Source organism: Mycobacterium sp. AZCC_0083 (assembly GCF_014202335.1).
In the GTDB taxonomy this organism is placed as follows: domain Bacteria; phylum Actinomycetota; class Actinomycetes; order Mycobacteriales; family Mycobacteriaceae; genus Mycobacterium.
Genome location: NZ_JACHGP010000007.1, coordinates 170846 through 283832, shown reverse-complemented (window position 1 = coordinate 283832; position 112987 = coordinate 170846). Strand labels below are relative to the sequence as shown.

The 112987-nt window shown below is 66.7% G+C and carries 112 protein-coding genes, 1 tRNA gene and 2 pseudogenes (2 of these 115 cut by a window edge); 57 read left to right on the top strand and 58 right to left on the bottom strand.

Annotation, left to right across the window (positions count from 1 at the left end; all coding sequences use genetic code 11):
- On the bottom strand, positions 1–575 hold the 5' portion of the coding sequence (locus tag HNP02_RS19165) for a type II toxin-antitoxin system PemK/MazF family toxin (RefSeq protein ID WP_255506673.1). It extends 28 nt beyond the left edge of the window; the window shows 575 of its 603 coding nt (coding positions 1–575); its start codon is at positions 573–575; its stop codon lies beyond the left edge, outside the window.
- A gap of 99 nt (positions 576–674) precedes the next feature.
- On the opposite strand from HNP02_RS19165, the gene lepA reads away from it, so the two are divergent.
- Together lepA and HNP02_RS19155 are read left to right on the top strand one after the other, a co-directional pair.
- The gene (lepA, locus tag HNP02_RS19160; protein WP_184441718.1) at positions 675–2522 is read left to right on the top strand and encodes a translation elongation factor 4; all 1848 of its coding nucleotides are present in this window, start codon (positions 675–677) and stop codon (positions 2520–2522) included.
- 69 nt (positions 2523–2591) lie between these two features.
- The gene (locus tag HNP02_RS19155) at positions 2592–3311 is read left to right on the top strand and encodes a sensor domain-containing protein (RefSeq protein WP_184441362.1); all 720 of its coding nucleotides are present in this window, start codon (positions 2592–2594) and stop codon (positions 3309–3311) included.
- Positions 3312–3318: 7 nt separating this feature from the next.
- On the opposite strand, the gene HNP02_RS19150 is transcribed toward HNP02_RS19155, so the two are convergent.
- Positions 3319–3792, bottom strand: coding sequence for a helix-turn-helix domain-containing protein (locus tag HNP02_RS19150; RefSeq protein WP_184441360.1), 474 nt, complete (start codon positions 3790–3792; stop codon positions 3319–3321).
- 89 nt (positions 3793–3881) lie between these two features.
- Here HNP02_RS19150 and HNP02_RS19145 point away from each other — a divergent pair, with 89 nt between their 5' ends.
- Both HNP02_RS19145 and HNP02_RS19140 read left to right on the top strand, forming a co-directional pair.
- Entirely contained in the window at positions 3882–4373 is a 492-nt protein-coding gene (locus HNP02_RS19145; RefSeq protein WP_184441358.1) for a tautomerase family protein, read from the top strand.
- A 415-nt stretch (positions 4374–4788) separates the two neighbouring features.
- Positions 4789–6219, top strand: a complete 1431-nt coding sequence (locus tag HNP02_RS19140) for an LLM class flavin-dependent oxidoreductase (protein ID WP_184441356.1) — start codon at positions 4789–4791, stop codon at positions 6217–6219.
- A 1-nt stretch (position 6220) separates the two neighbouring features.
- On the opposite strand, the gene HNP02_RS19135 is transcribed toward HNP02_RS19140, so the two are convergent.
- The 14 genes from HNP02_RS19135 to HNP02_RS19070 form a co-directional block, all read right to left on the bottom strand.
- Complete coding sequence (locus HNP02_RS19135; RefSeq protein WP_184441354.1) at positions 6221–6718, bottom strand: GAF domain-containing protein; 498 nt, start codon at positions 6716–6718, stop codon at positions 6221–6223.
- Between the two features lie 3 nt (positions 6719–6721).
- A complete protein-coding gene (locus HNP02_RS19130) occupies positions 6722–7942 on the bottom strand; it encodes an acyl-CoA dehydrogenase family protein (RefSeq protein WP_221317743.1) in 1221 nt (406 codons plus the stop codon).
- Entirely contained in the window at positions 7939–9309 is a 1371-nt protein-coding gene (locus tag HNP02_RS19125) for an LLM class flavin-dependent oxidoreductase (RefSeq protein WP_184441352.1), read from the bottom strand. The genes HNP02_RS19130 and HNP02_RS19125 overlap by 4 nt, the downstream gene beginning before the upstream one ends.
- A complete protein-coding gene (locus HNP02_RS19120; protein ID WP_184441350.1) occupies positions 9306–10952 on the bottom strand; it encodes an ABC transporter ATP-binding protein in 1647 nt (548 codons plus the stop codon). The genes HNP02_RS19125 and HNP02_RS19120 overlap by 4 nt, the downstream gene beginning before the upstream one ends.
- Entirely contained in the window at positions 10949–11824 is an 876-nt protein-coding gene (locus tag HNP02_RS19115; protein WP_255506672.1) for an ABC transporter permease, read from the bottom strand. The genes HNP02_RS19120 and HNP02_RS19115 overlap by 4 nt, the downstream gene beginning before the upstream one ends.
- Entirely contained in the window at positions 11821–12756 is a 936-nt protein-coding gene (locus tag HNP02_RS43760; RefSeq protein ID WP_309241623.1) for an ABC transporter permease, read from the bottom strand. Before HNP02_RS43760 ends, HNP02_RS19115 begins: the two co-directional genes overlap by 4 nt.
- The gene (locus HNP02_RS19105) at positions 12753–14468 is read right to left on the bottom strand and encodes an ABC transporter substrate-binding protein (protein WP_184441348.1); all 1716 of its coding nucleotides are present in this window, start codon (positions 14466–14468) and stop codon (positions 12753–12755) included. Before HNP02_RS19105 ends, HNP02_RS43760 begins: the two co-directional genes overlap by 4 nt.
- Positions 14469–14726: 258 nt before the next feature.
- Positions 14727–15494 (bottom strand): DUF1684 domain-containing protein, encoded by a 768-nt coding sequence (locus HNP02_RS19100; RefSeq protein WP_184441346.1) that lies wholly within the window; start codon positions 15492–15494, stop codon positions 14727–14729.
- A 16-nt stretch (positions 15495–15510) separates the two neighbouring features.
- A complete protein-coding gene (locus tag HNP02_RS19095; protein WP_184441343.1) occupies positions 15511–16854 on the bottom strand; it encodes an NtaA/DmoA family FMN-dependent monooxygenase in 1344 nt (447 codons plus the stop codon).
- The gene (locus tag HNP02_RS19090; protein WP_184441335.1) at positions 16854–17909 is read right to left on the bottom strand and encodes an LLM class flavin-dependent oxidoreductase; all 1056 of its coding nucleotides are present in this window, start codon (positions 17907–17909) and stop codon (positions 16854–16856) included. The genes HNP02_RS19095 and HNP02_RS19090 overlap by 1 nt, the downstream gene beginning before the upstream one ends.
- The gene (locus HNP02_RS19085) at positions 17906–18976 is read right to left on the bottom strand and encodes an LLM class flavin-dependent oxidoreductase (RefSeq protein ID WP_184441333.1); all 1071 of its coding nucleotides are present in this window, start codon (positions 18974–18976) and stop codon (positions 17906–17908) included. Before HNP02_RS19085 ends, HNP02_RS19090 begins: the two co-directional genes overlap by 4 nt.
- A complete protein-coding gene (locus HNP02_RS19080) occupies positions 18976–19515 on the bottom strand; it encodes a GNAT family N-acetyltransferase (RefSeq protein WP_221317786.1) in 540 nt (179 codons plus the stop codon). Before HNP02_RS19080 ends, HNP02_RS19085 begins: the two co-directional genes overlap by 1 nt.
- 136 nt (positions 19516–19651) lie before the next feature.
- The gene (locus HNP02_RS19075) at positions 19652–21457 is read right to left on the bottom strand and encodes a SulP family inorganic anion transporter (RefSeq protein WP_184441331.1); all 1806 of its coding nucleotides are present in this window, start codon (positions 21455–21457) and stop codon (positions 19652–19654) included.
- Between the two features lie 2 nt (positions 21458–21459).
- A complete protein-coding gene (locus tag HNP02_RS19070; protein WP_184441330.1) occupies positions 21460–22566 on the bottom strand; it encodes a sulfate ABC transporter substrate-binding protein in 1107 nt (368 codons plus the stop codon).
- Between the two features lie 182 nt (positions 22567–22748).
- Here HNP02_RS19070 and HNP02_RS19065 point away from each other — a divergent pair, with 182 nt between their 5' ends.
- The 3 genes from HNP02_RS19065 (at position 22749) to HNP02_RS19055 (ending at position 25212) form a co-directional block, all read left to right on the top strand.
- The gene (locus HNP02_RS19065; protein ID WP_184441328.1) at positions 22749–23984 is read left to right on the top strand and encodes an acyl-CoA dehydrogenase family protein; all 1236 of its coding nucleotides are present in this window, start codon (positions 22749–22751) and stop codon (positions 23982–23984) included.
- 18 nt (positions 23985–24002) lie between these two features.
- Complete coding sequence (locus HNP02_RS19060; protein WP_309241622.1) at positions 24003–24269, top strand: WhiB family transcriptional regulator; 267 nt, start codon at positions 24003–24005, stop codon at positions 24267–24269.
- Between the two features lie 154 nt (positions 24270–24423).
- Positions 24424–25212, top strand: coding sequence for a TauD/TfdA family dioxygenase (locus tag HNP02_RS19055; RefSeq protein WP_184441324.1), 789 nt, complete (start codon positions 24424–24426; stop codon positions 25210–25212).
- Positions 25213–25230: 18 nt separating this feature from the next.
- On the opposite strand, the gene HNP02_RS19050 is transcribed toward HNP02_RS19055, so the two are convergent.
- The 9 genes from HNP02_RS19050 to HNP02_RS19010 all read right to left on the bottom strand — a co-directional run bounded on the left by HNP02_RS19050 (position 25231) and on the right by HNP02_RS19010 (position 33432).
- Positions 25231–25710, bottom strand: coding sequence for an NADPH-dependent FMN reductase (locus HNP02_RS19050; protein ID WP_184441322.1), 480 nt, complete (start codon positions 25708–25710; stop codon positions 25231–25233).
- 62 nt (positions 25711–25772) lie between these two features.
- A complete protein-coding gene (locus HNP02_RS43755) occupies positions 25773–26966 on the bottom strand; it encodes an acyl-CoA dehydrogenase family protein (protein WP_184441320.1) in 1194 nt (397 codons plus the stop codon).
- A gap of 68 nt (positions 26967–27034) precedes the next feature.
- Positions 27035–28096, bottom strand: coding sequence for an LLM class flavin-dependent oxidoreductase (locus HNP02_RS19040; protein ID WP_184441318.1), 1062 nt, complete (start codon positions 28094–28096; stop codon positions 27035–27037).
- Between the two features lie 86 nt (positions 28097–28182).
- The gene (locus tag HNP02_RS19035) at positions 28183–29043 is read right to left on the bottom strand and encodes a sulfurtransferase (RefSeq protein WP_184441316.1); all 861 of its coding nucleotides are present in this window, start codon (positions 29041–29043) and stop codon (positions 28183–28185) included.
- On the bottom strand, positions 29040–29966 hold the full coding sequence (locus HNP02_RS19030; protein WP_184441313.1) for an ABC transporter substrate-binding protein: 927 nt from the start codon (positions 29964–29966) through the stop codon (positions 29040–29042). The genes HNP02_RS19035 and HNP02_RS19030 overlap by 4 nt, the downstream gene beginning before the upstream one ends.
- A complete protein-coding gene (locus tag HNP02_RS19025; protein WP_184441312.1) occupies positions 29963–30526 on the bottom strand; it encodes a hypothetical protein in 564 nt (187 codons plus the stop codon). The genes HNP02_RS19030 and HNP02_RS19025 overlap by 4 nt, the downstream gene beginning before the upstream one ends.
- A complete protein-coding gene (locus HNP02_RS19020; RefSeq protein WP_184441310.1) occupies positions 30513–31292 on the bottom strand; it encodes an energy-coupling factor transporter transmembrane protein EcfT in 780 nt (259 codons plus the stop codon). Before HNP02_RS19020 ends, HNP02_RS19025 begins: the two co-directional genes overlap by 14 nt.
- Positions 31289–32785: an ABC transporter ATP-binding protein gene (locus HNP02_RS19015; protein WP_184441308.1), complete on the bottom strand. Its 1497-nt coding sequence runs from the start codon at positions 32783–32785 to the stop codon at positions 31289–31291. Before HNP02_RS19015 ends, HNP02_RS19020 begins: the two co-directional genes overlap by 4 nt.
- Complete coding sequence (locus tag HNP02_RS19010; RefSeq protein ID WP_184441300.1) at positions 32782–33432, bottom strand: ECF transporter S component; 651 nt, start codon at positions 33430–33432, stop codon at positions 32782–32784. The genes HNP02_RS19015 and HNP02_RS19010 overlap by 4 nt, the downstream gene beginning before the upstream one ends.
- Positions 33433–33578: 146 nt before the next feature.
- Here HNP02_RS19010 and HNP02_RS19005 point away from each other — a divergent pair, with 146 nt between their 5' ends.
- Entirely contained in the window at positions 33579–34229 is a 651-nt protein-coding gene (locus HNP02_RS19005; RefSeq protein WP_184441298.1) for a GntR family transcriptional regulator, read from the top strand.
- A 25-nt stretch (positions 34230–34254) separates the two neighbouring features.
- Here HNP02_RS19005 and HNP02_RS19000 read toward each other — a convergent pair whose 3' ends face one another.
- The gene (locus HNP02_RS19000; protein ID WP_184441296.1) at positions 34255–35184 is read right to left on the bottom strand and encodes an LLM class flavin-dependent oxidoreductase; all 930 of its coding nucleotides are present in this window, start codon (positions 35182–35184) and stop codon (positions 34255–34257) included.
- Between the two features lie 238 nt (positions 35185–35422).
- A complete protein-coding gene (locus HNP02_RS18995; RefSeq protein WP_221317741.1) occupies positions 35423–35905 on the bottom strand; it encodes a MarR family transcriptional regulator in 483 nt (160 codons plus the stop codon).
- 345 nt (positions 35906–36250) lie between these two features.
- Between HNP02_RS18995 and HNP02_RS18990 the strand changes: the two genes are divergently transcribed.
- A complete protein-coding gene (locus tag HNP02_RS18990) occupies positions 36251–37381 on the top strand; it encodes an LLM class flavin-dependent oxidoreductase (RefSeq protein WP_184441292.1) in 1131 nt (376 codons plus the stop codon).
- A 4-nt stretch (positions 37382–37385) separates the two neighbouring features.
- Here the strand turns inward: HNP02_RS18990 and HNP02_RS18985 are convergent, their stop codons facing one another.
- On the bottom strand, positions 37386–37961 hold the full coding sequence (locus HNP02_RS18985; RefSeq protein ID WP_184441290.1) for a TetR/AcrR family transcriptional regulator: 576 nt from the start codon (positions 37959–37961) through the stop codon (positions 37386–37388).
- Positions 37962–37991: 30 nt separating this feature from the next.
- Here HNP02_RS18985 and HNP02_RS18980 point away from each other — a divergent pair, with 30 nt between their 5' ends.
- From HNP02_RS18980 to HNP02_RS18945, 8 genes are all read left to right on the top strand, one after another.
- Entirely contained in the window at positions 37992–39098 is a 1107-nt protein-coding gene (locus HNP02_RS18980) for a saccharopine dehydrogenase NADP-binding domain-containing protein (protein ID WP_184441288.1), read from the top strand.
- Entirely contained in the window at positions 39095–40012 is a 918-nt protein-coding gene (locus HNP02_RS18975; RefSeq protein ID WP_309241621.1) for an alpha/beta fold hydrolase, read from the top strand. The genes HNP02_RS18980 and HNP02_RS18975 overlap by 4 nt, the downstream gene beginning before the upstream one ends.
- 88 nt (positions 40013–40100) lie before the next feature.
- Entirely contained in the window at positions 40101–41381 is a 1281-nt protein-coding gene (locus HNP02_RS18970) for an aryl-sulfate sulfotransferase (RefSeq protein WP_184441287.1), read from the top strand.
- 81 nt (positions 41382–41462) lie between these two features.
- Entirely contained in the window at positions 41463–42776 is a 1314-nt protein-coding gene (locus tag HNP02_RS18965; RefSeq protein WP_184441285.1) for an NtaA/DmoA family FMN-dependent monooxygenase, read from the top strand.
- Positions 42773–44146, top strand: coding sequence for an LLM class flavin-dependent oxidoreductase (locus tag HNP02_RS18960; RefSeq protein WP_184441276.1), 1374 nt, complete (start codon positions 42773–42775; stop codon positions 44144–44146). The genes HNP02_RS18965 and HNP02_RS18960 overlap by 4 nt, the downstream gene beginning before the upstream one ends.
- Positions 44147–44340: 194 nt before the next feature.
- Positions 44341–45894 carry an APC family permease gene (locus tag HNP02_RS18955; RefSeq protein WP_184441274.1) on the top strand — a complete coding sequence of 518 codons (1554 nt, stop codon included), beginning with the start codon at positions 44341–44343 and terminating at the stop codon, positions 45892–45894.
- Positions 45891–46874: a GNAT family N-acetyltransferase gene (locus tag HNP02_RS43750; RefSeq protein ID WP_184441272.1), complete on the top strand. Its 984-nt coding sequence runs from the start codon at positions 45891–45893 to the stop codon at positions 46872–46874. The genes HNP02_RS18955 and HNP02_RS43750 overlap by 4 nt, the downstream gene beginning before the upstream one ends.
- The gene (locus HNP02_RS18945) at positions 46871–48106 is read left to right on the top strand and encodes an acyl-CoA dehydrogenase family protein (protein ID WP_184441271.1); all 1236 of its coding nucleotides are present in this window, start codon (positions 46871–46873) and stop codon (positions 48104–48106) included. Before HNP02_RS43750 ends, HNP02_RS18945 begins: the two co-directional genes overlap by 4 nt.
- A gap of 7 nt (positions 48107–48113) precedes the next feature.
- Here HNP02_RS18945 and HNP02_RS42820 read toward each other — a convergent pair whose 3' ends face one another.
- From HNP02_RS42820 to HNP02_RS18935, 3 genes are all read right to left on the bottom strand, one after another.
- The gene (locus HNP02_RS42820) at positions 48114–48236 is read right to left on the bottom strand and encodes a hypothetical protein (protein ID WP_255506670.1); all 123 of its coding nucleotides are present in this window, start codon (positions 48234–48236) and stop codon (positions 48114–48116) included.
- Between the two features lie 83 nt (positions 48237–48319).
- The gene (locus HNP02_RS18940; protein WP_184441269.1) at positions 48320–50206 is read right to left on the bottom strand and encodes a family 2A encapsulin nanocompartment cargo protein cysteine desulfurase; all 1887 of its coding nucleotides are present in this window, start codon (positions 50204–50206) and stop codon (positions 48320–48322) included.
- Positions 50193–51119, bottom strand: a complete 927-nt coding sequence (locus HNP02_RS18935) for a family 2A encapsulin nanocompartment shell protein (RefSeq protein WP_184441267.1) — start codon at positions 51117–51119, stop codon at positions 50193–50195. Before HNP02_RS18935 ends, HNP02_RS18940 begins: the two co-directional genes overlap by 14 nt.
- A gap of 594 nt (positions 51120–51713) precedes the next feature.
- Here HNP02_RS18935 and HNP02_RS18930 point away from each other — a divergent pair.
- A complete protein-coding gene (locus HNP02_RS18930; RefSeq protein WP_184441265.1) occupies positions 51714–53012 on the top strand; it encodes a thioester domain-containing protein in 1299 nt (432 codons plus the stop codon).
- A 3-nt stretch (positions 53013–53015) separates the two neighbouring features.
- Here the strand turns inward: HNP02_RS18930 and HNP02_RS18925 are convergent, their stop codons facing one another.
- The 4 genes from HNP02_RS18925 to HNP02_RS18915 all read right to left on the bottom strand — a co-directional run bounded on the left by HNP02_RS18925 (position 53016) and on the right by HNP02_RS18915 (position 56762).
- Positions 53016–55028, bottom strand: coding sequence for a glycoside hydrolase family 15 protein (locus HNP02_RS18925; RefSeq protein ID WP_184441263.1), 2013 nt, complete (start codon positions 55026–55028; stop codon positions 53016–53018).
- Between the two features lie 48 nt (positions 55029–55076).
- On the bottom strand, positions 55077–55205 hold the full coding sequence (locus tag HNP02_RS42815; RefSeq protein WP_255506669.1) for a hypothetical protein: 129 nt from the start codon (positions 55203–55205) through the stop codon (positions 55077–55079).
- Between the two features lie 111 nt (positions 55206–55316).
- On the bottom strand, positions 55317–55454 hold the full coding sequence (locus tag HNP02_RS18920; protein WP_184441261.1) for a hypothetical protein: 138 nt from the start codon (positions 55452–55454) through the stop codon (positions 55317–55319).
- A gap of 69 nt (positions 55455–55523) precedes the next feature.
- The gene (locus tag HNP02_RS18915; protein ID WP_309241620.1) at positions 55524–56762 is read right to left on the bottom strand and encodes an FAD-dependent oxidoreductase; all 1239 of its coding nucleotides are present in this window, start codon (positions 56760–56762) and stop codon (positions 55524–55526) included.
- Between the two features lie 24 nt (positions 56763–56786).
- On the opposite strand from HNP02_RS18915, the gene HNP02_RS18910 reads away from it, so the two are divergent.
- From HNP02_RS18910 to HNP02_RS18890, 6 genes are all read left to right on the top strand, one after another.
- A complete protein-coding gene (locus tag HNP02_RS18910) occupies positions 56787–56981 on the top strand; it encodes a hypothetical protein (protein WP_184441258.1) in 195 nt (64 codons plus the stop codon).
- Between the two features lie 173 nt (positions 56982–57154).
- Complete coding sequence (locus HNP02_RS44065) at positions 57155–57247, top strand: Ms4533A family Cys-rich leader peptide (RefSeq protein ID WP_375373691.1); 93 nt, start codon at positions 57155–57157, stop codon at positions 57245–57247.
- 113 nt (positions 57248–57360) lie between these two features.
- Positions 57361–58413 carry a sulfate ABC transporter substrate-binding protein gene (locus HNP02_RS18905; protein ID WP_184441257.1) on the top strand — a complete coding sequence of 351 codons (1053 nt, stop codon included), beginning with the start codon at positions 57361–57363 and terminating at the stop codon, positions 58411–58413.
- Positions 58410–59258: a sulfate ABC transporter permease subunit CysT gene (cysT, locus tag HNP02_RS18900; protein ID WP_184441255.1), complete on the top strand. Its 849-nt coding sequence runs from the start codon at positions 58410–58412 to the stop codon at positions 59256–59258. The genes HNP02_RS18905 and cysT overlap by 4 nt, the downstream gene beginning before the upstream one ends.
- Entirely contained in the window at positions 59255–60067 is an 813-nt protein-coding gene (cysW, locus tag HNP02_RS18895) for a sulfate ABC transporter permease subunit CysW (protein ID WP_184441254.1), read from the top strand. Before cysT ends, cysW begins: the two co-directional genes overlap by 4 nt.
- Positions 60068–60088: 21 nt before the next feature.
- Positions 60089–61180 carry a sulfate/molybdate ABC transporter ATP-binding protein gene (locus HNP02_RS18890; protein WP_184441253.1) on the top strand — a complete coding sequence of 364 codons (1092 nt, stop codon included), beginning with the start codon at positions 60089–60091 and terminating at the stop codon, positions 61178–61180.
- 3 nt (positions 61181–61183) lie between these two features.
- On the opposite strand, the gene HNP02_RS18885 is transcribed toward HNP02_RS18890, so the two are convergent.
- The 4 genes from HNP02_RS18885 to HNP02_RS44060 all read right to left on the bottom strand — a co-directional run bounded on the left by HNP02_RS18885 (position 61184) and on the right by HNP02_RS44060 (position 64535).
- Positions 61184–61903, bottom strand: coding sequence for a sirohydrochlorin chelatase (locus HNP02_RS18885; RefSeq protein ID WP_309241619.1), 720 nt, complete (start codon positions 61901–61903; stop codon positions 61184–61186).
- Entirely contained in the window at positions 61900–62604 is a 705-nt protein-coding gene (locus tag HNP02_RS18880) for a phosphoadenylyl-sulfate reductase (protein ID WP_184441249.1), read from the bottom strand. The genes HNP02_RS18885 and HNP02_RS18880 overlap by 4 nt, the downstream gene beginning before the upstream one ends.
- 28 nt (positions 62605–62632) lie before the next feature.
- Positions 62633–64306: a nitrite/sulfite reductase gene (locus HNP02_RS18875; RefSeq protein ID WP_184441247.1), complete on the bottom strand. Its 1674-nt coding sequence runs from the start codon at positions 64304–64306 to the stop codon at positions 62633–62635.
- Positions 64307–64430: 124 nt separating this feature from the next.
- Positions 64431–64535 (bottom strand): Ms4527A family Cys-rich leader peptide, encoded by a 105-nt coding sequence (locus HNP02_RS44060; RefSeq protein WP_375373690.1) that lies wholly within the window; start codon positions 64533–64535, stop codon positions 64431–64433.
- A gap of 255 nt (positions 64536–64790) precedes the next feature.
- On the opposite strand from HNP02_RS44060, the gene hemW reads away from it, so the two are divergent.
- Positions 64791–65972, top strand: a complete 1182-nt coding sequence (hemW, locus tag HNP02_RS18870; RefSeq protein ID WP_184441245.1) for a radical SAM family heme chaperone HemW — start codon at positions 64791–64793, stop codon at positions 65970–65972.
- Positions 65973–65976: 4 nt separating this feature from the next.
- On the opposite strand, the pseudogene HNP02_RS18865 reads toward hemW, so the two are convergent.
- Positions 65977–67383: pseudogene (locus HNP02_RS18865) on the bottom strand (HNH endonuclease signature motif containing protein).
- Between the two features lie 198 nt (positions 67384–67581).
- Entirely contained in the window at positions 67582–68580 is a 999-nt protein-coding gene (locus HNP02_RS18860; RefSeq protein ID WP_184441243.1) for a hypothetical protein, read from the bottom strand.
- Positions 68581–68769: 189 nt separating this feature from the next.
- Here HNP02_RS18860 and HNP02_RS18855 point away from each other — a divergent pair, with 189 nt between their 5' ends.
- Both HNP02_RS18855 and HNP02_RS18850 read left to right on the top strand, forming a co-directional pair.
- Positions 68770–69351 carry a TetR/AcrR family transcriptional regulator gene (locus HNP02_RS18855; RefSeq protein WP_255506668.1) on the top strand — a complete coding sequence of 194 codons (582 nt, stop codon included), beginning with the start codon at positions 68770–68772 and terminating at the stop codon, positions 69349–69351.
- A 2-nt stretch (positions 69352–69353) separates the two neighbouring features.
- Positions 69354–69773, top strand: coding sequence for a hypothetical protein (locus HNP02_RS18850; protein WP_184441240.1), 420 nt, complete (start codon positions 69354–69356; stop codon positions 69771–69773).
- A 13-nt stretch (positions 69774–69786) separates the two neighbouring features.
- Here HNP02_RS18850 and HNP02_RS18845 read toward each other — a convergent pair whose 3' ends face one another.
- Complete coding sequence (locus HNP02_RS18845; RefSeq protein ID WP_184441238.1) at positions 69787–70425, bottom strand: DUF305 domain-containing protein; 639 nt, start codon at positions 70423–70425, stop codon at positions 69787–69789.
- Positions 70426–70563: 138 nt separating this feature from the next.
- Here HNP02_RS18845 and HNP02_RS18840 point away from each other — a divergent pair, with 138 nt between their 5' ends.
- Entirely contained in the window at positions 70564–72009 is a 1446-nt protein-coding gene (locus HNP02_RS18840; protein WP_184441701.1) for a M28 family metallopeptidase, read from the top strand.
- Between the two features lie 177 nt (positions 72010–72186).
- On the opposite strand, the pseudogene HNP02_RS18835 reads toward HNP02_RS18840, so the two are convergent.
- Both HNP02_RS18835 and HNP02_RS44055 read right to left on the bottom strand, forming a co-directional pair.
- A pseudogene (locus HNP02_RS18835) lies at positions 72187–72612 on the bottom strand (alpha/beta fold hydrolase); the annotation flags it as partial.
- Positions 72584–72727, bottom strand: coding sequence for a hypothetical protein (locus tag HNP02_RS44055; RefSeq protein ID WP_375373689.1), 144 nt, complete (start codon positions 72725–72727; stop codon positions 72584–72586). The gene HNP02_RS44055 and the pseudogene HNP02_RS18835, both read right to left, overlap by 29 nt.
- A 234-nt stretch (positions 72728–72961) precedes the next feature.
- Here HNP02_RS44055 and HNP02_RS18830 point away from each other — a divergent pair, with 234 nt between their 5' ends.
- The 4 genes from HNP02_RS18830 (at position 72962) to HNP02_RS18815 (ending at position 75560) form a co-directional block, all read left to right on the top strand.
- On the top strand, positions 72962–73726 hold the full coding sequence (locus tag HNP02_RS18830) for a peptidase (RefSeq protein WP_309241617.1): 765 nt from the start codon (positions 72962–72964) through the stop codon (positions 73724–73726).
- Positions 73727–73914: 188 nt separating this feature from the next.
- On the top strand, positions 73915–74649 hold the full coding sequence (locus HNP02_RS18825) for a transglutaminase family protein (protein ID WP_309241616.1): 735 nt from the start codon (positions 73915–73917) through the stop codon (positions 74647–74649).
- Between the two features lie 39 nt (positions 74650–74688).
- A complete protein-coding gene (locus tag HNP02_RS18820) occupies positions 74689–74901 on the top strand; it encodes an MbtH family protein (protein ID WP_184441236.1) in 213 nt (70 codons plus the stop codon).
- A gap of 35 nt (positions 74902–74936) precedes the next feature.
- Positions 74937–75560 (top strand): DUF998 domain-containing protein, encoded by a 624-nt coding sequence (locus tag HNP02_RS18815; RefSeq protein ID WP_309241615.1) that lies wholly within the window; start codon positions 74937–74939, stop codon positions 75558–75560.
- Here the strand turns inward: HNP02_RS18815 and HNP02_RS18810 are convergent.
- Positions 75557–75871 carry a type II toxin-antitoxin system VapB family antitoxin gene (locus HNP02_RS18810; protein WP_184441234.1) on the bottom strand — a complete coding sequence of 105 codons (315 nt, stop codon included), beginning with the start codon at positions 75869–75871 and terminating at the stop codon, positions 75557–75559. The genes HNP02_RS18815 and HNP02_RS18810 overlap by 4 nt on opposite strands.
- 157 nt (positions 75872–76028) lie before the next feature.
- On the opposite strand from HNP02_RS18810, the gene hrcA reads away from it, so the two are divergent.
- Genes hrcA through HNP02_RS18795 form a run of 3 tightly spaced genes read left to right on the top strand, consistent with a single transcriptional unit; the run spans position 76029 to position 79011 of the window.
- Complete coding sequence (gene hrcA, locus HNP02_RS18805) at positions 76029–77060, top strand: heat-inducible transcriptional repressor HrcA (RefSeq protein WP_184441232.1); 1032 nt, start codon at positions 76029–76031, stop codon at positions 77058–77060.
- 43 nt (positions 77061–77103) lie between these two features.
- Positions 77104–78249, top strand: a complete 1146-nt coding sequence (gene dnaJ / locus HNP02_RS18800) for a molecular chaperone DnaJ (RefSeq protein ID WP_184441230.1) — start codon at positions 77104–77106, stop codon at positions 78247–78249.
- A gap of 9 nt (positions 78250–78258) precedes the next feature.
- A complete protein-coding gene (locus HNP02_RS18795; protein ID WP_184441228.1) occupies positions 78259–79011 on the top strand; it encodes a 16S rRNA (uracil(1498)-N(3))-methyltransferase in 753 nt (250 codons plus the stop codon).
- Positions 79012–79145: 134 nt separating this feature from the next.
- On the opposite strand, the gene HNP02_RS18790 is transcribed toward HNP02_RS18795, so the two are convergent.
- Both HNP02_RS18790 and HNP02_RS18785 read right to left on the bottom strand, forming a co-directional pair.
- Positions 79146–79682 (bottom strand): hypothetical protein, encoded by a 537-nt coding sequence (locus HNP02_RS18790; protein WP_184441226.1) that lies wholly within the window; start codon positions 79680–79682, stop codon positions 79146–79148.
- Entirely contained in the window at positions 79679–80407 is a 729-nt protein-coding gene (locus HNP02_RS18785; RefSeq protein ID WP_184441224.1) for an SDR family NAD(P)-dependent oxidoreductase, read from the bottom strand. The genes HNP02_RS18790 and HNP02_RS18785 overlap by 4 nt, the downstream gene beginning before the upstream one ends.
- A 184-nt stretch (positions 80408–80591) precedes the next feature.
- On the opposite strand from HNP02_RS18785, the gene HNP02_RS18780 reads away from it, so the two are divergent.
- From HNP02_RS18780 to era, 5 genes are read left to right on the top strand one after another with little or no spacing between them, the layout of a single operon-like run.
- A complete protein-coding gene (locus HNP02_RS18780; RefSeq protein WP_184441222.1) occupies positions 80592–81629 on the top strand; it encodes a PhoH family protein in 1038 nt (345 codons plus the stop codon).
- Between the two features lie 34 nt (positions 81630–81663).
- Positions 81664–82200, top strand: coding sequence for an rRNA maturation RNase YbeY (ybeY, locus tag HNP02_RS18775; RefSeq protein ID WP_184441220.1), 537 nt, complete (start codon positions 81664–81666; stop codon positions 82198–82200).
- Positions 82197–83483: a hemolysin family protein gene (locus HNP02_RS18770; RefSeq protein WP_184441218.1), complete on the top strand. Its 1287-nt coding sequence runs from the start codon at positions 82197–82199 to the stop codon at positions 83481–83483. The genes ybeY and HNP02_RS18770 overlap by 4 nt, the downstream gene beginning before the upstream one ends.
- Positions 83480–83803, top strand: coding sequence for a cytidine deaminase (locus HNP02_RS18765; protein ID WP_184441216.1), 324 nt, complete (start codon positions 83480–83482; stop codon positions 83801–83803). Before HNP02_RS18770 ends, HNP02_RS18765 begins: the two co-directional genes overlap by 4 nt.
- Positions 83800–84711, top strand: a complete 912-nt coding sequence (gene era / locus HNP02_RS18760) for a GTPase Era (RefSeq protein ID WP_184441214.1) — start codon at positions 83800–83802, stop codon at positions 84709–84711. Before HNP02_RS18765 ends, era begins: the two co-directional genes overlap by 4 nt.
- Before the next feature lies 1 nt (position 84712).
- Here era and HNP02_RS18755 read toward each other — a convergent pair whose 3' ends face one another.
- Both HNP02_RS18755 and HNP02_RS18750 read right to left on the bottom strand, forming a co-directional pair.
- Complete coding sequence (locus HNP02_RS18755; RefSeq protein WP_184441212.1) at positions 84713–85222, bottom strand: CAP domain-containing protein; 510 nt, start codon at positions 85220–85222, stop codon at positions 84713–84715.
- Positions 85223–85259: 37 nt separating this feature from the next.
- Positions 85260–86741, bottom strand: coding sequence for an amidase (locus tag HNP02_RS18750; RefSeq protein WP_184441210.1), 1482 nt, complete (start codon positions 86739–86741; stop codon positions 85260–85262).
- 79 nt (positions 86742–86820) lie between these two features.
- Between HNP02_RS18750 and recO the strand changes: the two genes are divergently transcribed.
- The 3 genes from recO to HNP02_RS18735 are packed head-to-tail and all read left to right on the top strand — an operon-like array spanning position 86821 to position 88941.
- Entirely contained in the window at positions 86821–87663 is an 843-nt protein-coding gene (recO, locus tag HNP02_RS18745; protein ID WP_184441208.1) for a DNA repair protein RecO, read from the top strand.
- Positions 87611–88495 (top strand): decaprenyl diphosphate synthase, encoded by an 885-nt coding sequence (locus tag HNP02_RS18740; protein WP_184441205.1) that lies wholly within the window; start codon positions 87611–87613, stop codon positions 88493–88495. The genes recO and HNP02_RS18740 overlap by 53 nt, the downstream gene beginning before the upstream one ends.
- Positions 88495–88941: a hypothetical protein gene (locus HNP02_RS18735; protein WP_184441693.1), complete on the top strand. Its 447-nt coding sequence runs from the start codon at positions 88495–88497 to the stop codon at positions 88939–88941. Before HNP02_RS18740 ends, HNP02_RS18735 begins: the two co-directional genes overlap by 1 nt.
- On the opposite strand, the gene HNP02_RS18730 is transcribed toward HNP02_RS18735, so the two are convergent.
- Both HNP02_RS18730 and HNP02_RS18725 read right to left on the bottom strand, forming a co-directional pair.
- Positions 88930–89346 carry a Fur family transcriptional regulator gene (locus HNP02_RS18730; RefSeq protein WP_184441203.1) on the bottom strand — a complete coding sequence of 139 codons (417 nt, stop codon included), beginning with the start codon at positions 89344–89346 and terminating at the stop codon, positions 88930–88932. The two genes, HNP02_RS18735 and HNP02_RS18730, sit on opposite strands and share 12 nt — an antisense overlap.
- Positions 89343–89720: a metalloregulator ArsR/SmtB family transcription factor gene (locus tag HNP02_RS18725; protein WP_255506666.1), complete on the bottom strand. Its 378-nt coding sequence runs from the start codon at positions 89718–89720 to the stop codon at positions 89343–89345. Before HNP02_RS18725 ends, HNP02_RS18730 begins: the two co-directional genes overlap by 4 nt.
- An 83-nt stretch (positions 89721–89803) precedes the next feature.
- Here HNP02_RS18725 and HNP02_RS18720 point away from each other — a divergent pair, with 83 nt between their 5' ends.
- Together HNP02_RS18720 and HNP02_RS18715 are read left to right on the top strand one after the other, a co-directional pair.
- The gene (locus HNP02_RS18720) at positions 89804–91183 is read left to right on the top strand and encodes a glycine--tRNA ligase (RefSeq protein WP_184441199.1); all 1380 of its coding nucleotides are present in this window, start codon (positions 89804–89806) and stop codon (positions 91181–91183) included.
- Between the two features lie 160 nt (positions 91184–91343).
- Entirely contained in the window at positions 91344–92231 is an 888-nt protein-coding gene (locus HNP02_RS18715) for a hypothetical protein (RefSeq protein ID WP_184441197.1), read from the top strand.
- A 77-nt stretch (positions 92232–92308) separates the two neighbouring features.
- On the opposite strand, the gene HNP02_RS18710 is transcribed toward HNP02_RS18715, so the two are convergent.
- A complete protein-coding gene (locus HNP02_RS18710) occupies positions 92309–94336 on the bottom strand; it encodes a YgcG family protein (RefSeq protein ID WP_184441195.1) in 2028 nt (675 codons plus the stop codon).
- Positions 94337–94408: 72 nt separating this feature from the next.
- Here HNP02_RS18710 and HNP02_RS18705 point away from each other — a divergent pair, with 72 nt between their 5' ends.
- From HNP02_RS18705 to HNP02_RS18695, 3 genes are read left to right on the top strand one after another with little or no spacing between them, the layout of a single operon-like run.
- Complete coding sequence (locus HNP02_RS18705; protein WP_309241614.1) at positions 94409–95665, top strand: deoxyguanosinetriphosphate triphosphohydrolase; 1257 nt, start codon at positions 94409–94411, stop codon at positions 95663–95665.
- A 31-nt stretch (positions 95666–95696) separates the two neighbouring features.
- Positions 95697–97652 carry a DNA primase gene (dnaG, locus tag HNP02_RS18700; protein WP_184441193.1) on the top strand — a complete coding sequence of 652 codons (1956 nt, stop codon included), beginning with the start codon at positions 95697–95699 and terminating at the stop codon, positions 97650–97652.
- A gap of 54 nt (positions 97653–97706) precedes the next feature.
- The gene (locus tag HNP02_RS18695; RefSeq protein WP_184441191.1) at positions 97707–98006 is read left to right on the top strand and encodes a hypothetical protein; all 300 of its coding nucleotides are present in this window, start codon (positions 97707–97709) and stop codon (positions 98004–98006) included.
- On the opposite strand, the gene HNP02_RS18690 is transcribed toward HNP02_RS18695, so the two are convergent.
- Entirely contained in the window at positions 98003–98260 is a 258-nt protein-coding gene (locus tag HNP02_RS18690; protein WP_184441189.1) for a hypothetical protein, read from the bottom strand. The genes HNP02_RS18695 and HNP02_RS18690 overlap by 4 nt on opposite strands.
- 171 nt (positions 98261–98431) lie before the next feature.
- Between HNP02_RS18690 and HNP02_RS18685 the strand changes: the two genes are divergently transcribed.
- Positions 98432–98507, top strand: a tRNA-Asn gene (locus HNP02_RS18685).
- A gap of 16 nt (positions 98508–98523) precedes the next feature.
- The gene (locus HNP02_RS18680) at positions 98524–99003 is read left to right on the top strand and encodes an LppP/LprE family lipoprotein (RefSeq protein WP_184441187.1); all 480 of its coding nucleotides are present in this window, start codon (positions 98524–98526) and stop codon (positions 99001–99003) included.
- A 2-nt stretch (positions 99004–99005) separates the two neighbouring features.
- Here the strand turns inward: HNP02_RS18680 and HNP02_RS18675 are convergent, their stop codons facing one another.
- The gene (locus HNP02_RS18675; RefSeq protein WP_184441185.1) at positions 99006–99575 is read right to left on the bottom strand and encodes a TetR/AcrR family transcriptional regulator; all 570 of its coding nucleotides are present in this window, start codon (positions 99573–99575) and stop codon (positions 99006–99008) included.
- A 112-nt stretch (positions 99576–99687) separates the two neighbouring features.
- On the opposite strand from HNP02_RS18675, the gene HNP02_RS18670 reads away from it, so the two are divergent.
- A complete protein-coding gene (locus HNP02_RS18670) occupies positions 99688–102741 on the top strand; it encodes an MMPL family transporter (protein WP_184441183.1) in 3054 nt (1017 codons plus the stop codon).
- Here HNP02_RS18670 and HNP02_RS18665 read toward each other — a convergent pair.
- Positions 102738–104678 (bottom strand): acyl-CoA dehydrogenase, encoded by a 1941-nt coding sequence (locus HNP02_RS18665; RefSeq protein ID WP_184441181.1) that lies wholly within the window; start codon positions 104676–104678, stop codon positions 102738–102740. The genes HNP02_RS18670 and HNP02_RS18665 overlap by 4 nt on opposite strands.
- 102 nt (positions 104679–104780) lie before the next feature.
- Here HNP02_RS18665 and HNP02_RS18660 point away from each other — a divergent pair, with 102 nt between their 5' ends.
- Positions 104781–105518, top strand: coding sequence for a VIT1/CCC1 transporter family protein (locus HNP02_RS18660; protein WP_184441179.1), 738 nt, complete (start codon positions 104781–104783; stop codon positions 105516–105518).
- A gap of 32 nt (positions 105519–105550) precedes the next feature.
- On the opposite strand, the gene HNP02_RS18655 is transcribed toward HNP02_RS18660, so the two are convergent.
- Complete coding sequence (locus tag HNP02_RS18655) at positions 105551–106162, bottom strand: TetR/AcrR family transcriptional regulator (protein ID WP_184441177.1); 612 nt, start codon at positions 106160–106162, stop codon at positions 105551–105553.
- Between the two features lie 186 nt (positions 106163–106348).
- Between HNP02_RS18655 and HNP02_RS18650 the strand changes: the two genes are divergently transcribed.
- From HNP02_RS18650 to HNP02_RS18640, 3 genes are all read left to right on the top strand, one after another.
- Positions 106349–107284 (top strand): phytanoyl-CoA dioxygenase family protein, encoded by a 936-nt coding sequence (locus tag HNP02_RS18650; RefSeq protein WP_184441175.1) that lies wholly within the window; start codon positions 106349–106351, stop codon positions 107282–107284.
- Positions 107281–107706, top strand: coding sequence for a RidA family protein (locus HNP02_RS18645; protein WP_184441173.1), 426 nt, complete (start codon positions 107281–107283; stop codon positions 107704–107706). The genes HNP02_RS18650 and HNP02_RS18645 overlap by 4 nt, the downstream gene beginning before the upstream one ends.
- A 261-nt stretch (positions 107707–107967) precedes the next feature.
- Positions 107968–108858: an APC family permease gene (locus tag HNP02_RS18640; RefSeq protein WP_184441158.1), complete on the top strand. Its 891-nt coding sequence runs from the start codon at positions 107968–107970 to the stop codon at positions 108856–108858.
- A 6-nt stretch (positions 108859–108864) separates the two neighbouring features.
- Here the strand turns inward: HNP02_RS18640 and HNP02_RS18635 are convergent, their stop codons facing one another.
- Positions 108865–110076, bottom strand: coding sequence for an MFS transporter (locus tag HNP02_RS18635; RefSeq protein ID WP_184441156.1), 1212 nt, complete (start codon positions 110074–110076; stop codon positions 108865–108867).
- 32 nt (positions 110077–110108) lie between these two features.
- Positions 110109–110555, bottom strand: a complete 447-nt coding sequence (locus HNP02_RS18630) for a MarR family winged helix-turn-helix transcriptional regulator (RefSeq protein ID WP_184441154.1) — start codon at positions 110553–110555, stop codon at positions 110109–110111.
- Between the two features lie 119 nt (positions 110556–110674).
- Here HNP02_RS18630 and HNP02_RS18625 point away from each other — a divergent pair, with 119 nt between their 5' ends.
- Both HNP02_RS18625 and HNP02_RS18620 read left to right on the top strand, forming a co-directional pair.
- Positions 110675–112717, top strand: coding sequence for a DUF2232 domain-containing protein (locus tag HNP02_RS18625; RefSeq protein ID WP_184441151.1), 2043 nt, complete (start codon positions 110675–110677; stop codon positions 112715–112717).
- Positions 112714–112987, top strand: the 5' end (the start) of a protein-coding gene (locus tag HNP02_RS18620; RefSeq protein ID WP_184441149.1) for an energy-coupling factor transporter transmembrane protein EcfT. 557 nt of this gene lie beyond the right edge of the window; the window shows 274 of its 831 coding nt (coding positions 1–274); it begins with the start codon at positions 112714–112716; the stop codon falls past the right edge of the window. The genes HNP02_RS18625 and HNP02_RS18620 overlap by 4 nt, the downstream gene beginning before the upstream one ends.

Sequence of the window (112987 nt, the reverse complement as noted above, 5' to 3'; positions counted from 1 at the left end):
CTCGCGGCGACCACCTCGAAGGTGGTGCGGTCGAGGACCGCACCCTCGCGCCGGATGCCCTCCTCGGGAACGTCGAGCACCCGATCGAGCCGGACCCAGCTGGCCCTGCCCTCGTAGTCCCAGTCGCCGCGGCCGATCCCGACCCAGTCGTGGTCGGTGTGGTGGCGGTCCTGGCTGGACAGCATGAGACCGAGCAGCGTGGCACTGTCACGGCCAACCACCAGCACCGGACGGTCCTTGCCGCGGGTCGGATCGTCCTCGTAGACCACCCAGGTCCACACGATTTCGCCGGGGTCGGCCCGGCCGTCGAGATCGGGCGAGTAGATCACCCTGCGGGCGCGGTGGGCGGTGGGAACACTGCCCTCCGTCACCGGCCGCCCGGAGGTGATCGCAGGCTCGACTTCGCTCGACGCCCCCGCGAGGGCGGCCAGGCCGGCGTCCAGCCCCATCTTGAGGCCCTGCTGGATGCCGCGCTGCAGGCTGTCGGCCTTTGGCAGCTGTCTGATCAGCTTCGGTGCCTCGTTGAACACCAGGTGTTCCGCGAGACGCTGGAACGTCTTCCACTGCGACGCCATGATTTCGAGCATAGGTGGGAGCCACGATTGTGTCGTCGCGATGGTTGCTCGATACCCTGGTACTGCCCCGCCCTTGCGTGAGCCCCGTCCGACCAGGAGATTCCCATCAGCAGTTTCGCCGACAAGACGTTCACTGCGCCGGCGCAGATCCGGAACTTCTGCATCATCGCCCACATCGACCACGGCAAGTCCACCCTCGCCGACCGCATGCTCGGGATCACAGGCGTGGTCGCGGACCGCGACATGCGCGCGCAGTACCTGGACCGGATGGACATCGAGCGCGAGCGCGGCATCACCATCAAGGCGCAGAACGTCCGGCTGCCGTGGGTGGTCAACGACGAAGAGTTCGTCTTGCATCTGATCGACACGCCGGGCCACGTCGACTTCACCTACGAGGTGTCCCGCGCACTCGAGGCCTGCGAGGGCGCCGTGCTGCTCGTCGACGCCGCGCAGGGCATCGAGGCCCAGACGCTGGCGAATCTGTATCTGGCGCTCGATCGCGGCCTGACGATCATCCCGGTGCTCAACAAGATCGACCTACCCGCCGCCGACCCGGACCGCTACGCCGGCGAGATCGCCCACATCATCGGGTGCGAGCCCGACGAGGTGCTGCGGGTGTCCGGCAAGACCGGCGTCGGCGTACGCGAACTGCTCGACGAGGTGGTCCGCCTGATCCCCGCCCCGGTTGGGGACGCCGACGCGCCCGCGCGGGCGATGATCTTCGACTCGGTCTACGACATCTACCGCGGCGTGGTGACCTACGTCCGAGTGATCGACGGCAAGCTCAGCCCGCGCGAGAAGATCAAGATGATGTCCACCGGCACCATGCACGAGCTGCTGGAGGTCGGCATCGTCTCACCCGAGCCGAAGGCCACCGAGGGCCTCGGCGTCGGCGAGGTGGGCTATCTGATCACCGGCGTCAAGGACGTCCGGCAATCCAAGGTCGGTGACACGGTGACGTCCGCGCGCAACGGGGCCACCCAGGCGCTGACCGGATACCGCGAACCGAAGCCGATGGTCTACTCGGGTCTCTACCCGGTCGACGGCTCCGACTACCCGAACCTGCGCGACGCGCTCGAACGGTTGCAGCTCAACGATGCGGCGCTGGTGTGGGAGCCGGAGACGTCGGTGGCGCTGGGCTTCGGCTTCCGCTGCGGCTTCCTGGGTCTGCTGCACATGGAGATCACCCGCGAGCGCCTCGAGCGCGAGTTCGACCTCGACCTCATCTCGACGTCGCCGAACGTCGTGTACCGGGTGGTGAAGGACGACGGTACGGAGATCATCGTGACGAACCCCTCGGATTGGCAGGAGGGCAAGGTCCGCGCCGTGTTCGAACCCGTGGTGAAGACGACGGTGATCGCCCCCAGCGAATTCATCGGCACGATCATGGAGCTGTGTCAGTCCCGCCGCGGCGAGCTGGGCGGCATGGACTACCTCTCACCCGAACGCGTCGAACTGCGGTACACCATGCCGTTGGGCGAGATCATCTTCGACTTCTTCGATTCACTGAAGTCGCGCACCCGCGGATACGCCAGCCTTGACTACGAGGCGGCAGGCGAACAGGAGTCGGACCTGGTGAAGGTCGACATCCTCTTGCAGGGCGAGCCGGTGGACGCGTTCAGCGCCATCGTCCACAAGGACGGGGCCTCCGCGTACGGCAACAAGATGACCACCAAGCTCAAGGAGCTCATCCCGCGCCAGCAGTTCGAGGTGCCGATCCAGGCCGCCGTCGGCTCGAGAATCATTGCGCGCGAGAACATCCGGGCCATCCGCAAGGACGTGCTTAGCAAGTGCTACGGCGGTGACATCACCCGCAAGCGCAAGCTTCTTGAGAAGCAGAAGGAAGGCAAGAAGCGGATGAAGACCATTGGGCGGGTGGAAGTTCCGCAGGAGGCCTTCGTCGCGGCGCTGTCCGCCGACGCCGCAAGCGACAAGCCGAAGAAGTAGCGGATGCGCCACGGCGCGCTCGGTTACCGAAAGGGCGCATTGCGTCCCTCCGTCGGTCACAATGTTGCGATGAGACATCGCCCCGTCGCTGCGGTGGCCCGCGCCTCTGCGGCGTGTGTCGCCGTCGCGATGACGGTGTTGTTGTCGGGGTGCACCACCACCGTTTCTGGCAACGCAGTGCGCGACAAGGATGCTGCCCCGCTGAACGTCGCGCCGTTGAAGGAATCGCAACTCGACGACGTGATGCTCAGCATCGGCGAGATCAACTCGATCCTCGGCTCCAAGGACATCGAGGTCGTCGACGAGACCGAGCAGATGTCGGACAACTCCCACGCCGTCTCCGACCCCGACTGCCTCGGCGTGATCTTCGGTGCCGAAGAGAAGGTCTACGACGGCAGCGCCTGGACGGCCGTCCGAGACCAGGTCTCCCGCGAACCGGGGGACGACAAGGACCACTGGGTGCAGCAGACCGCGGTGCTCTATCCCGCGGCGGACGACGCCAAGAAGTTCTTCGAGACCTCCAAGTCCGATTGGGAGCAGTGCGGTGGCTTCTCGGTAGCCGTCGACGACTCCGAGTCGAGTTACATCTGGGAGGTCGACGACGTCGGCGCCAAGGACGACCTGCTGACCCAAGTGACCACGCAGGAGGACTCCGGCGGCTGGGAGTGCCAGCACGCGTTGTCGCAGGTGTCCAACGTGACGGTCGAGACATGGGCATGCGCGTTCGGCATCAAGGATCAGGCGGCCGAGATGGCCCAGGAAATGATCAAGAACGCGGCCAAGAAGTAGGCCGCGGTCAGGCGACCTCGAGCACTCCGGGACCCGGAATGGGTTCGACGTCGCGGGCGCCCAATCCGACGTGGCCGCCGTCGCACGTGAGCTGCACGGACACCGGTTCGCCGCAGTCCCGGTGCAGGAGTCGTACCGCGGGCCCGGCATCGTCTGCGGTCCAACGGTCACCCCATTGCATCAGTGCCGCCACGACGGGGAACAGCTCACGACCCTTGGCGGTCAAGCGGTACTCGTACCGGCCGCGACCACGGTCGTCCTGGTACTCCACGCGTTCGAGCAGTCCGTGTGCCACAAGTGTTTTCAATCGCGCGGCGAGCAGATTACGTGCACACCCCAGCGCCGCGTGGAAGTCGTCGAAGCGCCGCAGGCCGTAGAAGGCCTCGCGAAGGACGAGCAAGGTCCACTTCTCGCCGACCACGCTCAGCGTCCGCGCGATCGAGCAATTGGCCGAGCTGTAGCGGAACCGATCTGTCTGCATGTCTGTAGATCATAGCTGGGTTGACTTTCTAAACCCATGACATCTAGGTTTACAAAATAAACCCAACCAGAACCACGGAGGTATGACCCATGCCCATGCTCGATGCCTACATTCCCGAAGGCGCCCTCAGCCACGGTGCCGAACAGGCACTGATGTCCGAACTGACCGACCTGCTGCTGCACCACGAGGGCGCCGATCCGGCCGATCCGCGGGCCAGGGCCATCGCGTGGGTGTTCCTGCACCGCCCCGCTGCCGTCTACGTCGCCGGTGAGCCGGCGGCTGAACCCCGCTACCGGATCGTCGCGTCGGTGCCGGAGGGCCAGTTCGACGATGAACGCCGCGCCGCCATCGTGCGCGAGGTGACTGATGCGGTGCTACGCGCCGAAGGGGCTGCCCATCCCCATGATCCGAACCGGGTGTGGGTGTTCACCAACGAGATTCCCGACGGCACCTGGGGCGGCGCCGGTCGTATCAACACCTTGGCCGACATCGTCGGCTACGTCGTTGACGACCCCGAGGCGGGCCTCGCCTACGCAGAGCGCCGGCTGTCCGGGCGCAGGGCAGCCAGCCTTTCCGGCTAGCTGAAAACGTCGACCTGACAACCTGATTGCCTGCAGCAGGTAACTGCGGGTGGTTGCAACCACGATGATCCGAATCACCGAGAGCCTGCACTGCACGCTGTCGGTACGACGAGATCGCCGTCGTCACTAGGCGTTACGCCGATCAGTCCGGCACGCCGCATCGGCGCGGCGGGCCGATCGCAAGCATTCGCGAATCGTGGGCGCCGCCGTGACGCTTTAGCGTTGCGCCTAGGGGGTCCACCGATGGACGAGTTTCGAGGCATCACACACATGATCGAGTCTTCGTGGCGACCCGTCGGCCAGATCTGGCCGTGGATCGTCGCCGTGCTCGGCGTGCTGATCGTCGTGGCGGGGGCCGTGCTGTTCACGCCATGACGCCGTTGCCTCCAGCGGACCATCCCTGACAAGGAAGCCCATGCCCAAGCCCGCCGACGACCGGCCGCTCTACTTCTCCGCGTTCGTGATGAACACGCCGTCGCACGTGATTCACGGTCTGTGGCGGGACCCGGAGGCGGCCAACCACGAGATCAACTCGCTGAGCCATTGGGTGGAGCTCGCCCGTTACCTCGACGGCGCAGGCTACGACCTGATGTTCTTCGCCGACGTCACCGGGCTGCGCTCACCGTGGAACGGGTCATACCAGCTGGTCGCCGAGCAGGGCATGCAGATCCCGACCAACGACCCGTCGGTGCTGATCTCCGCATTGGCCACCGCCACACGGAATCTCGGACTGGTGTACACCAGCTCAATCGCCCAGGCCCTGCCGTTCGACTTCGCCCGTCGCATCTCCACACTCGACCACTACACCGAAGGACGAGTCGGCTGGAACATCGTCACCAGTTTCTCCGACAACACCTACCGAAACTTCGGCCACGACAAGCTGGTCGAACACGATCTGCGCTACGAGATCGCCGAAGAGTACGTCGACGTCGCCTACAAGTTGTGGGAGGGCTCCTGGGACGAGGATGCCCTGCGCGCAGACAAGCAGGCCGGCGTGCACGCGGATCCGTCGAAGATTCACAAGATCAATCACGTCGGGCCGCACTATTCGGTGGAGGGACCGCACTTCGTCACGCCGTCGCCGCAACGCACGCCCGTGCTGTTCCAGGCGGGCGCGTCGCCGGTGGGGCAGCGGTTCGCTGCCCGCAATGCCGAGGGCGTCTTCATCTCGAGCCCCGACCCAGAGTCTGCTCGCGGCCTGATCGACGAAACACGGGAACTCGCAGCCGGTTACGGGCGGGATCCATACGACGTGAAGTTCTTCCAGGGACTGTCGTTGATCGTCGGCCGCACCTCGGAGGAGGCCAGGGACAAGGAAGCCAGGATGGAGGAGCTGGTCTCCCTCGAAGGCGTCCTGTGCCACATCCTCGGCGATGCCGGCATCGACGCGGGAGCGCTGCCGTTGGACACACCCCTGTCCGACCTCGGTGAGTTCCGCGGTGTGCAGGGTTGGGTCCGGTGGGCGGGGGAGGCCGCGGGCACGTCCGAGCCGACGATCGCCGACCTTGGCCGGGCCTTCGAGCGCAGCAGCCGCATCGTGGGGTCACCGGAGGAAGTGGCCGACAAGCTCGAGGAGTGGCGCGATGCCGGCATCGACGGCGTCAACGTGTTCCACGCCGTGCGGCCCGACACGTTCATTGACATCGCCGAACTACTGTTCCCGGAACTACGCAGGCGCGGCCTCCTGGGGGACGACAAGTCAGGCACGTTGCGGCACAAGCTGTCCGGTGGGGGCGCCGACCGACTGCCCTCGACGCACCCTGCGGCGAAGTACCGCGGAGCGTTCACCGACAACTCGCTGGCCGACCGGATCTCCGAGCCGCTGACGCTGCCCGCCAGGGTCTGACTCAGCCAAGGGCCGTGCCGTCCTGCCGAACGATCTGTTCCACCTCGCCGCGCAGGCGAGCGAGTTCGGCGCGCTGTTCGTCGGTGTAGTCGCGTGCGGAATCGTCGAGCACGCACACCGTTCCGACGACCGTGCCCTCTGCGTCGTGCACTGCGAGGCCCAGATAGTTGTGCAGTCCGAACTCGGTCTCGTCCTCGTTGCCCGAGAACGTCGCGTCATCGCGGGAGTCGCGGACGAACAGGTCGGAATCCGCGTTGACGACGTTCTCGCAGTAGAGCGGAACCCGCGAATCGTCGTCACCGGCCTTCTTTCCTCCGGCGCCAACGGTGTAGTGCTTGGTCGCCTCACCTGCGGTGGCCGCGACGACCATCGAATCGGGCTCGGAGCGCATCACCAGCACGGACTTCACGCCGAGCTGATCGACGACCTGTTCGAGCCGTGACGCCAGCGGTGCCAGCGCGGAGGTGGTGCCGGTGCGATGAGGTTGCGGTGTGGTCATGACTCAGAAGTATCCGCTGCCGGGAAGCCGGGTGCCTCGGACGTGGTAGGCACCGATTGCCTGCGCCTTGTACGAGGTGGGGTTGTGCGAGGCCAGCGTACGGATGTTGCGCCAGTGCCTGTCGAGCAGGTGCGCCTGGCGCACCACGGACGCGCCGCCGACGTCGAAGATCTGTGACGCCGCCTTCTGCGCGAGCGCATCGACGACGACCTTGGCCGTTGCCGCCTGCAGCGACGCCTCGTGGGCGAGATCGAGGCTCGGGTCGGTGCCGTCCACATCCGCCTCGTAGGCAAGCGCGAGCGCGTCGGCCGCGGCCAGCACCGTCGCCTCGGCCGCGTATGCGGCACTGGCGATCTCGCCGATCTCCCGCTGGAGCAGCGGATCGTCCGGAGGTGACGGGTTCGGCGCCCACGTGAAGCTGCGCGCCCGCTGGTGAACGTGTGCCACCGCGTCGGCCCGCAGCGCGTGCAGGACGCCGGCCTCGAGCGCGGTGACGTACAGCTGGAAGAAGGCCCCCGACAGATACAGCGAGGGCTCGGTTCCGGTCTCGGGGGGCGCGAATTGCAGTGTCTCGTCAGGCGATACCGTCACGTCTTCGAAGATCGCGGTGCCGGTACCAGTGGCACGCTGGCCCATGCCGTCCCAGTCGTCGAGCACGGTGACACCGTCCCGATCGGTGGGGACGAGGGCGATCACCGTCGCGCCGTCCGGGTCGCTCGCGAGCACCTCGGCGTAGTCGGCGTACAACGTGCCGGTGGTGAAGTACTTCGTGCCGTTCAGCCGGAAGCCGTCACCGTCACGCTCGAGTCGGGTCTTCCAGGTGAACGCCCCGGCAGGTGTCGAACCGAGTTCGGTCGATGCGTTGCCCACGATCGCGCCGCGCAATGCAAGGCCGATCACGCGCCTGCGCTCGGCGTCGTCGAGGCGTAGGCGCTCCTCCACGTGGGAGAAGTGGCCGCGCAGGATGTGTGCCACGTTGACGTCGACGGTGGCCAGTGCGATCACGACGGCGAACAGCTCACGCAGGCTCGCGCCTCCGCCACCGTCCGCGAGCGGAACCCGCAGGGCGCCGAGGCCCGCCTGACGGGCGAGATCGATTGCGGCGAAGGGCCGCTCGCCGGTGCGCTCGCGTTCGAGCGCACCCTCGCCGATGGCGGCGATGAGCTGGTTCAGCCGATCCGAGCCGTAGGTCAACGGCTCGGTGTGCGACTCGGTCACTGTCATCGGGTTACCTCCTCTGTGACACGGCGGTAGCGCGCCGCGCGGTGGGTTTCTGGCAGGCGTGGACCCTGGCCAAACAGCTTGTGGCGCAGGGTGCCTTCGTCGTAGGACGTCTTGTATGCCCCGCGCCGTTGCAATTCGGGTATGACGTGGTCGATGAAGTCGACGAACGAGCCGGGGGTTATCGCGTTGGTGAGGTTGAAGCCGTCGACATCGGTCTCCTCGACCCACGACTGCAGGTCGTCGGCCACCTGGGTCGGCGAGCCGACGGTGAAACCGCCCTCCGCGTCGATCGCGTGCGCGTCGACGAAGTCGCGCAGCGTCCACTGGCCCTGGCCGAACATCGCCACCGACGACTTCAGGTACTCGTTGTCGGTGACGGCGACCGGGTCGTCGAGACTGAAGCGCGACAGGTCGGTGCCAAGCCATCCCGACCACAACGCGAGAGCACCCTCCGGGTCGGTGTAGCGGCGGAGGTCGTCGTACCGCGCCTTCGCCGCGGCCTCGGTGGCGCCGGTGACCACGACGTGGCCGTTGACGATCTTGACGTCGTAAGGGTCCCGCCCCGCCGCCGCCGCGCGGCCGCGGATGTCGGCCACGGCATCGCGCAAGATCTCCTTGGTCGGTGCGCCGATGAAGATGACCTCGGCGTTCTCCGCACCAAACTGCTTGCCGCGGTTGGACGCACCGGCTTGATAGAGCACCGGTGTGCGCTGCAGGGACGGCTCGCACAGGTGGATGCCTGGGACGCGGAAGTGCTGCCCGTCGTGTTCGATCGGGTGCACCTTGGCGGGGTCGGCGTAGTGCGCGCGGCCGGGATCGGTGCCGACGGCGTCGTCCTCCCAAGACCCCTCCCACAGCTTGTACAGCACCTCGGTGTACTCGTCGGCGATGTCGTAGCGGTCGGCGTGCGGCGTGATCGTGTTCAGGCCGTGGTTGCGGGCCGCGCTCTCGAGGTAGCCGGTGACGACGTTCCAGCCGACGCGGCCCTTCGTCAGGTGGTCGAGCGTCGACATCCGCCGCGCGAAGGAGTACGGGTGCTCGAAGGACGTCGACGCCGTGATCCCGAACCCGAGGTGTTTGGTGACGGCTGCCATCGCGGGCACGACCAGCAGCGGATCGTTCACCGGCACTTGCGCACCCGACCGCAGGGCCGCCTCCGGCCCGCCGCCGTAGACGTCGTAGATCCCGAGCACGTCGGCGATGAACAGACCGTCGAACAGCCCGCGCTCGAGCAGCTTGGCCAGGTCGATCCAGTACTCGAGATCCTTGTAGCGCGCGGCTTGCGACTCCGGGTGCCGCCAGGTTCCTGCCACGATGTGCGTGACGCAGTTCATGTCAAAGGCATTGAGGACGATCTGGCGGGTCACGCGGAGCCTCCGGAGACGGATTCGGGCTCGGCGAGCGGCAGGCTCGCGAGCAACTGGCGGGTGTAGGGATCTCGTGGGTTCTCGAATATCTCGGCGGCGGTGCCGGATTCGACGATCCTGCCTTCGCGCATCACCAGCACCCGGTCGGCGACGTGATGGATGACGCCGAGGTCGTGTGAGATGAATAGGTAGGACAGACCGAGCCGCTCCTGCAGATCGGCGAGCAGGTCGAGCACTTGCGCCTGGATGGTCACGTCGAGCGCGGACACCGGTTCGTCGCACACGATCAGGGACGGCTCCGGCGCGAGCGCCCTCGCGATCGCCACGCGCTGGCGCTGTCCACCGGAGAGCAGCAGCGGCCGCCGGTCGAGATGTTCCTCGGTGAGCCCGACGTCGACGAGCAACCGAACGGCTCGCTGCCGTCTGGCCGCGCTGTCGGGGTACAGCTCGGCGGGCACGGCGTCCTCGACGATCCGGCGCACCGTCCAGCGGGGGTCGAACGAGCCCAGCGGGTCCTGGTAGATCACCGAGATCTGTCTGCGGCGCGGACGCCGTGCAGCTTCGGTCGTTTCCGACCAGGGGGCACCATCCAGCCGCACGGTGCCTTGGTCGGGTGCCAACAGGGCCAGCGCCAGTTGGGCGGTAGTGGTCTTACCCGAGCCGGACTCGCCGACGATGCCAAGGGTTTCGCCGACACCGATGTGGAACGAGACGTCCGCGACCGCGGTGCGTTCGACACCGTCGGGTCCGCGGAAGCGTTTCACCAAGTTCTCGGCCTCCAACAGCACGCCGTCCGACGCCGGTCTGACCGGAACCGGGTCCGTCGGCGTTGACGTCGCGGCGGAGAGCCGGGTGCCCTTGCGGTGCGCCGCGGGAATCGCATCCAACAGGGCCCGCGTGTAGGGATGGCTCGGCGCGGTCAGCACGTCGGCGACCGGGCCCTGCTCCACCAGTAGGCCGTGGCGCATCACGGCGACCCGGTCGGCGAGTCTGCTCACGACGGAAAGGTCATGGCTGATCAGGATCAGGCCGGTGCCACGGTCCTTCATCGCGGCAAGCAGGTCGAGGATCTGCGCCTGGATGGTGACGTCGAGGGCCGTGGTGGGCTCGTCGGCGATCAGCAGCGGTGGGTCCAGTGCGATCGCGGATGCGATCAGTGCGCGCTGGCGTTGGCCGCCGGAGAGTTCGTGGGGGAGTTGGCGTGCGCGCAGTTCCGGGTCGGGAACGCCGACGGCGGTGAGCAGTTCGAGCACTCGTTCGCGCCGCCGGGCCCGGCTGCCGTACCGGTGCAGCCGCAGGGTTTCGCCGATCTCGCGGCCGACGGTGCGCAACGGATCGAGGGACACCAGCGCGTCCTGGAGGACGAAGCCGACCTCGCGGCCGCGTACCTTCCGCCAGTGTCGATCGCGGTTGGCAAGCACCGATTTGCCGTGCAGCTCAAGGGTGGTCGCATCGACGTATGCTCCGGCGCCTGCCAGGCCGAGCAGGGTGCGGGCGGTGACACTCTTGCCGGAGCCCGACTCGCCGACGATGGCGAAGCATTCCCCAGGTGCCACCTCGAAGGACACCCCGCCCACCACCGGTTCGCGGCCCGCGCCGAATGCGACGGTGAGGTCTTCGACCCGCAGGATTGGTGCCGTCATGTCAGCCGTCCTTCGATCCGCTGCTGCAGATGGCGGCCGAGGACGGTGACGGCCAGTGTGCAGCCGACGATCGCCAGGCCGGGGAACAGTTCCAGCCACCACGCCGTCGACACGAAATCGCGTCCGGCGTCGAGCATGGCGCCCCATTCCGGCGCGGGCGGCGCGACACCGAGACCGAGGAAGCTGAGCGATGACGCCCACACGATCGACTGGCCGACGCCCATCGTCGCGAGCACCACCAGCGGTCGCATCGCGTTCGGGAAGACGTGCCGGACGATGATGCGGGACCGTTTGTGGCCCAACGCCGTTGCCGCATGGACGTAGCCGGAGTTGCGCACCGCGATCACCTGCCCCCGCACCATCCAGGCGTAACCGGCGGCTGACCCGATGGCCACCGCAAGGATCTCGGTCGCCACGCCGGGCCCGAGCATCGCGATGAAGATCAAGGCCAGCAGCAGACCGGGTAGCGAGAGGACCACTTCGAGGAACCGGCTGACCGCGCCGTCGGTGAGACGCCCGCCTAGGCCCGCCGCGAAACCGAACAGGATCGCCGCGACCAGCGCCAGCGCCGTCGCGCCGACGCCGATCAGCAGCGAGCTGCGGGCCCCGAAGACCACACGCGTGTAGATGTCGCGACCGGATGCATCCGTCCCGAACCAGTGCTGCAGCGATGGCGCCTGGATGGCCGCCTCGATGTCGGTGTCGAAGGGCGACTCGCTGGTGAACGCGTCGGGCGCCACGGCCCACGCCAACACCAGTAGGAGGAAGAGAGTGGAGAGCCACATTGCGGGCCGAAAGGTGCGTCCGCTCTTGACCTTCGGCGCGGAGTGGACGGCACGAGTGACCAGGCCGTCGGCGACGTTGACGGTCAATGTGCTGCGCTCCGCAGTCGGGGGTCGATTCGGCCGAAGGCGAGATTCACCAGCAGGTTGGCCACGACGTAGATCGTCGCGACGAACAGTGTGACCCCCACCACGACCGGCATGTCCTGCGAGGTGACCGCGTCGACGAGCACCCGGCCGAGGCCGGGCCGCACGAACACGGCCTCCACGATCACCGCCGTCGAGAACAGCGAGCCCAGTGCCCACCCGGACAGCGTCAGGCCGGGCAGGACGGCGTGCCGAAGGGCGTGGCGCCAGCGCACGCCGACGTCGCTCATTCCGCGCGCTCTGGCCGAGACGGCGAACGGCTGCTCCATCGCCGACGAGAACTCATCGCGCGTCACCTGCCCCAGGAAGCCGGCCAATGGCAGTGCGAGCGTCAGCGCTGGGAGCACCAAACCTTCTGGCCCACCGTCGCCGACCACCGGCAACCAATGCAACGTGAACGCGAACACCACCAGCAGCACGATGCCCAACCAGTACTGCGGGAGCGCGGCGAGCAGGGTCTCGAAACCCGAGCCGAGCGCCGCAAGTGCACGGCTGCGATGCGCGGTCAGCAGCGTGACGACCACCGCGATGATCCATGCCGCGACGAGCGCGGTGGCGGTCAGCGTCAGCGTCGAACCGAGCTGCTGGGCAATGATTTCCGAGACCGGTTGCTTGCGGATGTAGGACGTGCCGAGATCGCCCCGCAGGATCCCGCCGAGATAGTGCAGGTACTGGACGAGCACCGGCCGGTCGAAGCCGTATTGCACCCGGACGGCCGCCAGTTGCTCGGGGGTTGGCTTCGATCCGGCGCCGCCGAGGATGGTCTGGGCGGGGTCGGTCGGCATCAGCTGTTCGACGATGAACGTGAGGGTGGCGGCACCCCAGAGGACGCCGACCACTCCCGCGAGGCGGGCAATGACCCGCCTCGCCGTCACTTCGCGAGCCACGCGTCGTGCAGGACCGGCTCACCCTCGGACGGCTCGATCCAGACGTCCTGCAGGTGCTTCTTGGAGACCAGCCGGGTGGTCGGCGCGTACAGGCCGAGGTGATAGGAGTTCTGCGCGACGAGCTGCTGCACCTGGTCGTAGAGGTGCTTCTGCTCCTCGACATCCGAGGCGGCGGCGATCTTCTTCAGTGGCGCGTCGATGGCGGGGTTCGACACCCAGGACATGTTGTTGCCGGGTGCGAGGACCATCGAGTCGGTGGAGTAGAGCAGGGTCAGCACCAACGGTGTCGGGCTGTTCCAGTACGCGCCTGCGAGGCCGTCGGTGGCGTTCTTGTCGGTGAAGGCGGCGTAGTACTGGTCCTGCGGGATCGGCTTGAGGATGACGTTGAAGCCGATCTCCTTCTCGGCGGCCTGGATGTCCTGGTAGAGGGTCACGTCGGCGGGCGGGGTGTCACCGGGGTCCGATGAGTAGATGACGGTGGCAGCCAGTTGCTTGCCGTCCTTGGTCCGGTAGCCGTCGGCGTCGCGTTGAGTCCAGCCTGCGGCGTCGAGCAGCTGGTTGGACTTGTCGGGATCGTGGGCGTAGAAGTCGCGAAGATCCTTGTCCAGGAACGGAGTCGTCGACGTCAGTGGGCCGGGTTCCCAGTTGAAGACGCCCAGGTAGGCACTCTTCACCGAGGCTTCGGCGTTCGCGCCGTGGATGAACGCCTGCCGCACTGCGGTGTCGGTGAACGGGAAGCGGGTGGTGTTGAGTGCGATTCCGTTCGGCAGCCCGGTGTGGGTGAACTCCTGAAGCACGAGGTTCGGGTCGGCCTTGAGCGATGCGTTCTGCTGCGGCGGCGGGTTGAAGATGAGGTCGGCACCCTCGCCCTGCACGGCTGCGAAGCGGACGGAGCCGTCTTCCAGGAACTTCCAGCTGACGTGGTCGAGGTAGGCCGGACCCTGATGCTTGGCGTCGGCGGGCGCGGAGTTGTAGTCGGCGTTGCGATCCAACTCGACACTCTGGCCGTGGATCCACTCCTTGATCACGAACGGTCCTGTCCCGACCGGTGATTGGCAGTTGGCGTCCAGACCGCGGGCCATCGCCTTGGGCGACTCGATACCGAAGAACGCCTGCGACAGCACGGGTAGCAGGGCCGAGTACGGGGATTTCAGTTTCAGCTCGAACGTCGACGGGCCTGTGTTTTCTCCCGTCGCTTCGCTCGCCCCGATGTTTTCTCCCGTCGCTTCGCTCGCCCCGATCGCGCGCGAGGACGCGTAGTACGGCCGCAGGTACCCGGTGTCGGTCAACGACTCCGTGGCCGGGTCGAGTATCTGGTCGAAGTTCGCCTTCACGGCGGCCGCATCCAGGGGCGTGCCGTCGTGGAACTTCACCCCCTGCTTGATCTTGAAGGTGTAGGTCAGTCCGTCTGGGGACGTCGTCCAGGATTCCGCCAGCCAGGGCACCACGGTGCCGTCGGGCTTCTCCGAGACGAGGGAGTCGAGGAATTGCCGCGCGACATACGTCTGCGGCATGTCGCCGTTGTTGTGCGGGTCCAGGCAGGTGGGCTCGCGGTCGGCGCCGTAGACGATGGAACCGCCACTGACTGGCGGTCCGGCGGCGCCCGACGCTGACGTGCCTCCTGATCCGCCGCCACAGCCTGCGAGGACGAGCACGACGGCGGACGCCATCGGGAGCAGAAGGGCACGGTTGAAGGACATTCTGGGAGCGGGCATCGTTGGCGGGTCTTTCGGTCGATCGATGAGCATCGCGTACTCCCGACCGAGCATGGGATTGCAAGATCGTGCTGATCCGTCTAGCCGGCGCGTCTGCGGCCGCTCGTAGAGGATGGTGCGTTGAGTAAGTCTGCGGATGATGGCTTCGTCAAGATCCCGCAACGGATGCGATCGCACCAGTCATCGAATCGGCGTGATTGTTTCGCGATCGTCCCAAGGACCGCCGATGTTTGCCACGCCGCCTCAGCGCGGATTCTTCTCCCCGGCTTCGACGGCGATGGCCAGCTTGTTCTCGGGGGGTGCCACCGGGCACGTCGCGTAGTCGGTGAAGGAGCACGGCAGGTTCGTCGCGCGGTTGAAGTCGAGCGTCACCGCGCCGTCGTCATCCGGTGCGGTGACCGCCAGTGACCTAGCGCCGGGGTACGTCGTCACGCCGCTGGTGGCATCGGTGAACAGGACCTGCAACGCACCGTCTGCGCGCCCAAAGGCGATCAACCGGGCGTCAGCTCCTGCCAGTTCGAATTCGATTGTGCCAAGGGCCGTGTGATGGTGTTCGAGCCCCTCGACGACGGCTCCCGTCGTCACCGTCCTTGGTTGCTCGAACGGCACGAACGTGCCAGAGACGTGCCACTGTTGGCTTGGCGCGTAGGCCGGGATGCCGTTGTACTGCTCGAGGTGCGGCGACTTCGGATCGTGAACGCGCAACGCGACCGTGCCCGTGCGGCGAATGACCTCGATGCGCCGATCGCCTGCGGCGACGAACAATCCGGGTGCTCCCTCGGCAGGCTCGAGCCGCTCGGTTCCGTCGATACCCTCGACGTATGCGGCCTCGGCGTCCGCTCGCCAACGACCTGGAAGGTCGGCGACCGTCTCGAATTCGTCTGTAAGCCAGTACAAACCGGTGATGCTCACCCAGCCGAGTGGATCACCATAGTAGCTTTCGCGTTCTTCGTGCCATTGGTTCCACGCCGCCTCGAACGTCGTGACATCGGTATCTCCGGTGGTGGTCATGATTCTCGATTCCTTTCTAACCGGCGGCGCTGCCGTCGGTCTCGGTGTTCTGTCGTCGCGTCAGCGGCTCACGAAGCCCGAGGTGACCGCGCAGCGTCGTCGACGTGTACTCGGTCCGGTAGGCACCGCGTTCCTGAAGTTCGGGCACCAGCCAGTCGACGATCTCGTCGAGTCCACCGGGCACGATGTACGGCGAGATGTTGAACCCGTCGGTCGCGCCTGCGCGTACCCAGCGGATGAGCTCGTCGGCGACCTGACCCGGCGTGCCCACGAACCCCGAACGGGCCGACGTTTCGATAGCGATCTGGCGCAGTGAAAGGTTCTTGGCCTCGGCGAGCGCACGCCACTCCTTCGCGATGGCGATCGGGTCCTTGCCGTCCCGTGCCGCGCCGCGGGTCACCGAGATCGGAGCGGGTACCGGATCGTCTTCTGGCAGTGGACCGTCGGGGTCCCGATCGGAGAGGTCGCGTCCCCACACCAGACCGACGAGGGACAACGCCGTCTGTCCGGTGTACTGGCCGTCGAGCACCCAGCGTCGCTTGTCCTCCACTTCAGACGCCTTCTCGGCCAACACGATCTGAGTTCCCGGCAGGATCTTGATGTCGTCGGCAGGCCTGCCCGCGGCGAGCAGACGTGCACGGATGTCGTTGGCGAACGCGAGCGCGTCGTCGAAGTGCGTGCCGTGGCCCGAGAAGATGACGTCGGCATTGGCTGCGGCGAAGTCACGACCCGTCGGGGAATCCCCGGCTTGGAAGATCACCGGATGTCCCTGGGGGCTGCGCGGCAAGGTGGCGTCGAGGGAGATGTCGAACTGCGACGTCGAAACATCCACGTGCCGTGGAGTATTGGTGTCGTCGGGCCACGAGTCCCAGATGGCGCGCGCCGTACGGATGAACTGCCCGGCCCGTTCGTATCGGAGTTCGTGATCGAGGAAACCGCCGCGGCGGAAGTTCTCGCCGGTCCACGCGTTGTCGGTGGTGACGGCATTCCAGCCGGCCCGACCGTCGGACAGAATGTCCAGACCCGCCAGGCGCCGAGCCAAGTCGCCCGGTTCGTTGTAGGTGGTGTTCTGCGTGGCGACCAGACCGATGTGTTCGGTGATGCCTGCGAGCGCGGAAAGCTGCGCGATGGCATCGGGACGACCGGCGATGTCGAGATCCAGGATCTTGCCGTCCTGCTCCCGTAGTCGCAGACCCTCGCCGAGGAAGAACGCGTCGAACAGTCCGCGCTCGGCCGTCGTGATCATGCGGCGGAAGGTCTCGAAGTCGATCTGAGAACCGCTGGCCGGATCCGACCAGACCGTCGTGTGGTTGACGCCCTGGAAGAAGACGCCGAAGTGCACCTGCGCTCTGGACCGCATCAGACCCTCGCATGACGATTGGCCGGCCGACTCAGGCCGAGATTTCCGCGCAGCGACGACCCGGGGACAGGTCGATGCGCCACGCCTGACTTGAACAGCGCCGGAAGGACATACCGCGCGAGCACCGGCAGGTCCTCGTCGATCACCGTGGGGAACAGCCGCACGCCATCGGTGTGTGCCGCGAGTTCGGTGAGCAACTCCACGAAACCGGTTGCCGGTCCGGCGTACGCGAGTCGCGAGCTCCTGGCCCGCTCATGTTCGTCGAGCGCGGCGAGACGCTCCGTCGCCGAGGTGCCCGGTGTGTCGAGCGTGACGGCGATCTCGATGAACGTCAGCCCGTCGCTGCGACTCGCGGTGTCGACCGCCAAGTCGCCATTCGGTTCGCTGACGAGGACGACGTCGACCAGCTCGCGGTCGGCCTCCGTGCCGAACACCACCAATTGGCCCTGCGGCGGTCTCGGCACGATGGCCGGTCCCTTGACCGTGAACGTCTCACCCTGGAAGTCGACGTAGTGCAGCTTGTCCCGATCCAGGAACCGGCCGCTGGCGTAGTCGCGAACTACGGCGTCGTCCTCCCACGAATCCCACAGGTCGCGGACCACGGTGATGGAATCTCGCTGCTCGCGGTCGAGGTCGGACTGGTCGGTGAGAGCCGTTCTGCCCCATGCCCGTGCGGCCGCCGGGTGCGCGACGCGAGTGGCGATCCAGCCGCCCCTGCCGCGTGAGGTGTAGTCGAGGGTGGCCAGCTGCGATGAGGTATGGAACGGCTCGGCGTACGTGGTCTCGACGACGGGTACCAGCCCGATCGTCGACGTCGCGGCGGCCACGAACGACGCCCGGTTGACGGCATCGACGCGTGCCCTGAGACCGGCTTGCGGCGGCACGATCGAATCGTCGAACGTCGCCAGCGTGAAACCCGCGTTCTCGGCGGCCCGCACCTTCTGGGCCAGCGTTCGTCCACTCAGCGCCTCACTCTGCGGATGGTGCGCGCGGCGCCACGCCGCGGGATGGCTCCCCTCGCCGTCCAACTCGATACCGAGCGCGAAGACGCTCATAGCGCAACCTCCTTCAGATTCGACTGCGAGACGAGGGGCCTGCTCGCAATCCGCTCACGAAGAACGGGAGCGACGTCGGACTGGAACAACTCGAGGCTGCGACGCTTTTGGCCGACTGTCACACCATCGGCGTCGGCACTGAGGTGGATCACCTCGTGACCGAACTGCTCGTGGTAGCGGCCCACCTTGTCGATCACCTGCTGTGGGCTGCCGACCAAGGCCGAACTGCGGTCGACGAAGTCGTCGATCGAGTCGAACACCACCGGAAGCCCGACGCGCCGCGCAAACGCCAAACGCGTCTCGAAGGACAGCCGGTAGTCGGCCACCGCCTGCTGCGAGGTGGGGGCGACGTAGAACCCTGCGGTCCCGGCGCCGACGAGAGCGTCCACGGGGTCGTGGCCATAGAACTCCCACCGTTCGCGGTAGTGACGCACGAGCTCGGCGTAGGGCTCGATGGGGTAGGTCACGTTGGCAGAGAAGATCGGGTCGCCGTAGCGGGCGGCAAGGTCGACGGAATCCTTGCTCGTCGCGCTGCCATGCCAGATGCGCAGGCGCTCCTGCAACGGGCGGGGGAGTGCCTTCGCCTTGACCAGGGACGGCCGGAAGCGGCCCGACCACGTGACTTCGTCGCTCTCCCACAGCAAGCGGAACAGTTCGTAGCCTTCGCGATTGCGGTCCCACTGGTCGGCGGTGGTCACGTGGAACAGCTCGGCCTGCGCCGCGCCGTTGCCCTTGCCGATGATCAGTTCGAGACGCCCACCGGACAGGTTGTCGAGCGTGGAGTAGTCCTCGAATGCCCTGACCGGATCGAGCAGGCTCAAGGTCGTGACGCCGGTGAACAATCCGATCCGCGACGTCCTGGCCGCGATGTTGCTCAGCACCACGGGGGGAGATGACGAGATGAACGGGTCCTCGTGACGCTCGCCGACGGCGAAGCCGTCGAAGCCCAGTTCTTCGGCGAGCACCGCGGCATCGACGACGTCGCGCAGACGCTCGGCGGGACTCTTCTTCTCGCCCGACACGGGGTCCGGCGTATGGGTGATCAGCGTGATCAGCAGAAATTTCATCAGATGTGAACTCCCGTCGCTTCGCTCGCCCCGGATTGCACTAGGTGCTTCTCGAACGGATGCACCCCAATGTCGTCCGCGGGCAGCGACGAATCGAAGAGCGGCGCATATCCCGTCGAGAGATACAGCGCCACGGCCTCGGGCTGTCGCCATCCGGTGGTCAGATAGACACGGGTGTATCCGCGCTGCAGCGCAATCCGTTCCAGTTCGGCCACGACGAGCTTGCCGTAACCCCGCCTGCGGTGCCCCGATGCCGTCCACATCCGCTTGAGTTCTGCGGTCGACGCGTCGTAGCGACGGAACGCGCCACCGGCCACGGGCACGCCGTTCGACACCGCCACGATGAGCACGCCCCCTGGCGGGTCGAACTCCTCGGGAGGGTAAGCCCGTAGGTCGGTGTATTCATCCTCGTCGCTAGTGCCGTAACGAGTGCTGTACTCGACCGTGAGCTCATCGAGTAGTGGCGAGGCGAGCGGATCGCTCTGATGAACGGCAACGAACTGCGGGGTTTCGATGGCCCCATTGGACGTCGTGGTCAGCTGATCTCCTCCTTCGGTCCCGGCAGGAGCCCGCTCTCGACATTCGAGAGAACCGTGCCTCCGAGACGAACAACCAGGGCGGCTCGCCGCTTCATTCCCTTTTAATCACGACGATTGAACGGGGTAATCGCGATGATCAGACCAGGTAGTAGAGCGGGTCCGCGCTTCGTTCCCGATCGGGTTCGGCAAGCGGCTGACCGGGTTCGTCGATGCTGAGCTTGGTGCGGCCGAACCGGACTGCCTTGAGCGTCGCCGAGTACTCCTGGACTTCCTCTGGGAACACCTGGTCCGCAGGGAACCAGTCTTGGAAGCCGATGTTCTGCAACACTTTCAGCGCATCTGGCCGGACACCGGCAAGCAGGATCGTGACGCGGCGCCCGTTCACCTCGCGACCGTTCTCTTCGCGAAGGAAGTGCTCCAAGCGCTCGATGCACACCGCATCGGGATCGCGCACCCGCTTCAGGCGCAGGATGACGACTTGGATTCCACCGATGTGGATTCTTTCCCTCAGCGTGTCGAAGTACCGATCCAGTTCAGGGGCGGCCCCGAAGAACAGTTCGCCCTCGAGGTCGTAGATCACCGTCGACGGATCGACGGGATCATCGGGTAACCGCTCACGCACCACGCCCTCAGGCGTGATCGCCAGCTCGGCCGCCTTGAGTTTGGCCGCCCGCGGCACGAACAGCACGACCGACAGCGCGATGCCGAGCAGCACCGCCTTGTCGAGATCCCACAGGATCCCGGTGAGCGCGGTGATCACCACCAGCCCCGCGTCGTAGCGTGATGCCTTCACGGTGGCGATCAGCCGCTTGTAGTCGACGAGCCGTACGGCGGTGACGAGCAGCAAGCCCGCCAGCGCAGCCGTCGGCACGTAGTGCAGCAAGGGGGCAAACAGCAGGAGTGCAACGGCAACCGTCGCCGCGGCGACGATGCCGGAGAAGCGGGTCACCGCACCAGCCTGGAAGTTGATCGCCGACCGCGACAGGGAACCCGAACCCGGCAGCGCCTGGAAGAACCCGCCGGTGAGGTTGGCAAGGCCCTCGGCCAGGATCTGGCGGTTGTAGTCGATCTTCTGCTGGGACTGGTGCGCGATCGCCTTGGCGATCGACAGCGCCTCGATGAGGCCTATGAACGCAATCGCCAACGCGCCCTGTGAAAGCTGGGCGAGTGAGCCGAGATCGACAACGGGGATGTGCGGTGTTGGCAGGCTTTGCGGAACCTTCGCCGCGACCGACACCGCCGACTTGCCGTCCGCACCGGGGATCGACCAACCTGCGGCGTAGGCGATGAGCCCGGCGACGACCAGCACCAACAGCAGATCGATCTGTGGCCAACCGAAGCGCTTCACCAGCCTGCGGCCGACGACGGCCACCGCGACTGCCGTCACGCTGAGAAGCACGGCCCGGAAGTTGATCTTGTCGCCGTGAAAGAGCGTGAGGTAGAGGCGCTGCAGCACCTGCATGTGCGCGTTGCCCTTGTCCTTCACGCCGATGGCGTTGCCGATCTGTCCGATGGCGAGCAGAAGCGCCGCTGCCAACATGAAGCCGATGATGACCGACTCGGAGATGTAGCGGGTCAGGTCACCGAGCTTGAACACCGCGATGAGGATCTGGATGACGCCGACCAGCACGCTCAGTAGGAACAACGCCTCGAAGAGCGCGGTGCGGTTCTCCGGGTCGATGAACGCCAACGAGCTGAACACCAGCAACGAGATGGCGCTCGTCGGCCCGTTGATCAGGTGTGCCGACGATCCGAAGATCGAGGCGATGGCCGTCACCACGATCGCGGAGTAGACGCCGTACTTGGGATCCACGCCGGCGATGAGTGCATAGGCAACGCCCTGTGGCAGGGCCACGGCCGCGACGGTGAGGCCGGCGACCAGGTCACGCCGGCCCGTGGCCCACGGGTAGTTCGCCCAAGGGTGGTTCACAGCAAGACTCATGCTCAACTCCCTGCCGCGTTGGGGACGATGCGCCCTGGCGCCGCCGGTGCCGATGCGGAGACGACGTCGTAGATGCCGTTGTCCGCGAAGAACTTCTGCCGGGCGTCGGCCCAGTCCTTGGCGATCGCGGTAATACCGAACAGCTTGAGCTGAGGCAGCCGGTCGGCGTGCTTGGCCAGGATCGTCGGGTTTACCGGCCGATAACCGAACTGCGCGAACAACTCCTGCGCGGGATCGGTGAACAGGTACTCGAGATAGGCCTTGGCGTTGGCGGCGGTCTTCGGGTCGGTGTCGTTGGCGTCGACCGAGGCGACGGCTGGCTCGGCCTTGATGCTCACCGGCGGGTACACGATCTCCAACTCGCCCTTGCTGTCGGCGACCTCGCGCAGCGCCTCGTTCTCCCAGGTCAGATGCACGTCGCCGATCTGCTGAACGGCGAAGCTGGCGGCCGAGCTACGGGCCCCGGCGTCGAACACCACGACATGCCGATACAGGGACTTGAGGTAGTCGAGCGCTTGCGCCGGGGTGCCGCCGCGGGTGGTCACCGAGCCCCACCCGGCGAGGAAGCTCAGCTGCCCGTTGCCGGAGGTACGTGGGTCGGGAGTCACGATGGCAACGCCGTCCTCGACCAGGTCGGGCCAGTCGTGAATTCCCTTCGCGTTGCCCTTGCGGACGACGAACACGATGGTGGACGTGTACGCGACCGAATTGTTGGGCAGCCGCTTCTGCCAGTCGGGTGCGACGAGGCCGCGCTTCTGCAGTGCGTCGACGTCGCTGATCAGTGCCAGCGACACGACGTTCGCCTTCTCCGAGCCGTCGATGACGTTGCGCGCCTGCCGCCCAGAGCCGCCGTGGGACTGCTTGACGTCCAGTGCGATCCCGGTCTGATGGCGGTACTGCTCGACGAATGCCTTGTCGAGCGCGGCGTAGACCTCGCGCGTCGGGTCGTAGGACACGTTGAGAAGTTGGTTGGGGGTGTCGTCCGGCAGGTTCTTCACCGTGATGAGCACTCCGGCGAGGACGATCGCGACGACGCCGAGGACGCTGAGCCACGGGACTCCGGACAGCCGGCGCCCGTCCGTCGACGGCTCTTCAGATACGCCACCCATTGGCGCGCCCCCTTTCGCTAGTGCGCCACGGCGCCCCAATCAGCTGACGTTAGCGACGCGCCTGAAATAAGGCAGCGTCGAAAATCGCTCTGATTAATACGTTCTGGGTTGGGCAGTCCGGGTAACAATCTGCGCGACCGAAATACCTGATGTGCGCGACGCGCGTCGGCATCATCTCCTGCATGACCGTCACCGAGACTTCTGCGCCCGCACCGAGCCCCATCACGGATGCACAGGGCGGGGAACCAGCGGTCGTCAGCGGGACCAGTCCGCTGGCCGACGGTTTCCGCAGCCGCTTCTTCACCGACGACGACTATCGACGGTTTCATGCCCGTGCACCCCGCTACGACGCCGAGAACGCGTTCTTCGCAGAGGATTTCGCGGAACTCGTCGCGGCCGGCTACCTGAAGGCGCCGCTGCCGGAGAGGCTCGGCGGTGCGGGCCTTTCGCTCTCCGAGCTCGCCAGCGAGCAGCGTCACCTCGCCTACTGGGCACCGGCGACCGCACTGGCCGTCAACATGCACCTGTATTGGGTCGGGTCCGCCGCCGATGCATCCACGCGCGGCCTCGCCGACGTGGAGTGGCTGTTGGCGGACGTCGCTGCTGGCCGGATCTTCGCGGCGGGGCACGGGGAACGCGGTAACGACGTCGGACTGGATGACTCGCAGGTGCGCGCCGTTCCCCAGCGGGATGGCTCGTACCGGATAACCGGGCGAAAGGTGTTCACCTCACTGTCGCCGGTCTGGGATCAGATCGGCATCCACGCCCGCGACGACTCCGACCCGAACAATCCGCTCATCGTGCACACGTTCGTCCGGCGCGACGATCCTGGTGTGCGCGTCGAGGAGACCTGGGACGCCCTTGGTGTGCGGGCCACGGCCAGCGACGACACGGTCTTCGATGATGCACTCGCCGAGGCACACAAGGTCGTTGCCAGGCACCCGGTGGGTCCGGTCTATCCCGACTACGTCGGCACGCTCCTGTCGTGGTACCTCCCACTGTTGTCGAGCGTGTACTTCGGCATCGCCCGCCGTGCGCTCGACCTCGCCATCCTCGGCGCGCAGACGCGGAACTCGCTGCGATCCGACATATCCCGACATGCACAGAAGCCCGCCGTGCAACGACAGATCGCGCAGGCGGAGATCAAGCTGGAGGCGGTGGCGGCGCTCGTCGAGTCGGTCACACACCCCGGATCAGGAGACTGGTCCCCGTTGCGTGCGCTGGCCGCAAAGGAATTCGCGACCGCTACGGCGCGTGAGGTCGTCGACGTCGCCGTACAGGTGGTCGGTGCGTCGTCGGTGTCCAAACGTCACGAGCTCGAACGGCTCTACCGTGACGTGCGCACCGGATCGCTGCACCCGCCGAACACGGACGCCGTCCTCGAGATCATCGGCGCCGTCGCCCTCGGCCAGGGCTGACGGTCCGAGGTGATACCCGTGAATGACGTTCTGTCGCGCGAGAGTTGGCAGGAGTGGGGGAGCTGCCGCCGGCTGGCGCCCGAGGTCTTCTACCCCGAGGATGGCGGTCGAAGAGGTCTGCAGGCGCGGGAGGAACAGGCGAAGCAGATCTGCCGCGCGTGCCCGGTGGTCTCCGACTGCCGGAACCATGCGCTGTCCGCGCGAGAGACGTACGGCGTGTGGGGAGCGATGTCGGCGCGGGACCGTCAACGGGAGTTCGTCGCACGGTCGGAATCGTCCTGCTGAGGCTCGGACGGTTGTGAGTGGTCCAGATACACACAGGTTCCAGATACACACAACGGTGATCCGAACCGTTTCGCCTGCCCCGCAACGAGTCTTACGGTGGTAATCGCGCGATCGACTTCCCTTGATTGCGCGACGTCCAGGCAAGGTGATGCAAATGACGAGTACACAGACCGCCCCGTACGAGGTCGTCCCGACCAGTCCACTGCTCGGTGCCGAGATCGTCGGTGTCGACTTGGCCCGCGGTGTCGACGAGGCGACGGCCAACGCTCTGCGGGAAGATTTCTGGCGACACAAGGTCCTGGTGTTCCGCAACCAGCATCTGTCCCCAGATGCCCACGTCGACGCGGTGCGGATCGTCGACGAGCCGTTCGACCATCCCTTGTGGCTGCGCCGCGATGAGAACAACCGGCTGGTGTACGTGTTCGACCTCGAGAAGGCGGGCAGCGCGTCGACGTGGCACGTGGGCGGCACGTGGCGCAACCCACCGTTCAACATCGAGTCACTCACCTATCAAGCGGTGCCCGAGATCGGTGGCCACACACTGTGGGCCGACCTTCAGGCGGCCTACGACGGTCTGTCCGAGCCGTTCCAGCAGCTCTTGGAGTCGGTGAGCGCGGTGTACGGCGCCTACCCTGGCGACGGAACACCAGAGCGCCCACCGGTGACCGAGACGATCGAGCACCCCGTGGTGCGCGCGCACCGCCACACCGGACGCAAGGGGCTGTTCCTGAGTTCGTCTGCCCTGCGCCTCACCGGGATCGAGCCCGCCGAGGGGCAAGCGCTGCTGCCCTTCCTGCTCGCCCACGCGGCGTCGCCCAACTACGCCGTCGACTTCGGTTGGAAGACAGGCGACTTCGTCATCTGGGACAACCAGGCTACGTGGCACTTCGCCGTCAACGACTACGACGGCCCACGTGCCTACCGCAAGGTAATCGCAGGCTGATCCCGCCGAGGGCGGTGACTACCTTCCGGGCACGTGCCGCCGGGCGACCTCGAGCCACTTCTCGAGATCGGGTGAGGTCTCGTAGTCGGAGTCGAGCAGATACAGGCTTGGCGACGGGCAGCTCGCGCCGATCTCGACGAGGACCGGCCGCAACGTCAGTTCGGGGGCCAAGGCGTGTGCGAGGGAGCCGCCGAGCATGAGGGGGAACGTGGGAATCTGTCCGAGCTCACCGGCTCCGAACTGGTCGAGAAACAGCTTCAGCAGCCCGGTGTAGGTGGCCTTGTACGTGGGGGAGGCGACGACCAAGAGATCGGCAGACTTCACGATCTCCTTGGCCTCGGCCACCTTCGGATCGCCCCACCCCAGGAGGCCTGGCCCGAGGTCGACCACGTCGATGACGTGTTCGGGGGGCAGGCCGGTCAGCCTTTCGGCGACCAGCACTGCGGCCGCGCGGGTCCGCGAGTTCGGCTTGGGGTTTCCGACGACTACTACGCTCATGAATCAAGTGAACCAAAGATGGCTTTGCGCAACTCATCCGGCCCCCGGGCGGGCCCGGGGTGTCAGAAGAATCCGTTCTGCGGGGGTGGCGTCCCGTTGACCAACAGTGATCCGACTGCGGTTGCCTTGAGGAACGTCGGGTTGTGCGTCGATATCGTTCGGATGTTGCGCCAGTGCCGATCGTGGCCGTAGAGCACCTGGGTGGCGGAAGCGCCGCCGACGTCGAGAAGACGGGCCGCGGTGGCATAGGAGAACCGGTCCACGGCGACCTTGGCCTGAGCTGCCGCGAGCTGAGCGCGATACGCCGCGTCGGGGTCGAACACACCGTTGGTGGCACTGTCGGAGGCTTCTTGCAACGCCTGCGCCGCCGTCAGCACGATCGCCCTTGCCGCGAAGGCGTTCGATGCGATCTCACCGACCACTTGGAGTACCTGCGGATCCTCGGAAGGGACGGGATGGCTTGCGTGGCTGAAGTTCCTCTCACGTCTGCGAGTCAATGCCACGGCGTCGGACTGAACCGCCGCGAGCACTCCCGCGGTGAGGGCCTGCAGGTAGAGCTGGTAGAAACCGCCGAAGTAAGTTGGCGGGGTCTCGACGTCGCGGGCTTCGATTCGTTGCGCCTCGTCGGCCTGCACGTACACGCCTTCGAAACGCGTGGTTCCGGTGCCGGTAAGACGCTGGCCGAAGCCGTCCCAATCGTCTTCGACTGAGATGCCTGCTCGGGTGACGGGAACGGTGACGCGGAACGAGGCCCCATCGGGATCGACCGCATGCACGTTTACCCAATCGGAGAACAGCGTGCCAGTGGAGTAGAACTTGACGCCGTTGAGGCGGAATCCTCCCGTGCCATCCGGAGTGAGCACGGTGTCCAGATGAGTCGTGCCGGCCTTGCGTCCGACAGCTCGACTGTTCTGCTCACTGACGGCGTTGCCGACGATGTTGCCCTCGGCAACGAGGCCAAGCCACCGTCGCCTGGCCGCCGGATCCGGGTTGTGCAGATGCTCTTCGACGAAGCCGAAGTGCGCCCGCAGGATGTGTGCGACATTTGAGTCGGCAGCGGCCAGATCGATCACGACCCCGAACAGCTCGGGCAGACTCGCGCCAGTGCCGCCATCCTCGGTCCGGAGCCTCAGGCGCCCGATACCAGCGTCACGCAGCCACCGGATCTGTTCGTGCGGCAGGACTCGATCCTGCTCGCGCTGCTGTGCCTCGCTGGCGATCTTGTCGAAAAGCTCAGTGAGCGTTTGTAATCCCACGACACGTCACGTTAGGTGCCGGTGCTCGCCAAGCGGATGGTTTGGGCCAACCTGATTCTTTCGCCCCACTACGCAGCAAGCCTTTCCAGCCGCCGAACCCGGGGGATGATCTCGTCGGCGAATCGCCGCATCTCGGACTCGAACGGCTGGAACTGAAGCATGAACAGTTCGATGCCAAGGCTTCCGAAGCGGAGAATGCGTTCAGCCACGGTGTCGTAGCTGCCGACGAGTCCGGCGGCAGTCCCGCCGTTCGTACCGACGTGTGGATGTTCGGCGAAGGTCTTGAACATCTGGGCCTTGGGATCGGCATTCGAAATGACCGACTCGGTTTCGGCGACGTCACGGCCTGCCAACTCGAAGGCGTAGGCGAGTTCTTCGGCTGCCTCGGCGTCGGTTTCGCGGCCTATCACGAACGCCGCAAGGCCAAATCGCACCGGACCGCCGCTGCGGGGTCGGGCGGCGACGTCGGTCACCAACCGTCGCACGTTGTCCTCGGGTTGTCCGTTGATGAACCAGACGTCGGCGAAGTCGGCGGCCAGCGTGCGCGCCGCATCGGACTCCCCGCCCACGTAGATCGCGGGGCGCTTGCGGTGTTTGCTTGCGGGCTTGAGCTGGTAGTCGTCGACGTCGAAGTACTTGCCGTGGAACGTGGTTCGCCGGCCGCTGATCAGTGAGTTCACGACGGTGAGCCATTCGCGACCGTAGGCGTACCGCTCATCGTGCTCAAGGAACGGAAGGCCAGCGCGGGCGATTTCGGGCTTGAACCAGGCATTGACCACGTTGATGGCGAACCGACCACCGCTGATCTCCTCGATCTGCAGTGCCTGCTTCGCCAAGACCACGGGGTGGTAGAGCACCGGCTTGATGGCCGTGATGATCTCGATGTTCTCCGTCAGACCGGCCACGGCCGCACTCGTTGTCCACGCTTCGAGTTGGTCGTACTGATCACCGGATGGATTGACTTCGTGCTGCGCCACCAGCGTGGCGTCGAAACCGAGTCGATCCGCCTCGATGATCTGTGCCCTGGTGCGTACCCAAGAAGCGTCGACCGGCTCGAGAGGATGCCGTTTGGCTCCCCATGTGCCGTACACCAAGGCCCAGACGCCGAAGCGCAATGCAGACGTGGTCACGGGTGAACGGTAGGGCGGCAACGCTGGCCGAGCAGATGATTGTGGTCACGCTGATTCTGGCCGGGCGTGCTTCGAACGAGGGAGTTCTAGGAGACGATCAGTGGCAGATCGGGGTCTGCACTCCATTCCTCGAGCGACCCGTCGTAGACCCGCGCGTGCTGGAACCCGATCGACGACAGCGCGAGCGCGTTCGCGGCCGCCGAGATGCCACCTCCGCAGTACAGAAGCAACTCAGTGTCGAGGTCGACGTCCGCGTCACGGTAACGCGCGGTGACCTCGGCCCTGGACCTGATGAAGCCAGAGTCGTCGAACAGAGAGCGTGCAGGGACGTTGATGCTGCCAGGGATGTGGCCGCGGCGGGAGTATCGAGTCGGCTCAGACCCGCTGAATGAGGCAGATGACAAGCCGCAGACGAGATTTCCGCTGAACTCGCCGAACTGGAGTAGTTCGTCCTTGTCGATCCAGGCGTGGTAGGCCACACGTGCCTCCCACCTCGAGACGGGCACGGACTCGGGTCGCAGGCCCGATTCGACGGGCAGTCCAGACTCTCGCCATCCGGTCAGCCCGCCGTCCAGCACCCCGACCGGCACGCCAATCCAGCGCAGCAGGTACCAGACCCGCGCCGCCCACAGTCCACCGGTGCTGTCGTAGACCACGACTGGCGTCTCTTGGCCGACGCCCAACCGAGCGAGGGTGTCGGCCAGTACCTGAGGTGGCGGATGCCGGTCGTGAGTGGAGTCGGGCACCGACAGTTCGGTGTCCACCTCGACGTGCACCGATCCCGGGACGTGTGCTTCCTCCCAACGTGAGCGTCCGCTCTCGGCGTGGAAGTCGCCGTCGAAGCGCGCCTTGTGCAACACCAGGGTGGCATCGAAGATCACGGGTGGCGCAGCGCTGGTCCGCATCTGGTCCAGTGCATGCGCCGAGATGAACGGCTCTCGGCTCATGTCGTGGTGCCGGCTCCAGCGGTCGTGGCGTCGAGGAACGCTTCGTGCCACCGCTCCGGTGAAGCGAGGATGCGGTGCTCGGCGAGCCAGTGGGCGTACGGCTCGACGAGGTCACGGCGGATCGTTCCCCACGCCCCGTCGTGGAACCATGTACCGGAGATCGCTTCCAGCGATCGGGTGAGCACGTCGTCGGTGAAGTACGGCGTGACGCCGCGCAGCACTTCGACCGTTTCGGCGGGATGATCCGCTGCGAAGCGAAAGCCGCGGTCGGTGACCGCGAGGAACTCTGCCGACAGGTCCGGTTGTCGTTCGGCGAATTCGGCTCGCCCCCCTAGCAAGTAGCTGTGGTAACTGAAGGGAAGCTCGTCGTCGACGCGCCAGACCCTTTCCGGTCGGTCCGGGTGTTCGTTGAGCAGGATGTCCCACGCCCAGTACGACCCGAACGTGGCATCCGCCGCGCCGCCCGCGAGCTCCTCACTGGTCAGTTCGCGCGCGCCGACGTCCACCAGGATGACGTCGTCGGGTTCGCCTCCCGCCCCGCGCACCAGGTCGCGCACCATGGCCAATCCGCGCGGTGTGGGGTTGAGGGCCAGGCGCCGTCCTGCGAGTTCGGCGAGTGTGTGAATCCCACTGCTCTCCAAGGTGCGGACCGTCTCGAGCCCGCGCTGGTTGATCGCGGCGAGCGCCCGCAGCGACGCGCCGTCCTCGACGCGGACCAGCAGTCGGTTCGTGGGAAACACTGCAAGATCAACCAATTGGCGCTGAAGGTGTTCGAGCCCGTCACCGATCCCTGGGTCGACGGTCCGGATCTGCAGCTCGATACCTGCGTCGGCGTACCACCCGTGGTGACGGGCGACGTAGAACCCAGCCGAGTTCGGCCAGGGATGGAAGTATTCGAGGGCAAGGGAAAGTCGTGTGGTCATGGCGTCCTCTCCGCTGCTACCAGCATGAATCCATCCGCTGCGGGCGCGGCGATCAGATCGGCGCTGCGCTGCGGGTCGTACCGGGCGATGAAGTCGTCTTCCTGGGCCGCCCACCGATCCCAGTGCGGCAGGTAGGTTTCGCCGTCCCGGCGCAGTGCCCGGCGCTTGCGGTCGGCGTCGTCGGCGTCGACCCAGATGGCGAGGTCGGCGAGTAACCGGCTGGCCGGGGTGAGCGCACCCACCCCCTCGACAACGAGGAGTTGCCCTGGCTGGACAGTGCGCCAAGCGCCGGGGCGTTGCTCGTCCCACTCCCAGCTGCGCCAGCGTCCAGGACGGCCCTTGGCCCTGGGGCGGAGCAGTGCCGACTGGATGTGTTCGGAGGCCCAGCTGAGGCCGTCCCAGCCGGGGTAGACGTCGTCGAGCCGGACCAGCACGCTGTCGGACCAATCCCGGCAGAGCTGTGTCGCCAACGTCGTTTTGCCCGATCCGGAGCGCCCGTCGATTAGTACCGTCGTGGCCGCGGACTCGTGCAGCAGACGCAAGACCTCATCGAGTGCCAATGAAGTTCCAAGCTCCGGCCCCGACGGACACCGAGATCGCCACGGCCGCAATGACGATACCCGCGCCGACGAGAATGATCTCGCGCCGCCCGAAGGTCGAGGGTCTGGCCCAGGTCCGCGTCGGATACGCGCCGAATCCGCGCGCTTCCATCGCGGTGGCGAGCTTCGACCCCCGACGCACGGCGAACACCAGCAGCGCAAACGCCTGGCCAGTCGTACGGCGCAATCGCGCGTGGTCGGCGACGCCACGCGCGCGGCGGGCGTAGCCAAGGTACTGCCAGTCCTGGCCGAGCAGACCGATGAGACGAAGGCCGGCAAGGGCGCCGAGTACGAATCGGGCAGGAAGCTTGAGTACCTGCCCCAGCCCGTCGGCGAGTTCGGTGGGTTCGACATCGACGAACAGGAAGACCGAGGGCAGCGCGATGGCCAGGACGCGAAGGAAGGTCGCGAGAGCAAGCCCGATGGATCCGTCACTGACGTTGACGAGGAGGAAATGCCAGTGCACCGTGCCGCTCGGCTCGCCGTAGAGCAGGACCGTCACCGCCGTGAGCCCAGCGCCGATGACGATCACCCCTGCGCGAACGAGGAAGGGCCGCAACCGGACCCCGAGCACGAAGATCAGCACGATTTCCAGCACTAGGGCGGTCAGGGCAGACACCCAGTCCACGCTCAGTACGAGCGCGGCTGCGATCACCAGGGCAGTCAATACCTTCGCGACCGGATTCAACGGTCTTGCCTCAGCGCCTGCGGTGACGGCGGCCGTCATCGGGCGCTGCCCGTGGCTGTCGCCGATTCCCAAGCTGGCAGCGCGATCTCGTCGTCGGCGAGCGCGGCCGCGAAGTCGAGATCGTGGGTAATGGCCACGATCGCGGTACCACCGTCGGCGAGCTCCGCGACCAGTCGAATCAGCTCCTCCCAGGTACGACGGTCCTGTCCGAACGTCGGCTCGTCGAGCACGATGAGCTCGGGTCTGGTGGCGAGCACGGTGGCGACCGAGAGTCGCCGCTTCTCTCCGCCGGACAGCGTGTAGGGATTCACTTCGGCGAGGTGGCTGAGCCGGAGCCGTTCGAGCAGTTCGTCGGTGAGCACGGCGGTTTCGTTGCGACGGCGTTTGAGCGCGTGCGGTCCGAGCGCGAGTTCTTCCCGGACCGTGCCCTTGAGGAACTGGTGCTCGGGATCCTGAAAGACGCTGCCGATCCGGCTGAGCAACTCGTTGGACCGCCAGCGGATGGGCTCCCGGCGATTCAGAGACGGGGCGAACGTGTCATTCGCTTCGATTCGTCCGCGCGCGGGGGGAATCAGGCCACCGAGCGTGAGCGCCAGGGTCGACTTTCCCGCTCCGTTCGGTCCTGTGACGACTGTGGTTCTGCCCCTGGCGATTTCGAAGTTCAGGCCCGAGTGAAGGTGGGGTTCGGAGCGGTACCCGAGCGACAGGTCGGCCGCAGAGAGCAAGCTCCCGGTACGGGTCGACCGGTGGCGGGTGAGCTCGGGTGCAGGCGCCCCTGGGACCCACACGCCGGACCTCGTCAAGTAGTCGTGTTCGCGCCCGATGATCCTGTCCGGCGCTCCGTCGGCGACGACCTCGCCCGCAGAGCCGAGGACGATGACCCGATCGACCACGGGTAGCCAGACCTCGGTGCGGTGTTCGATGACGACCACTGTCGCCCCGGTCCGGTTGGCCGTGGCGTGGATGGCGTCGCGCACCTCGATGACACCGGCTGGATCGAGATTGGCGGTCGGCTCGTCCAGCAAGATCAGGCCGGGATTCATCGCGATCACACCTGCGAGAGCCAGACGCTGCTTCTGGCCACCCGAGAGATGAGAGGTGTCGTGGTCGAGCGGCACCTGCAGGCCGACGGAGCGGAGCGCCTCGCTGACGCGGGGCCAGATCTGTTCTCGGGGAACGTTGAAGTTCTCCATGCCGAAGGCGACGTCGTCACCGACGCGCGACAGGATCACCTGGGAATCAGGGTCCTGCAGCACCATGCCGATGTGCGACCGCTGCTGGTTGGGAGGAGCGCCGTCGACCAGCAGGCGCCCCACCTCCTGCCCGTCGTCCGCGCCGCCGAGAAGACCTGCGAGACCGTGCAATAGCGTAGATTTTCCCGCCCCCGACGGACCGAGAAGCAATACGCGCTCGCCAGGGGTGATGGCCAACTCGAGGTTGTGCACTGCCCAATCGGGGCGTCCCGCATGACGCCAACCCCAACCCGCGGCCGCGACGGCGGCGCCGCGGGACACAACGGCAGGTGAGCTCACTGCGCGTCGTGGCGCCGCAGCGCGACTCTGCCTGACTCGAATCGGCTCAATGCGCCGGTCTTGGCCAGCCCTCTGACCACGAACCAGGACAGCAGTCCGGCGAGCACGACACCGGAGACGATGGCGGAGACGGTGTAGATGGCCGAGAACGCGACGGCCGATCCGGGGTACCAGAGGATGAGGTCGTTGATGGCGAGGGCGAGGCCGGCGACGGCCCCGGCGAGCAGGGCGACGGGGAGATTCCACCTGCGGTAGAGGAAGACCGCGAACACGAGTTCCGCACCCACGCCCTGAACGAGGCCCGATTCCAGTGTGAGAACCCCCCATTGATTGCCGACCAGTGCGGAGACCGATGCGGCGACGATCTCTCCGTACAGCGCCGCGCCCGGTTTGCGAATCACCAGCGCAACGAGCACGGCGGCGAAGAGCCAGCCGCCCCCGGCCAAGGCTTGCAGGCCGGGAAGTAGCGCGCCGAGTGGTGCGCTGATCGGGTTGGACGCGATGTTCCAGAGGACGAAGACGAGGCCTGCGGCCACTGCGAGCACGCTGGCGACGACGATGTCGACGATCCGCCACCGAACCACCGGCGTGCTCTTCACGCGTTCAACTGAGTCTGCGGTGGTCGTGTCGTTGTGTGGACGACTCATGGGGGTATTCCTTCGTGACGGTGCGCTGGAGCGGTCAGTATGGAACGCCCAAATGCAATGAGCGCTAGTTGAACTCGCTATGAGTATTTTATGTATACATCTAACGCCTATCGGTATTCTCGGGTGAACGATCGAACGGAGGTCGAGTGCACCGGACGCCCTTTCACAGCGTGCTTCGCGCTGATCTGCTTGCGGGTCGGTTCTCCCCAGAGGAACCACTGAGTGAAAGCGCCCTCACGACGGCGTACGGAGTCTCGAGGACACCCGTCCGTGAGGCGCTCAACCGGCTGGAACAGGAGGGTCTGATCACCAGGGCGGTGCGTGGATACCGCATCCGCTCGGGTGCGCCCGACGACGTCATTGAAATCTACGACGTGCGGATCGTCCTCGAGCAAGCCGCAGCCGAAGCGGCATCGACCCGCCGGACGGATCTACAACTCGCCCAACTCGTGCAACTGCATCGGCAGGCGTGCGAGGAAGAAGACGTCACGGTCGCAAGGCATCTCAACTCGCAATGGCACGAGGTGCTGTGGTCCGCGTCGCACAATTCGACCCTGCGCGAGACCCTCGCCAACTTGGTCGCCCGCCTCCGCGTCTACGACCGCGACGCTCACCATCACGACGACCTCGCCGTCGTCGCCGACGAACATCGCGCCATCCTCGACGCGATCGAGGTGGGTGACGGTGCCACCGCCCGCAAGGCCATCACCGGCCACCTGCAGCGCACCAAACAACAGCGGCTCGACGCCTTCGCGCAATCCTCCACTGACAGGTTCCGGCACTCTGACTCACTGTGACGCGCAGCGGGAACCCTCGGCGCCGTCAGCGCGGCGATCTCGGGTTTCCCCTCGCGGTCGTGTCTCGGACGGCTGGGGCGATCTCGCCTGCCCAGCGGCCGAGGGAGATGTCGTCCGGAGCGCCGCCACTGGGCGAAAAGAGGATGAAGCCCGACGCGTCGTGCTCGATCACGGCGCCGGTCAGTTCCTCGATCCACTGGTCGACGGATCCGCCGACCCAGCGGCCGTCGCGGTCACGGGTGGCGGCCAGTGGACGGTCGGTGATGCGGCCTGGGAGATTGAAGACCGTGCGAATCTCTCGCGGATCACGGCCCACGGCCCGCGCCGCATCGTCGATGATCGGCCGCGACGTCCGGTACCGCCCGCTGAGCCAATCAGCAGCACGGCCGGGGATCCAGCCGTCGGCCACCCGGCCGGTCGCGGCCAGCGATTTCGGGCCGACCGATCCGGTCCACACCGGGGGTGCGGCCACGGGGGCCGGCTCGATCTGGTGCAAGTGGCAATAGCGGCCTTCGTAGGTGATGGGCGGGCCGCCACCCGACAGCATCTTGATGACGCCGATCGCTTCTTCGAAGGCGTTCACGGCGTCGCCCGGTGAGAGCCGCACCACCCCCATGTCTTCGATCCGATCCCACATTCCGCCGGCGCCGATGCCGAGCACGATGCGGCCACTGGACAGCGCCGATAGCGATGTCACCGTCCGCGCCAGCATGGGGGCAGGCCGGAGTGGCACGTTGGTGACATTGACGACGCCCGAGATGTGCCGGGTTCGCCCGAGGATGAATCCGACGGCGGCGTAGGCGTCCAGGCGCCCGCCGATGTAGGGGTGGTCGGACAGCGACACGATGTCGAGCCCGTCTCGGTCGGCCTGCTCCGCTAGGCGCAGCAGCCGCGGAACGTCGTCGATACCGTCATTGCCGTCGACGCCGAAGATGACGTCTTCTGGTGTGGACATTGTCCTGCCTTTCCGGTGCGCGATGGTGGGGTCAGGGCCGGTTGGGTGTGGGTTTCTCGGTTAGGGCGTCCAGTGCCTTGGCGACCCGTCGAACCCCATAACCGCCGCGGAGAGCCGCGACAGTGCGACTCATGATTACACCTTCCCGTAGATCACGCTTAGTGTTCGTAGTACGAACTATAATTGTTCGTACTACGAACTGCAATGCGTTATCTATGCGGCGATGAGGCGGCGAGTCCTAGTGCTCACGTGCGGTGGAGGTGGCTCCTTCGTCCAGTTCCAGGAAGATCACCGGGACCTCGTTGTCTTCCACGATGCGTCCGAGGAGGCCTGCGAGCGTGCGGCGTTCGGCGGCGGTGAGCCTCACCGGCAGCTTCTCGATCCGCCGGCAAGTCTCTGCGTAGAACTCGTCAGCCAGCTTGCTGCCGTCCGGGGTGAGTGCGACCCGCACCGCACGGTTGTCGCGTGGGTCTGGTTCGCGCCGCACCAAGCCGTTGCGCTCGGTGCGGTCTACCAGGCCGGTAAGGCTCGACTTGGCTAGTCCCAATGTCGCGCCCAACTCGCGCATGCCGGACGGTTGCGCCATCAAAACGCACAGCAACTGTCCCTGCTGCGATGTGATGCCGTGCGCCCGGCCCGACTCGGCGTAGACGGCATTCACCAAGAAGGCGGTCCGCACCAGCCCAGTGACGACTCCAATCTGACCATAAGGCTTACCCACTGATAAAGGGTAGCAGCCAAGTGCCATTCAATTCGTGTGGCGAACTATTTTTGGTTGCCGACGGCAGGGGCTTGGGGCCCCGACGCCCTGCTTGCACCGTTTGGCCCCGGTACGTATTCGGCTCATTCAGATTCAAATCAGCACATCACTGAAGTGGCCGATAGCAGAGAGTCGGATACGAACCAGGGGCGTCGCGAGCCAGGGCGATCTGGTTGGCGCCGGTACCTTTGAGGAGGTCATGAGCGCTAGCATTTCGTCCCGACGTGCCTGCTGGCAATCCGTCTCCGGCCGTTGCACTTGGCGCGTCCAGATGCTCGATCCCAAGCCTTCGGCGGCGGCACGCTCATGACGACACCGTTGACGGTGCTCGACCTGGTCCCGATCTCGTCCGGCTCGAACGCGACTGAGGCACTGCGAAACAGCATCGATCTCGCACGACGGGCCGACGAGCTCGGCTACACGCGCTTTTGGTTCGCCGAGCATCACCTCAATCCCGGGGTAGCCGGCACGTCACCCGCGGTGCTTCTCGCGCTGACCGCCGCGGAGACCTCGACGATCCGGCTCGGTTCGGGTGCGCTGCAAATGGGACACCGCACGGCGTTGTCCTCGGTGGAAGAGTTCGGTCTACTGGATGCGTTGCATCCCGGTCGATTCGACCTCGGACTGGGCCGCTCTGGTGGCAAACCGGTCGTGCCGAGTTCACCCACACCGAGTGGCCCGAGATCGCAGGCGGTCGTGGACGGGCGCGCGCCCAGCGGACTACCAATCCCTGCCAGGTTCAATCCGGCGGCGCTGCTGAAATCGCCGCGCATCGCATTGCAGAAGGCGTTGCTGCAGCTGCCGGATGCGAAGGCGCAGAACTACACCGAACAAGTCGGCGACATCCTTGCGCTCATCGCGGACACCTACCGGTCGGCGAACGGCGAACGGGCCCACGTCGTTCCGGGTGCAGGAGCCGACCTCCAAGTCTGGATTCTGGGCAGCAGTGGCGGCGAGAGTGCAACGGTCGCAGGCAAGAACGGGTTGCGGTTCGCAGCCAACTACCACGTCGCCCCTGCGGGCGTCCTCGAGGCGGCCGACGGGTACCGCGCCGCGTTCACTCCGTCAGCGCAGCTGGACCGGCCTTATCTGAGCGTGTCTGCCGACGTGGTCGTCGCAGACGACGAGGCCACCGCTCGTGAGCTCGCCACTGGTTACGGGCTCTGGGTGCGCAGCATCCGCACTGCGGAAGGCGCCATTCCCTTTCCGACTCCGGAAGCGGCGCGCAGGCACACATGGTCCGGCGCCGACCGTGAACTCGTCGCGGATCGCGTCGACACCCAGTTCGTCGGCTCGGCGATCCAGGTCGCCGATCAGCTCGAGCGACTGCGTGACGCCACCGAAGCCGATGAGCTGATCATCACGACGATCACTCATGATCACGACGATCGGGTGCGTTCCTATGCGCTGCTCGCCGAGGAGTGGGCCCGTCGCTGATGGCTCACGGCGCCCCCAGCACGTCTAATGCGGCGGTGACGGTGAGCTGCGCCAGATTCTCGTCGATCGGTCCGGTCGGCAGCAACGCGCGCATCAACAGTGGCCCGGTCAGCAGGTCGCAAATCCAGTCGATGTCGTAACCGCCAGGAATGTCTCCACGCTGGACCGCTCGCTCAAGGGCGCGCGCCGTCGACTCCCGTCGAGGTGTCACGAACGCCTCGAAGAGCTGCGAACCGAGCGCCGTGTCGCGCGCGCCTTCGTCGAGCAGCCCGGGGAGAGCCCGCTTCACCAATGGGTCGGCGAAGAACTCGACTTGATTGCGCTGCACGGCAACGAGATCACCACGCAGTGAGCCGGTGTCGGCGGCGGGGTCCAGACCGAATCGGCGGCTCAACGCCGCAATGAGGATGTGCGCCAGTGAGGGGTGGCGACGGTAAACGGCTTGGCGAGTCGTACCGGCTCGCCGGGCGATCGCGTCGATCGACGTCGCCACATAACCGTCCGCGGTCACCAACTCGGTGGCCGCGTCAAGGATCGCGGAGTCCAACACCTCGGCACGGGGGCGCCCTTGTTTGACCATCAAACAATACAGACTGTATTGTAATGTTCCATGACTTCCACAATAGCAATCCTCGGAGCGTCTGGGCTGGTAGCACGCTCGATCATCAGCGAACTCGGCGCTTCCGACGAACGACACCTGGTCTTCGTCGGCCGTGACCAGGGGCGGTTGAGCGCGGCGGCCGCCGATTCCGGATCGACGTCCCCCTTCACCCTCGCCGTCGGTGACGACCGGAACTGGGCAGCGATCCTGGACCGCGTTCCCCTCCCCGATCTCGTCCTGAACCTCGTCGGGCCGTCCACCGACACCGCCCCGCCCGTTCTCGAGTGGTGCCTGCGCAACGGTGCCCACTACTGCGACGTCGCCAATGAATTGGATGCGTTCGAACACACCCTGGCTCGCGATGACGATGCGCGTAGGGCAGAGGTATCGGTGGTGACCGGCGCGGGTTTCGGCGTGGTCGCAACCGAGGCGTTGGTGGTGGCCCTGCGCGGGGATCGTCCACCGGCGAAATCCGCGCGTGTCGCGGCGATGCCCGGCATGGCCACCAAGGGGCGCAACGTCGCCGCCAGTGCGGTCGAGGTACTTGCCGCCGGTGGCCGCGCCTACCGGGATGGCGTCCTGACCCGCACCCGGCCGGGTAGTGCGTACTGGCGCATTCCCACGCCAAGTGGGGGCAGCGTCGGTGGCCTCGGCGTGGCCGTCGGTGATCTCGAATCTGCACGGCGAGCCTCTGGCGCCGGTGACGTCGACGCGTTCACCGCCGAGGTCCCGGCCAATGCACTCGTCCGGGCCGTCCTGCCCGCACTGGCCAAGGCCGCACGCTACCGCCCGATCCGCCGAGCAGTCGAATACGGTGTGGGGCTGACTGATTCGCCAGGACCAGCCGGTCAGAACCAGGACTACGTCTCCCTGAGCTACGCGCAACTGGACTGGGCCAATGGTGAGTCGCGCGCCGGATGGCTGCAGATGGGAGACGGGTACGAGTTCAGCGGGAAGGTGGCGGCGGCGGTCGTGCGCGCCCAACTCGCAGGCGCGGTCTCATCAGGGGCGCACACCCCGGCGTCCGTGCTCGGCCCCGAACTCGCCTTCGACGCCGGTGCCACGTTCGTCGTCGATGAAGCTCACTGCACGCCAACGCCGAGGGCCCAGCGGTGAGCGAAGCAAGCCAAGGCAAGACCGGCCGCGAATCGGTGAGTTTCAACGGCGCGGACGGTGCGCGCATCGACGCCTGGTTGTTTCGACCCGACCCGGACGTCGCGACCGGAACGACCGTCGTGATGGCGCACGGGATCGGCGGGATCAAGAGCGCAGGATTGGCGCCGTTCGCCAAACGCTTTGTCGCAGCTGGGCATACATGTGTGGTGTTCGACTACCGCAACTTCGGCGCATCGGGGGGATCACCTCGTGAGCTGCTGAGCATCCGTGCCGAACGCGATGACTACCGGCGGGCACTGGACTTCGCCCGCCAACTAACGGAGACATCGCGCACGGTGGTGTGGGGCTGCTCGTTCGCCGGACTGCACGCCACCTGGCATGCCGTTGACGACCGGCAGCTGGCGGGGGCCATCGCGATCTGCCCTCTGGTCGACGGGGCTCATGCGACGCTGTCGAAGCCCGTCACGCTCTCGGCGCGGTTGATGGCCGCGGGATTGGCCGACTTGCTCGGTGCGGCGTTGCGCCGCCCGCCTCGCTACGTGCCAATCAGCGTGCCCGACGGTGCATTCGGTGTCCTGCCGGCATCCGATTCCATGCTGGGCCGCACGATCCTGGCCCCGACCGACGGTACGAACTGGCCCAATCGCGTGACTGCCCGCAGTCTGCTGGGTACCGCGTTCTGCCGACCATCGCGACGACTGGGTCGCGCACGGTGCCCGGTGCTGCTGGTCGTGCCCGACGTCGATACCGCCGTGCCAACCGGTGCGGCCCTGCGCGCCGCGAAGTTCCCGCAGGTGACCGTGGTGCGCAGCCGGGGTGGGCACTACGACGTCTACTCGGGTGGCCGCGACTACGAGCACGTCGTCACCGCCCAGCTCGACTTCCTGGCCACACTCGGCCGGACGACTGGATGATGGCGACGGTGCGTGCCCGGCCTCGTCGGTCGAATCACCGGGAGCGCAACCGTGGTACGGAGATGCTTGCGCCGGTATGACATTTGGAATGGCGTTCATTCAGTTCAGCGGTGTTACGCACCACGAACCCGAGCAGGTCTACCAAAGTCATGTGCTCTACACAGCCGCGGACGGCGTGACGCGACTCATCGACCTGGACGGGGCGGTCCGTCACGAGTGGCCGTTTCCCGGCGTTCCAGCCCGGATCATCGACCCGGCGTTGAACGGGGGGCGGGTGGGTGACGTTGGGGTTCAGCTCACCCAGGTGGAAGGCTCACCCGGCGGCATCTATGGCAACCGCACCGTCGGGCAATTGTCGTGGACGGGGGAGAAGCTCTGGGAGTGGGGGACCGAGTCACCGGGCGGCGCAGCGCGCCAGAACCACGATTGGGAACTGCTCGCAGGAGGCAATCGACTCATCCTGGTCACGATCCCGCGGGAGGTGCCGGATCTGGGTCCACACGTCGTCGGCGACCAGGGACTCTATGAAGTCGCACCGAACGGGTCGATCGTGTGGCAGTGGAGGGCAGGCGATCACCTCGACGAGTTCGGCTTCACAGCTGTTGGTTTCGACTATCTACGCCGCACGGTCGCGCGCAGGCCCGACGACATCTGGGGATATCTCGAAATCAACAGCGCCAAGACGCTCGGCGCCAATCGGTGGCATCGAGAAGACCCCGAGACGGTCTTCCAGCCCGACAACATCCTGATCAGCTCGCGCAAGGCCAACGTCATCGCGTTGATCGACAAGCGTTCCGGGCGAATCGTTTGGCGACTCGGTCCATACTTCGACGCCCAACCCGGCGCCGAACAGCAGCGGATCAACGGCCATGCTCTGCCTCGGCCCCTTGATCAGATCTCGGGCCAACACAACCCGCACTTCATCGCCGACGGGCTGCCCGGTGCGGGCAACCTCCTGGTCTTCGACAACCAGGGGGGCGCCGGTTACCCGCCCGCCCCCCTCGGCATCTACGCAGGGTCGCGGGTGTTGGAGATCGATCCGTCCACTGAGCAGATCGTCTGGCAGTACACGGCAGAGGATTCGGGCCGGCCGCCGTGGACGTTCTTCAGCTCCTTCGTGAGCAACGCTCAGCGGCTGCCCAACGGCAACACGCTCATCACCGAGGGCATGCACGGCCGCATCTTCCAGATAACGCCCTCCGGGCGGGTGGTGTGGGAATACCTCACTCCCTACGAGGATTACGCGGTCGCCGGCGAACCCGAGGTGAAGGTGCCGACCGTCGAGGGAGTGGACCGCGCCACGCTGACCCGGATGATCTACCGGTCGCAGGCCGTGCCCTTCGATTGGGTCCCTGCCGACGCGCGATAGCGAGTATCGCCGGACGAGGAGTTTTGATTACGGCGCATTTAACACCTACGAAATCCACTGCTGGGTAATAGGTTCCACCAGGTGTCTCGAGAACTCCATCTGTTGGCGTTCGGCAACACCAGATCTGCCGGACCGTGGCGTCATCCAGGGATCGACAACAGCACGGCAGGCATTCGGCGTCGCCTGGTCGAGAACGTGCGCATCGCGGAGGCAGGGACCTTCGACGGGGTGTTCTTCGCCGATGGACTGAACTACGGGCCTGAGGAGACGTGGGCGTACAAGACCACCGAGGACTTCGAGCCGCTGACCACCGCGTCGGCGTTGGCGCTGGTGACCGAGCGGATCGGTCTGGTGGTCACCGGCTCGGCGACACTGCAGCACCCGTACCACCTCGCGCGTCAGCTGCTCTCGCTCGACCACCTGAGCGGCGGCAGAGCGGGGTGGAATCTCGTCACCAGCTTCGCACGGGCCGCGGCCGACAACTTCCACGCCCGTGGTGTGGTCGACCACGACGAGCGGTACCGCGTGGCCGAGGAGGCCATCGAGGTCGTCGAGAAGCTGTGGGACTCGTGGGGCGAGGACACGATCGTCGAAGATCGCGTCGCAGGAATCTTCAATGACGTCAGCCGGATCCGGGTGCCCAACCATCACGGTCGCTATTTCGACGTGAACGGGCCCCTCGGTGCCGCTCGTTCCGCGCAGGGCAGGCCCGTCATCTTCCAGGCGGGCTCGTCGACGACGGGACGCGCGTTCGCCGCCAAGCATGCCGAGGTCATCTTCACGGGACAGGGCACGCTCCTGCGGGCGCAGGAGTTCTACCGCCAGATCTACGCCGAGGCCGATCAGCTCGGGCGTGCCACCGCACCGCTGATCACCCCGTCACTGCGATTCATCGTGGGTTCCACGGAGGACGAGGTGCGCCGTATTGAGCGCACCGCGTACGAGTACTTCAGCCCGGAGTACCAGGCAGGCTGGCTGTTGGAGGTCGACGTCGACGTCACGGGCGCAGACCTGGATGGGCCAGTGCCCGAGTCGGCCTTCCCGGCCAGCACCGAGACCCACCAGACGGCCTTGGCCGGCTACCGTGCGCTGGCCTTCGACGGGGCACCATCGGTGCGGGAGTTCTTGTACCGCACCGTGAACGGTTGGGGAGCGAGTGTGGTCGGTGTTCCCGAGCAGATCGCCGATCAGATCGAGACGTGGTTCGAAGCGCGAGCAGCCGACGGCTTCGTCCTGCAAGGGCCCGGACTTCCCGGGCAGTTCGAGGACTTCGTCGAACAGGTCGTGCCGTTGCTGCGCAAGCGCAGGCTGTTCCGGCACGAGTACACCGGTACCACGTTCCGCGATCATCTGGGCCTGACGAGTCCGGCCAACCGGTACGAGGTGGGGGCATGAGTTCGTCGGTCGAACCGTTCGTGCTGTCGGCGTTCACCATGTCGACGCCGTCGCACGGCAACTTCGGTCTGTGGCGCCATCCCGAGGACAGGACCTCGTCGTACACCGATCTGCGGTACTGGACGAATCTCGCGCGGACACTCGACGCGGGTGGTTTTGACGCACTGTTCGTCGCCGACGCCGTCGGACAGCTCGACGTCCATGGTGGCGACGCGACGGCTGCGCTGAGCAAGGGAGTGCAGACTCCTGTGACCGATCCGCTGCTCGCCGTCTCGGCGATGGCCGCGGTCACCGAGCACCTCGGGTTCGGCATCACCGTGTCGACGACGTACGAGAGCCCGTATCTGTTGGCAAGGAAGTTCAGCACGCTCGACCATCTCACCGGCGGACGGATCGGCTGGAACATCGTCACCTCACTGCTAGACAGCGCCGCGCGCAACATCATCGGGCGTGATCGGCAGATCCCGCACGACGAGCGGTACGCCATGGCGCAGGAGTTCCTCGAGGTGACCTACAAACTGTGGGAAGGGTCCTGGGAGTCCGACGCCGTCGTCCGCGATCGTGAGCGGGGCGTCTACACCGACCCGGCGAAGGTTCACGCAATTGGTCACGAGGGAACCTACTTCAGCGTTCCCGGTGCCCATCTGGTCGAGCCGTCGCCGCAACGCACTCCCGTCCTCTTCCAGGCAGGCACATCACCAGCAGGTCGCGAATTCGCCTCCCGCAATGCCGAGTTGGTATTCGCCAACGATCCACGCCCCGATGTGCTGCGCACAAACATCGACGACATCCGACGCAGGGCGGTCGCACACGGCCGCAAACCGGACTCCATCAAGTTCGTCACGTCGATCGAGATCGTCGTCGACGACACCGACTCCGCTGCCGAGGCGAAGGCGCGTGAGTTGTCGAAGTACCACGACCTGGACAGCGGGCTGGTCCTGTTGTCGGCGCTCAGCGGCGTCGACTGGTCCGAATACGACGTCGACCGTCCGATCGAACAGTTCGAGACCGACGCCAGCCGGTCCATTCTGGCCGCGGTCGACGACGCCGATGCCCGACACCAGGCCACGCTACGCGACTACGCCGGCGGCTTGGGTGGGTTTGGCGGTGCGTTGTTCGTCGGGTCCGCTCGCACCGTGGCAGACGATCTCGAGGCCTACGCGCAACGCGCCGGTGTCGACGGGTTCAACATCGTCTATCACATCACGCCCGGCAGCTTCGTCGACGTCGCCGACCACCTCATCCCGGAATTGCGTCGACGCGGCAGGGCGCGTGCGGCCGACGATCGCTCGACGTCGTTGCGGCAAAAGCTCTTTCCCGCAGGCACGGCATCGTTGCCCGATGATCATCCTGGCGCGGAGTACCGGTGACGTACGCCGCCTCGCAGGCTGAGCAAACCTGTGAGAAATAATCCCAGCGATTCTGACGGCTGACGCCACGGGCTGTGTTACGGCACTCTGACATCCAGATCAGTAACACGTTAATCGCCTACATACCAGCGCATTGCGCGGCATGCACACCGAGTTCGCGGCCCGACACGGTCGAGCCAGGAAGGCAGTTCGCCATGTCCACACAGGTTCCGGAGGTTGCACTCTCCGGCCGAACACTGTCCTCGGCCGAGGGCACCGGCCTGCAACGCGACGCGCTGGGCTTCTGGGGCGTCTTCGCGCAGGGGCTGGCCGCGGCCGCACCCAGTGTCGCGGTCGCATCCGTCCCGTTCTCTCTCTTCTTGGCTGCGGGCAAGGGCGCGGCGTGGGCAGTGCTGGTCGGTCTGGCGATCACCGTCCTCATCGCGGCGACCATCAGCTTTCAGGCCAAGCGCACCGTCTCGTCGGGATCGCTGGGTACCTATACCGGTAACGGCCTCGGGCCGGGCTTCGCGTATGCCGCAGGCTTCAGTCTGCTGGTTGGCTACATCGGCTTCGCCACCACGGGAACACTCGGCGGCGTCGTCTACCTCGACGCGTTCCTCGAATCCATCGGATTGGGCTCGCAGGCAACGTGGTTCCGCCTGCTCCTCGTTCTGGTCATCGTCGGGGTCGCCACCTACCTGCCGTACAGGGGCGTGTCGATCGCAGCGAAGTACGAATTGGTGATCGAGCTCATCGCCGTCGCGTCCATCCTGGTGATCATCGTCGCGGCATACATCGGCTACGGGTTCCGGGTGGATTGGGACCAGTGGAACCCAAGCCATCTCGGCAACAGCGCGACGTTCATCGCCGCCGTGTCGGCCGTCGGGGCCTACGCAGGATTCGAGAGCGTCGCCTCACTCGGTGCCGAAGCCAAGGACGCGCACCGCAGCATCGCACGGTCGCTGCTGCGGGTCGTTCTGCTCTTGGGAGTGCTCTACATCGTTGCGACCTACCCGCAGATCCTGTTCTTCGGCGGCATCGACGGTGACAAGGCGATCCTTCCCCAGCTCGCTGATTCCACCGGCGTCTCCTGGGTCAACCACGTCGTGAGTGGGGCGGTGGCCGTTGCGTTCATCGTCTTCGTCACGGCGGTCACCACGGCCGGGGCGCGGTCCCTGTTCACCTTCGCCCACGAGGGTGCACTGCCCGCCGCGCTGACGAGGGTGCACGCCAAGTACAAGACGCCGTGGGTGGGTATCGCGTTCATTGGGCTACTGGCGCTCGTCTTCTCGGTGGTAGCGACCTTCAGCTCGGCGGGCCGGGTGGTCTTCGAGGTCTACGGTGGCTACGTCGCGAACTGGGGCTTCCTGACCAGTTATCTGCTGGTGGTGATCGCCACGCCGATCTGGCTCTACAAGATCAAGGCGCTGACACCACTGCGCCTGGTGGTTTCCTCCGCTGCCACACTGGCTTTGGCGTATGTCTTCTTCAGCAACTTCTACCCCGTGCCCGAGTTCCCGTTCAACATCCTGCCGTTGATCTTCGGCGGCATCCTGCTTGCCGGGCTGGCGTGGTACTGGTATCTCAAGCGCACCAACCCAGAGGTCGCGAAACGCATCGGCACGATTCAGACGCTGTCCGAGTCCGAACAGCAGCGCCTCGCCGACGAGGGCATCCTCGACGTGCTCGACCACCAGGTCGACGATCAGTCGAGCGGCGACGACGATCCAGAGCCGCGCCGCGAGAAGGAACCCGTCGCGCCGTGACCACCCAACTAGTGGATGACTGGATCGTCACTGCCGCCACGGCCATCGACCACTCCGCGATTGCCGACTTCCTCGCCACCACCGACGGGCTCGGTGGACGCAAGTTCGCCGCCGACTCCCGCGACGTCGCCGAACAACTGGACGGGGTATACCCACACGGCGCGACGGTGATTCGGGACCGATCCGGGGTGGTCCGCGGTTACTCGACGCTGCATCAGCCCCACGGCGTTGACCTGCAAGAGGTGTCCGCTGGCTTCGTGTTCGATCCCGCAACGCCTCCCGACGTCGTCGATGACGTGGTCGGCGCCGTGGTGAGCCGATTTGCGCGGGAGGCCGAATCGATACCGGGCGCATATCTTCGGGTCTTCACGGGTGCCGATCAACGGTCCGTGATCGATGCGCTGACCCGTAGGGGTGCCCACCGGGAGGGACAGTTCGTCCGCACCCGCAAGCCTCTCCACCGCGAAGACCCAGCCGCACTCGCGGCCGCCTCGATCGACGGCATCACGGTGATTTCGTGGTCGGAGGTCATCGAGCGCGACCTCGGTGAGCACGTGCGGCGCCTGCAGTACGACACCTTCCTCGAGCACTTCGGCAACATGTCGAAGACTCCAGCGTCATGGCAGCATCACGTCCACAGTCGGTTGTTCACACCCGATTTCAGCATCGCGGCAATCGAGCACGGCGAGGTCGTCGGCTATGTCCTTGGCTCGACGTACACATCGGGTACGGCGGGCTCGGAGGAACGCAGCGCGCACACCGACTACATCGGAGTCCGCCGCGACCAACGCAAACGCGGCATCGGCGAGCTGCTGCTCGGCAAGATCTGGCTGGCGGCGCTCCGGCGCGGACTCACCGTCGCGTCGCTTGGCACCGACATCGCCAACCGCAGCAATGCGCATCTGCTCTACGAGCGGCTCGGCTACGTCGCGGACGAGAAGCAGGCCGCATACCGGATCGATGAGGTAGTGACGCAATGAGTTTCGCAACAACGTATCTGCGCAGGCCCACCGCGCTCGACGCCGAGCTGGAGTCGACGTTCCTGCCGATCTTCGCGCAGATTGCCGAGGGCAGCCGGGACCGTGAGCGGAACCGAGTCCTCCCTCGCGAACAGGTCCGATTGCTGATCGACGCCGGTTTCGGCACTCTGCGAATCCCCGAGGAACACGGCGGTTTCGGCGCCTCACTCGAGCAGACGTTCCTGCTGCTCGCCGAGCTCGGTGCGGCCGACGCGAACGTCTCGCACATCTTCCGCAACCACCTGGCCTTCGTCGAGGACCGGCTCAACGCGCCGACGTCGGATACCAACGACGTCTGGATCAAGCGGTTCCTCGCGGGCGCGTTCGTCGGCGGGGGCTGGACCGAGGCGAACAATCTGACCCTGGCCAAACTGGCGACGACGGTGACGGCCGAAGACGACCACTGGCTGGTGACCGGCGCCAAATATTATGCGACGGGCAGCCTTTACGCGGAATGGCTGGACGTGCTCGGGCGTGGTGACGACGGTGAGCTGTTGACTGCCCTCGTTCGGGCCGACGATCCCGGGGTGACGTTGGTGGACGACTGGCGGGGTTTCGGTCAGCGCGCCACGGCAAGCGGCACCGCGCGCTACGAGCGGGCTCGGGCCGACGTCGGCGACGTGTTTCCCGCGGCCGACAGGTTCGGCTACCAGTCGCACTTCTATCAGATCGCGATGCTGGCAGTGCTGACCGGCATTACGGGGGCGGCATTGCGGGACGGCTCAACGGCACTGGCCGAGCGCAAGCGCAACTACCCCCAGGGCCTTGCCGAGGTTCCCACCGACGACGCTCAGCTCCTACAGGTCATCGGAAGTGTCTCGGCGGACGTGTTCGGTGCCGAGGCCGCGCTGGCCAGGAGCGCCAGGAGCCTGGACCGGGTCGCCGAGGGAAGACTGACCGAGCACGATGGGAACGGCAGACGGCGACTCGTCGACGCCGAGGTCGCCGTATCGCAGGCTCAGCTCGTCATCATCGACGCGGCACTGCGGGCCACGACCACGATCTTCGACGCGCTGGGTGCCTCGGCGGTATCGGAAGAACTTGGACTGGACCGGCATTGGCGCAATGCCCGCACACTGGCCTCGCACAACCCTCGCGTGTACAAGGCCCGCATCCTTGGCGACTGGCTGATCAACGGCAAGGACCCGGTCCCTGATCTCGCTGCTCGAGGTCACGGAGGTCAGGGCAACTGACGGCTCGTCACACCAGACCCCGCGCACGCAGGATCGCGGCGGCACCCTCGGTGTGGCGGCGACCTCTCCCGCGGCGGGCGAGGCGGCTATCGCCGTTGGTGGGCAGGTCCCCGTGCAGGTGAATACTCATCGTGCCGTCCCTTCGCTAGACGACACCATGCTGCGCGGGCACGAAAGTGTCGACGAGACATGGAAACACGATGATCCTGGCGGTCAGGATCGGCTAGTGCCGCCCTCGGCGATGCGGCGCACCGCATCGATGAAGACGTCGATCTCGTCGAAGGTGTTGTAGAAGGCGAACGACGGCCGCACCGTGGCCTCGAGGCCCAGTCGCCGCAGGATCGGTTGGGCGCAATGGTGTCCCGCCCGCACCGCGATGCCTTCGGCGTTGAGCGCCTTGCCGACCTCGAGCGGTCCGTGGCCTGCCAACACGAACGACAACACGCTAGCCTTCTCCTCGGCGGTGCCGACGAGCCGCACGCCAGGAATCTCGGCCAACCGTGGTGTGGCGTAGTCGAGCAGGGCGTGTTCGTAGGCAGCGATGCGCTCGATGCCGACCCGCTCGACGTAACGCAGCGCCTCGCCGAGACCAACGGCGTCGGCGATGTTGCCGGTGCCTGCTTCGAACTTGTTCGGCGGACCCTGGTAGAGCGAACGCTCCAGCGTCACGTCGGCGATCATGTTGCCGCCGCCCTGCCACGGCGGTGTCTCCGCCAGGGCGTCTTCGCGCCCGTACAGCACGCCGATGCCGGTGGGGCCGACGATCTTGTGCCCGGAGAACACCAGGAAGTCGGCTCCGAGGTCCTGCACGTCGATCGGCATGTGCGGGATGGACTGTGCGGCGTCGATCAGAACCCGTGCGCCGTAGCGGTGACCCAGTTCGACGATCTTCTTGGCCGGTGTCACGGTGCCGAGGGCGTTGGAGACATGCGTCGCGGCAACGAGTTTGGTCTTCGGGCCCAGCAGATCCTCGAACTCCGACAGCAGAAGATTGCCTGCATCGTCGACCGGTGCCACCTTGAGAATCGCACCGGTCTGCTGCGAAAGTATTTGCCAGGGAACGATATTGGCGTGGTGCTCCAGGTGGGTGATCACGATCTCGTCGCCTGGGCCGAGGTGCTTGCTGCCCCACGCGTAGGCCACCAGGTTGATGGCCTCGGTGGTGCCGCGGACGAAGATGATCTCCTCGGTCTTCGACGCTCCGATGAAGCGTCGAACGGTGTCGCGCGCCTCCTCGTAGGCGTCGGTCGCCCGAGCGGCCAGTTCGTGTGCGGCGCGGTGGATGTTCGAGTTCTCGTGGGCGTAGAAGTACGCCAGCCGATCGATCACCGCCTGGGGCTTCTGCGTCGTCGCTGCGTTGTCGAACCAGATCAGCGGCTTGCCGTTGACGGTCTCGCGCAGGATCGGGAAGTCTGCCCGCACTGCGTTGACGTCGAATACCTGGTGGTTGTCGGGCAGCTGCGGCACCGGGTCCGCGGCTGTGGTTTTCGGCGGCTCCGCCGCTACGGCGTTCGGCGGCCCTGACAGGAAGTAGTAGTTCGCCTCATCGCCTTCTGGCGCCGCGGCAGGCGCGCCCGTCCAGCCCAGATCGGCGACCGACGGCGCTGAGGAAGGCCAGCTGGGTGCTGACCCACGCGGCGCCACCGGGGCCGTAGGTGGGGAGCCCGCCAACACCCCTGGCACCGTCGACACGATGCCAGAGGTCGGCACCGCGTACGGGTCGAGCGCGCTGCCTACGGTGTAGCCGGCCGACGGCGCGGCCGTCGTGTCTGGCACCGAGCCGCGCGGAGCAACCGGCACGGTCTGCGGAATGCCGTCCGGTGCAGGTGAACTCGGGGCCGGAACGTAGACGTCGCGAGCCGGCGTGAACGCGACGGGCGTCAACGGATTCGCGGCGCCGACCGCGGCGGTGCCCGCCGACGTCGCGGCCGTGGCATCCGGCGCCGAGCCGCGCGGCGCCACCGGCGCCGTCAGTGGGGGACTGTCGGGGCCCGGTCGGAAGCTGGTGGCGAACAGCTGGTTGGCCAGTGCGGCGAGCTCCGCAGCACCGATCGGCAAGTCGCTTTCAGCTTCTACCGAGCGGTACTCACTTGTACTCATGGAACTGGTCCACCGCCACGTCCTCGAGCACTGCGAGCGCGTCGTCGGTCAGCACCGCCAGCGACGAGTACAAGGTGACCAGATAGGACGCGATCGCATTGCGGTTGATGCCGGTGAACCGCACCGACAAACCGGGCGCCTGCTCGCCGACCAGTCCAGGCTGGAACAGGCCGACGACTCCTTGGCGCTCCTCGCCGGTGCGCACCAGGATGAACTTGGTCTTGGCGTCTTCGACGGGAACCTTGTCCGACGGCACGATCGGGATGCCACGCCAGGTGATGAACTGCGTGCCGAACAGGCTGACCACAACCGGCGGCACGCCGCGGCGGGTGGCTTCGCGGCCGAACGCGGCCACGCCAAGCGGGTGGGTCAGGATGAATCCCGGTGTCTTCCACACCTTGGTGATCAGCGAATCCAGGTCATCGGGGGTGGGCGCGCCACCAAGGGTCTGAATGGTCTGCTCAGGGGTCACCTGCGACAACAATCCGTACTCCGGGTTGTTGATCAGCTCGGACTCCTGGCGCTCCTTGATGGTCTCGATGGTGAGGCGGAGCTGTTGGGTGACCTGGTCATGCGGGCTGGAGTACAGATCGGAGACCCGGGTGTGCACGTCGAGCAGCGTCGAGATCGACCGCAGCGTCAACTCCCGCGGGCTGGTCTCGTAGTCCACGTAGGTCTGGGGCAGCGGCTCGTCCGCGGCCGTGCCGCCCTCGTCGACGTGGATTGCGACCCGGTCGGGATTGACGACCCGGTTCACCCGGTAGATGCCTGCTTCGACCGGTACCCAGCTCAGAAGGTGCAACAGAAAACGGGGAGTGATCGTCGAGAGCTGGGGAACGGTCTTGGTGGCATTGGCGAGCTGCCGTGCGGCGAGATCGCCGAGTGCCTGTGACTCGTTCTGAGGCGAAGTCATGGAGTACCTCCTGGGTCTGAAGAGGCCGCTAACAACGGTGGGGCAAGCGGCGGTGCGGTGCCAACATGATCATGCTCTACGACATGCCGCGGTGCGCGCCGAGCGTATACCAAAATTCTGCGGAATAAACACCCCTTCTACTCATCGTGATGCGAACTCTCGACCCACCACGAGGCGAACTCCCAACCAACCACGGCGCCAACTCACAGCCCCAAAGTTTTCATCACGCTGACCCGAAGGTCATGGGTTCGGCCACGGTCACTGACTCTTCTTCAAAAGCCGACGACGACGCCGAATGTTGAGGGGAGCGCGGGGATGTCGCGACTCCAGCATAGGGGCGAACGGGTCGCCGAAGGGTGGTACGTCGCCTCGAGGGCAAGGGTCGGCGAGGGCACTCCTTGCCAGATGCCCGTCGTCCCGTATCCTTGGCGGTATGCAACAGCCTGCATCGACGCTGCGAAGTGGTTTGGCGCGCTTCTCGGTGCCCATGGGCTGTTGTTGTTGTTGATTTTCTGACGCCCCAGTTCTTCTGCGTTGACGCCCGCCTGATCGGCGGCGAAGTCACGCGCGATCAACTTTCAGAAAGTCAACCCGATGACCAGTCACACCCTTTCCGAGCGCATCCACGCACCGGTCGCCGTCCGGCGCCGCGAAGTGGCAGGCAGCGGTGAGCTCAGCCGCATGACCAGGTACCGCGGCGGCACCTACTCGCACACCGTGGGCTCCCTGGTGTTCACCGACGGCACCACTGCGCGCACGGACCTGATCAGGCTGAACCCCAACGTCGATGCGTATTCGCTGGACTTCGGCGGCCACGCCCCGACGCGCCCATCGCACTACCGGGCTGCGACGTGGGCGGCGGTGACCAACCTGCGCGCCCGTGCCCGCGAGGCCGAGATCGACTGGATCCTTCGCAACTCATTTCCGACGATCGGCACCGCGGAGCTGAGCCGTCGACTGCGCGCGGCCGGCTACCCGCTGGGTTCGTCCAACGTCGCCGAACACGAGGCCATTGCAGCGACCCAGGCCGCGATCTGGTTCTTCACCAACGACATGAAACTCGACGATCGCCCGAGGAACGTGCCCGTCGCGGTGCGACGGACCCCGAGCGCCATCGACTTCGAGTTCGACAGCGCACCTCAACTGGGCGGCTACACCGTCGAGGTCACGTCGAAGACGGGTGCGTCGCTCCGGCTGCAGAAGTCAGCCGACGGGTCCACATGGCGTGACGTCGCCTCGTCGAGGCTGACCGTGACCGAGCCTGGCCAGTACCGCAAGTCGCTCGGCTCGGGCAGCACGCTGTCCCGTTACCTGCCCGGCCGCCGTGCTCAGGGCTACCGGCACTACCGGCTCGTGGACGACGCCGAAGGCCGCGTCCCCGTGGCTGATGTGTCGTTCTGGCTGGAGGGGGAGAGTCACTATCTCAACCCCGACCGTGTCGTCCATCTCTACGACTACCTGCTGGCAGGCGCCCGCTGGGCCCGCGGCCACGCGGTGGCCCCTGAGCTGTCGGCCGTCGCCGCCGTGGTCGATGGCGGTCTGATCGGCCCGCTTCGACTGCACGCCAATGACGCTGTTGCGCTGACGGTTTCGGGTGGATCGCTGCTTGACGAAGACGGTGCCGAGCTGTCGGGTTGCGAGCCCGGCGGCGAGTTCTATCTGCGCCCGCACCTCGGTGTCGACGCGGCGACGGTCACCGCCACCGTGCCTGCCCGCGCCGACGGCTTTGGTGGGCGCGTGATCACCGGTGTGGCGCGCGACGAGGTGAACAACCGACTCACTCCCGTGGCGCTGGCGGTACCTGCGCCCCTTGTCGTGGACTTCCACCTGCAGTGGCGAGCGCGCGCCGAGCAGTCGTTCGACCGACCCTTGTTGCGCGCCGTCGGCGGCTGACCTCTAGGTCGGTGCGTTGGCCGGCTGGAACACGCCGGTGCTGTCGGCCTCCTCCTCGGCGCGGATCACGTGCACCACGGCGTTGATCAGTGCCAGGTGCGTGAATGCCTGAGGGAAGTTGCCGAGGTGGCGTCCGGTTCGCGGCTCGATCTCCTCGGCGTAGAGATGCAGCGGGCTGGCGAACGACAGCAGCCGCTCGCAGAGGTGCTTGGCCCTGCTGATCTCACCGATCTCCACCAGCGCCGACACCAGCCAGAACGAGCAGATGGTGAACGAGCCCTCTTCGCCCTGTAGCCCGTCGTCGGTCTCCTCGGTGCGGTAGCGCAGCACCAGTCCGTCCTCTGTGAGCTCGTCGGCGATCGCCAGCACCGTGGCGCGCACGCGCGGATCGTCGGATGGCAGGAACCGCACTAGGGGGACGAGCAACAGCGAGGCGTCGAGCGCGTCGTGGCCGTAGCGCTGGGTCAGCGCGCCGCGAGCATCGACGCCGTGGGCCAGGATGTCGGCCTTGATCTCCTCGGCGATCGCCCGCCATTGCTGGGCGTAGCTCTTCTCGCCCTGCAGTTCGGCCAGTTTCGAGCCGCGATCAAGGGCCACCCAACACATCACCTTGCTCGAGGTGAAGTGCTGCGGCTCGCCGCGTACCTCCCAGATGCCGCGGTCGGGTTCGCGCCAGTGCTTGATGGCCTCTTCGACCTGGTTCTTGAGCACCGGCCACAGCATCTCCGGGATCTGCTCACGCGACTTGGCGTGCAAGTACACCGAGTCGAGCATGGTGCCCCAGATGTCGTGCTGCATCTGGTCGAACGCGCCGTTGCCGATTCGCACCGGCCGGGAGTTGTCGTAGCCGGAGAGGTGGTGGAGCTCCTCCTCGACGAGGGTGCGCTCGCCGCCGACGCCGTACATCACCTGAAGTGGGTGGCGCTCACCGTTGTTGGCGCCCGACACGTCGGCGATGAACGCGAAGAAGTCGTCGGCCTCACGGTCCAGGCCCAACGTATACAGACCCCACAGCGCGAACGTGGAGTCACGCACCCACGCGTAGCGGTAGTCCCAGTTGCGTTCGCCCTGAGGCGTTTCCGGAAGCGACGTGGTGCTGGCCGCCAGCAGTGCGCCGGTCGGGGAGTAGGTAAGTCCCTTGAGCGTCAATGCACTGCGCTGAAGGTAGGCCCGCCACGGATGGTCGGGGAAGTCGCCGATGTTGATCCACTGCCGCCACGACTCGCTGGTCTTCCACATCTTCTCGGAGGCTTCCTCGAAGGTCTGCGGTGCCGGGTGCTTGGACCAGCTGAGTGCGACGAAGACGTTGTCGCCCTCGTTGAGACGGGTGCGGGCCCGCGCTTCGTGCCCTTCGAGGCCGACGCGCAGGTTGGTGGTCAGCCGCAGCGTGGGGTGCGCCTCCGGATTCTTGCCTGCCCGTGCGATGGCCTCGCCGTACGCTCCCGCCGAGTACTCCCAGGTGGCGGCCTCGCGGTGGTAGTCGAACGCAGGCTCGCAGCTCATCACCAGCTCCACAACGCCGCTGACGCAGCGGACCGTCCGCAGCAGAATGTGTTCGGCGTCCCAGTCCATCGGGGTGCGGCGGTGGGTTCTCGACCGGGTCTCGATGTCGTGCCATGGCCCCATCACCAGCGCGTCGCGCACGATCAGCCAACCCGTGTGCGTTTGCCAGGTGGTTTCCAGGATCAGGCTGCCAGGAAGGTAGCGCCGGGCCGCGGGCACGGTCACCCCGTACGGGCCGAGGCGGAAGTGTCCTGCGCTGCGATCCAGGATCGCCCCGAAGACGCTCGGCGAGTCCGGCCGTGGCACGCACATCCACTCGACCGAACCCGCCGACGAGACCAGGCAGCTGTTCTCGCAGTCCGAAAGGAACGCGTAGTCGGCGATCGGCGGGAACGGGTTCCGCAACGGGCCGCCGGGCGCGTAGGGGACGGGGGCGGTCACGGTATACGGCGCTTCGGTAACGACGTCGGCCGTGCCCGTCTCGTCGGCGGGATCGGTGTGCTGCAGAACCATGTCGCACATCATCAACCGCGCAGGTACCCGCCGTCTACTCGTGCCCCGTCACCGGCGCGCCGATCGGGTGTCGTAGCCGCCCAACCCGAGGGGATGCACCACCACTCGGGTCAGCACGTAGTACAACAACCCGGCGACGAGGAAGGCAGGCAGCGATGCCGCGGTGTAGCGGAACAACCCACTCGGCTCGTACGAAACCGGGTTCAGCAGCAGTGAATACGGGACCGCACCCGCGCCAACCGCAATGAAGGCGACGAAGTTGACGCCCTTCCAGTAGCTATACCTGGACTAGCTGATCGGCAGGAACACGTCCCTGATGTGCAGTTGGCGTCGCCGAAGGATGAAGTAGTCGACGATCTGCACCGCGCACAGCGGCGCCAAAACGATTGCGCCCCATGACAGGAAGCGGCCGTAGTCGTCGTCCACCGCGGCCGGGAAGAAGACAAGGACGGCCGCTCATCGGTGACGTCATCGCGCGGTGAGTGCCGCCCCGGTTCAGCGCCGCGCGTAGGCGGGAGCGCGTTCGGGCAGGGGCCCGATGGCCACCGCATATCCGGCCACAGTGCGCAGGAGCGGCATGCGGCCGACCAGGCGCACGGCCAAAGGTGCGCGCCCCGGGGCGTCCTCTCCGACTGCAGCGGCGATGACCTTGGCGTGGATCGCACGTTGCGCCCCCTGGATGAGCGCGGTCGGAACCCAGCGTCTGGCCTGAATACGCGCCAAGTCCCGCGTGGTCACCCGTCCCGCGCGCAGCGGCGCCGCCAGGGCACGCGCCGTCGCCACGGCGTCGGCCACTGCCAGGTTGATCCCGACCCCGCCAACCGGTGACATCGCGTGCGCCGCGTCTCCGATGAACAGCAGGCCGTCCGTGTACCAACGGTGAAGTCTGTTCAGCTGCACGTCGAGCAGCTTGACGTCGTCGAAGGAAGTCAGTTGGTCGACGCGGTCGGTCAACTGCGGCACCAGTGACGCAATCGTGCGCTGTAGCGACTCGATGCCCTCGGCTCGCACCTGGGAGTCGCTGCCCTTCGGAATGATGTAGGCGCACTGGTAGTAGTCGCCGCGGTCGATGACGATCATCGCGTGCCCCGATGTCAGCACGCCCTCCAAGCCCGGCGGGTCCTGCTCGGCGCGCGGCAGCCGGAACCACCACACATCCATCGGGGTGCCGAAGCTCTTGGGCTGCAATCCCATTGCCGTCCGCAAGGTCGAATCCCGGCCGTCGCACGCCACGGTCAGATCGGCGCGCATCTCGGCGATCCGGCCGTCCAGTCCCCGGTAGCGCACACCGACGACCGTGTCCCCACGCTCGCGAATGGGTTCGAGCACCTCGCTGTTGCGCATCAACCGGAACGAGGGCTCCTTCTCGGCGGCCGTCGCGAGCAGTTCGAGGAAGTCCCACTGCGGGACTAGTGCGATGTGTTTGTGCGGACCTGGGATCCGATGCAGATCGATGTCCACCGATACACCCTGAATCTTCATGCCGATGGTCTCGATGACGCGGTGCGTGAGTTTCTGGAAGTCCTGGCCCAGGCCTAGGTCGTCCAGCAGTCGCAGCGTGCTGGCGTGCACGGTGTCACCGCGGAAGTCGCGGAGGAAGTCGGCGTGCTTCTCCATCACCGTGACCTTGACGCCGGCGCGGGCCAGCAGCAGACCCAGCATCATCCCCGCGGGTCCACCGCCTGCGACCAGGCACGTGGTGGCTTCCGGAGCAGCCTTCTCAGGGGTCGTCACGCCGTTGATCGTAGGCTGGGCAAGGTGAGCGGCATCCTGAATTGGTGGGACGGCGTCGAGCTGTGGCTGTCCGGCCTCGGGTTCGTCGCCCAGACCGCGGTGGTGATGCCGGTGGTGCTGCTGTTGGCCTACGGGATCGCGGTGCTGCTGGACGGCGCACTCGGCAACGGCATCAGATTGCTGAAACGCGGCCCGCACGTCGAAGACGACGAGTCGTGACCGGTATGCCACGCTCCCGCGTCACGTTGGTACTGGTCATCCTGGTGGTGCTGGTGATCGTCATGTGGCTGGTCGCTCGCTGATTGTGGCTCCTCGCCCGCTGATCATCTGCTGAAACATTCCCCGGTCGCTCCGCTCCTGCCCTCCGGACCCACTCTGTTACGCTTCGCGCCATGCACGCAGCCCCGGGCACTACGGAGAGCCATGTCTTGGCACTCATCGCCGTAGGTAGCTGCGCTGTTGCCGATGTGCACTGTTGTCGCTGACTCCAACCCGTCCGCGGTTTGGTGTCGGCTGTCGCTGTCCTCGCGCTCACGCTGATCCAGCTCCTTGCCGTTGTGACGGGTCTCCCGTTCAAATGCCCGCAAGGAAAGGTCACATGTTTCTCTCAAATCCTGTCTCCAAGCACAGCCCGACGAAGTTCTTCACGACCGCCGGCGCCCTCGCCGTCACCGCGACACTGCTCGCCGCGTGCGGCGGCGGGTCCAGCGACGTCGCCGGTAGCGGCGATCAGCCCAAGGCGGACACCACCCTGACCCTCGTCGCGTACGCCGTGCCCGAGCCGGGTTGGAGCAAGATCATCCCCGCGTTCGCCGCCACCCCAGAGGGCAAGGGCGTCGCGGTGACGACGTCCTACGGTGCGTCGGGTGACCAGTCCCGCGGCGTGGTCGACGGCAAGCCCGCCGACATCGTGAACTTCTCGGTCGAACCCGATGTCACCCGACTGGTCAAGGCCGACAAGGTGGCCAAGGACTGGAACGCTGACGCCACCAAGGGCATCCCGTTCGGCTCGGTCGTCTCCCTCGTCGTGCGCAAGGGCAACCCGAAGCACATCAAGGACTGGGATGACCTGCTGCAGCCCGGTCTCGAGGTCGTCACCCCGAGCCCGCTGAGCTCCGGCTCCGCCAAGTGGAACCTGTTGGCGCCGTATGCCGCCAAGAGCAACGGTGGCAAGGACCCGCAGGCCGGCCTTGACTTCGTCAACAAGCTGGTGACCGAGCACGTCAAGACGCGGCCAGGCTCCGGACGCGAGGCCACCGACGTGTTCCTTCAGGGCTCGGGTGACGTTTTGATCAGCTACGAGAACGAGGCCATCAACTCCGAGCGACAGGGTAAGCCGGTCGAGCACATCAACCCGCCGCAGACCTTCAAGATCGAGAACCCCGTCGCGGTCGTCACCACGAGCGCTCACCTCGAGCAGGCCACCGCGCTGAAGAACTACCTGTTCACCAAGGAGGGCCAGAAGATCTGGGCCCAGGCCGGCTTCCGCCCCGTCGATCCCTCGGTGGCCCAGGACTTCGCCACTGACTTCCCGACGCCCGAGAAGCTGTGGACCATCGACGATCTCGGTGGCTGGAGCGCCGTTGATCCCGCGCTGTTCGACAAGGACAACGGCTCGATCACCAAGATCTACAAGCAGGCCACCGGATGACAGCTGGGCTAGCGCCCACTCCCGAGGCGGCGCCGCCTAGCCGGCTGGGCCGCCGCCACGGCACGACGTCACTGCGGGTGGGCGCAGCGACGGTGTGGCTCAGCGTCATCGTGCTGCTGCCACTGGCCGCCATCGTGTGGCAATCGGCAGGCGGAGGGTGGACGGCGTTCTGGAACGCGGTCAGCTCCAACGCCGCGCTGGAGTCGTACAAGGTGACGCTGTCGGTCTCCATCGGCGTCACCGCGGTAAACGTGGTCTTCGGCTTGCTGGTGGCCTGGGTGCTGACCCGCGACGACTTCCCAGGCAAGCGGTTGGTCGACGCCGTCATCGACCTGCCGTTCGCGTTGCCGACCATCGTCGCGAGCCTGGTGATGCTGGCGCTGTATGGTCCGAACAGCCCTGTCGGGCTTCACATTCAGCACACCAAGTGGGGCATCGGCGTCGCGCTGCTGTTCGTCACGTTGCCCTTCGTCGTGCGCTCGGTGCAGCCGGTTCTGCTGGAACTCGACCGCGACGTCGAGGAGGCGGCCGCGTCGCTCGGCGCGAACAACGTGACGATCTTCACCCAGATCGTTCTGCCCGCGCTGCTGCCATCGCTGCTTTCCGGTGCGGGGCTTGCGTTCTCGCGTGCGATCGGTGAGTTCGGCTCGGTCGTGTTGATCGGTGGTGCGGTGCCGGGGGAGACCGAGGTGTCCTCGCAGTGGATCCGCACCCTGATCGAGAACGACGATCGCACCGGCGCCGCGGCGATCTCCATCGTGCTGCTCATCGCCTCGTTCCTGGTGCTGTTCGTGCTGCGCGCGGTCGGTTCGCGGGCGGCCAAGCGTGAGGAGCTGGCCCGATGATCCTGTCGCGGTCGGTGCGTTATCTCCTGCGCTACCTGGCGTTGGCCTACATCCTGGTGCTGGTCGTCGTCCCCGTCGGGCTGATTCTCTGGCGCACATTGGAGCCGGGGTTCGGCGAGTTCATCGCGTCGATCACGACGCCAGCCGCGGTGTCGGCCTTGCAGTTGTCGCTTGTCGTGGTGGCGATCGTGGTGCCGCTCAACGTGCTCTTCGGTGTGCCCACCGCGCTGGTGCTGGCGCGCAACAAGTTTCGCGGCAAGAGCGCGTTGCAGGCAGTCATCGATCTGCCGTTCGCCGTATCGCCGGTGGTGGTCGGTGTCGCTCTGATCCTGCTGTGGGGTTCGGCGGGTGCGCTGGGCTTCGTCGAGAACGACCTTGGCTTCAAGATCATCTTCGGTCTGCCCGGCATCGTGCTGGCAAGCATCTTCGTCACGGTGCCGTTCGTCATCCGCGAGGTCGAACCAGTGCTACACGAGCTGGGCACCGACCAGGAGGAGGCTGCTGCCACCCTCGGTTCGCAGTGGTGGCAGACCTTTTGGAAGATCACGCTGCCATCCATCCGGTGGGGCCTGACCTACGGGATCGTGCTGACCGTCGCAAGGACTCTCGGCGAGTACGGCGCCGTCATCATGGTGTCGTCCAACCTCCCCGGCACGTCCCAGACGCTGACGCTGCTGGTGTCCGACCGCTACAGCCGCGGTGCCGAGTACGGCGCGTACGCGGTGTCGACGCTGCTGATGACCGTCGCGGTGTTCGTGCTGGTCATACAGGTGATCCTCGACGCCCGCCGCGCCCGCGCGGCAAAATAGCCTCAACAAGGAGATTTGCAGATGACCACCGATGAGCGTCCGAGCGAAGTGCCGCGAACCAACGCGATCACGGTGCGTGGCGCAAACAAGCGCTACGGCGACTTCGTGGCGCTGGACAACATCGACTTCGACGTGCCAGAAGGGTCGCTGACGGCACTGCTCGGCCCCAGTGGATCGGGCAAGTCCACCCTGCTGCGGGCCATCGCCGGGCTCGACCAGCCCGATACCGGCACCATCACCATCAAGGGCGAGAACGTCACGGCCGTGCCGCCGCAGCGCCGTGGCATCGGCTTCGTCTTCCAGCACTACGCCGCGTTCAAGCACCTCACCGTGCGCGACAACGTCGCGTTCGGGCTCAAGATCCGCAAGCGCCCCAAGGCCGAGATCAAGGACAAGGTCGACAACCTGCTCGAGATCGTCGGGCTTGCCGGTTTCCAAACTCGCTACCCCAATCAACTCTCCGGCGGCCAGCGTCAACGGATGGCCCTGGCCCGTGCGCTCGCGGTGGACCCGCAAGTGCTGCTGCTCGACGAACCGTTCGGTGCGCTGGACGCGAAGGTGCGCGAGGATCTGCGCGCCTGGCTGCGCCGCCTGCACGACGAGGTCCACGTGACCACGGTGCTGGTCACCCACGATCAGGCCGAGGCGCTCGACGTGGCCGACCGGATCGCGGTGCTGAACAAGGGCCGCATCGAGCAGGTGGGCTCGCCGACCCAGGTGTACGACAGCCCGACCAACGCTTTCGTGATGTCGTTCCTTGGGGCGGTGTCGTCGCTGAACGGCTCGCTGGTGCGACCGCACGACATCCGGGTGGGTCGCAACCCCGACATGGCGATCGCGCAGGCCGACGGCAGCGTGTCATCCACGGGCGTCATCCGCGCCACCATCGACCGAATCGTGGTGCTGGGCTTCGAGGTTCGCGTCGAGCTCACCGGCGCGGCCAACAATGGCCCGTTCACCGCGCAGATCACTCGCGGCGACGCCGAGGCGCTTGCACTAAAGGAGGGTGACACCGTGTACGTCCGCGCCACCCGGGTGCCGCCGATCCCCGGCAGCCTCGAATTGCCCGACGTCGACGAGGCCGACGACGTCGCATCGCTGACGAAGGCCTGAGGCTCAGGCCGCGGCGCGCACCGAAAGGGTCTCGTCGAAACGATCGAGCAGCGTTGCCGCCACCAAGTTGTGAGCGCCCAGCGGTGCCGTCATCGAGATGCCAAGTACCGCAGCGGATTCTGCCACGCGGTCGGTGATCACGCCGGGAGCGATGAACCACGGGGCAACGACAAGTTGGCGCGCTCCGCGATCCCGCAGTCGCTCCGCGGCGTCGGCGATCGTCGGATGCGGGCCCGTCGCGAAGGCCACCTCGACTCCGGCCCACTGGGTCCGGGCCGCCAGTGCGGGCGCCACCGTCGCCGTCCTGGCGTTCGCGGCCTCGTTCGAGGAACCCACCGCCACCACGATCACACCGAGATCCCGATCGCCGCTGGATAACCCGGCCTCGGTCAAGCGTTGTCCGAGCACGGTGATCAACGCCGGATCCTCGCCGAGCACGTCGGCCTCGGTGACGACAGTGTCGGACGCCGCGATCACCGCGGGGATGTCGACGCGAGCGTGATACGCGTCGGCCAGCAGCATGGGCACCACGACGGTCCGGCCGGGGTGCCGACCGACGTCGACCAGCACGTCGCTCAGATTCGGCCCGCACTGTTCAAGGAACGCGGCGTGGACGTCCAGCCATGGCCGCAGCCGACGCAGACGGCCGGCCAAGGCGAATGCCACTGCGGCAGAACGGGGATCCGCGCTGCCGTGGGCCGCGAGAACCAGGCTCTCCCTCACGACGCGTGCAGCCCGCACTCCGTCTTGGACTGACCTGCCCAGCGACCGCTGCGCGGGTCGGCGCCCTCGACCGGCTTGGCCGTACACGGCAGGCAGCCGATCGACGGATATCCTTCGTGGACAAGCGGATTGACGAGGACGTCGTTGGCGTCGATGTAAGCCTGCATCTCCTCGTCGGACCATGCCGCGATCGGGTTGATCTTCACCAGCCCGAAGGCCTTGTCGAAGCTGATCAGCGGCGCGTTCGCGCGGGTGGGTGCCTCGATGCGACGGATTCCGGTGACCCAGGCGGAGTAGCCCTTCAGTGCCTTGCCAAGCGGCTCGACCTTGCGCATCCGGCAGCACGCCGCTGCGTCACTGGCGAAGAGGTCCTTGCCCAGCAGCTGATCCTGCTCGGCGACGGTCTTCTCCGGGGTCACGTTGACCACGTTCACGCCGTAGACGGCCTCGACGGCGTCACGGGTGCCGATGGTCTCGGCGAAGTGGTAACCGGTGTCGAGGAACAGCACGTCAACCCCGGGGCGCACCTTGGCGGCCATGGCCACGAGAACGGCGTCCTGCATGTTCGACGCCACGACGTAGTCGCCGCCAAACGTCTCGTCGGTCCACCGCAGCAGTTCTTCGGCACTCGCGCCGTCGAGCTCGGTGGCACCGCGCTCCGCGACGTCGATCAGATTCTGCTCGGTCATCGTTTCGCTCATCTGTGTCCTCTGCTCTTCGCGCAAGCGCTCATCGCAAATCCGCCTCGTCTGCTCGTACTGCCCAGGTAGCGAAACGCTCACCATGCTCGCGTTGTTTCACGAAGTTGCGAACCACCCGCTCGATGTAGTCGCCGAGCTCGGTGCTCGTCACCTTGTGCTGGCGCAGTTTGCGACCGAATCCGCTGTCCAGACCCAGGCTGCCGCCGAGATGGACCTGGAAGCCCTCGACCGGGCCGTCACCGTCGTCCACCATCTGGCCCTTGAACCCGATGTCGGCGACCTGGATGCGCGCGCACGAGTTCGGGCAGCCGTTGATGTTGACCGTCACCGGCACGTCGAGTAGGGCGTTGATGTCCTCGAGCCGCTGCTCCAACTCGGGGACCAGCGTTTGGCTGCGCTTGCGCGTCTCGGCGAACGACAGCTTGCAGAACTCGATGCCCGTGCAGGCCATCAGATTGCGTCGCCAGTGCGACGGCCGCGACGGCAGGCCCAGCGCTTCCAACCCGTCGCGCAGGTCATCGAGCTTGTCGTCGGCGACGTCGAGGATGACCAGCTTCTGGTACGGCGTGAACCGGATGCGATCCGAACCCGCAGCTTCGGCGAGGTCGGCGATCTTCGACAGGATGGTCCCCGACACCCGCCCCGCGATCGGCGCGACGCCAACGGCGTTCAGCCCGTTCTTGATCCGCTGCACTCCAACGTGGTCGATGGGGCGCGTCACCGGTTCCGGTGCGGGGCCGTCGATCAGGGGCCGCTTCAGGTACTCCTCTTCGAGGACCTTCCTGAATTTTTCGATGCCCCAGTCCTTGATCAGGAACTTCAGCCGCGCCTTGGCCCGAAGCCGCCGGTAGCCGTAGTCGCGGAACACGCTGACCACGCCTTCCCAGACATCGGGCACTTCGTCGAGCGGCACCCAGGCACCGACCCGCTGGCCGAGCATCGGGTTGGTGGACAGCCCGCCGCCGACCCACAGGTCGAAGCCGGGGCCGTGCTCGGGGTGGTTGACGCCGATGAACGCGACGTCGTTGACCTCGTGCACCACGTCCTGCAGGCCCGAGATCGCGGTCTTGAACTTGCGCGGCAGGTTGGAGTACTCCGGCTTGCCGATGTAGCGGCGGACGATCTCGTCGATCGCGGGGGTGCCGTCGATGACCTCGTCGAGCGACTCGCCGGCCAGCGGTGAGCCAAGCACGACGCGCGGGCAGTCGCCGCACGCCTCGGTGGTGTACAGGCCGACCTCGTCGAGCCGCCGCCAGATCTCCGGCATGTCCTCGACCTGGATCCAGTGGTACTGGACGTTCTCGCGGTCGGAGATGTCGGCGGTGTCGCGGGCGAACTCCGTGGAGATGCCGCCAAGCGTGCGCAGCGCGGCGGCGGTCAATGCGCCGCCGTCGCAGCGCACGCGCAGCATGAAGTACTCGTCCTCGAGCATGTCGGTGTTGTCGTCACCGGTCCAGGTGCCGTCGTAGCCGGGCTTGCGCTGTGTGTAGAGGCCCCACCAGCGGAAACGGCCGCGGAGATCGCCCTTGTCGATGCTCTCGAAGCCGCCCTTGGCGTAGATGTCCTCGATGCGGGCCCGCACGTTGAGCGGGTTGTCATCCTTCTTGGCCTGCTCGTTGGCGTTGAGCGGCTCGTGGTAGCCGAGCGCCCATTGGCCTTCGCCCTTGGGTCGCTTGGCAGGCTTGGCGTTTGCCTGGGTCATTGATTGGCCCCTTCATGGAGGAGCGGGCCCTTGGGGTCGCGCGTTCACCGGTGGCTGGCCGGCGGCGCAGATCCGGCGGGCCAGCTGAAAGTACTTGGGTGGGCTGGGTCCTAGATCAAGCGCGTCAAGGCAGACAGCAACAGCTACATACGCGCTTGAAGTCGATGTGCCGCCGCGCCACGAGCGATACGCGGCTGGTGGAGCTGATGGCGGCAAGCACGTCGACCATTGTGCCACGGACCGTGTCACCGGCCCTAACCGGGACAAACTTCCGCTCAGCGTGAGTAAATTGCTGTCTGATCCTTGACCAAGAGGCTCATTCGGTACACATGGAATCTCCTTGCAGATTGGTCGCTAAAGGCACTCCTGAGGCCAGAATCGCGGTTCTGTCGAGGCATGTCATCGCTGCTGGCACCCCATCGGCACCCCTGCCAAGTGGAATCCGCGCGATTTGACGGGCGCTGGCCGAGTAACACTTGGTGGTATGACGGTCCGCGCGGCACGTGCCAGCCTCCCTGGCCTGGTATCCACACCGAGCAGGCCGTTCGGCATCTACGTCCATGTGCCGTTCTGCGCGACCCGATGCGGGTACTGCGACTTCAACACCTACACGCCGTCTGAGTTGGGCGGGGCCAACCCAGACGGCTGGCTCGCAGCGCTTCGCATCGAGCTCGCCATGGCCGCCGAGAGGATCGGCGCTCGCTCGGTCCAGACCGTGTTCGTCGGCGGAGGCACCCCGTCCCTGCTCGGCAGTTCCGGGCTCACGTCAGTGCTCGGTGCCATCCGCGACAACTTCGATCTGGCCGATGGGACCGAGGTCACCACCGAGGCGAACCCGGAATCCACCTCACCGCAGTTGTTCGCCGAGCTGCGTGCTGCCGGCTTCACCCGGATCTCGCTTGGCATGCAGTCGGTGGCGCCGCACGTGCTGGCGACGCTGGACCGGGTCCACTCCCCGGGTCGGCCGTTGCGCGCGGCGGCCGAGGCCCGCGCCGTCGGGTTCGACCACGTCAACCTCGATCTCATCTACGGGACACCGGGGGAGACGGACGACGACTTGGCTCGTTCCGTCGACGCCGCAATCGACGCAGGCGTCGACCACGTGTCGGCGTACGCGCTCGTCGTCGAGGAGGGCACCGCGATGGGCCGACGGGTGCGGCGCGGTGAGATGGCCGCGCCCGACGACGACGTGAACGCCCGCCGGTACGAATTGCTCGACGCACGGCTTTCCGATGCTGGCTTCGACTGGTACGAGGTGTCGAACTGGAGTCGTCCCGGGGGCGAGTGCAGGCACAACCTCGGCTACTGGGACGGCGGGGAGTGGTGGGGTGCCGGGCCCGGTGCGCACGGCTACGTCGGCTCGACGCGGTGGTGGAATGTCAAGCACCCCAACGCGTATGCGAAATCGCTTGCCGATGGCGTGCTGCCAGTCGCGGACTCCGAGGAGCTGACTGCCGCCGACCGTCACACCGAGGACGTGATGTTGCGGCTACGGCTGCGCCAAGGGCTGCCGGTCGGCGTGCTGACCGACGCCGAGGCCGCCCGCGCCAGCGTGGCCGTGTCCGACGGACTGGCCGTGCGTCACGCCGACCGCTTGGTCCTGACTGACCGCGGCCGTCTGCTCGCCGACGCGGTTGTGCGCGACGTGTTGATTGCGGGGGAGTAGCCCCCTATTGCTCGTCTGGGCCGACGTCGTCGTCGGGGTCGGTGAGCATGCGTTCGGGGTGGTGGTAGTCGTTGGTGGTTGGTCGGTTGGTGGGCAGGTGTGGTGGTCAGATCCATTGGGTGCGGCCGTCGGGGAGTTGTCGGGTTTCCCAGCCGTCGGTGTTGATGATCCGGTTGTGCGGTCCACAGGCCAGGGTGAGGTCGTTGATGTTGGTTAGTCCGCCGGCACCCCAGTCCAGGGTGGCGTGGTGGGCTTGGCTGCGGTCGGCGGTGACCGTGCACCCCGGGTAGGTGCAGCCCCGGTGTTTGGCCGCCAGCACCAACCACTGTCCGGGGGAGGCGGTGCGCTTGGCGCGGAACAGGTTGAGCGGAATGTCGGTGCCCTGATCGAACACCGCCAGATACGGGTGTGCGTGGGCAGCCATCTGGATCACGTCGGCCATGGGCAGCAGGACGCCGCTGGCGGTGATGGCGTGCCCGGTGCCGGCTTCCAAATCGTGGAGGCTGGTGGTGATCACGATGGTGGTGGGTAGGCCGTGGTGGGTGCCGAGTTGACCGGAGGCCAGCAGGGCTTGACCCATCGCGGCCAGGGCGTCGTGGCGGCGTTGGGCCGGGGTGCGGTGATCTTTGTCGATGGTGGCTTGGTCGGGGTCGCCGTCGATGACGGGGGTGTCGTCGTCGGGGTTGCACTTGCCGGGGGCTGCCCAGCCGGTCATCACGGCATCCCAGATGGCCCGGGCCTGCGGATCCAGGTAGCCGCTGATGCGGCTCGTGCCGTCGGGGCCTTGCGAGCCGACGGTGATGCCGCGTTTGCGGGCGCGGTCGGCGTCGGTGAAGTCGCCGTCGGGGTGCAGGTAGGCCAGCAGCAGTGTGGCGGCTTGGCGGAGTTCTTCGGGTGTGAGGGTGCTCCCGACGCGGGCCAGGGAGGCTTCGGCCTTGTCGCGCTCGGCGCGGGGGACCGCATCGGGCAGGTGGCTGAAGAACCCGCGGATGATCGTGATGTGTTCGGCGCCGATATGGCCGCGGGCTTGCGCGGCCGCGGTGCGCGGCAACAGCGGCTCCAGCGGCTCACCGAGCAACGACATCCGCGGGCCGAGGTCGGTGGCGCAGTCGATGCGCCGGCCGGCTTCGGTGCGGCTGATCCGCAACCGGTCGGCCAGCAGATTGGTGATGGTGGTGGCGCCCAGGGTGATGGGGTTGGCTTCGGCCTTGAGTCGGTTGATCACCTGATGCCCCGACACGGGCAGCCGGCGGACGGCGGTTTCGGTGCGGTCCAGCACGTCCAACAGCTGCTGGTGGCTCAGTGCGCTCACGTCTAGGCAGGTGAGTGCGTCGACCGCGGCGTCGAGGGCATCGAGCACCCGAAGGTGGTCTCCGTGGTCCTCGTAGTCGGGGACCGCACTCAAACCCATACCCGAACACTAGTTCGAACGACCGACAAGCAGGCCAAGAATGTGACGCCTGAAGCCTAAGTGACACAAGGGATTACGAGCTGTGGATGAAATGTCGGCCTGTGGATGAATTCTGCACGCGGCGACGAAATCGTGTAGTGGTCCCGCCCTCCGTGCACCGGGCCGTCCGTATGGTCCTGACCGACTGTGCGGCGGCGTCTAAACGCCGCCCGTCGACGACTCGTCGCCTTGAGCGTGATTTTGGCGGCGCTCCTCGCGACTCTTCAGAATCCGCTTTGGCAGCCGGTTGACCAGGTCGCTCATCGGCGCCACTGCCGTCGTCATCAACGTGACGGCCTCGTCGAGCTCGGTCACGGCGCTGCCCATGTGGTCGATGCTCGGCGTCAGCTCCGCTAGGACGTCCGTCAGTTTGGTAACGGCGTCCAACGGCCCGCCCGGCGCGATGGCGCGTTCGATCGCACCGCCCTCGCCGATCAGCTGATCGATCAGTCCACCGTCAATCGCTGCCCGGTCGAACACGCCACCGGTGGCGGTGAGCTTGTCGAGGATCCCGTCCCTGCGGGCCAGCTTGTCGAGCACACCGTCGGACTCGGTGAGCTTGTCGAGCACGCCGTCCGGCTCGGTGAGCTTGTCGAGCACGCCGTCCTTGGCCATCAGCTTCTCGAGCACTCCGTCCGGTGCGGTGAGCTTGTCGACGACGCCGCCCTCGGAGGTCAGGCGTTCGAGTACGCCTTCGTTCTCGGTGATCTGGTCCAGGACGCCGCCGTCGCGGGTGAGGCGATCGAGCGGCCCGCCTTCGCTGGTCAGTCGACTGACGATGCCACTGTCGCTGGTCAGCTTGTCGAGCAGGCCGCCGGGCGCAGTGAGCTTGTCCAAGATCCCGCCGTGCTCGGTTAGTCGATCTACCGCGCCACCCGGTTGCAGCACTCGGTCCAGCGGTCCACCTCGGGCGATGACGATCCCGATCGGCCGATCTGGCTCGAGTAGCGATGCCAGGCGCTGTAGCGGCTGCATCGGTTGCATCGGCGCACCCGTGAGATCCGAATTCTCCACGTGCAACGCCGATTTCACCTCGGACTCCACGTTCTGCACCGCGAAACGTGTGACGGCGATGCCACCCTCGACCGCGGACATCGCCGCTCCTGCGGTCGCGAATGCGAGGCGCAAGGGCGTGGAGACGATCGATTTGGCGTCCATAGTCGCTGATCGTAGGCGGTGGATGCCAGCGACTGACCCGTGTGGGAGTTCCGGCCGCAAACCTCCACGCTACGGTTAGGCAACACTTATTTGTTTGTTTGGAGTGCGCATCACCGCAGTGCCCGTCGACATCGGCGTCGCAGTGCAGGCGGTGTTCTCGGCGCCGATCGCCGGACACGGAGACTTCTGTTGAAGGACACGGCCGCCACGCCGCAGCCCGCGCTGCGTAAGGACGCCGCGCGCAATCGCTGTCGCACCATGGATGCTGCGCGGGCTCTGGCAAGTAGCCGGAAACCATTGCAGCTCAACGCCGTCGCGCAGGCAGTCGACGTCGGCGTCGGCACCGTCTACCGCCGCTTTCCGACCCCAGAAGCGCTGATCGAGGCCCTCGCCGAGGACCAATTCACCGTCCTGATCCGACAGGCCGCTGCAGCGCCACCCACGCAGCAGGGCCCACGAGACTTCTTGAAGACCGCCTTGGCCGCCTACGTGCGTGACGACGCGTTCGCCGCCGCTGTCACCGATCCGAATCCCGCCTCGGCCGAGAGTCAGCAGCTTCGCCAACGGTTGCAGGACGGGCTTCGCGACCTGCTCGAGCGGACGGCCGCGGCCAATGCCGTGCATCCAGCTCTCACGGTCGGCGACGTCATTCTCCTGCTGTGCGGAATCGGCTTCGCGATCCGTCACGCTCCCGACCCCGATGAGCCCGATCTGGCCGACCGCTATCTCAGCGCCCTACTCGACGGTGTCCTCACCCGCGGCGAAGAGTGATCGTGCCCGGCCCGTTGCCCCAGTCCGTGCGTTGGTCGGTGTGGTGCTGGCTGGCGGCCGTGGCATGCGGAGTGCTCGAGGCACTACTCAACGCGATGACCAACCCGGATTACGGCGTGGCCGTGCAACTTTCAATTCGCGCGGTCGTCTACGTACTCGTCACTCTGTTGATCGTGCGGCTGCGCAAGGGCGAACGCTGGGTGCGGCTCGCATTGACGGTGCTCCTGGGCGTCGTCGGGATGGCTTCCCTGCTCGCGGAACCCATTTCGTGGTTGGTCGCGGGCGGTGAGCCCGCGACCTTCCTGGCGGCGGCCGACGGGCCCACCTTGGCGGTGGTGGCATTGCGGGCGATACACGTCGTTGCCGTCGTCGGCGGGCTCGTGCTGATGCACAGCCCGTCGGCCAACAGGTTCTTCAGGTGAAACCCTTGGCGCGTCACTCCGTGGCGCTCACCAGATTGTTCATCTGGGCGATCTCTCTCTGCTGAGCGGTGATGATCATCTCCGCCAGTTTCTTGGCGTCCGGATTCTGACCATCGGCGATCTCGGTGTGGGCCATGGTCACCGCGCCCTGGTGGTGGTCGATCATCGACGTGAGCCACAGCTCGTCGAAGGCAGGCCCGGTCAATGACTTGAGCTGAGTCATCGTCGCGTCGTCGACCATGCCGGGCATGACGCCGTCGACCATGCCTGGCATGCCGGGCATCGTCATACCGCCGTGTTCGTCGTGGTCGGTCGTAACGGGATGGTCGGTCGCAACGGGCTCACCCCACTGCGCGAGCATTCCCGTCATCGTCAGAATCTCGGCCTGCTGATCCCACGAGATGTGCGTGGCCATCATGCGCACGTCGGGGTTCGTGGTCCTGGACGGCACCATCGCCGCCATGTCGACGGCTTGCCGGTGATGCGGAAGCATGCCTTTGGCGAAGGCAACATCGGCGGCATTGTGGTCGGCTGATTGCGAGGCAGAGGCCGGGTGGTGACCGGCATGTTCGTCGTGGCTGGTTGAACCGCACGAGCTCAGGGCCGCAACCATCGCCAGTGCGGCGGCTGCCCTCAACAAGTTCGGCGACATGAAACGAGCCTAGGCTCCGGGTCGACACAGTCCACCCGTCGACGTGAACGGCACCGCACGCGGACGCGCTAACGTGGGCCGGTGGGGAGAACATCGAAGGCAATCGCCGTATCGCTTGCTGCCGTGATCACTCTGGCAATGCTTAACGGCTGTGGTCGCGAGACCCAGCCTGCCGAACCCAGCACGCCAACGTCGCAGGCGTCGGGTTTCGCGGGAACGTTGGAGCAGCGAGTGTCCACCGACGCGGTGATGGCACACCTGACCAAGTTGCAGCAGATCGCCGACGCCAACGGCGGGAACCGGGCCGCCGGTACGCCCGGTTACGAGGCGAGCGTCGACTACATCGCTGATACGTTGCGGTCCAAGGGCTTTGACGTCCAGATCCCCGAATTCGAACTGCGGTTGCCGTTCGCGGACCCACCGACCCTCACCGTCGGCGGCACGATCGTCGACTCGAAGCCGCTCGAGTACACCGTGGGTACCCCGCCGGACGGTGTGCGGGGACCGCTGGTGCCGGCGCGCGTCGAGGACACCCCTGGCTGCACCGCGGCCGACTACGACGGGTTGCCCGTCGCTGGCGCGGTGGTGCTGGTGGATCGCGGCAAATGCCCGTTCGCGGACAAGCAGACTGCCGCTGCCGAACGCGGTGCGGTCGCCCTGATCGTCGCGAACAACAGCGATGGCAAGCAGTCGCTCGGCACGCTCGGCCCGGGCACCGATGTCAAGATCCCGGTCCTCAGCGTCAGCAAGGCCGACGGCGCGCGGCTACGCGCCCGGCCAGGCGACACCACGATCAAGCTCAACGCCGGGATCAAAACGGTGAAGACCCGCAACGTCATCGCCCAAACCAAGACCGGGTCACCCCACGACGTCGTGGTCGTCGGTGGACACCTGGACAGCGTGCCCGCCGGGCCGGGTATCAACGACGACGGCTCCGGCGTGGCGGCGGTGCTGGAAACCGCCGTGCAGCTGGGGAGTTCGCCGGACGTCAAGAACATGGTCCGGTTCGGGTTCTGGGGTGCCGAAGAACTCGGCCTGCTCGGCTCGGGGGACTACGTCCAATCGCTTGACGTCGAGGCGCTGAAGGACATCGCCCTCTACCTGAACTACGACATGATCGCCTCGCCGAATCCGGGCTACTTCACCTACGACGGCGACCAGTCGGCGCCACTGGACCGTGACCAGAACCCGCCCCGGGTGCCGGAGGGGTCGGCTGGCATCGAACGTGCCTTGGCGGCCTACCTCAGGAATGCGGGGAAGACGCCACAGGACGTTCCCTTCTCGGGTAGCTCCGACTACGAAGGGTTCACCAGGGCGGGCATTCCCGCCGGCGGAGTGTTCACCGGCGCGGTGTCCGACATGACTGCCGAAGAGGCCAAGTTGTGGGGCGGAACGGCAGGAGCGCCGTACGACCCGAACTACCACCAGAAGACCGACACCATCGACCACATCGATCGCACTGCACTGGAGATCAACGGCAAGGCCGTGGCGTACTCGGTCGGGTTGTACTCCCAAGGTGTGGGTGGGCCCAACGGCGTTCCGGTCCGCGACGACCGCACCCGTCACGTGGTGGCCAAGTCCTGATCTGGGCTGTAGCGGCCCGACCAGGCTCCCGTCTGCACCCTCGCCTCGCTGACCTGGCGACGGGCGCAACGTCCGCCGGTGATCCAGCCGGCGATTAGAACGGGTCCTTGATGTCTGACCACGCGTCGTCCTCCACCGCAACGCAGTTGGCCCAAAACGGTGTTCGAACGATTCGCCCGCAGCGGGTACGTCGTGAGCGGCCGTCTGCCAGTGACGAGTAGGCGTTCCACATCTCGCCGGCGCGTAGTGAATGGATGCCAGCCGAATGAGCCACGACCCAAGCCTGTTGCCGATGTTGAGCACCGGTGGCGGCGCGACCACCAGCAGGATCAGCTCCGCTACGGGCGCCGACAGGATCCTCAATATCCAGCTCAGGTCGGGGCCAAGGCCGCCGCTGCTGACGAGAACCAGTCGCTGGCAGTAATCACGATGCTGATAGGTGAACTGCATCGCCACACCGCCACCAAGCGACCGACCGATCACCGTCGCCCGCGTGATGCCGAGCTCATCGAGCAGATCACGCAGCCATGCCGCGAACGCTCCCAGCGAATAATCACCGCACGGCTTGGCGGATTCACCGTGTCCGAGCAGATCCGGCGTCACCACCCGGTATCTCTTCAACAAGTGCGGCAGGACCGACCGCCAGGTCGCCGAAACTTCCCGCCTCCCGATAGGCAACCCGGTCGCCGTGCAGATCGAGATACTTCATCTCGCTCACGCGAACCCGTCTCCACCCAATGGTGTTCGGGCGCCTTGGCGCAACGTCATGAAGTCCGCTTCCCAAGCTTCAAGTCGACGCCAACTCAACCTACGGTCCCGTAGGTTATCGGCCAGTAAACATGTGAACGTCTGTCTGTTCAGCCTCGACTGAGACAACGCGCGAATCACCGTCGAACGCCAGGCACCGATCCAGATGTCTAGCCGTTGCCGTTCATCGAGCGGCGTAGGCTGGGTGTTCGCGAAGGAATTCGGGGCAGGGGTGCATTACGTGACCTACTGTATCGGCGTAATGCTTGACAAGGGCATGATTTTCGCCTCGGACTCGCGTACCAACGCCGGGGTCGATAACTTCGCCAAGTTCTGCAAGATGACGGTGTTCGAGCGTCCCGGCAATCGCGTCATCGTCTTGCTGAGTTCGGGAAACCTGGCAGGAACCCAGGCCGTCATCAGCCTGTTGACGCAGCGTTGTTCTGACGGCGACGCGGCCACCAATCTCTTGGGTGCCCGGACGATGTTCGACGTCGTGCGGCTGGTCTCCGACGCGATGCGCGATATCGAGAAACGTGACGCTGGGTACCTGGAAGAGAACAACATCCGCTTCAATGCCTCGTTCATCGTCGGTGGGCAGATCGGCCGCGAGCCGATCCGGCTGTTCCGGATCTATGCCGAGGGCAATTTCATCGAAGCCGGGATCGACACGCTCTTCTTTCAGACCGGTGAAACCAAGTACGGAAAGCCGATCCTCGACCGAGTGCTTACGCAAGACACGCCTCTGGCGGACGCCACCAAGTGTGTGCTGGTTTCTTTCGATTCGACCATGCGCAGCAATTTGTCGGTCGGTATGCCGATCGACCTGATTTGCTACGAGCGGGACAGCCTCGAAGTGCGGGGGCGGCGGCGATTCGATGAGGGGGACCCCTATTTCACCGCGCTGAGCGACGAATGGGGCGAAGGTGTGCGGCAGGCGTTTCGCCACTTGCCCGAGCTGCCGTGGTGACGTGGTGACGTGGTCAGCACGATGGACAGCTCCATCATCACCTGTGGGCACGGGAGTCGGCCACGCGCGACCTCACCCCTGTTGGAAATCGGAGACAAATGATGCGAATTCACCTCGGCTTCGAAATGATCTACGACTGCCCGCAGCCGACCCCGATGATGTTCAACCTCAACGTCCATTTCACCCGGGTGTCCGATCTCGTCGGCCGTGACGCCCTGGTGTTCGACCCGCCGGTCCCGGTGGCGGCCTATCGTGACGGCTTCGGCAACTGGTGCGCCCGCATCGTTGCGCCAAAGGGCCGCACGAGCGTCTCGGCGGATGCGCTCGTCAACGACACAGGAGTCCCCGACGTCATCGTCCCCCAGGCGCAGCAGATTCCTGTGCCGGACCTGCCCGAGGAGACGCTTGTCTTCCTGCTCGGGAGCCGCTACTGCGAAACCGATCGGCTATCCGAGTCGGCGTGGAATCTCTTTGGACAGACACCAACGGGATGGGGCCGCGTTCAGGCAATTTGCGATTACGTTCACCGACATCTCACGTTCGGCTATGAACACGCGCGCATGACCCGGACTGCTCTGGAAGCCTTTGACGAGCGGATCGGCGTCTGCCGTGATTTCACGCATCTTGCCGTTGCCTTCTGTCGCTGCATGAACATTCCTGCGCGCTACTGCACCGGGTACCTCGGCGACATCGGTGTGCCCCCGACGGACGAGCCGATGGATTTCTCTGCCTGGTTCGAGGTATTCCTCGACGGGCAATGGCATACCTTCGACGCGCGCCACAACACGCCGCGCATCGGCAGGGTGTTGATCGCGCGTGGCCGCGACGCCGCTGACGTCGCGCTCAGCAACACCTTCGGTCCCGCCACATTGACGAGCTTCAGGGTATGGACCGACGAGGTACCCACCTTGGCGCCGACCTGACCGACGGTTCGCCATCGGCGCGATCAACGAGGAGATTCGATGAGCAACAACCCATTCGATGACGAGGCGGGGACGTTCTTCGTCTTGGTGAACGACGAGGACCAGCACAGTCTGTGGCCAACGTTCGCCGACGTACCCGCGGGCTGGCGGGTGGTGTTCGGTGAGAGCATCCGTGCCGACTGCCTGGCCTTCGTCGAGGAGAACTGGACCGACATGCGGCCACGCCACCTGCGCGAAGCCATGGCGGACTGACTCGGGACCTTCTGCGGTCTCTACCGTTGGGAAGCGTGACCCTCCGGATCGGGGCCCTGTCGTTGGTCGTCTCAGCACTCGCGTACTTCGTCGCGGAGGCCGTCGCCGCCTCGGCCATGTCCAGGTACGGCTACGCGACCGACTACATCAGCACGCTTGGGGCACCCGGCCTGTCACCGCTCGCCCTTCTGATGAACGCCGCGTTCGTCGTTCAGGCAATCCTGTTTCCGGTAGGCGCGGCGCTGATGGTGAGGGGGAGTCAGGCAGGCAGGGCGTCGGTGTTCCTGGTCTTCGCCGTGCTCAACGGCATCGGGAACTTCCTCGTCGCCACGTGGCACAGCGGTCCGTCCGGCACCGGCCCCGATTGGCATGGGGTTGGGGCGTTTCTGGCGATCGCGGGCGGCAACGTGGCGGTCATTCTCGGAACGCTGGCGTTTCGGCGGGTAGGTGTGTCGCGGACCTACCTCGCGGTGGGCGTTGCGCTCGGCGCGCTGGGCCTGGCATGCCTTCTCGGGTTGATCTTCGACACATCGCTAACCGTCCTGCCGATCGGCATCTGGGAGCGCGGCAGCGTGTACTCGATCTACGTCTGGCAGGCGGTCACCGCGCTGTACTTCCTGCGCTTTCACGCCGAGCGCATCGAGGCGCAGGCGGCCTAGACCTGCTGAGCGAGCGGCAGATCCATGTCGAAAACCCGGGCGTGCAGCACCGTCCGATTGCGCAATGCGGCCCGCACCGCCCGGTGCAACCCGTCCTCCAGATAGACCACGCCCTGCCACCGCACGGCGTGTGGGAACAGGTCGCCGAAGAAGGTCGAATCCTCCGAGAGCAGGCGGTCGAGCGCCAGCACGGTGGTGGTGGTGACCAGCTCGTCGAGCCGGATCTGCCGCGGAGGGATCTGCGCCCATTGCCGACCGGACAGGTTGTGCTCGGGATACGGTTTGCCGTCGCGGACGCCCTTGAAGATCACGACAGGACCTTCGCTGACGGGCAGACCCGCAACCTCGGCGTCGACATGAAAGCGAGATTAATCCCCTGCGCGCGCGTTGTCCTCGTCACCCGAAGTCCGTTCCGGCGCGGTCAGCGCTGCTAGTGCCCGTAAAATGAGGGCAACCGGGAGGTGAATCATGGGAAGTGCCGACGACCGTCGCTTCGAGGTGCTGCGCGCCATCGTCGCGGACTTCGTCTCCACCAAGGAGCCGATCGGGTCCAAGAGCCTCGTCGAGCGCCACAATCTCGGGGTGTCGAGCGCCACGGTGCGCAATGACATGGCGGTGCTGGAGGCCGAGGGATACATCGCCCAACCCCACACCAGTTCGGGTCGCGTACCCACCGAGAAGGGCTATCGCGAGTTCGTCGACCGGCTCGACGACGTGAAGCCGCTGTCCTCCGCCGAGCGGCGGGCGATCCTGACGTTCCTGGAGTCCGGCGTCGACCTCGACGACGTGCTGCGGCGCGCGGTGCGGTTGCTCGCGCAGCTGACCAGGCAGGTCGCCATCGTGCAGTACCCGACGTTGTCGACGTCGACCGTGCGTCACCTCGAGGTCGTTGCGCTGACCCCGGCCCGGTTGCTGCTGGTGGTCATCACCGACACCGGCCGGGTCGATCAGCGCGTCGTCGAACTCGGCGACGCCGTCGACGACCTGCAGCTGTCGCAGCTTCGCGAGCGCCTCGCCTCCGCGCTGGAGGGCAAGCCGCTGTCCGCCGCATCGATTGCCGTTGCGGACCTGGCCGTCCAGCTCGACGGCAGCGGCGGGCTGAGCGACGCGGTCGGCCGGGCCGCGACGGTGCTGGTCGAGACCCTGGTCGAGCACAGCGAGGAGCGTCTGCTGCTGGGCGGCACGGCCAACCTGACGCGCAACACCGCCGACTTCGGCGGATCGCTGCGGTTGGTGCTCGAAGCACTCGAGGAGCAGGTGGTGGTCTTGCGGTTGCTGGCCGCGCAGCAGGGAGCCGGTAAGGTCACGGTACGAATCGGGCACGAGACCGAGGCCGAACAGATGGTTGGAACGTCGGTGGTCAGCACGACGTACGGCAGCCTTGGCAAGGTGTACGGCGGCATGGGTGTGGTCGGTCCCACGCGAATGGACTATCCGGGAACCATTGCCAACGTCGCGGCGGTTGCTCTCTACATAGGCGAAGTCTTGGGCACCCGATAAGGGGTGCGAGTAGCCGCGTGACGCGGCATGGGAAGGGTTTGGCGTGGCACGCGATTATTACGGCCTGCTCGGAGTGAGCAAGGGCGCGACCGATACGGACCTCAAGAAGGCGTATCGCAGACTGGCGCGCGAGTTGCACCCAGACGTCAACCCCGACGAGGGCGCGCAGGCGCGATTCAAGGAGATCAGCGTCGCCTACGAGGTGCTCAGCGATCCGGAGAAGCGCCGGATCGTCGACCTCGGCGGCGACCCGATGGAGAGTGCTGGCGCGTCGGCGGGCAATGGGTTCGGCGGGTTCGGCGGACTCGGCGACGTGTTCGAGGCGTTCTTCGGCGGGGGCGCAGGCTCCCGTGGGCCGATCGGACGGGTACGGCCAGGTTCGGATTCGCTGCTGCGGATGCGGGTCGATCTGTCCGAGTGTGCGACTGGGGTGACCAAGCAGGTCACCGTCGACACCGCGATCCTCTGCGACGTGTGCATCGGCAAGGGCACCCACGGCAACAGCACCCCGGTCACCTGTGACACCTGCGGCGGGCATGGCGAGGTGCAGAGCGTGCAGCGCTCGCTGCTCGGCCAGGTGATGACGTCGCGGCCGTGTCCGGTGTGTGGCGGCGTCGGCGAGGTCATCCCCGACCCCTGCCACCGCTGTGGCGGCGACGGCCGGGTCAGGGCCCGCCGCGAGGTCAGCGTCAAGATCCCCGCAGGCGTCGGCGAGGGCATGCGCGTTCGGCTGGCGGCCCAGGGCGAGGTGGGACCCGGCGGCGGCGCCGCGGGCGACCTGTACGTCGAGGTCCACGAACAACCCCACGAGATCTTCATCCGTGACGGCGACGACCTGCACTGCACCGTCTCGGTACCGATGGTCGACGCCGCATTGGGCACCTCGGTGTCCGTCGACGCCATCATCGACGGGCCTACGGAGATCACCATCGCGGCAGGCACGCAGCCGGGTTCGGTCGTGTCGTTGCGGGGCCACGGCATGCCGCACCTGCGCTCCGGGGTGCGCGGCAACCTGCACGCGCACGTCGAGGTCGTCGTGCCGTCGCGGTTGGATCCTCAGGACACCGAACTGTTGCGCAAGCTCAAGGAGCATCGGGTCAGGGACTCGGTCGAGGTGAAGTCGACGCGTTCGACGGCGGCAGGCGGCGGGTTGTTCAACCGGTTGCGTGAGACCTTCACCGGTCGCTAGGCGCTCGCGATGAGTCGCGCGCTGTTCTACGTCGATGAGCTGCCCGAGGTAGGTGGGCTGGCCGTCGTCGACGGTGACGAGGGGTTCCACGCCGCCAACGTGCGCCGGATCCGGCCCGGTGAGGAACTCGATCTCGGCGACGGCGCGGGCACCGTCGCACAGTGCGTGATCGAAGACGCCGCGAAGGGCCGCCTTTCGGCCAGGGTGCTGGCGCGCCGGACCGTCGAGCCACCCAGTCCTCAGATCACCGTCGTGCAGGCGCTGCCGAAGTCGGACCGCTCCGAGTTGGCGGTCGAGCTGGCCACGGAGGCGGGCGCGGACGCGTTCGTCGCGTGGCAGTCCGACCGCTGCGTGGCCCGCTGGGACGGCTCGGCGAAGGTCGACAAGGGGTTGAAGCGGTGGCGTGCCGTGGCGCGGTCGGCCGCCCGCCAATCGCGCCGCCCGTACGTGCCTGCGGTCAGCTCGCTGGTGTCGACAGCCGAACTCGTCGCCGAGGTGGGCGCTGCGACGGGAGATGGCGCGATGGTGCTGGTGTTGCACGAGTCGGCGACCCGGCCGCTGACCGACGTCGCCCTCGAACGCGCCGAGGCACTGATGCTCGTCGTCGGCCCCGAGGGTGGCATCAGCGACGACGAGCTCGCCGCACTGTCGGCAGCCGGTGCGACGGTCATCCGCCTTGGCCCGACCGTGCTGCGGACATCCACCGCTGCGGCGGTGGCCCTCGGCGCGCTCGGCGTGCTGACGCCGCGCTGGGCGTTCTGACCTACAGGTTCAGTGCCTGCGGTTGCCCTTGATGACGCGCATCAGCATCGAGGGGGGCGCCCGCAACCGTCGCACTCACATCGGTTCCCGCACCTGTCCCGGCTCCGAGCGGTCACGACTTCACGAGAGCCGGTCTACGCCCCGGGTGCCCGCAGGGTGGCGTGGTCGACGGCGGCCACGTCGATGGTCTGACCGGTGAGAGCGGGTGCGTCGGGGGCGGCGAGCCAGTGTGCGAGCCGGGCCAGCGGCTCACCCCCGTCGCCACCTGTGACGACGAGCAGGCAGCGGACGCCGTCGGGAGCCCAGTCCACTGCGAACAGCTGCACGCTCATGGCGAGCGCGGCCGCGACGACGCCGTCGCCGGCGGATCGCACCGCCGCCCGGCCGGGTGGGGTCGCAACGGCGACCACGACGAGACCTCGACCGGACCGCAAGCGTTCCCGGCGCTCCGTGATGCCGCGGATGACCTCGGCGGTGGCGTCCATGGCCGCGGCCGCTGACCACGTTCCGTCGTCGCCGTCCTGCGGTGTCGGTGTGATGACCAGCAGGCCCACCGGTGTCGTCGCGTGCGGGTCGGCCGGTGTCCAGCCCAGCGCGCCCAGCGCCTCGATGAGTGTGCCGTCGGTGCCGGGTCCGCAGACCAGGACGTGGCGATCGGTTGGCGCAGTCACTTCGATCGCCCAGCGTCGAGGGCGGTATGCATGCCGCCGTCGACGAGGATGTCGGCACCGGTCGCGAAGCCTGCCGCCTCCGATAGCAAGAAGGCCACCGCGTTGGCGGTGTCTTCGGGGCGGCCGAGACGCCCGAGCGGGGGCAGCGTGGGAAACGCCTGGTCGCCGAACGCGTCGAGGCTCGGGGCCATGCCGGGTTCGGTGTCGCCCGGGTTGACTGCGTTGACCCGAATACCTCGTCGACCGTATTCGGCCGCCAATGCGCGGCAGGCCGCCAGCAAGGCGGCCTTGGACACGGAGTAGGCGCCGATCTCGGTTTCACCCCACGCACCAGCGTTCGACGCGACGGCCACAATCGCACCGCCCGCGGGCATCAGCGCCGCCGCGGTCTGTGCCTGCGTGACAGGAACTGTGACGTTGACCCGCAGCATGTCGGCCAATTGGGCTGGTGCGGTGTCATCGAGGCGGGCGTGCACGATGGTGCCTGCGTTGAGCACGAGGCCGTGCAGCACGCCGAGGTGCTGCGCGGCTTCCTCGACGACGGGTGCGCCGTCACGGTGGTCGTCGTGGGGCACGTAGATGGCCCCGGTGGCAGCCGCGAGCGTTTCGCCGCGGCGTCGATCGCGGCCGCTGAATGCCACCCGGTCGCCGGCACTTACCAGGGTGTGCACGATCGCCTGTCCGATTGCTCCCGTCCCGCCGCAGACCAGCACGGCGCGGGTCATTGCCGCCGCGATTTCGCGCTCACACCGGTGCACATCCGACGATTATCGCCTCGACCTGCGACGGCGCGCCCGCTGAACGGGGACGCCGTCGGCATAACCATTGGGGCGTGACGGTGACCAGCGGTAAACTCCCCTCGAGACGCACAACCCGGTTAGAACCCAGGAAGCAGGCACTGAACCCCACGTGACACCCCGCGAGACGAGCGCTGCCTCATCGGACACGTCCGTTCGAAGCAGCATCAATGTTCCGCCCGATCTCGTGGTGGGCCTCCTTGGTTCCGCCGACGAGAATCTGCGGGCGCTTGAGCGACTGTTGACCGCCGACATCCACGTCCGCGGCAACGCTCTCACCCTGACCGGCGAACCCGCCGACGTGGCCCTTGCCGAGCGAGCGGTGACGGAGCTCATCGCCGTGGCGGCCGGTGGCCAGACCCTCACCCCCGAGGCCGTGCGCCACAGCGTCGCCATGCTGACCGGCACCGACGAAGAGTCGCCCGCCGAGGTGCTGACGCTGGACATCCTGTCGCGGCGCGGCAAGACGATCCGCCCCAAGACGCTGAACCAGAAGCGCTACGTCGACGCCATCGACGCGCACACCATCGTGTTCGGCATCGGCCCTGCGGGCACGGGCAAGACGTATCTGGCCATGGCCAAGGCGGTCAAGGCCCTGCAGTCCAAGCAGGTCTCCCGCATCATCCTCACCCGCCCGGCCGTGGAAGCCGGTGAGCGCCTTGGCTTTCTGCCGGGCACGCTCTACGAGAAGATCGACCCCTACCTGCGCCCGCTCTACGACGCGCTGCACGACATGATGGATTCCGAGCTGATCCCGAAGCTCATGACCGCCGGGGTGATCGAGGTCGCGCCGCTGGCTTTCATGCGGGGCCGGACGCTCAATGATGCGTTCATCATCCTCGACGAGGCGCAGAACACCACCGCCGAGCAGATGAAGATGTTCTTGACCCGCTTGGGATTTGGGTCGAAGATCGTCGTCACCGGTGACGTCACACAGGTCGATCTGCAAGGAGGCGCCAGGTCGGGCCTGCGGGCGGCGGTCGAGGTCCTCGACGGCATCGACGACATCTACGTCTCCGAGCTCACCAGCTCCGACGTGGTGCGCCACCGCCTGGTGTCCGAGATCGTCGACGCCTACGCCAGAGCCGAGGAACCCGTGTCGTTGAACCGCTCGCAGCGCCGGGCCGGCCCCGGCCGGCCCCGCCGGTGAATATCTTGCTCCTCACGTGCGCGGTGACCGCCGCATGAGCATCGAGGTATCCAACGAGTCGGGCGTCGACGTCTCAGAGACCGAACTCATCAGCGTCGCAAAGTTCGTCATCGAGAAGATGGACGTGAACCCGGCCGCCGAACTGTCGATGGTGCTGCTCGACACCTCGGCCATGGCCGACCTGCACATGCGATGGATGGATCTGCCGGGACCCACCGACGTGATGAGCTTCCCGATGGACGAGCTCGAACCGGGTGGCCGCCCCGATGCGCCCGATCCGGGTCCGGCAATGCTCGGCGACATCGTGCTGTGCCCGGAGTTCGCGGCCAAACAGGCTGAGAAGGCAGGACATTCGCTCGGTCACGAGCTTGCGCTGCTGACCGTGCACGGCGTGCTGCACCTGCTCGGCTACGACCACGCCGAGCCGGACGAGGAGAAGGAGATGTTCGCCCTGCAAGGCCAGCTGCTCGAACAGTGGGTGGCCGATCAGGTCGCGGCATACCACCAGGAGCGCCAGACCGAACGGGACCGGCGCCTGCTCGACGAATCCCGATTCTTCGACCACCCGTGACCGGAATCGCTTCACTCATAGGCGCTCTCGCGCTCATCGGGCTCGGTGGTCTGTTCGCCGCGATCGACGCCGCCGTCAGCACCGTCTCCATCGCCAGGGTCGACGAGTTGGTGCGCGACGATCGCCCAGGCGCGGCTCGACTGGCCAGCATCATCGCCGACCGGCCGCGCTACATCAATCTTGTTGTCCTGCTGCGCATCACGTGCGAGACGGCGGCAACCGTGATGCTGGTGGCCTACCTGTACGAAGGCCTCGGGATGACGTGGGGTTTGTTGGCCGCCGCCGGCATCATGGTGGTGGTCAGCTTCGTGGCCATCGGGGTCGGCCCGCGCACCCTCGGCCGCCAGCACGCCTACTCCATCGCGCTGATCGCCGCCCTTCCGCTGCAAGCGATCTCGCTACTACTCACACCGCTGAGCCGCCTGCTGGTGCTGATGGGCAACGCGCTCACGCCGGGCCGCGGTTTCCGCAACGGCCCGTTCGCCTCCGAAATCGAACTTCGTGAGGTGGTCGACCTCGCGCAGCAACGTGGCGTGGTCGCCGACGACGAGCGACGGATGATCCAGTCGGTCTTCGAACTCGGCGACACCCCGGCACGTGAGGTCATGGTGCCTCGCACCGAGATGGTGTGGATCGAGTCCGACAAGACTGCGGGCCAGGCCACGTCGCTGGCCGTGCGTAGCGGGCACTCGCGCATACCGGTGATCGGTGAGAACGTCGATGACGTCGTCGGCGTCGTCTATCTCAAGGATCTCGTTCAGCAGACGTACTACTCGACCAACGGTGGCCGTGACACCAAGGCCACCGAGGTGATGCGCCCCGCGGTGTTCGTGCCCGACTCCAAGCCGCTCGACGCGCTGCTGCGCGAGATGCAACGCGACCGAAACCACATGGCGCTGCTGGTCGACGAATACGGCGCGATCGCCGGCCTGGTCACCATCGAGGACGTGTTGGAGGAGATCGTCGGCGAGATCGCCGACGAGTACGACACCGACGAGGTCGCCCCCGTCGAGGAACTGGGTGACCGCAACTACCGCGTGTCTGCCCGGCTGCCACTGGAGGACCTCGCCGAACTGTATGACCTCGAGGTCGACGAGGACCTCGACGTGGACACCGTCGGCGGGCTGCTCGCCCACGAGCTGGGCCGGGTGCCGCTGCCGGGCGCCGAGGTGACCTGGGACTCGCTGCGGCTGCGTGCCGAGGGCGGCCAGGACCATCGTGGCCGGGTGCGCATCGGCACCGTGCTCGTCCAACCGACCGAGCCGGAGGAGGAAAGGGCATGAGCCCGAACGATCTTGATGCCGAGGACGCCAAGCTGGTGGTACTCGCGCGTGGTGCGATGGCACGCGCGGAGGCGGGTAACGGGGCAGCGGTGCGCGACGCCGACGGCCGGACCTACGCCGGCGCGCCCGTCACGCTGAACGCGTTGTCGCTGACCGCACTTCAGGCTGCCGTCGCCGCCGCGGTGTCGAGCGGAGCGTCCGGCCTCGAAGCGGCGGTACTTGTCGGCGGCTCGGCCGACGACGCAGGCGTTGCCGCGGTACACGAGTTGTCAGCCGACGCCGTCGTCATCGTCACGGATCGTGCGGGGAACCCCACATGAGCGAGTTCCGTTCCGGTTTCGTGTGTTTCGTCGGGCGGCCCAACACCGGCAAGTCGACGCTGACGAACGCGCTGGTGGGCACCAAGGTAGCGATCACGTCCAACCGCCCGCAGACCACCCGCCACACCATCCGCGGCATCGTGCACCGCGAGGACTTTCAGATCGTCCTCGTCGACACCCCAGGTCTGCACCGGCCGCGCACGCTTCTGGGTCAGCGGCTGAACGAGCTGGTGAAGGGCACCTACTCCGAGGTCGACGTCATCGGCCTGTGCATCCCCGCCGACGAGACGATCGGACCGGGAGACCGGTGGATCTATGACCAGATCCGCGCCGTCGCGCCGAGAACCACGTTGATCGTGATCGTGACCAAGACCGACAAGGTGTCCAAGGAGAAGGTCGCAGCCCAACTGCTCGCCGTCAACGAACTGACCGGTGGCCAGTGCGAGATCGTGCCTGTCTCGGCCACCACGGGCGAGCAGGTCGACGTGCTCATCGACGTGCTGGTCGGACAACTGGAACCGGGACCGGCGTTCTACCCCGACGGTGAGCTCACCGACGAGCCGGAGGAAGTGCTGATGGCCGAGCTGATCCGCGAGGCCGCGCTGGAAGGTGTGCACGACGAGCTTCCGCACTCACTGGCCGTCGTCATCGACGAGATCAGCGAGCGCGAGGGCCGCACGGAAGAACAAGGCGAACTCATCGACGTGCGCGCGATCCTGTACGTCGAACGGGACAGTCAGAAGGGCATCGTGATCGGCAAGGGCGGCGCCCGGCTACGCGAGGTTGGCACCGCTGCGCGTACTCAGATCGAGAAGCTGCTCGGCACCAAGGTGTACCTCGAGCTGCGCGTCAAGATCGCGAAGAACTGGCAGCGCGACCCCAAACAGCTTGGCCGACTGGGGTTCTGAGTCAGCTGGGCTGGCCGTACACCGCGACGACGACCGAGCGGTCCAGGCTGTTCACCGACCACACGCCCATCTGGATGTTGGCGCAGTTGGACATGATCGCCATGTAGTCGGGCCGGTAGTACCACTGGTTCATGATCTCGACGCCGTTGATCGCCAGCGCCGGGTTGATCGCCACCGTCTCGGAGGCGATGCCCTTGTATCCCGCGGCATTGGCGCGGTCCTGGACATTCGTGCCGTCGGAGCCGATGTCACCGTCGAGCGCGCGGTTGTTGAGCACGTCGTTGGCCTGCCACTCCGCGGCCAACCGCAACTGCGGGTTGATCACCACGTTGTTGGTGCAGCCGTGCTGATGCTGAACGGTGTAGACGTTGGCGACCACGCCGTCGTTGAGCCGCTTGTTGTCGGCATGGGCTGACGGCATCGCGATGACGGCGCCGCCGACCACCGCGAGTACGGGCAGTGCCCGCGCGCATGACCGGGCGGCATCGCTGATCTTCACGGTGGTGGACATTACGCGAGTGCGCGACGACTCGGCGTGCAAACAGCGGCTACTCGGGGCCGGGCTCGTCCCACCACACGTCGGGCTGGGCATTCGACCAGTTGCCCAGCGCCTCGAGTTCGGCCGCCAGCGAGACGAGCATCGGCTCGCTGTCGGCGGGTCCCATCAGTTGCACGCCGATCGGCAGCCCGTCGGAGGTGAACCCCGCAGGGACGTTGATCGAGGGCCAGCCCAGCAGATTCCACGGCCAGGTCACCGGACACGCGCGAATCATCGCGCGATCGGTGGACAGGCCGCCCCGCCGGTCGAAGTCATGGATGCCGGGCGGCGGAAGTGCCGTGGTCGGGGCCAGCACGACGTCGGCCAGGTTGAAGATCCATCCGATGCGCCGTTGGGTGGCCGCCTCCTGGGCTCTGGCCTTGCGCAGCGCCTGCTCCGAGAGCAGCCGGCCGACGAACATATTGCTCTTGGTGCGCTCTTCCAGCGCGACGGTGGGACCCAGGCGATCCGCCCAATCCAGCAGCCCGGAGGTGGACCGGGACAGGAAGTTCCACGACATCTGCACCCCGTAGTCGGGGTCGGCGGGCCGGACGGTGTGGCCGAGGTCCACGAGTTGGCCCGCGATCACCTCCATGGCCGCCCGGATCTCGGGATGCAGCTTGGCCTTGAAGCCGTTGAACGGGAACTTCGTCGACATCGCCACGGTGAGCGGACCCGGCGCCTTGCCCAGGTACTCCGCCACCCGCACCGGTGGTGGTTTGTGCAGATCCCCGTCGACGTTGCCCGACGCGGCGTCGAGCACCAGCGCCGCGTCGGCGACGGTGCGGGCGAGCACGCCGTTGACGGTGATGCCGTTGAATGCCTCCGGCAGCGGCCACGTCGAGATGCGGCCGCGCTGCGGTTTGATGCCGACGAGGTGCGTCCAGGCCGCCGGGACGCGGACGCTGCCCGCGCCGTCGGAGCCGATCGCCGCGGTGACCAGACCCGCAGCCACCGCTGCGGCGCTGCCGCCCGACGACCCGCCCGGCGTGTGGTCGCGCGACCACGGGTTGCGCGTGTGCCCGAAGGCAGGGCCGCTGGTGAACGGCCATTGACCGAGTTCGCAGGTGTTCGTCTTGCCCACGATGATCGCCCCCGCGGCACGCAACCGGCGCACCACCTCGGCGTCGGCGGTGGCGTCCGGTACGGGGCCCGACGTGCCGAATCTGGTCGGCGTCCCCGCGACGTCCACGTCGTCCTTCACGGCGATCGGGATGCCGAGCAACGGAAGGTATTGCCCTGCAGCCCGCTTGCGATCCGCTTCCCGAGCGTCGGCAAGGGCCTGGTCGGTCATGACCACCCGGAATGCGTTCAGCGTGGATTGGCTGGCGGTGATGGCGCGCAGCGACCGTTGGACCAGTTCTTCGGATGTGACTCTGCTGCTGGCGAGTTGGTACAGCTGTTGGGTCAGGGTGGGGAACCGGTCGGAGCGGGGTTTGGGCGGGGTGGTGGGGGAAAACTTGGGCGGGGTGGTGGGGGAAAACTCAGCCATGTTGGCACCGAGGATATAGATCCGACTCGGACTGGTAAGCCTCACCGACGTTGTCGCCCCGCAATGGGAGACTGTGGCAATGCGGTTGTACCGGGATCGGGCGGTGGTGCTGCGCCAGCACAAGCTCGGCGAGGCCGACCGGATCGTGACCCTGCTCACCCGCGAGCACGGTCTGGTCCGTGCCGTGGCCAAGGGAGTTCGCCGCACCCGCAGCAAGTTCGGTGCCCGGCTGGAGCCGTTCGCGCACATCGACGTGCAACTGCATCCCGGCCGGAACCTCGACATCGTGACCCAGGTGCAGGCCATCGACGCGTTCGCCAGCGACATCGTCAGTGACTACGGCCGCTACACCTGCGGATGCGCCGTGCTGGAGACCGCCGAGCGGCTGGCAGGCGAGGAGCACGCCCCGGTGCCTGATTTGCACCGGCTGACCGTCGCTGCGCTGCGAGCGGTGGCCGATGGCAATCGGCCACGGGAGTTGGTGCTGGACGCCTACCTGCTGCGAGCCATGGGCATCGCGGGATGGGCACCGGCGCTCATCGAATGCGCCCGCTGCGCGACGCCAGGCCCGCACCGCGCGTTCCACGTCGGCGCAGGCGGCAGCGTGTGCGTGCACTGCCGCCCGTCGGGGTCGGTCACGCCGCCGCAGGGTGTGATGGACCTGATGGCCGCGCTGCACGACGGCGACTGGGAGGCGGCCGAGGCGTCCTCGCCATCCCACCGCAGCCAGGCCAGCGGGCTGGTGGCTGCGCACCTGCAGTGGCACCTCGAACGGCAGATGCGGACGTTGCCGCTGGTCGAACGGGTCTATCGGATCGATACCACGGTCGCCGACCGACGGGCGGCCCTGTTCGGGCAGGATATTGCCCATGGCATTGAAGAGGGGCAAGGTTACCTACCCACAGCTGCCCCCGGCGCCTGACGACTATCCGACGTTCCCGGACAAGTCCACCTGGCCGGTGATCTTCCCCGATCTTCCGCCCAAGACCAACGGTCCCTTCTCGCGCCCTCCGCAGCACACGTCGAAGGAATCGGCACCACTGATCCCCGAGGGCCAGGTGCCCAACCACGTCGCGGTCGTGATGGACGGCAACGGTCGGTGGGCCACTCAGCGCGGGCTCGGCCGAACCGAGGGGCACAAGATGGGCGAGGCCGTGCTCATCGACATCACCTGCGGCGCCATCGAAATCGGCATCAAGCACCTCACCGTGTATGCCTTCTCGACGGAGAACTGGAAGCGCAGCGCCGAGGAGGTGCGCTTCCTGATGGGGTTCAACCGCGAGGTGGTGCGACGTCGCAGGGAGAACCTCAACGCGATGGGCGTGCGGATGCGCTGGGTCGGCTCCCGACCGCGGATGTGGCGCAGCGTGATCAAGGAGTTCGACATCGCCGAACAGATGACGGTGGGCAACGACGTCATCACGATCAACTACTGCGTGAACTATGGCGGCCGCACCGAGATCGTCGAGGCGGCAAGGGAACTCGCGCAGGAAGCCGTGGACGGAAAGGTCAGCCCTGGCCGGATCTCCGAGGCCACCTTCGCCAAGCACCTGCACCGGGCGGACATCCCGGACGTCGACCTGTTCATCCGGACGTCGGGGGAGCGGCGGGCGAGCAACTTCCTGCTGTGGCAGGCAGCGTATGCCGAGTTCGTCTTCCAGGAAAAGCTGTGGCCCGACTACGATCGCCGCGACCTCTGGGAGGCGTGCATGGAGTATGTGAACCGCAACCGACGCTTCGGCAGGGCCGAATGATGCCGACCCTCCTGCAGCAGTTGACGTCGGCACTCGACGAGGTGATGACCGTCGTCGAGGAATCCGACGGCGCGCTCACGGTGACCGTGGACGGCATCGTGGCCTCGCTGCGGGTCGTGACGATCGCCGAGGGCCTTGAGATGGTGTCGCTCACCCAGCCGCTGGCGTGGGATCTGCCGCTGACGAACAAGACCCGTGAACTGGTCAGCGATCACGCCACCAAGACGATGCTTGGCACGGTGACACTCGTCCCCAAGCTGGTCGATACCTCCGCCAACGGCTCGTCCGCCAAGTCCACGGCACGCCGGTCCACCGCCAAGAAGGTGGCCGATGTGCTGCTGCGCTACAACTTTCCAGCGGCAGGGCTGACCGACGACGCGTTGCGCACGTTGATCCTCATGGTGTTGTCCACCGGCGCCGACGTCCGCGCGGCGCTAATCGCCTGACGTCTCCGCATTGGTGCACTCCGCGCACAGGCCGAAGATCTCGATGGTGTGGCTGACGTCGGAGAAGCCGTGCGAGGTGGCGATCTCGGCGGTCCACTTCTCGACCTGACCGCCCTGCACCTCGACCGTCGTTCCGCACGTACGGCACACCAGGTGGTGGTGATGGTGGTCAGAGCAGCGGCGGTATAGCGACTCGCCGGTGTCGGTGCGCAGCGTGTCGAGCAGTCCCGCGGCGGCCATCGACTGCAACGTGCGATACACCGTGGTCAGGCCTATGCCATCGCCGCGGCGGCGCAGTTCGTCGTGCAGTTCCTGGGCCGACCGGAACTCGTCGCGCTTCTCCAGCAGCGCGGAGATGGCCGCCCGCTGCCGGGTCGACCGAACGGCAGGAGCGGTACCGCTCACCGGGGGCCCTCCTTCGTGTACTCGCCGGCGTGAGCCACTGCGGCCAGCACGATCTCGCACAGGTGGTGATCGACGAGGCGGTAGTACACCTCTCGGCCCGCGCGTTCGCCGGCCACCACGCCTGCCGCCTTCAGAATGCGCAGATGCTGGCTCACCAGGGGCTGCGGCACGGCGAGCGCGTCGACGAGTTCGTGGACGCAACACGACGCCTCGTGCAGTTGGAGCACGATGGCGATGCGGACCGGCGCGGCCAGGGCCCGCAGCAGATCACCTGCGGTGTCGAGCACCTCGCGCGGGGGAAGTTGGGCGGGCGGGCAGTGGTGCAGGTGGTCCTCGACCCCGGCGGCGCCAGCCGTACTGGAAATCGTTTTCATTATGCTGTTCAGATTACATGCATGGTCGTGCATGTCAACGCGGTGGTAAACGCCGGTCGGCGACCTGGCTACGCTGTTGCCCCGTGGCGTCCATCATCGATACGGTCGCGAACCTGGCGAAACGCCGTGGTTTGGTCTATCAGTCCGGCGAGATCTACGGGGGCACGAGGTCGGCGTGGGACTATGGCCCGCTCGGCGTCGAGCTCAAGGAGAACATCAAGCGACAGTGGTGGCGGTCGGTCATCACCGGCCGCGATGACGTCGTCGGCCTGGACAGCGCGATCATCCTGCCGCGCGAGGTCTGGGTGGCCTCCGGCCACGTCGAGGTGTTCAACGACCCGCTGGTCGAGTCGCTGATCACTCACAAGCGGTACCGCGCCGACCATCTCATCGAGGCTTACGAGGCCAAGCACGGCCACCCGCCGCCAAACGGCCTGGCCGACATCCGCGACCCCGAGACCGGTGACCCCGGTCAGTGGACCGAACCGCGCGACTTCAACATGATGCTCAAGACCCACCTCGGTCCGATCGAGACCGAGGAGGGGATGCACTACCTGCGGCCGGAGACCGCACAGGGCATCTTCGTCAACTTCGCCAACGTGGTGACGACGTCGCGCCGCAAGCCGCCGTTCGGCATCGGGCAGATCGGCAAGAGCTTCCGCAACGAGATCACCCCAGGCAACTTCATCTTCCGCACCCGCGAGTTCGAGCAGATGGAGATGGAGTTCTTCGTCGAGCCGGCGACGGCCGCCGAGTGGCACCAGTACTGGATCGACACCCGCCTGCAGTGGTACATCGACCTTGGCATCGACCCGGAGAACCTGCGGCTGTTCGAGCATCCCAAGGACAAGCTGTCGCACTACAGCACCCGCACGGTCGACATCGAGTACAAGTTCGGCTTCCAGGGCAACCCGTGGGGTGAGCTGGAGGGCGTTGCCAACCGCACCGACTTCGACTTGTCAACGCATTCAAAGCATTCCGGTGTCGACCTGTCGTTCTACGACCAGCCCACCGACACCCGCTACGTGCCGTACGTGATCGAGCCGGCGGCCGGGCTGACCCGCTCGCTGATGGCGTTCCTGGTCGATGCGTACACCGAGGACGAGGCCCCCAACGCCAAGGGCGGCGTGGACAAGCGCACGGTGCTGCGGCTTGACCCGCGGCTGGCCCCGGTGAAGGCCGCGGTGCTGCCGCTGTCCCGGCACGCCGATCTGTCGCCCAAGGCCCGCGACCTCGCTGCCGAACTGCGCAAGTCGTGGAACGTCGAGTTCGACGACGCAGGCGCGATCGGCCGCCGCTACCGCAGGCAGGACGAGATCGGCACGCCGTTCTGCGTCACGCTGGACTTCGAGTCGCTCGACGATCACGCGGTCACCATCCGCGAGCGCGACGCGATGACTCAGGAACGGGTCGCGATCGACGCGGTGTCCGACTACCTGGCGGTCCGACTCACGGGTTCCTAGCTCCTCTTCGGCGAGCGCGCGTGTTTGCGGGCGACACGCCATCTAGCGACTCGACTCTGCGCGCGCTCGCGGTGGGTGGAGTTGTCCACAGACGTTGCTCTGTCCACAGATTTCTATAGGACTCTGTCGCGGACGCTTCGGCTGGTCGAACGTCTGACGCGTGAATGATGCTGTGCGAGAAGTGCTCGATGCACACGGTGGGGTAGCGACCTCGGGACAACTGCTGCGGGTGTTGGGCAGAGGTCAACTCGATGGTCGCATCGACCGCGGCGAACTGGTCAAGGTGTGGACCGGCGTCTACACCGATGGCGAGCCCGATGTGCTGACCCGATTGCGTGGCCTCGACCTGCGCGCGGGCACGCCGGTCGCCATTTGCCTCGGTACCGCGGCGGCGGCCTACGGCTTCGATACCGAGGGCGGCGACGACCTTCACGTCCTCACGCCGCCCCGGCATCTGTTGCGTGACTCCGATGGGCTGAAGGTTCACCGCCGCGATGGAGCGCCGCTCGTAATGGTCGACGGGAGGCGAGCCACCTCGCCTGCGTGGACTGCCGTCGAGGTCGCGCGGAGCCTTCGGCGGCCGCGTGCGCTGGCCACCTTGGACGCCGCGCTACGCAGTGAAAGGTGCGACCGTCAAGGGCTGCACATGGCCGCCGTCGAGCAGTTCGGACGCCGCGGCATCGTGCACGTCCGCGAGTTGATCCCGCTCGCTGACCCGCTCGCCGAATCGCCCATGGAGAGCGAAGCACGCCTGATGATGTTCGACGGCGGCTTGCCTGACCCCCTGCTACAGCACGAAGTGGCCGACGCCGACGGCCGGCTGTGGCGCCTGGACTTCGCATGGCCGGACCAGAAGGTCGCCGTCGAGTACGACGGATTCGACTGGCACAGCGATCCTGTCGCCTTCCGGCGGGACCGGTTGAAGCGCGCTGCGCTGCGCGCCGTCCGGTGGGAGGTCATGTCCATCGTGTCCGACGACGTCAGGCGACGTCCCGATGAGACGGTCCGGATGATCAGGACTGAGTTGGACCGCTCGAACGCGGCGTGAGCGCGCGCAGAGTTGAGGCTGCGCTCGGCGTGTCGCCCGCAAACACGCGCGCTCGGCGGAGGGACAGGACCCTTGAGCTAGAACCGGCCCCCGCCGCCACTCAGTCCACCGCCACCGCCACCGCCCGAGCCGCCGAACGTCGTCGAACTCCAGCCACCGCCGCCCACGCTGCCACCGATGCCGCCGCGCAACGCCCCGGACAGGATGTTGCCGATGATGATGCCGCCGAGTACCGCGCCCATGTTGCCGCCGCCACCTCCGCCGTAGCCGCCACCGGTGAAGGAGCGCTGCGCATTGGCGACGTCCGCATTGGCCATGGTCTGCGCCTGGGAGGCCAGCATCGATGCGCCGTTGGCGTGCGCGATGGCCTCCGACAGGTTGGTGGTCCGCTTGGCCTGTGCCGCCTCGAGCTGGCGAACGGCCTCGGCAAGGCGGGTGCGGGCCTCGGGGCCGATGGTCCCGCGGCGGGTGTCGATGTAGTCCGACACCGACCGCACCCGCGACTGGCCGGTGAACAGGGCCTGGTCGAATGCGCGGGTCAACCGCTCGGTGGCCTCCCGCTCCTCGCTGATGCTGGCCAGCAGCCGGTCGAGTTCGGCGTCGGCCTGAGCGAGCTGGGTGAACGCGCCAAGCGGATCGGCACTGCCGGTGCTCTGGGCGTTCGACACCGCCGTCGCGGCAGCGTCCCTGGCCGCACCGAGTTCCGTTGCGTGCGGGACGTTGCCCTGCGCGAGCTGCCCGGCGGCCTGGTTGATGCCAGCCTGAATGTCGGCGATCGCCGCAGGAAGACCGGCGACGGCGCGGTTGATATCGGTGGACGCGCTGTCGACGGCGTCCAGCAAGGTGCGGGCCTGACCCAGCGCGGACTCCGCGGCGCGGATGGCGTCCACCAGCCCGCCCTGCCGGTCGGACGGCCGCGACACCAGCGTGCGCCCGTTGGTGATGTTCTGATCCGCGAACGACAGCCGCTGCTTGGCGGTTTCGACGTTCCCCGCCACCGCGGTCAGCGCCGTGTCGGCGAACTGCGCATGCAGCCCGGTCATGGTCTGCTGCGCTGGTTCGAGACGTGCGGTCAGATCCACCATCTGCTGAGTCAGCGTGTCGAGCCGGCTCGGGGCGTTGATGAGGAGATCACGCAGTTGCCCGAAGGCGGCACGCTGCGCGTCGAGTGCCTGGTCGGCCCGTGCTGCCGCGACGATCACCCGAGTCAGCAGGTCGCGCCGCTGCTGCGGAGTCTCCGGCACGGCGTCGTCGAGGATCTGGCGAACGTTGAACGCCTGGGCCAGTGCCGTCTTGGCGTCAGCCACCGCCGCGGTGAACGGTGCGGTGTCCTTCTCGCCGAATTCCTCTACCGCAAGCGCCAATTCGTTCTCGCTGGTGCGTACCGCGTTGTCCACCTCGACGACGGTCGAGCGGGACAGGTCGTCGAGCGCCTCGAGGGAGACCGCCGCCAGCGCGTTGGGGTCGGCGGGGTTCACCCGTTGCGCCGCGGCGAACTCGGCCTCACGGCGCTTGCGCTTGCGGTGCCGCCTCCACAGCAGCAGCACCAGCACCGCGATGGCGATGATGGCCAGGATGACCAAGGTGCCCACCCAGTTGAGCCCGCCCGAGGACGACGACGACGCGGGCCGGTCCAGGCCGTTGGCTGCGGCCACCGCTGCGCCTGCCCAGTCGCCGCGGCGCAACGCGGGCTCGACGTCGTTGCGGCGCATGGTGTCAACGTCCACCCCGCCCGTCGCCGATGTGGGCACCAGTAGCGCGTAGGCGCGGTCGGTGGTGGCGACGGCAAGAATGGCGTCCTCGTCCTGTAAGTCGCTCATCTGCCGGGTGTTTCGGGCCCACGTCTCAGCGGCCTGGCCGGAGAACGAGTCGACGTAGACGACCCACAGTCGGACCTGGCGGGAGTTGTAGAGGTCCTGCACGGCGCTCTGCACGTTGGACAGGCCGCTACCGCTCAATGCGTTTGCGTTGTCGGTGACGTAATCGGCGAGCCGGAACGGCGGATCGGCCCGGGCCGTCGGCGCAGTCGGCACCATCACCAGGCCTGCGGTCATGACCGCGAGAACCAGGCTGAGGAAGCGGGCCACCCCAAGTCTCCTGCGCATGACCGTCAATCTAGTGGGCACCGAGCCCCGGACATCCGGGACCGGCGAACAGTCCTGGCAGACTGTGCCTCGGTGACTACGAGCAACGACGCATACGACAACTTCGACCGCGAACGCATGGTGGCCGAGGCGCCCAAGGGTGCCGCGCTGGCGGGCACCGACACCGAGCACCGAACCGATTTTGCCCGCGACCGCGCCAGGGTGCTGCACAGTGCCGCGCTACGACGGCTGGCCGACAAGACGCAGGTGGTCGGTCCGCGGCAGAGCGAGACGCCCCGCACCCGGTTGACCCACTCGCTCGAGGTGGCCCAGATCGGGCGGGGGATGGCCGTCGGGTTGGGCTGCGATCCCGACCTCGTCGACCTCGCCGGGCTGGCCCACGACATCGGCCATCCGCCGTACGGGCACAACGGTGAGCGGGCGCTCAACGAGGTGGCCATCGACTTCGGCGGATTCGAGGGCAACGCGCAGAACTTCCGCATCCTCACCCGGCTCGAGCCCAAAGTGCTTGACCCGCAAGGCCGCAGCGCGGGCCTGAACCTGACAAGGGCAGCGCTGGATGCCGTCACCAAGTATCCGTGGTACCGCTCGCCGGCATCCGGCAAGTTCGGGTTCTACGCCGACGACGCCCCAGCGGCCGCCTGGGCGCGGTCCGGCGCCCCGGAGGCCAAGCCCTGCCTCGAGGCCCAGATCATGGACTGGGCCGACGACGTCGCCTACTCCGTGCACGACGTCGAGGACGGCGTGGTGTCTGGCCGCATCGATCTTCGCGTGCTGGCCGACGACGACGCTGCCGCGGCGCTGGGCCAGCTCGGCCAGGCCAGCGGCATGGGTGCCGGGCTGGGTGCCGACGCCCTTGTCGCGGCGGCCGGGCGGCTCTCGGCGCTGCCGGTGGTCGCCGCCGTCGGCAAGTACGACGGCACGCTGGCGGCGTCCGTCGCGCTGAAGAAGCTGACCAGCGAGCTGGTTGGGCGGTTCGCATCGGCGGCCATCGCGGCGACGAGGGAGAGCTCGGGTACCGGTCGGCTGGTGCGCTATCAGGCCGAACTGTCGGTGCCGTCGCTGGTGCGCGCCGAGGTCGCCGTGCTCAAGATCCTGGCGTTGCAGTTCATCATGTCCGACCCGCCGCACCTCGAATTGCAGGCGCAGCAACGGATGAAGATCCATCAGGTCGCCGAGTTCCTGCTGACCCGAGCACCGGCTTCGCTCGACCCGATCTTCGTGCCCGAGTTCAACGACGCGGCAGACGACGGCGCCCGGCTGCGGGTGATCCTGGACCAGATCGCGTCTTTCACCGAAGGTCGGCTGGAGCGACTCGAACCCGTGTAGCCGCCGTGCTCGGCCCGCATAGACTGTGGCGATGGCGGGAGCGGCTGGCGGGAGCGAGGCGACTCGTGGTCGTGGCCGGATCCCCGATCGCGACATCGCGGCCATCCGTGAACGCGTTCGCATCGAGGACGTCGTCGGCGACTACGTCCAGTTGCGGCGCGCAGGCGCCGACTCGCTGAAGGGCCTGTGCCCGTTCCACGACGAGAAGTCGCCGTCCTTCCACGTCCGCCCCAACCACGGCCACTTCCACTGCTTCGGCTGCGGTGAGGGTGGCGACGTCTACGCATTCCTGCAGAAGATCGAACACGTCTCCTTCGTCGAGGCGGTGGAGATGCTCGCCGACCGGCTCGGCTACACCGTCACCTACACCGGTTCCTCGACCACGAACGTGCAGCGCGACCGCGGCAGCCGCAGCCGGTTGATCGCCGCCAACGCCGCGGCCCAGGAGTTCTACGCCGAGGCGCTGAAGTCGCCAGAGGCCGCGGCAGCACGGCAATACCTGCTGGAGCGCAACTTCGACGCGGAGGCGGCGGCGAAGTTCGGTTGCGGATTCGCCCCGTCGGGCTGGGACAAGCTCACCAAGCACTTGGTGAGCAAGGGTTTCGAGTTCAAGGAACTGGAAGCTGCTGGCCTGTCGCGCGAGGGTCGCCGCGGTCCGATGGACCGGTTTCACCGGCGCCTGCTGTGGCCGATCCGGGTGTCCTCGGGTGAGGTGATCGGCTTCGGTGCGCGCCGCCTCTTCGACGACGACACCATGGAGGCCAAGTACGTCAACACGCCAGAGACGGTGCTGTACAAGAAGTCGAACGTGTTGTTCGGGCTCGACCTTGCCAAGCGCGACATCGCCAAGGGACACCAGGCGGTCGTGGTCGAGGGTTACACCGACGTGATGGCGATGCACCTGGCCGGGGTGACGACGGCGGTGGCCTCCTGTGGCACTGCGTTCGGCGACGAGCATCTGGCGATGCTTCGCCGACTCATGATGGACGACAACTTCTTTCGCGGCGAGCTGATCTACGTGTTCGACGGTGATGCGGCAGGACGGGCGGCCGCGGTGAAGGCGCTGGAGGGGGAGCAGAACCTCGCGGGCCAGTCGTTCGTCGCCGTCGCCGACGACGGTATGGACCCCTGCGACTTGCGACTCAAGTCGGGCGACGGCGCGCTTCGTGATCTCGTTGCGCGCCGAACTCCGTTGTTCGAGTTCGCGATTCGCACGGCGCTCGAGGAGCACGACCTGGACAGTGCCGAGGGACGGGTGAGCTCGCTGCGTCGCTGCGTGCCGATGGTTGCGAAGATCAAGGATTCCTCACTGCGCGACGAGTACGCACGTCAACTGGCGGGCTGGGTGGGCTGGGAGGACGTCGCACAGGTCATCGGACGGGTGCGCGGGGAAGCCGGGCGTCCCGCAGGCCGCGGCGACGGGCGACGCTCGGCGCAGGCCGATCAGACGGCCCGGGGGCGCACGAAACCTCCTGAGGTCACGATGCAGCGGCCCAACCCGCGCGATCCCACGTTGTGGCCGCAGCGCGAAGCGCTCAAGTCGGCGCTGCAGTATCCGGTGATCGCCGGGCCGGTGTTCGACTCGTTGGCGATCGAGGGCTTCACCCACCCGGCGTACTCCGCGTTGCGCACGGCGATCGCTGCGGCGGGTGGCACGGCGGCCGGGCTGTCAGGGGCCCAGTGGATCGAGACCGTGCGCGACCAGACGTCGTCGCCCGAGGCGGGGAATCTCGTCAACGAACTCGGGGTCGAGGCCATCCGCGTCGAAGACGACGAGCGCCTGCCGCGCTACATCGGCGGCGTACTGGCCAGGCTTCAAGAGGTGTTGGTCGGCAGGCAGATCGCCGAGATGAAGTCCAAGCTGCACCGCATGTCGCCGGTCGAGCAGGGCGACGAATACCTCGCGCTGTTCGGCGACCTGGTCGCGATGGAGAACTACCGCCGCAGCCTGCTCGAGCAGGCCAGCGGCGACGACCTTACTGCGTGAGGCGACCTCTCGCGCTAAGGTGAAGGCGCTGTCCACTCTTTTGGGAGGCCCTTCATGACCATCCGAGCACGTCGCTTCGCTGCAGCGGGCGCACTGGCCATTGCCGCCGTCGCCGCTCCGATCGCCATCTCGTTGACTGTCAGCAGTGCGACCGAGTCGGTCGCCGGTCCGGCGTGCCTGGCGTGGTACGGCAACCGGGAGGACGGCGTCTGCCTGTCCTACTCGAATGGCAATGGGATGAACGTGGGCACCCCGGACATGGGCGTCTACGGGCCCAGCAATAACGCCGGCGGCACCGGCCTCACCACCGGCCAACTGCTGCCCGGCCAGACCTGGAACTCGTCGGTCGGCTAACGCCCGTCCGACTGGGCCTGCGGGCTCTCCGGATGCAGTACCGACGTTTCCGCGTCGATGGCAGTCAGATTCACCAGTGCCGGATCGGGTGATACCCGGCTGGCCAATTTGCGGCGTCCGGCGTCGATCACGGCCTTGGTCCTCGGGCTGCCGGTGATGGCGTGATAGGTCCCGGAGATCTGCTCGTAGCGACGTCGGCCCGCCTTGGCTCCCAAGACGTAGCCGACGGCCAGTACGACGGCGGCTCGGATCACAGGACCCCTCCCAGATGGTGGGTGCCCAGATGTTGGTGCACCGACTCCATCCTGCCTCACTCCGGCGTGTGCGTCGGGATGAGGTGGCCGGTGCCCGATGCCAAAGTTCGGCGATCCGTGCGCTAAAGTCGTTCCTCGGTCAGCGGGCTGGTTCCGCGGCCAAACGGGCAGTCCCCTGTAGCTCAATTGGCAGAGCTTCCGACTGTTAATCGGAAGGTTCCTGGTTCGAGTCCAGGCGGGGGAGCCACCGTTAGGCTCGCATCATGCGACTCCGCACCATCGTTGCGATGTTGACGACGATCGGCCTGATCACGGCCGGTTGCGGCTGGAGTCCGCCGTCGGCGCCGCCCACCAGTTCGGCGAGCTGCACGCAGGCCGAAGGCCCGTCCGCCGATTCCGTCGCCCAAGAGATCACCCAGCTGCCCGCGGGTCAGCAGTGGCGCGAAACCTCCCGCGGTCACACTCCTGACTGCCAGTTGCACTGGGTGGTCGTCACGGTCGGTGACGCGTCTGACAACCCGCGGCAGGTGCTGTTCTTCGACCACAACTCTCCGATCGGAACACCTACCGCGGACCCGAGGCCCTACGCCAACGTGACGGCGCAGGGCAACGACACCGCCGTCGTGCAGTACCAGTGGCGGCAGGACCAGGACCCGGCATGCTGCCCGACGGGCATCGGCACCGTTCGGTTCCGGATCGTCGACGGCAAGCTCAAGGCGCTCGACCCGATCCCCAATCAGTAGCCTCAGCCTGCGGAGCCGACCTTCTGCCGGTACAAACCCACCAACGCGTCCTCCACGCGCTGCATCGGCGCATCGGATTTCGTCGCCATCGACATGACCACGGCACCTTCGATCGCCGCGATGGTCAGGGTCGCCAGCTGGGACGCCTCGTCGGGTGAGACGTCCCTCGATTCGAGATGGCTTGCGAGCCGTTGCTCCCATTCGGTGAACACCTCACCGGCGATGTCGGCGGCTTCTGCGGCTTCCGAGCGTCCCATTGCTGCAGCCATGATTGGGCACCCCGCGGTGAAGTCGCTCCCGGTCAGGGTGTCTCGCCACATGGCGATGAAGGCCTGGATCGCAGCCACCGGCTCGACGTCGGCGGCCAGCCGTTCGATGGCGTCGGTGATCAGCTGACCCGACGTCATGGCGGCGCTCGCGATCAGTTCCGCCTTCCCGCCGGGGAAGTTCAGGTACAGCGAGCGACGGGCGGTCTTGCTGAGGTCGAGCAGCTGGTTCAGGCCAGTACCTGCGACGCCGTTTCGGCGCATGAGTTCGATGGCGCCGGCGATGAGCCGATCACGTGCCGGCATGTGACACCTCCGTGCGTGGCCGAGTTGGCAGTGCACCGATCAGTCTACTAGCGTAGGCCCGCTGGTAGATCGTTCGGTCTAGATTGGCCGGATTTCTGCGTAGGGGGTTTCTGTGGCTCAACACGACAGCCGGACGTTCGGTGCCTTCTGCCGCTTCTGCGGACGTCGGGCGTGGTACGTCATCGGTTTCTGGGTAGCGCTCGTCGGGATCCTGAATCTCGCCATCCCGCAGCTGGAGCACACCGTCGCCGAACGCTCGGCGCCGTTCCTGCCAGCCAACATCGAAGCCGCCAAGACGCTTCGGCACATGTCCGACGAGTTCGGCGTGCCGCAGTCGTCGGCGATCGGCAGCATCCTGGTCGTCGACGAACAGGGCATCGGCGCCGACGACCAGTCGTTCTACCGCGGCCTCGTCGACAATCTGCGGGCGGACACCGGCAACGTCGCCTACGTGCTGGACACCTTCGGCAACGAACGACTCCGTGACATCGCCCTCAGCCCGGACGGCAAGGCCATCAACCTGGTCGTCGCAGGCACCGGTGACGTGGGTTCGACCAAGGCGCACCAGAACACCGTCGAGATCCGCAATCTGATCCACTCGCTGCCACGGCCACCAGGCGTGGAGCTGTTCTACACCGGCCCATCGCCGACGCTCGCAGATCTGTTCAGTGCCATGGACTTCTCACTGCTGATCATCACCGCGGTGTCGGTCCTGCTGATCACCCTGTTGCTGCTCGTGGTCTACCGGTCCCTGGTGACCGCGCTGATCCCGCTGCTGACCATCGGCCTCGCCATGGGTGTCGCGCGTCCGATCGTCTCGCTACTCGGTGCGACCGAGACGCTGGTGGTGTCGAACTTCACGATCGCACTGATGACGGCGATGCTGCTCGGCGCGACAACCGATTACGCGATCTTCATCCTTGCCGGCTACCACGAGGCCCGCCGCAAGAAGCTGCCCGTCATCGACGCACTCGGACAGGCCGGGCAGAAGGTCTCTGGCATCCTCGTCGCGTCGATGCTGACCATCGCGGCGGCCGCAACGGCGATGGCATTCACCCAGATGGGCATGTTCAGGGCTGCCGGTCCACCGATCGCGATCGCCGTCGTGATCGCGCTCGCCGTGTCGATGACGCTGCCTTACGCGCTATTGGCGCTGCTGGGCGCGCGCGGGCACGCCGAGCCGCGGCCGCTCAACGAGCGCCGGTGGCGCCGGATAGGGTCGACGGTTATTCGCCGGTCGGGTGCGCTCGCCGCGGCGTCCCTCGTTCTGCTGCTGGCCGCCGCATCCGTTCTTCTCACCTTCCGGGTGAACTTCGACGAGAACGCAATGCAACTCGGCCACACCGAGAGTGCCGCCGGATACCGCAGCGCATACGCCCACTGGGGCGTCAACGAAGCTGCGCCGGAATACCTGATCGTCACGTCGGACCACGACATGCGGGAGACCAACGACCTGGCGGCCCTCGATCAGGTCGCGGCACGCATTGCCAAGATCCCCGAAGTGGCCTACGTGCGGTCGATGACGCGGCCCGCGGGCACGCAGCTCGAGCAGACCACCGTCGGCTATCAAGCCGGTATCGTCGCGGGCCGCCTCGGTGATGCCAGGGACCGCGTCGACGCCGCCAACCCCGACCTGCACAGGCTGGCATCGGGGACCACCGCACTGCGGGACGGCGCCAGCGCGGCGGGCGCGCAGATGCCCCAGTTGCTCTCCGGGATAAGGCAAGTCACCGGACTGGCGCACGAAGTGCTGGCCGGGTACCAGGCGGCCAGCGGCACGTTGGCCACCCTCACCGATGGCACGGTGGATGTGCGGACTGCGCTGTCGGACCTGAGCTCGTCGGTGGGTCTCCTCGACGTGGCTCTGCAGGCGATCACCGCCAACGCCCAGATCGCCGACGCCGGCCGCATCGTCAGCTCGTCGCTCGGCTCTGCGCTGGCCACCGAGCCGTCGCCGGAGTGCCTGGCCAACCCGATCTGCAATCGGGCGCGATCCGACATCGCCGACCTCGACACCATTTCCGGCGGCGCCGTCGGCCGTGCGCTTCGTCAGGTTCAGGTACTCACCGCGGTGCCGCAGGACACCATCGACAAGGTGCGGGCAGCGCAGCCCGGAATCCGGGACACGCTGGCTCGGCTGCAGAAGCTGTCGGCGATGGTCCCCGGCGGGTCCCCTGCAGCAGCCCAAGCGCAACTCGCCGACCTGGTTCGGGAAGCAGACCGGCTGGCCGCGGGCATGACTCAGCTCGCCGCAGGGCTCGATCAGGTCAAGGGCGGCGTCGACCAGATGACTGGCCTGACCGGCCAGCTCACCGATGGACTCACTCAGGCGTCGGACTACCTGAACGGTTTGAGCGCACACACGTCCGACGGCCCGGGCGCCGGGTTCTACCTCCCTGCGCAAGGGTTCAACGACGCGGCATTCCAGGCCGCCGAGAAACTGCTGTTCTCACCGGACGGCAAGACGGCGCGAATGGTGGTGGTGTGGAACGTCAACCCGTACGGCGAGCAGGCGTTGAACGCGTCCCGGACCCTGGCCGTGGCCGCGGAGAACGCTGCGCACGGAACGACTCTGCAGAATTCGCAGTTCGCCAGCACGGGGTTGGCGTCGTTGTCGGCCGATACCAGGGATCAGGTGTGGCGTGACTTCGCGGTTTACGGCATCGTCGCGATCCTCGGCGTGCTGTTGGTACTGATGATCCTGTTGCGTGGCATCGCGGCCCCGGTACTCATGGTGGCCGTGGTCACCCTGTCGTTCGCCGCAGCGTCCGGGGTGAGTGTGCTGGTGTGGCAACACATCATCGGCATCGACATCGACTGGTCGGTGTTGCCCGTGTCGTTCATGGCGCTCATCGCCGTCGGAGCCGACTACAGCATGCTGTTCGCGGCCCGCATCAGGGACGAATCTGCCGACGGCATGATCCGCGGGATCATGCGTAGCTTCAGCAGCACGGGCAGCGTGATCACCACGGCCGGAATCGTCTTCGCGCTCACCATGTTCGCGTTGATGAGCGGTCGCGTGATCAACCTCCTGCAGATCGGCTTCACCGTCGGCGTCGGGCTGCTCATCGACATCACCGTGGTTCGCACCATCCTGGTGCCCGCCGCCATGGCCCTGCTCGGAAATCGGATCTGGTGGCCGGGCAAGGCACGGGTCGACTCTTAGTCGTCCGCATCCGGAATGTGCTCGGGATGCAGCATTTCGGCGTAGCGCAACTGTTCGGGGATCCCGAACCCGTCGACCAGTGTCTCGGCGTAGGGCCGCAGCACGCCACAGCGGTCGTTGATGCCGCGGGTGACGGCCTTCGCGCGCTCGGTGGATAGGTACCGGTGCTCGATGAACCATGCCTTGTCGTCTTCGATCACGGAGAGCGCGTAGAGATCGCACACCGTGCCGAGCAGTTTGCGCGCCTCGTCGTCCTCGCACGCTTCGATGCCTGCGACGAAGGCCTCGAGGATGATGCGGTCGATGTGTGCGCTCGCGGCGTGCAGCACGTGGTCCTGCACGGCGTTGAAGGCGTCGAAGGCCGACATCTCCTTGCTCTTGCCCTGAAGCCGACGCGCGACCGACGACAGCAGATATTCCTCGCGATCCTCGAACATCTTGACCTGGTTGCCGCGGTTGAAGAGGCTGCCCTCTTCCTCGTTGTCCTGCCGACTGTCGACGATCGTCTGCATGATGGTTTGTGCCGCAGTACGTTTCAGCACCCGCTCGCTGGCGAAGTTGGCACCGAACCGCACCCACTCGACGGGACTCATGCCCTTGATGTCGTCGGCATAGCCGGTGAGCAGCTCCTTGGCCACCAGCTGGGTCAGCACGTGGTTGTCACCTTCGAACGTGGTGAACACGTCGGTGTCGGCCTTCAGTGAGATCAGCCGGTTCTCGGCGAGGTAGCCCGCGCCGCCGCAGGCCTCCCGTGCCTCCTGGATCGCGCGGGTGGCATGCCAGGTGTTGGCCGCCTTCAGTCCCGCCGCGCGCGACTCGAGCTCCCGTTGCTCCTCGGGGTCGGGTATCTCGGTGGTCTGGATCTCGTGCAACTTGGCGACCAGTTCGTTCTGCGCGAACTGCAGCGCGTAGGACTGCGCGATCAGCGGGAACAGCCGCCTCTGATGCACCAGGTAGTCCATGATCACGACTTCGTCGTCGCCGTCGGGCGCGGAGAACTGCTTGCGCTGCAACGCATACCGGGTCGCGATGTCGAGTGCCACCCGCGCGGCCGCCGCAGCACTGCCGCCGACGGTGACCCGGCCGCGGATCAGGGTGCCGAGCATGGTGAAGAACCGCCGGTTGGGATTCTCGATGGGTGAGGTGTAGGTCCCGTCGCCCGACACGTCGCCGTATTTGTTCAGCAGGTTGTCGCGCGGGATCCGGACGTGGTCGAACATGATGCGTCCGTTGTCGACACCCGGCAGGCCGCCCTTGTAGTGGCAGTCCGACGTGGTGACTCCCGGCACGTCGTTGCCTTCGGCGTCCCGGATCGGCACCACGAAACAGTGCACGCCGTGGCCCTGCGGCTCCTCACCCGGTCCAGCCGTGATCAACTGCGCGAACACCGCTGCGACGGTGGCGGTCTCGGCCGCCCCGCCGATGTAGTCCTTGCGGGACGTCCGGGTCGGGGAGTCGATGACGAACTCATCGGTGTTGGGGTCGTAGGTCGCGGTGGTCTCGAGTGACTGCACGTCGCTGCCGTGCCCGGTCTCGGTCATCGCGAAGCAGCCGAGGAGATCGAGGTCGATGATCCTGTGCACATACGCCTCGTGGTGCCGCTCGGTGCCCAGGTTCTCGATGGCACCGCCGAACAGGCCCCACTGCACGCCGGCCTTCACCATCAGCGACAGGTCGGACATCGCGAGCATCTCGATGGTGGTGACCGCAGCGCCGACGTCCCCGGTGCCACCGTGCTCCTTGCGGAAGCCGTCCTCGGCCGCACCGGCGGCGGCGATGATCTTCAGCTGTTCCAGCGCCTTCGTCCGCGCGATCACCGTGTTGGGGGTGTAGTGCGGTCGGAAGACTTCGTTCGACATCTGCTGTCTCGACCGCTCCTTGGCGTCGTGCCAACGGCCGTCCAGCGTCTTGCGCAGATGCTCCGCGGTGGTGGTCATGACTCGACGGTATCCCGCCGCGGGACTGCTGAAACTGTGATGTGGCAAACCCAGGGCATCCTGAGTGACCGCCCGAATTCGGGCAGGGGTTCAATCGTGTGCATGACCGAGCCGGACAGTTCGGAGCCGGGGGCGACGACCGGGCTGCCCCACCAAATCGACCACCGGCACGCCGACGTGACCGGTGGCTGGCTGCGCGCCGCGACCTTCGGCGCGATGGACGGATTGGTGAGCAACACCGCCCTCATCGCCGGGGTGGCGGCCAGCGCGAGTGCGAACGCCGTCGTCCTCAGCGGCGTGGCTGGCCTACTCGCAGGCGCGTTCTCGATGGCACTGGGGGAGTACACGTCGGTCACCACGGCCAACGAACAACTCGAGTCGGAGGTACGCGTCGAACGGCGGTCGTTCAGCCGGTATCCCGACGAGGAGCGGGCCGAGTTGGTCGGGATGCTGATGCACATGGGACTGACCGAGGACACCGCCACCAAGGCCGCCGAAGAGATCCACCGGGACGAGACCCGTGCGCTGAACTTCCATCTCGTTCAGGAGTTGGGCGTCGACCCCAGCGAGAAGCCGTCGCCGTGGGTCGCGGCCGGTTCGTCGTTCGCGATGTTCGCCATCGGCGCGGTCGTCCCGCTCATCCCGTACCTGCTCGGCTACGAGTCGTTGTGGCTGGGCTTGGCGTGCGGCGGGCTTGGCCTGCTCATCGCGGGCGGCACGGCGTCGCGCTTCACCCGCAAGTCGACGTGGCTTGCTGCCTTGCGGCAGTTGGCGTTCGGCGCGATCGCGATCGGTGCCACCTACGTCGTCGGCACCCTGATCGGTACCGCGATCACGTAGTCGGGTCAGCTGTCGCTGCCCACCACACGCCTCTACAGCAGGAAGCGGCCGAGATATTCGACGCTGGCGCGGGACATCTCCGCTAGCAGGCTCGTGTCGCCAGTCGGCTCGTTGCGGTACGCGAGGTCGAGTCCCTTGTCGATCATGCCGACGAAAACCTGCGTGACGACACGTAGGGGAACGTCGGGCGCATCGGGCCGGATCGCGGTCGCGCTCGCCGCGAGGTAGGCGGCGAGGGCGTCATCGTGAAGTCGGTTGGCCTGCAGCATGCGACCGCTGAAATCGGCGGAGAACCATAACGATCTGAAACCCGGTGAGGCGTCGAAGAAGTCGATGACGACGTCAAGGCCCGCTGCCACTCGGGTCCGCCAATCAGGGCCGCCCAGGCTGAAACCAACTTCTTCCCAGCGACCGTCGAGGTCTACCAACCCGGTAACCATGATCTCTTCGAGCAGCGCCTGGCGGTCGTCGAAGAAGTTGTATAGCCAACCGATGGACACCTCGGCGCGCGCGGCCACCGCGGTCGTGGTGACGGCCTCGGCCCCGCTCTGGTCGAGGAGTGCGGCGGTGGCGCGCAGGACGCGCTTCATCTTCTCCTGGCTGCGGGATTGGGTGGCCGAGCGTCGAGCACCGACTTGCGACATCACCGGCACCATGAGCTGCGACAACGAGGCTGCGGCGGTTACGTGCTCTTTACCGATCGGCAGCGGCTCAGAAACCTGAGAATGATTCAGTTTCACTGTCAACGACGCCGCCTCATCGGCGAGGTTCCCACCCGTTTTCCACAGGATCACCCTACCTCTGCGCTATCTCGCGATCGGAGTTGCTTCATGCCCAAATACCACCTGCCGCCCACCGCGACGTCTGCCGAAGTTGCCGCTGAAATTCGCGCCAACGGCTTCGTCATCGTCGACAATCTCGTCTCGAACGAACTCATGGACCGGTTCGCCGAGGAGATCGAGGAGCACATCGACCTCACGCCGACGGGCAACGACGACTTCGTCGGCCGGATGACCCGACGCACCGGCTCGCTGATTCCTCGGTCGCCCGCCAGTCGTGAGCTCGTCACGCACCCGCTGGTGCTCGGCGCTACCGCGGACCTGCTGTCCAAGGCCACGGTCTACCAGCTGCACCTCACCCAGGTGATCTCGGTCCTTCCCGGCGAGACTCATCAGCCCCTGCACCGTGACGAGCTTGCCTGGGACTTCTTTCCCTTCCCGCTCGACTACGACGTGCAGTGCAACACCATGTGGGCGATGACCGATTTCACCGTCGAGAACGGTGCGACCCGCATCGTGCCGGGAAGTCATCTCATCGAGGGCAAGCAGACCTACGAGGACGACGATCCCAGGATCGTGCGCGCCGAAATGGAGCGCGGCTCGATGTTCTTCTACTCCGGCAAGGTCTACCACGGCGCCGCCGCGAACAAATCTGCATCGGTTCGCCAGGGGATCAACATCACCTACTGCGTCGGTTGGGTCCGCCAGGAAGAGAACCAGTACCTGTCGACGCCCATCGAGGTTGCGCGCACGCTCGACGACGATCTGCTCAAGCTGATGGGTTACCAAATGGGTGGACTGGCAGTGGGTTACATCAGGGACTTCGAAGACCCGATGGTCGCGATCCGTGACGACATGCCGAAGAAGCAGTACGAGTTCGCGTCGCTGACCAAGAAGACCGACCACCTCAACTCGGATTACATGGACATGTTCCACGATGAGCTGGTCAACGCCGAAACCCCAGCTGCGGCAGGGGGAATGGCGTGATCACCCGCAACAACCCCGACGTCGGCTACATGGATGAATCAACCTTCGCACTCCTGGGATTCAGTCAGGTGGTCCGCGCCGACGGCACGGTCTACTACTCTGGAATCGCTCCATTCGTCGGCGCGCCACCGGAATTCACGGTCATCGGCACGGGATCGATGGAAGACCAGGTGCTGTTCTGTCTCGACGTCCTCGAGCGTTGTCTCGAATCAGAGATGCAGTCCCTCGACAATCTGGTCGCCGTCACGGTCTACGCAACGGACATGCCTGCTTCGATGGCAACGGCTGAGGTCTTCGCCAAGAGATTCGGTGCCGCACCTCCGTCGAGCACCTGGGTGGGAGTCACCGAACTTGCCCACCCCGATCAGCTCGTCGAGATCACCGCTACCGCAGCCGATCTGACCGACGGGGGCGCGAAGTGACTGCGAATCCCGAGGTCGTCGCGCCGCAGACGGCAGCAGGCGCGGAGGAACCAGGTCTGGCCAAGGGCGTCATCAGCCTGCCCGGCGTGCTGTTCGTGGCCATCGCCACGATGGCGCCCGGCGCGGGAGCGGCCTACGCGATCAGCACCGGCGCCTCGTTCGGGGCAGGCGCACTCCCGCTGTCCGTCGTGTTCGCCCTCGTCGGCAGCCTGTTGGTGGCCACCGCGATCGGCCAGATGGCCAAGCACATTTCGTCCGCAGGTGGGTTGGCTTCCTACGTCGGCACGTCCATCCATCGCCGCATCCGTGTATGGGTTCCTGGCCTTCATCGGCTTCGAGGCCGCGGCGCCCATGGCGGAGGAGACGAAGAATCCGCGCCGCACGGTACCTCGCGCAGTGGTGTTGTCCTGCTTGCTCATTGGCCTGTTCTACGTGCTCACCTCGTACGCGTCCTCGGTCTACTTCGGTCCCGCGAAGATGGCCGAGTTCATGAGCTACAACGGCGGGAACGCGTGGATCGGGCTGGCCACGACGCTGTGGGGCAACGGGTGGATCCTGTTGCTGGTGGTGTTGTTGATCTCGTCGTTCGCTTGCATGAACGGCGCGGCGCTGGCCGCGACGCGCAGCATCTGGGCGATGGGTCGCAGCGGAACGTTGCCGAGGTTCTTCGGGTACGTCCATCCTCGCTGGCGGTCACCGTCGAAATCCATCTTGGTCTTCTTCGGGTTGGGCACGGTCCTCACGCTGGTCGGCGGCTACACGTGGGATCCGGTGACGGCGTACGCGGTGTTCGGCACCGTGCTGACGGTCTGCGTGCTCCCGATCTACTTCGTGACGGCGCTGGCGTGCCCGGTGTACTTCCTGCGCTATCGACGCGGCGAGTTCAACGTGTTCCTGCACTTGATCGCGCCGGTGCTCGGGGCAATCCTGCTGATTCCCGCGTTCTTCGCAGGGGCGGGAATTCCGGTGTTCAGTTTCGCGTCGGCGCTCAGCTACCCGCTGAGCCTGGCAGGCCCGATCGTCGGCACCTGGTACGTGATCGGGTTCGGTGTGATGGTCTATTTGATGAAGCGGCGCAACGACAGTCTGGATCGACTCGCGGAGTCCGTCGATCCGGAACCGACGCCCGTCCTGGCTGCCGAAGTGGGGTGAGCCTGCTCAGCTATCGCTGCCGATCGTGACCGCGGTCGCCTCGTCGGTCAGCTCGTCGAGTTCGTCCTCTGCGTCATCGATGTGTGTCAGGTACGGGCGCGTGGCGACCAGGACGCCCGCGCCGAGCAGCACCGCCGCGGCGCCGACCCAGAACGGCAGGTGCGCGTTGAACGTCTCGCCAAGCACGCCGGCCAGCCACGGGGCGACGGCGCCGCCGCCGAACCGCAGGAAGCTGTAGGCCGCCGACGCCACGCCGCGTTCCACGGGGGCCGCCTTCATCACGGTCTCGGTAATGAGCGTGTTGTTGACGCCGATGAACAGGCCGGCCACCACGACGCACGTCGTCAGCACCGCCTTGCTGTCGGTGCCGATTGCCATCACGGCGAGAAGCAGGGAGAACGCGAGCAGGTTGAGGATGAGTATCCGCACGGTGCCGAACCGGTGCTGCAGGCGCGGCGCGACCACCACCGACGTGAACGCCAGCGCCAGGCCCCACCCGAAGAAGATGAGTCCGATCTGGTGTGCGCTCATGTCGAGGGGGAACGGTGTGAACGCAAGCAGGGTGAAGAAGCCAAAGTTGTACAGCAGCGCAGTGATTCCGACCCCGAGCAGCCCGCGGTGCTTGAGCGCGCGAAGTGGTTCGGCGAGGCCGGTGGCGCGTGCCGCCCGCGGCGTCGCGGGCAACAGGAAGACGGTGACCACCAGGGCAATGGCCATCAGGGCCGAGACGCCGAAGAACGGACCGCGCCACGAGATCGAGCCGAGCACTCCGCCGACCAGCGGACCTACCGCGATCCCGAGTCCCAGCGCCGCCTCGTACAAGATGATCGCCTGTGCCACCGAGCCGCGGGCGGAGTTGACGATGGTCGCCAACGCGGTCGCGATGAACAGCGCATTGCCAAGACCCCACAGCGCGCGCCACCCGACGATGCCCATCACCGTGTCGGACATGCCCGCGAGTCCCGCCCCGGCAATGATGATCACCAGCCCGATCAGCAGTGTCCGCTTCGGTCCGATTCGGCTGGCGACCACGCCCGTGATCAACATCGCCACGCCCATCACCGCCATGTAGCTGGTGAACAGCAGCGACACCTGCGACGGGGACGCGTTCAGGTTGTCGGCGATCGGTTTGAGGATCGGGTCGACCAGACCGATGCCCATGAAGGCGATGACCGAAGCGAACGCGACCGCCCAGACGGCCTTGGGTTGGCGCCACATGGGGCGGGTCCTCCTCTGGTTGGTGGCGGGGATCAGCGGTGCTGCTGTGCGTCCTCGAGAAGGCTGCGCATGACGCGTACCGCGTCGGCCAGGGTCTGACGATCGGCCTCGGGGAGGCGCTCCAGATACGGATCGATCACCGCACCGCGGTCGGCGCGGACGTCGGCCAGCACGGCGACGCCCTCAGGGGTGATGCTGATCAGGACGGCCCGTGCGTCGGTGGGATCGGTGATCCGCGAGACCAGGCCGGCGAGCTCGAGGCGGCGGACCTGTGCGGTCATGGTCGGTTGCGAGCAGTGATCCAGTGCGGCGAGATCGGAGATCCGTGCGGCATCCTGGTCCTCGATCATCGACAGCAGGCGGGCCTGGGCGTACGGCAGCTGCATCCTGACGCGTTGGGTGGCCAGCCGGTTGATTCTGGCGACCACGGACAGCAGGTCCGCCGCGAGCGCCGCATCGGTGGCGCTGGGCCGTGTCATGTTCCCAGTCATGCTTCCCATATTTACATAGAAATCCTATGTAGATCAAGAAGGCGAACAGTGTCCATGCTCACAGGCTGCTGAGAGGGTTCTTCGGAAACGACTGGCAGAATCGTGAAATGGGTGTGAACGGCGAGGGGGAATCTCGCCATGCCGGTTCGTTGCAACCGGCTGAGCTCGCCCACGCTGCCGTCATGGCCGCCCTGTCCGCGGCCACCGCGATCATCGCCGTCGTCGTTCCGTTCGCCGCGGGGTTGTCCGTGCTCGGCACCGTCCCGATGGGCCTGCTCGCGTACCGGTACCGGCTGCGGGTGCTGATCGCCGCGACCGTCGCAGGTGGCGTCATCGCCTTCCTCATCGCCGGGATGGGCGGATTCATGACGGTCTTCAACTGCGCCTACGTTGGCGGGGTGACCGGCATCGTCAAGCGCCGCCGCCGGGGCGCCCCGACGGCATTCGCCGCAGGCGTGGGCGCAGGCGTGGTGTTCGGTCTGCTCGGCGTGGGCGCACTTTTGGTTCTAGGCCGCCTGCGCAACCTCGTCTTCGATTCGATGCGGGCCAACATCAACGGCCTGGCCGCAATACTCAACCGGATACCCGGCCTGGAACCCCTGGCCTTACGGCTCAAGAGCGACTTCGCGACGATCCTCGACTACTGGCCGGTGTTGATCATCGGCTCGTCGGTACTCAGCATCACCATGGTCACGATGATCGGCTTTTGGGCGCTGTCGCGGGTGCTGTCCCGCCTGCTCGGCGTCCCCGACGTGCACAAACTGGACGTCACCGACGGACCGGGCCCCGCCGCGCCCCTGCCCGCCCGGTTGCGCGACGTGACGTTCCGCTATCCCCGGGCCAGCCACGACTCGCTCGGCCCGGTGTCGCTGGACGTGGCGGCCGGCGAACACGTCGCGATCACGGGTGCCAACGGTTCGGGCAAGACGACGCTGATGCTGCTGCTCGCAGGCCGCGCACCGACGTCGGGCACCATCGAACGCCCAGGCGTGGTCGGCCTCGGCCGGCCGGGCGGCACCGCGGTCGTCATGCAGCACCCCGAGAGTCAGGTCCTCGGCACGCGAGTCGCCGACGACGTCGTGTGGGGACTGCCGGCGGGCGCCGAGACCGACGTGCACCGGCTGCTCGCCGAGGTCGGTCTCGACGGGTTGGCCGAACGCGATACCGGCGGATTGTCCGGCGGCGAATTGCAGCGGCTGGCCGTTGCGGCCGCGTTGGCACGCGAGCCCTCCCTGCTGATCGCCGACGAGATCACCAGCATGGTCGACCAACAGGGGCGCGACGACCTCATCGCCGTCCTCTCGGGTCTGACGCAGCGGCACCACATGTCGCTGATGCACATCACCCACTACAACGACGAAGCTGACACCGCCGACCGGACGGTGAACCTCACCGGCAACGGCGGCACCGCCGACAACGTCGAGATGGTGGCGACCGCGCCCGCGCCAACGGGCAGCGTGGCCGTACACCACGGCGGCGCACCGCTTCTCGAGCTGCACGGCGTCGGTCACGAGTACGGCAGCGGAACGCCGTGGGCATCGACCGCGCTGAAAGACATCGACCTGGTCGTCAACGAAGGCGACGGCGTGCTTATCCACGGGCTCAACGGATCGGGCAAGTCGACGTTGGCGTGGATCATGGCCGGGCTCCTCGAGCCCACCACCGGTACGGCGCTTCTCGACGGCAAGCCGGTATCGGATCAGATTGGGGCCGTGGCGATCTCCTTCCAGGCCGCGCGGCTGCAGCTGATGCGTGGCCGGGTCGACCTCGAGATCGCCTCGGCCGCAGGGCTCGACTACCACGACCACTCCCAGATCGTCCGCGCCATGGCCGTGGTGGGCCTGGATCCGGCGCTGGGGTTGCGACGCATCGACCAGCTCAGCGGCGGACAGATGAGGCGCGTGGTGCTCGCCGGTCTGCTTGCCCGCCAGCCACGCGCGATCATCCTCGACGAGCCGCTGGCCGGGCTCGACGCCGCCAGTCAACGCGGCCTGCTGCAGGTGCTCGTCGATCTGCGCCGCAACGCGGGCCTGACGGTGGTCGTGATCTCCCACGACTTCCACGGTCTCGAGGAGCTCTGCCCCCGCACCCTGCATCTGCGCGGTGGCGCGATCGCCGCGACCCCGACCACTACCGGAGGAATGTCATGACGGCGCCCGCCGGACGTCAGCGCAGGCCCGTGGTTCTGCTGCGGCCGGTGCCGGGAAACAGTGTCGTCCACCAGCTGTGGGCCGGGACCAAGCTGATCGTCGTCGCCGGAATCGGTGTCCTGCTCACGTACTATCCAGGCTGGATACCGATCGGGTTGGTGGCAGTGCTGGTGCTGGTGACCGCGCGGCTGGCGCACGTGTCCCGCGGCGCGCTGCCGTCCGTGCCGCGCTGGATGTGGGGTCTGGTGTTCCTTGGATGCCTGACCGCCA

Excerpts from the sequence above, each read along its gene's own strand:
- HNP02_RS19155 (WP_184441362.1), top strand. The coding sequence starts at position 2,592 with ATGAGACATCGCCCCGTCGCTGCGGTGGCCCGCGCCTCTGCGGCGTGT.
- HNP02_RS19150 (WP_184441360.1), bottom strand. The coding sequence starts at position 3,792 with ATGCAGACAGATCGGTTCCGCTACAGCTCGGCCAATTGCTCGATCGCG.
- HNP02_RS19145 (WP_184441358.1), top strand. The coding sequence starts at position 3,882 with ATGCCCATGCTCGATGCCTACATTCCCGAAGGCGCCCTCAGCCACGGT.
- HNP02_RS19140 (WP_184441356.1), top strand. The coding sequence starts at position 4,789 with ATGCCCAAGCCCGCCGACGACCGGCCGCTCTACTTCTCCGCGTTCGTG.
- HNP02_RS19135 (WP_184441354.1), bottom strand. The coding sequence starts at position 6,718 with ATGACCACACCGCAACCTCATCGCACCGGCACCACCTCCGCGCTGGCA.
- HNP02_RS19130 (WP_221317743.1), bottom strand. The coding sequence starts at position 7,942 with ATGACAGTGACCGAGTCGCACACCGAGCCGTTGACCTACGGCTCGGAT.
- HNP02_RS19120 (WP_184441350.1), bottom strand. The coding sequence starts at position 10,952 with ATGACGGCACCAATCCTGCGGGTCGAAGACCTCACCGTCGCATTCGGC.
- HNP02_RS19105 (WP_184441348.1), bottom strand. The coding sequence starts at position 14,468 with ATGTCCTTCAACCGTGCCCTTCTGCTCCCGATGGCGTCCGCCGTCGTG.
- HNP02_RS19100 (WP_184441346.1), bottom strand. The coding sequence starts at position 15,494 with ATGACCACCACCGGAGATACCGATGTCACGACGTTCGAGGCGGCGTGG.
- HNP02_RS19095 (WP_184441343.1), bottom strand. The coding sequence starts at position 16,854 with ATGCGGTCCAGAGCGCAGGTGCACTTCGGCGTCTTCTTCCAGGGCGTC.
- HNP02_RS19090 (WP_184441335.1), bottom strand. The coding sequence starts at position 17,909 with ATGAGCGTCTTCGCGCTCGGTATCGAGTTGGACGGCGAGGGGAGCCAT.
- HNP02_RS19085 (WP_184441333.1), bottom strand. The coding sequence starts at position 18,976 with ATGAAATTTCTGCTGATCACGCTGATCACCCATACGCCGGACCCCGTG.
- HNP02_RS19075 (WP_184441331.1), bottom strand. The coding sequence starts at position 21,457 with ATGAGTCTTGCTGTGAACCACCCTTGGGCGAACTACCCGTGGGCCACG.
- HNP02_RS19070 (WP_184441330.1), bottom strand. The coding sequence starts at position 22,566 with ATGGGTGGCGTATCTGAAGAGCCGTCGACGGACGGGCGCCGGCTGTCC.
- HNP02_RS19065 (WP_184441328.1), top strand. The coding sequence starts at position 22,749 with ATGACCGTCACCGAGACTTCTGCGCCCGCACCGAGCCCCATCACGGAT.
- HNP02_RS19055 (WP_184441324.1), top strand. The coding sequence starts at position 24,424 with ATGACGAGTACACAGACCGCCCCGTACGAGGTCGTCCCGACCAGTCCA.
- HNP02_RS19050 (WP_184441322.1), bottom strand. The coding sequence starts at position 25,710 with ATGAGCGTAGTAGTCGTCGGAAACCCCAAGCCGAACTCGCGGACCCGC.
- HNP02_RS19035 (WP_184441316.1), bottom strand. The coding sequence starts at position 29,043 with ATGAGCCGAGAGCCGTTCATCTCGGCGCATGCACTGGACCAGATGCGG.
- HNP02_RS19030 (WP_184441313.1), bottom strand. The coding sequence starts at position 29,966 with ATGACCACACGACTTTCCCTTGCCCTCGAATACTTCCATCCCTGGCCG.
- HNP02_RS19020 (WP_184441310.1), bottom strand. The coding sequence starts at position 31,292 with ATGACGGCCGCCGTCACCGCAGGCGCTGAGGCAAGACCGTTGAATCCG.
- HNP02_RS19010 (WP_184441300.1), bottom strand. The coding sequence starts at position 33,432 with ATGAGTCGTCCACACAACGACACGACCACCGCAGACTCAGTTGAACGC.
- HNP02_RS19000 (WP_184441296.1), bottom strand. The coding sequence starts at position 35,184 with ATGTCCACACCAGAAGACGTCATCTTCGGCGTCGACGGCAATGACGGT.
- HNP02_RS18990 (WP_184441292.1), top strand. The coding sequence starts at position 36,251 with ATGACGACACCGTTGACGGTGCTCGACCTGGTCCCGATCTCGTCCGGC.
- HNP02_RS18985 (WP_184441290.1), bottom strand. The coding sequence starts at position 37,961 with ATGGTCAAACAAGGGCGCCCCCGTGCCGAGGTGTTGGACTCCGCGATC.
- HNP02_RS18980 (WP_184441288.1), top strand. The coding sequence starts at position 37,992 with ATGACTTCCACAATAGCAATCCTCGGAGCGTCTGGGCTGGTAGCACGC.
- HNP02_RS18970 (WP_184441287.1), top strand. The coding sequence starts at position 40,101 with ATGGCGTTCATTCAGTTCAGCGGTGTTACGCACCACGAACCCGAGCAG.
- HNP02_RS18960 (WP_184441276.1), top strand. The coding sequence starts at position 42,773 with ATGAGTTCGTCGGTCGAACCGTTCGTGCTGTCGGCGTTCACCATGTCG.
- HNP02_RS18955 (WP_184441274.1), top strand. The coding sequence starts at position 44,341 with ATGTCCACACAGGTTCCGGAGGTTGCACTCTCCGGCCGAACACTGTCC.
- HNP02_RS18945 (WP_184441271.1), top strand. The coding sequence starts at position 46,871 with ATGAGTTTCGCAACAACGTATCTGCGCAGGCCCACCGCGCTCGACGCC.
- HNP02_RS42820 (WP_255506670.1), bottom strand. The coding sequence starts at position 48,236 with ATGAGTATTCACCTGCACGGGGACCTGCCCACCAACGGCGATAGCCGC.
- HNP02_RS18940 (WP_184441269.1), bottom strand. The coding sequence starts at position 50,206 with ATGAGTACAAGTGAGTACCGCTCGGTAGAAGCTGAAAGCGACTTGCCG.
- HNP02_RS18935 (WP_184441267.1), bottom strand. The coding sequence starts at position 51,119 with ATGACTTCGCCTCAGAACGAGTCACAGGCACTCGGCGATCTCGCCGCA.
- HNP02_RS18930 (WP_184441265.1), top strand. The coding sequence starts at position 51,714 with ATGACCAGTCACACCCTTTCCGAGCGCATCCACGCACCGGTCGCCGTC.
- HNP02_RS18925 (WP_184441263.1), bottom strand. The coding sequence starts at position 55,028 with ATGGTTCTGCAGCACACCGATCCCGCCGACGAGACGGGCACGGCCGAC.
- HNP02_RS44065 (WP_375373691.1), top strand. The coding sequence starts at position 57,155 with ATGCACGCAGCCCCGGGCACTACGGAGAGCCATGTCTTGGCACTCATC.
- HNP02_RS18905 (WP_184441257.1), top strand. The coding sequence starts at position 57,361 with ATGTTTCTCTCAAATCCTGTCTCCAAGCACAGCCCGACGAAGTTCTTC.
- cysT (WP_184441255.1), top strand. The coding sequence starts at position 58,410 with ATGACAGCTGGGCTAGCGCCCACTCCCGAGGCGGCGCCGCCTAGCCGG.
- cysW (WP_184441254.1), top strand. The coding sequence starts at position 59,255 with ATGATCCTGTCGCGGTCGGTGCGTTATCTCCTGCGCTACCTGGCGTTG.
- HNP02_RS18890 (WP_184441253.1), top strand. The coding sequence starts at position 60,089 with ATGACCACCGATGAGCGTCCGAGCGAAGTGCCGCGAACCAACGCGATC.
- HNP02_RS18880 (WP_184441249.1), bottom strand. The coding sequence starts at position 62,604 with ATGAGCGAAACGATGACCGAGCAGAATCTGATCGACGTCGCGGAGCGC.
- HNP02_RS18875 (WP_184441247.1), bottom strand. The coding sequence starts at position 64,306 with ATGACCCAGGCAAACGCCAAGCCTGCCAAGCGACCCAAGGGCGAAGGC.
- HNP02_RS44060 (WP_375373690.1), bottom strand. The coding sequence starts at position 64,535 with ATGGTCGACGTGCTTGCCGCCATCAGCTCCACCAGCCGCGTATCGCTC.
- hemW (WP_184441245.1), top strand. The coding sequence starts at position 64,791 with ATGACGGTCCGCGCGGCACGTGCCAGCCTCCCTGGCCTGGTATCCACA.
- HNP02_RS18860 (WP_184441243.1), bottom strand. The coding sequence starts at position 68,580 with ATGGACGCCAAATCGATCGTCTCCACGCCCTTGCGCCTCGCATTCGCG.
- HNP02_RS18845 (WP_184441238.1), bottom strand. The coding sequence starts at position 70,425 with ATGTCGCCGAACTTGTTGAGGGCAGCCGCCGCACTGGCGATGGTTGCG.
- HNP02_RS18840 (WP_184441701.1), top strand. The coding sequence starts at position 70,564 with ATGCTTAACGGCTGTGGTCGCGAGACCCAGCCTGCCGAACCCAGCACG.
- HNP02_RS18820 (WP_184441236.1), top strand. The coding sequence starts at position 74,689 with ATGAGCAACAACCCATTCGATGACGAGGCGGGGACGTTCTTCGTCTTG.
- hrcA (WP_184441232.1), top strand. The coding sequence starts at position 76,029 with ATGGGAAGTGCCGACGACCGTCGCTTCGAGGTGCTGCGCGCCATCGTC.
- HNP02_RS18795 (WP_184441228.1), top strand. The coding sequence starts at position 78,259 with ATGAGTCGCGCGCTGTTCTACGTCGATGAGCTGCCCGAGGTAGGTGGG.
- HNP02_RS18785 (WP_184441224.1), bottom strand. The coding sequence starts at position 80,407 with ATGACCCGCGCCGTGCTGGTCTGCGGCGGGACGGGAGCAATCGGACAG.
- ybeY (WP_184441220.1), top strand. The coding sequence starts at position 81,664 with ATGAGCATCGAGGTATCCAACGAGTCGGGCGTCGACGTCTCAGAGACC.
- HNP02_RS18765 (WP_184441216.1), top strand. The coding sequence starts at position 83,480 with ATGAGCCCGAACGATCTTGATGCCGAGGACGCCAAGCTGGTGGTACTC.
- era (WP_184441214.1), top strand. The coding sequence starts at position 83,800 with ATGAGCGAGTTCCGTTCCGGTTTCGTGTGTTTCGTCGGGCGGCCCAAC.
- HNP02_RS18755 (WP_184441212.1), bottom strand. The coding sequence starts at position 85,222 with ATGTCCACCACCGTGAAGATCAGCGATGCCGCCCGGTCATGCGCGCGG.
- HNP02_RS18750 (WP_184441210.1), bottom strand. The coding sequence starts at position 86,741 with ATGGCTGAGTTTTCCCCCACCACCCCGCCCAAGTTTTCCCCCACCACC.
- recO (WP_184441208.1), top strand. The coding sequence starts at position 86,821 with ATGCGGTTGTACCGGGATCGGGCGGTGGTGCTGCGCCAGCACAAGCTC.
- HNP02_RS18740 (WP_184441205.1), top strand. The coding sequence starts at position 87,611 with ATGGCATTGAAGAGGGGCAAGGTTACCTACCCACAGCTGCCCCCGGCG.
- HNP02_RS18735 (WP_184441693.1), top strand. The coding sequence starts at position 88,495 with ATGCCGACCCTCCTGCAGCAGTTGACGTCGGCACTCGACGAGGTGATG.
- HNP02_RS18725 (WP_255506666.1), bottom strand. The coding sequence starts at position 89,720 with ATGAAAACGATTTCCAGTACGGCTGGCGCCGCCGGGGTCGAGGACCAC.
- HNP02_RS18710 (WP_184441195.1), bottom strand. The coding sequence starts at position 94,336 with ATGCGCAGGAGACTTGGGGTGGCCCGCTTCCTCAGCCTGGTTCTCGCG.
- dnaG (WP_184441193.1), top strand. The coding sequence starts at position 95,697 with ATGGCGGGAGCGGCTGGCGGGAGCGAGGCGACTCGTGGTCGTGGCCGG.
- HNP02_RS18695 (WP_184441191.1), top strand. The coding sequence starts at position 97,707 with ATGACCATCCGAGCACGTCGCTTCGCTGCAGCGGGCGCACTGGCCATT.
- HNP02_RS18680 (WP_184441187.1), top strand. The coding sequence starts at position 98,524 with ATGCGACTCCGCACCATCGTTGCGATGTTGACGACGATCGGCCTGATC.
- HNP02_RS18675 (WP_184441185.1), bottom strand. The coding sequence starts at position 99,575 with ATGCCGGCACGTGATCGGCTCATCGCCGGCGCCATCGAACTCATGCGC.
- HNP02_RS18665 (WP_184441181.1), bottom strand. The coding sequence starts at position 104,678 with ATGACCACCACCGCGGAGCATCTGCGCAAGACGCTGGACGGCCGTTGG.
- HNP02_RS18660 (WP_184441179.1), top strand. The coding sequence starts at position 104,781 with ATGACCGAGCCGGACAGTTCGGAGCCGGGGGCGACGACCGGGCTGCCC.
- HNP02_RS18655 (WP_184441177.1), bottom strand. The coding sequence starts at position 106,162 with ATGTCGCAAGTCGGTGCTCGACGCTCGGCCACCCAATCCCGCAGCCAG.
- HNP02_RS18650 (WP_184441175.1), top strand. The coding sequence starts at position 106,349 with ATGCCCAAATACCACCTGCCGCCCACCGCGACGTCTGCCGAAGTTGCC.
- HNP02_RS18635 (WP_184441156.1), bottom strand. The coding sequence starts at position 110,076 with ATGTGGCGCCAACCCAAGGCCGTCTGGGCGGTCGCGTTCGCTTCGGTC.
- HNP02_RS18630 (WP_184441154.1), bottom strand. The coding sequence starts at position 110,555 with ATGACACGGCCCAGCGCCACCGATGCGGCGCTCGCGGCGGACCTGCTG.
- HNP02_RS18625 (WP_184441151.1), top strand. The coding sequence starts at position 110,675 with ATGGGTGTGAACGGCGAGGGGGAATCTCGCCATGCCGGTTCGTTGCAA.